At 66.0% G+C, this 114,487-nt stretch carries 105 protein-coding genes, 5 tRNA genes and 1 pseudogene (2 of these 111 only partly in view); 27 read left to right on the top strand and 84 right to left on the bottom strand.

The annotated features are described in order from the left end of the window. Positions 1-259 carry the 3' portion of an acetyl-CoA hydrolase/transferase family protein gene (locus KPL74_12380; protein ID QWT18541.1) on the top strand. Its footprint begins 1,256 nt before the window's first position, so only the last 259 of its 1,515 coding nucleotides appear in the window; the start codon falls outside the window, past its left edge; it ends in the stop codon at positions 257-259. A 3-nt stretch (positions 260-262) separates the two neighbouring features. Here the strand turns inward: KPL74_12380 and KPL74_12385 are convergent, their stop codons facing one another. The 47 genes and pseudogenes from KPL74_12385 to KPL74_12615 form a co-directional block, all read right to left on the bottom strand. Beyond that, positions 263-1,636 (bottom strand): 3-deoxy-7-phosphoheptulonate synthase class II, encoded by a 1,374-nt coding sequence (locus tag KPL74_12385; protein QWT18542.1) that lies wholly within the window; start codon positions 1,634-1,636, stop codon positions 263-265. Positions 1,637-1,647: 11 nt separating this feature from the next. Further along, positions 1,648-2,184 carry a disulfide bond formation protein B gene (locus KPL74_12390; GenBank protein ID QWT18543.1) on the bottom strand — a complete coding sequence of 179 codons (537 nt, stop codon included), beginning with the start codon at positions 2,182-2,184 and terminating at the stop codon, positions 1,648-1,650. A gap of 257 nt (positions 2,185-2,441) precedes the next feature. Further along, positions 2,442-2,828, bottom strand: a complete 387-nt coding sequence (rplQ, locus tag KPL74_12395) for a 50S ribosomal protein L17 (GenBank protein QWT18544.1) — start codon at positions 2,826-2,828, stop codon at positions 2,442-2,444. A gap of 211 nt (positions 2,829-3,039) precedes the next feature. Beyond that, positions 3,040-4,038 (bottom strand): DNA-directed RNA polymerase subunit alpha, encoded by a 999-nt coding sequence (gene rpoA / locus KPL74_12400; protein ID QWT18545.1) that lies wholly within the window; start codon positions 4,036-4,038, stop codon positions 3,040-3,042. Between the two features lie 16 nt (positions 4,039-4,054). Further along, positions 4,055-4,681, bottom strand: coding sequence for a 30S ribosomal protein S4 (gene rpsD / locus KPL74_12405; GenBank protein QWT18546.1), 627 nt, complete (start codon positions 4,679-4,681; stop codon positions 4,055-4,057). 25 nt (positions 4,682-4,706) lie between these two features. Further along, a pseudogene (gene rpsK, locus KPL74_12410) lies at positions 4,707-5,078 on the bottom strand (30S ribosomal protein S11). Positions 5,079-5,090: 12 nt separating this feature from the next. Next, positions 5,091-5,447 (bottom strand): 30S ribosomal protein S13, encoded by a 357-nt coding sequence (rpsM, locus tag KPL74_12415; protein ID QWT18547.1) that lies wholly within the window; start codon positions 5,445-5,447, stop codon positions 5,091-5,093. A gap of 126 nt (positions 5,448-5,573) precedes the next feature. Further along, positions 5,574-6,896, bottom strand: a complete 1,323-nt coding sequence (secY, locus tag KPL74_12420; GenBank protein ID QWT18548.1) for a preprotein translocase subunit SecY — start codon at positions 6,894-6,896, stop codon at positions 5,574-5,576. A 4-nt stretch (positions 6,897-6,900) separates the two neighbouring features. After that, positions 6,901-7,332 (bottom strand): 50S ribosomal protein L15, encoded by a 432-nt coding sequence (rplO, locus tag KPL74_12425; GenBank protein ID QWT18549.1) that lies wholly within the window; start codon positions 7,330-7,332, stop codon positions 6,901-6,903. A gap of 6 nt (positions 7,333-7,338) precedes the next feature. After that, positions 7,339-7,536, bottom strand: coding sequence for a 50S ribosomal protein L30 (gene rpmD, locus KPL74_12430; protein ID QWT18550.1), 198 nt, complete (start codon positions 7,534-7,536; stop codon positions 7,339-7,341). Beyond that, positions 7,529-8,038 (bottom strand): 30S ribosomal protein S5, encoded by a 510-nt coding sequence (gene rpsE / locus KPL74_12435; GenBank protein ID QWT18551.1) that lies wholly within the window; start codon positions 8,036-8,038, stop codon positions 7,529-7,531. The genes rpmD and rpsE overlap by 8 nt, the downstream gene beginning before the upstream one ends. 127 nt (positions 8,039-8,165) lie before the next feature. Then, positions 8,166-8,516 (bottom strand): 50S ribosomal protein L18, encoded by a 351-nt coding sequence (gene rplR / locus KPL74_12440; GenBank protein QWT18552.1) that lies wholly within the window; start codon positions 8,514-8,516, stop codon positions 8,166-8,168. 30 nt (positions 8,517-8,546) lie between these two features. Continuing rightward, positions 8,547-9,074: a 50S ribosomal protein L6 gene (gene rplF / locus KPL74_12445; protein ID QWT18553.1), complete on the bottom strand. Its 528-nt coding sequence runs from the start codon at positions 9,072-9,074 to the stop codon at positions 8,547-8,549. Positions 9,075-9,085: 11 nt separating this feature from the next. Then, positions 9,086-9,481, bottom strand: coding sequence for a 30S ribosomal protein S8 (rpsH, locus tag KPL74_12450; GenBank protein ID QWT18554.1), 396 nt, complete (start codon positions 9,479-9,481; stop codon positions 9,086-9,088). Between the two features lie 201 nt (positions 9,482-9,682). Beyond that, positions 9,683-9,988: a 30S ribosomal protein S14 gene (gene rpsN, locus KPL74_12455; GenBank protein QWT18555.1), complete on the bottom strand. Its 306-nt coding sequence runs from the start codon at positions 9,986-9,988 to the stop codon at positions 9,683-9,685. Positions 9,989-10,002: 14 nt separating this feature from the next. Further along, positions 10,003-10,542 carry a 50S ribosomal protein L5 gene (gene rplE, locus KPL74_12460; protein QWT18556.1) on the bottom strand — a complete coding sequence of 180 codons (540 nt, stop codon included), beginning with the start codon at positions 10,540-10,542 and terminating at the stop codon, positions 10,003-10,005. A 12-nt stretch (positions 10,543-10,554) separates the two neighbouring features. Next, a complete protein-coding gene (rplX, locus tag KPL74_12465; GenBank protein QWT18557.1) occupies positions 10,555-10,866 on the bottom strand; it encodes a 50S ribosomal protein L24 in 312 nt (103 codons plus the stop codon). A gap of 14 nt (positions 10,867-10,880) precedes the next feature. After that, positions 10,881-11,249: a 50S ribosomal protein L14 gene (gene rplN / locus KPL74_12470; GenBank protein QWT18558.1), complete on the bottom strand. Its 369-nt coding sequence runs from the start codon at positions 11,247-11,249 to the stop codon at positions 10,881-10,883. Positions 11,250-11,261: 12 nt separating this feature from the next. Continuing rightward, positions 11,262-11,522: a 30S ribosomal protein S17 gene (gene rpsQ / locus KPL74_12475; GenBank protein ID QWT18559.1), complete on the bottom strand. Its 261-nt coding sequence runs from the start codon at positions 11,520-11,522 to the stop codon at positions 11,262-11,264. Between the two features lie 12 nt (positions 11,523-11,534). Further along, positions 11,535-11,720 carry a 50S ribosomal protein L29 gene (gene rpmC / locus KPL74_12480; protein QWT18560.1) on the bottom strand — a complete coding sequence of 62 codons (186 nt, stop codon included), beginning with the start codon at positions 11,718-11,720 and terminating at the stop codon, positions 11,535-11,537. Beyond that, positions 11,720-12,133, bottom strand: coding sequence for a 50S ribosomal protein L16 (gene rplP / locus KPL74_12485; protein ID QWT18561.1), 414 nt, complete (start codon positions 12,131-12,133; stop codon positions 11,720-11,722). Before rplP ends, rpmC begins: the two co-directional genes overlap by 1 nt. 11 nt (positions 12,134-12,144) lie before the next feature. Then, a complete protein-coding gene (gene rpsC, locus KPL74_12490; GenBank protein QWT18562.1) occupies positions 12,145-12,882 on the bottom strand; it encodes a 30S ribosomal protein S3 in 738 nt (245 codons plus the stop codon). A gap of 15 nt (positions 12,883-12,897) precedes the next feature. After that, entirely contained in the window at positions 12,898-13,233 is a 336-nt protein-coding gene (gene rplV / locus KPL74_12495; GenBank protein ID QWT18563.1) for a 50S ribosomal protein L22, read from the bottom strand. Further along, positions 13,233-13,505: a 30S ribosomal protein S19 gene (rpsS, locus tag KPL74_12500; GenBank protein ID QWT18564.1), complete on the bottom strand. Its 273-nt coding sequence runs from the start codon at positions 13,503-13,505 to the stop codon at positions 13,233-13,235. The genes rplV and rpsS overlap by 1 nt, the downstream gene beginning before the upstream one ends. A gap of 13 nt (positions 13,506-13,518) precedes the next feature. Further along, positions 13,519-14,340, bottom strand: coding sequence for a 50S ribosomal protein L2 (gene rplB / locus KPL74_12505; GenBank protein ID QWT18565.1), 822 nt, complete (start codon positions 14,338-14,340; stop codon positions 13,519-13,521). An 18-nt stretch (positions 14,341-14,358) separates the two neighbouring features. Then, positions 14,359-14,652 (bottom strand): 50S ribosomal protein L23, encoded by a 294-nt coding sequence (rplW, locus tag KPL74_12510; GenBank protein QWT18566.1) that lies wholly within the window; start codon positions 14,650-14,652, stop codon positions 14,359-14,361. Next, positions 14,649-15,251, bottom strand: coding sequence for a 50S ribosomal protein L4 (rplD, locus tag KPL74_12515; GenBank protein ID QWT18567.1), 603 nt, complete (start codon positions 15,249-15,251; stop codon positions 14,649-14,651). The genes rplW and rplD overlap by 4 nt, the downstream gene beginning before the upstream one ends. 11 nt (positions 15,252-15,262) lie before the next feature. Beyond that, a complete protein-coding gene (gene rplC, locus KPL74_12520) occupies positions 15,263-15,904 on the bottom strand; it encodes a 50S ribosomal protein L3 (protein QWT18568.1) in 642 nt (213 codons plus the stop codon). A 20-nt stretch (positions 15,905-15,924) separates the two neighbouring features. Next, positions 15,925-16,236, bottom strand: a complete 312-nt coding sequence (gene rpsJ, locus KPL74_12525; GenBank protein QWT18569.1) for a 30S ribosomal protein S10 — start codon at positions 16,234-16,236, stop codon at positions 15,925-15,927. Positions 16,237-16,697: 461 nt separating this feature from the next. Beyond that, positions 16,698-17,888 carry an elongation factor Tu gene (gene tuf, locus KPL74_12530; GenBank protein QWT18570.1) on the bottom strand — a complete coding sequence of 397 codons (1,191 nt, stop codon included), beginning with the start codon at positions 17,886-17,888 and terminating at the stop codon, positions 16,698-16,700. A 47-nt stretch (positions 17,889-17,935) separates the two neighbouring features. Next, positions 17,936-20,065: an elongation factor G gene (gene fusA / locus KPL74_12535; GenBank protein QWT18571.1), complete on the bottom strand. Its 2,130-nt coding sequence runs from the start codon at positions 20,063-20,065 to the stop codon at positions 17,936-17,938. Between the two features lie 29 nt (positions 20,066-20,094). After that, entirely contained in the window at positions 20,095-20,562 is a 468-nt protein-coding gene (gene rpsG, locus KPL74_12540) for a 30S ribosomal protein S7 (protein QWT18572.1), read from the bottom strand. 16 nt (positions 20,563-20,578) lie between these two features. After that, positions 20,579-20,953, bottom strand: a complete 375-nt coding sequence (rpsL, locus tag KPL74_12545) for a 30S ribosomal protein S12 (GenBank protein QWT18573.1) — start codon at positions 20,951-20,953, stop codon at positions 20,579-20,581. A 172-nt stretch (positions 20,954-21,125) separates the two neighbouring features. After that, on the bottom strand, positions 21,126-25,340 hold the full coding sequence (rpoC, locus tag KPL74_12550) for a DNA-directed RNA polymerase subunit beta' (GenBank protein QWT18574.1): 4,215 nt from the start codon (positions 25,338-25,340) through the stop codon (positions 21,126-21,128). A 25-nt stretch (positions 25,341-25,365) separates the two neighbouring features. Continuing rightward, positions 25,366-29,538, bottom strand: coding sequence for a DNA-directed RNA polymerase subunit beta (rpoB, locus tag KPL74_12555; protein ID QWT18575.1), 4,173 nt, complete (start codon positions 29,536-29,538; stop codon positions 25,366-25,368). Between the two features lie 239 nt (positions 29,539-29,777). Continuing rightward, the gene (rplL, locus tag KPL74_12560; protein QWT18576.1) at positions 29,778-30,149 is read right to left on the bottom strand and encodes a 50S ribosomal protein L7/L12; all 372 of its coding nucleotides are present in this window, start codon (positions 30,147-30,149) and stop codon (positions 29,778-29,780) included. A 44-nt stretch (positions 30,150-30,193) separates the two neighbouring features. After that, complete coding sequence (rplJ, locus tag KPL74_12565) at positions 30,194-30,727, bottom strand: 50S ribosomal protein L10 (GenBank protein ID QWT18577.1); 534 nt, start codon at positions 30,725-30,727, stop codon at positions 30,194-30,196. Between the two features lie 335 nt (positions 30,728-31,062). Then, entirely contained in the window at positions 31,063-31,770 is a 708-nt protein-coding gene (gene rplA / locus KPL74_12570) for a 50S ribosomal protein L1 (GenBank protein ID QWT18578.1), read from the bottom strand. Positions 31,771-31,773: 3 nt separating this feature from the next. Then, positions 31,774-32,202 (bottom strand): 50S ribosomal protein L11, encoded by a 429-nt coding sequence (rplK, locus tag KPL74_12575; GenBank protein ID QWT18579.1) that lies wholly within the window; start codon positions 32,200-32,202, stop codon positions 31,774-31,776. Positions 32,203-32,396: 194 nt separating this feature from the next. Continuing rightward, the gene (gene nusG, locus KPL74_12580) at positions 32,397-32,957 is read right to left on the bottom strand and encodes a transcription termination/antitermination protein NusG (GenBank protein QWT18580.1); all 561 of its coding nucleotides are present in this window, start codon (positions 32,955-32,957) and stop codon (positions 32,397-32,399) included. Positions 32,958-32,965: 8 nt separating this feature from the next. Next, a complete protein-coding gene (gene secE / locus KPL74_12585; protein QWT18581.1) occupies positions 32,966-33,361 on the bottom strand; it encodes a preprotein translocase subunit SecE in 396 nt (131 codons plus the stop codon). 13 nt (positions 33,362-33,374) lie between these two features. Continuing rightward, a tRNA-Trp gene (locus KPL74_12590) sits at positions 33,375-33,450 on the bottom strand. 94 nt (positions 33,451-33,544) lie between these two features. After that, positions 33,545-34,735, bottom strand: a complete 1,191-nt coding sequence (tuf, locus tag KPL74_12595; protein ID QWT18582.1) for an elongation factor Tu — start codon at positions 34,733-34,735, stop codon at positions 33,545-33,547. A gap of 64 nt (positions 34,736-34,799) precedes the next feature. Continuing rightward, positions 34,800-34,875: transfer RNA gene (locus KPL74_12600), tRNA-Thr, on the bottom strand. 26 nt (positions 34,876-34,901) lie between these two features. Next, positions 34,902-34,975 (bottom strand) — tRNA-Gly (locus KPL74_12605). A gap of 17 nt (positions 34,976-34,992) precedes the next feature. Beyond that, positions 34,993-35,078: transfer RNA gene (locus KPL74_12610), tRNA-Tyr, on the bottom strand. A gap of 181 nt (positions 35,079-35,259) precedes the next feature. Then, positions 35,260-35,745, bottom strand: a complete 486-nt coding sequence (locus KPL74_12615) for an acyl-CoA thioesterase (protein ID QWT18583.1) — start codon at positions 35,743-35,745, stop codon at positions 35,260-35,262. A 102-nt stretch (positions 35,746-35,847) separates the two neighbouring features. On the opposite strand from KPL74_12615, the gene KPL74_12620 reads away from it, so the two are divergent. The 3 genes from KPL74_12620 to KPL74_12630 are packed head-to-tail and all read left to right on the top strand — an operon-like array spanning position 35,848 to position 38,544. Further along, positions 35,848-37,761, top strand: coding sequence for a SpoIIE family protein phosphatase (locus tag KPL74_12620; GenBank protein ID QWT18584.1), 1,914 nt, complete (start codon positions 35,848-35,850; stop codon positions 37,759-37,761). A gap of 13 nt (positions 37,762-37,774) precedes the next feature. Continuing rightward, a complete protein-coding gene (locus KPL74_12625) occupies positions 37,775-38,167 on the top strand; it encodes an ATP-binding protein (protein QWT18585.1) in 393 nt (130 codons plus the stop codon). After that, the gene (locus KPL74_12630) at positions 38,164-38,544 is read left to right on the top strand and encodes an STAS domain-containing protein (protein QWT18586.1); all 381 of its coding nucleotides are present in this window, start codon (positions 38,164-38,166) and stop codon (positions 38,542-38,544) included. The genes KPL74_12625 and KPL74_12630 overlap by 4 nt, the downstream gene beginning before the upstream one ends. 89 nt (positions 38,545-38,633) lie before the next feature. On the opposite strand, the gene KPL74_12635 is transcribed toward KPL74_12630, so the two are convergent. After that, positions 38,634-39,101, bottom strand: coding sequence for a MarR family transcriptional regulator (locus KPL74_12635; GenBank protein ID QWT18587.1), 468 nt, complete (start codon positions 39,099-39,101; stop codon positions 38,634-38,636). 66 nt (positions 39,102-39,167) lie between these two features. Between KPL74_12635 and KPL74_12640 the strand changes: the two genes are divergently transcribed. Continuing rightward, positions 39,168-40,136, top strand: coding sequence for a M14 family metallocarboxypeptidase (locus tag KPL74_12640; GenBank protein ID QWT18588.1), 969 nt, complete (start codon positions 39,168-39,170; stop codon positions 40,134-40,136). A gap of 28 nt (positions 40,137-40,164) precedes the next feature. On the opposite strand, the gene ychF is transcribed toward KPL74_12640, so the two are convergent. The 8 genes from ychF to KPL74_12680 all read right to left on the bottom strand — a co-directional run bounded on the left by ychF (position 40,165) and on the right by KPL74_12680 (position 47,607). Further along, a complete protein-coding gene (gene ychF, locus KPL74_12645) occupies positions 40,165-41,256 on the bottom strand; it encodes a redox-regulated ATPase YchF (GenBank protein ID QWT18589.1) in 1,092 nt (363 codons plus the stop codon). A 107-nt stretch (positions 41,257-41,363) separates the two neighbouring features. Then, positions 41,364-41,942 (bottom strand): aminoacyl-tRNA hydrolase, encoded by a 579-nt coding sequence (gene pth, locus KPL74_12650; GenBank protein QWT18590.1) that lies wholly within the window; start codon positions 41,940-41,942, stop codon positions 41,364-41,366. Between the two features lie 51 nt (positions 41,943-41,993). Continuing rightward, complete coding sequence (locus KPL74_12655; protein ID QWT18591.1) at positions 41,994-42,635, bottom strand: 50S ribosomal protein L25/general stress protein Ctc; 642 nt, start codon at positions 42,633-42,635, stop codon at positions 41,994-41,996. Positions 42,636-42,717: 82 nt separating this feature from the next. Then, positions 42,718-43,656, bottom strand: a complete 939-nt coding sequence (locus tag KPL74_12660; GenBank protein QWT22613.1) for a ribose-phosphate diphosphokinase — start codon at positions 43,654-43,656, stop codon at positions 42,718-42,720. Between the two features lie 72 nt (positions 43,657-43,728). Next, positions 43,729-43,805: transfer RNA gene (locus KPL74_12665), tRNA-Gln, on the bottom strand. Between the two features lie 76 nt (positions 43,806-43,881). Continuing rightward, complete coding sequence (ispE, locus tag KPL74_12670; protein ID QWT18592.1) at positions 43,882-45,261, bottom strand: 4-(cytidine 5'-diphospho)-2-C-methyl-D-erythritol kinase; 1,380 nt, start codon at positions 45,259-45,261, stop codon at positions 43,882-43,884. Next, positions 45,261-45,875 carry a lipoprotein insertase outer membrane protein LolB gene (gene lolB / locus KPL74_12675; GenBank protein ID QWT18593.1) on the bottom strand — a complete coding sequence of 205 codons (615 nt, stop codon included), beginning with the start codon at positions 45,873-45,875 and terminating at the stop codon, positions 45,261-45,263. The genes ispE and lolB overlap by 1 nt, the downstream gene beginning before the upstream one ends. 139 nt (positions 45,876-46,014) lie before the next feature. Next, positions 46,015-47,607, bottom strand: coding sequence for a tetratricopeptide repeat protein (locus tag KPL74_12680; protein QWT18594.1), 1,593 nt, complete (start codon positions 47,605-47,607; stop codon positions 46,015-46,017). A 269-nt stretch (positions 47,608-47,876) separates the two neighbouring features. Here KPL74_12680 and hemA point away from each other — a divergent pair, with 269 nt between their 5' ends. The 3 genes from hemA to ppk2 all read left to right on the top strand — a co-directional run bounded on the left by hemA (position 47,877) and on the right by ppk2 (position 51,155). After that, positions 47,877-49,148, top strand: coding sequence for a glutamyl-tRNA reductase (hemA, locus tag KPL74_12685; protein ID QWT18595.1), 1,272 nt, complete (start codon positions 47,877-47,879; stop codon positions 49,146-49,148). A 30-nt stretch (positions 49,149-49,178) separates the two neighbouring features. Beyond that, positions 49,179-50,261 (top strand): peptide chain release factor 1, encoded by a 1,083-nt coding sequence (prfA, locus tag KPL74_12690; protein ID QWT18596.1) that lies wholly within the window; start codon positions 49,179-49,181, stop codon positions 50,259-50,261. A gap of 120 nt (positions 50,262-50,381) precedes the next feature. After that, positions 50,382-51,155 carry a polyphosphate kinase 2 gene (gene ppk2, locus KPL74_12695; GenBank protein QWT18597.1) on the top strand — a complete coding sequence of 258 codons (774 nt, stop codon included), beginning with the start codon at positions 50,382-50,384 and terminating at the stop codon, positions 51,153-51,155. Here the strand turns inward: ppk2 and KPL74_12700 are convergent. The 7 genes from KPL74_12700 to KPL74_12730 all read right to left on the bottom strand — a co-directional run bounded on the left by KPL74_12700 (position 51,118) and on the right by KPL74_12730 (position 59,940). Next, a complete protein-coding gene (locus KPL74_12700) occupies positions 51,118-51,993 on the bottom strand; it encodes a cytochrome c oxidase assembly protein (GenBank protein ID QWT18598.1) in 876 nt (291 codons plus the stop codon). The genes ppk2 and KPL74_12700 overlap by 38 nt on opposite strands. Before the next feature lie 3 nt (positions 51,994-51,996). After that, positions 51,997-53,859, bottom strand: coding sequence for a Gldg family protein (locus KPL74_12705; protein ID QWT18599.1), 1,863 nt, complete (start codon positions 53,857-53,859; stop codon positions 51,997-51,999). Then, on the bottom strand, positions 53,859-54,593 hold the full coding sequence (locus tag KPL74_12710; protein ID QWT18600.1) for an ABC transporter permease subunit: 735 nt from the start codon (positions 54,591-54,593) through the stop codon (positions 53,859-53,861). Before KPL74_12710 ends, KPL74_12705 begins: the two co-directional genes overlap by 1 nt. After that, complete coding sequence (locus KPL74_12715) at positions 54,590-55,525, bottom strand: ABC transporter ATP-binding protein (GenBank protein ID QWT18601.1); 936 nt, start codon at positions 55,523-55,525, stop codon at positions 54,590-54,592. Before KPL74_12715 ends, KPL74_12710 begins: the two co-directional genes overlap by 4 nt. A gap of 913 nt (positions 55,526-56,438) precedes the next feature. Then, positions 56,439-57,824 carry a hypothetical protein gene (locus KPL74_12720; GenBank protein ID QWT18602.1) on the bottom strand — a complete coding sequence of 462 codons (1,386 nt, stop codon included), beginning with the start codon at positions 57,822-57,824 and terminating at the stop codon, positions 56,439-56,441. A 215-nt stretch (positions 57,825-58,039) separates the two neighbouring features. Then, positions 58,040-58,681, bottom strand: coding sequence for a response regulator transcription factor (locus KPL74_12725; GenBank protein ID QWT18603.1), 642 nt, complete (start codon positions 58,679-58,681; stop codon positions 58,040-58,042). After that, positions 58,678-59,940, bottom strand: coding sequence for a sensor histidine kinase (locus KPL74_12730; GenBank protein QWT18604.1), 1,263 nt, complete (start codon positions 59,938-59,940; stop codon positions 58,678-58,680). Before KPL74_12730 ends, KPL74_12725 begins: the two co-directional genes overlap by 4 nt. A gap of 150 nt (positions 59,941-60,090) precedes the next feature. Here KPL74_12730 and KPL74_12735 point away from each other — a divergent pair, with 150 nt between their 5' ends. From KPL74_12735 to KPL74_12755, 5 genes are read left to right on the top strand one after another with little or no spacing between them, the layout of a single operon-like run. Then, on the top strand, positions 60,091-60,687 hold the full coding sequence (locus KPL74_12735; protein QWT18605.1) for a GNAT family N-acetyltransferase: 597 nt from the start codon (positions 60,091-60,093) through the stop codon (positions 60,685-60,687). Beyond that, entirely contained in the window at positions 60,684-61,445 is a 762-nt protein-coding gene (minC, locus tag KPL74_12740) for a septum site-determining protein MinC (GenBank protein ID QWT18606.1), read from the top strand. The genes KPL74_12735 and minC overlap by 4 nt, the downstream gene beginning before the upstream one ends. A gap of 34 nt (positions 61,446-61,479) precedes the next feature. Next, positions 61,480-62,292, top strand: coding sequence for a septum site-determining protein MinD (gene minD, locus KPL74_12745; GenBank protein QWT18607.1), 813 nt, complete (start codon positions 61,480-61,482; stop codon positions 62,290-62,292). Between the two features lie 2 nt (positions 62,293-62,294). Next, positions 62,295-62,561, top strand: coding sequence for a cell division topological specificity factor MinE (minE, locus tag KPL74_12750; protein QWT18608.1), 267 nt, complete (start codon positions 62,295-62,297; stop codon positions 62,559-62,561). Next, positions 62,558-63,037: a hypothetical protein gene (locus tag KPL74_12755; protein ID QWT18609.1), complete on the top strand. Its 480-nt coding sequence runs from the start codon at positions 62,558-62,560 to the stop codon at positions 63,035-63,037. Before minE ends, KPL74_12755 begins: the two co-directional genes overlap by 4 nt. Before the next feature lie 829 nt (positions 63,038-63,866). Here the strand turns inward: KPL74_12755 and KPL74_12760 are convergent. Continuing rightward, positions 63,867-65,135, bottom strand: coding sequence for a multidrug effflux MFS transporter (locus KPL74_12760; protein ID QWT18610.1), 1,269 nt, complete (start codon positions 65,133-65,135; stop codon positions 63,867-63,869). Between the two features lie 157 nt (positions 65,136-65,292). On the opposite strand from KPL74_12760, the gene cfa reads away from it, so the two are divergent. Together cfa and KPL74_12770 are read left to right on the top strand one after the other, a co-directional pair. After that, complete coding sequence (gene cfa, locus KPL74_12765) at positions 65,293-66,417, top strand: cyclopropane fatty acyl phospholipid synthase (GenBank protein QWT18611.1); 1,125 nt, start codon at positions 65,293-65,295, stop codon at positions 66,415-66,417. Positions 66,418-66,453: 36 nt separating this feature from the next. After that, positions 66,454-67,893, top strand: a complete 1,440-nt coding sequence (locus KPL74_12770; protein ID QWT18612.1) for an MFS transporter — start codon at positions 66,454-66,456, stop codon at positions 67,891-67,893. 3 nt (positions 67,894-67,896) lie between these two features. Here KPL74_12770 and KPL74_12775 read toward each other — a convergent pair whose 3' ends face one another. Beyond that, the gene (locus tag KPL74_12775; GenBank protein ID QWT18613.1) at positions 67,897-69,111 is read right to left on the bottom strand and encodes a hypothetical protein; all 1,215 of its coding nucleotides are present in this window, start codon (positions 69,109-69,111) and stop codon (positions 67,897-67,899) included. A gap of 154 nt (positions 69,112-69,265) precedes the next feature. Further along, a complete protein-coding gene (locus tag KPL74_12780) occupies positions 69,266-70,168 on the bottom strand; it encodes a PAS domain-containing protein (GenBank protein ID QWT18614.1) in 903 nt (300 codons plus the stop codon). A gap of 143 nt (positions 70,169-70,311) precedes the next feature. Here KPL74_12780 and KPL74_12785 point away from each other — a divergent pair, with 143 nt between their 5' ends. Next, on the top strand, positions 70,312-70,548 hold the full coding sequence (locus tag KPL74_12785; protein QWT18615.1) for a hypothetical protein: 237 nt from the start codon (positions 70,312-70,314) through the stop codon (positions 70,546-70,548). Here the strand turns inward: KPL74_12785 and KPL74_12790 are convergent. The 6 genes from KPL74_12790 to KPL74_12815 form a co-directional block, all read right to left on the bottom strand. Continuing rightward, on the bottom strand, positions 70,532-70,957 hold the full coding sequence (locus KPL74_12790) for a hypothetical protein (GenBank protein QWT18616.1): 426 nt from the start codon (positions 70,955-70,957) through the stop codon (positions 70,532-70,534). The genes KPL74_12785 and KPL74_12790 overlap by 17 nt on opposite strands. Positions 70,958-71,061: 104 nt before the next feature. After that, positions 71,062-75,915, bottom strand: a complete 4,854-nt coding sequence (locus KPL74_12795) for an autotransporter domain-containing protein (protein QWT18617.1) — start codon at positions 75,913-75,915, stop codon at positions 71,062-71,064. 198 nt (positions 75,916-76,113) lie between these two features. After that, positions 76,114-78,543, bottom strand: coding sequence for a GH92 family glycosyl hydrolase (locus KPL74_12800; GenBank protein QWT18618.1), 2,430 nt, complete (start codon positions 78,541-78,543; stop codon positions 76,114-76,116). A gap of 24 nt (positions 78,544-78,567) precedes the next feature. Then, positions 78,568-80,004, bottom strand: coding sequence for a glycoside hydrolase family 125 protein (locus KPL74_12805; GenBank protein ID QWT18619.1), 1,437 nt, complete (start codon positions 80,002-80,004; stop codon positions 78,568-78,570). Continuing rightward, positions 80,001-82,634 (bottom strand): glycoside hydrolase family 2 protein, encoded by a 2,634-nt coding sequence (locus KPL74_12810; protein QWT18620.1) that lies wholly within the window; start codon positions 82,632-82,634, stop codon positions 80,001-80,003. Before KPL74_12810 ends, KPL74_12805 begins: the two co-directional genes overlap by 4 nt. Continuing rightward, complete coding sequence (locus KPL74_12815; protein QWT18621.1) at positions 82,631-85,282, bottom strand: TonB-dependent receptor; 2,652 nt, start codon at positions 85,280-85,282, stop codon at positions 82,631-82,633. The genes KPL74_12810 and KPL74_12815 overlap by 4 nt, the downstream gene beginning before the upstream one ends. A gap of 617 nt (positions 85,283-85,899) precedes the next feature. Between KPL74_12815 and KPL74_12820 the strand changes: the two genes are divergently transcribed. The 6 genes from KPL74_12820 to KPL74_12845 all read left to right on the top strand — a co-directional run bounded on the left by KPL74_12820 (position 85,900) and on the right by KPL74_12845 (position 93,382). Beyond that, positions 85,900-87,876: a DUF3300 domain-containing protein gene (locus KPL74_12820; GenBank protein QWT18622.1), complete on the top strand. Its 1,977-nt coding sequence runs from the start codon at positions 85,900-85,902 to the stop codon at positions 87,874-87,876. Positions 87,877-88,010: 134 nt separating this feature from the next. Beyond that, on the top strand, positions 88,011-88,499 hold the full coding sequence (locus KPL74_12825; GenBank protein ID QWT18623.1) for a sigma-70 family RNA polymerase sigma factor: 489 nt from the start codon (positions 88,011-88,013) through the stop codon (positions 88,497-88,499). Next, positions 88,499-89,533, top strand: coding sequence for a FecR domain-containing protein (locus tag KPL74_12830; protein QWT18624.1), 1,035 nt, complete (start codon positions 88,499-88,501; stop codon positions 89,531-89,533). The genes KPL74_12825 and KPL74_12830 overlap by 1 nt, the downstream gene beginning before the upstream one ends. Positions 89,534-89,616: 83 nt before the next feature. Then, on the top strand, positions 89,617-92,052 hold the full coding sequence (locus KPL74_12835; protein QWT18625.1) for a TonB-dependent receptor: 2,436 nt from the start codon (positions 89,617-89,619) through the stop codon (positions 92,050-92,052). A gap of 50 nt (positions 92,053-92,102) precedes the next feature. Then, complete coding sequence (locus KPL74_12840) at positions 92,103-93,191, top strand: PepSY domain-containing protein (protein QWT18626.1); 1,089 nt, start codon at positions 92,103-92,105, stop codon at positions 93,189-93,191. Beyond that, complete coding sequence (locus KPL74_12845) at positions 93,188-93,382, top strand: hypothetical protein (protein QWT18627.1); 195 nt, start codon at positions 93,188-93,190, stop codon at positions 93,380-93,382. Before KPL74_12840 ends, KPL74_12845 begins: the two co-directional genes overlap by 4 nt. Positions 93,383-93,388: 6 nt before the next feature. Here KPL74_12845 and KPL74_12850 read toward each other — a convergent pair whose 3' ends face one another. Beyond that, the gene (locus KPL74_12850) at positions 93,389-94,219 is read right to left on the bottom strand and encodes an oxidoreductase (protein QWT18628.1); all 831 of its coding nucleotides are present in this window, start codon (positions 94,217-94,219) and stop codon (positions 93,389-93,391) included. Between the two features lie 89 nt (positions 94,220-94,308). On the opposite strand from KPL74_12850, the gene KPL74_12855 reads away from it, so the two are divergent. After that, complete coding sequence (locus tag KPL74_12855) at positions 94,309-95,268, top strand: AraC family transcriptional regulator (GenBank protein ID QWT18629.1); 960 nt, start codon at positions 94,309-94,311, stop codon at positions 95,266-95,268. 82 nt (positions 95,269-95,350) lie between these two features. Here KPL74_12855 and KPL74_12860 read toward each other — a convergent pair whose 3' ends face one another. From KPL74_12860 to KPL74_12885, 6 genes are all read right to left on the bottom strand, one after another. Then, complete coding sequence (locus tag KPL74_12860) at positions 95,351-97,240, bottom strand: glucose-6-phosphate dehydrogenase (GenBank protein QWT18630.1); 1,890 nt, start codon at positions 97,238-97,240, stop codon at positions 95,351-95,353. Then, a complete protein-coding gene (locus KPL74_12865) occupies positions 97,237-99,063 on the bottom strand; it encodes a glycoside hydrolase family 15 protein (protein ID QWT18631.1) in 1,827 nt (608 codons plus the stop codon). Before KPL74_12865 ends, KPL74_12860 begins: the two co-directional genes overlap by 4 nt. 99 nt (positions 99,064-99,162) lie before the next feature. After that, positions 99,163-100,134 (bottom strand): glycoside hydrolase family 43 protein, encoded by a 972-nt coding sequence (locus KPL74_12870; protein QWT18632.1) that lies wholly within the window; start codon positions 100,132-100,134, stop codon positions 99,163-99,165. Between the two features lies 1 nt (position 100,135). Beyond that, positions 100,136-101,665 (bottom strand): exo-alpha-sialidase, encoded by a 1,530-nt coding sequence (locus tag KPL74_12875; protein ID QWT18633.1) that lies wholly within the window; start codon positions 101,663-101,665, stop codon positions 100,136-100,138. A gap of 69 nt (positions 101,666-101,734) precedes the next feature. After that, on the bottom strand, positions 101,735-104,560 hold the full coding sequence (locus KPL74_12880; GenBank protein QWT18634.1) for a TonB-dependent receptor: 2,826 nt from the start codon (positions 104,558-104,560) through the stop codon (positions 101,735-101,737). Between the two features lie 40 nt (positions 104,561-104,600). After that, complete coding sequence (locus KPL74_12885; GenBank protein QWT18635.1) at positions 104,601-105,782, bottom strand: cellulase family glycosylhydrolase; 1,182 nt, start codon at positions 105,780-105,782, stop codon at positions 104,601-104,603. Between the two features lie 413 nt (positions 105,783-106,195). Between KPL74_12885 and KPL74_12890 the strand changes: the two genes are divergently transcribed. Next, a complete protein-coding gene (locus KPL74_12890; GenBank protein ID QWT18636.1) occupies positions 106,196-106,909 on the top strand; it encodes a FadR family transcriptional regulator in 714 nt (237 codons plus the stop codon). Between the two features lie 31 nt (positions 106,910-106,940). Here KPL74_12890 and KPL74_12895 read toward each other — a convergent pair whose 3' ends face one another. After that, on the bottom strand, positions 106,941-108,605 hold the full coding sequence (locus tag KPL74_12895) for a Kef family K(+) transporter (protein QWT18637.1): 1,665 nt from the start codon (positions 108,603-108,605) through the stop codon (positions 106,941-106,943). Positions 108,606-108,805: 200 nt separating this feature from the next. After that, a complete protein-coding gene (gene recQ / locus KPL74_12900) occupies positions 108,806-110,617 on the bottom strand; it encodes a DNA helicase RecQ (protein QWT18638.1) in 1,812 nt (603 codons plus the stop codon). Positions 110,618-110,796: 179 nt separating this feature from the next. On the opposite strand from recQ, the gene KPL74_12905 reads away from it, so the two are divergent. Then, positions 110,797-111,051: a hypothetical protein gene (locus tag KPL74_12905; protein QWT18639.1), complete on the top strand. Its 255-nt coding sequence runs from the start codon at positions 110,797-110,799 to the stop codon at positions 111,049-111,051. Between the two features lie 9 nt (positions 111,052-111,060). Here the strand turns inward: KPL74_12905 and KPL74_12910 are convergent, their stop codons facing one another. Then, entirely contained in the window at positions 111,061-111,432 is a 372-nt protein-coding gene (locus KPL74_12910; GenBank protein ID QWT18640.1) for an MGMT family protein, read from the bottom strand. Between the two features lie 77 nt (positions 111,433-111,509). On the opposite strand from KPL74_12910, the gene KPL74_12915 reads away from it, so the two are divergent. Beyond that, the gene (locus tag KPL74_12915) at positions 111,510-111,914 is read left to right on the top strand and encodes a hypothetical protein (GenBank protein ID QWT18641.1); all 405 of its coding nucleotides are present in this window, start codon (positions 111,510-111,512) and stop codon (positions 111,912-111,914) included. A gap of 79 nt (positions 111,915-111,993) precedes the next feature. On the opposite strand, the gene KPL74_12920 is transcribed toward KPL74_12915, so the two are convergent. Together KPL74_12920 and KPL74_12925 are read right to left on the bottom strand one after the other, a co-directional pair. Further along, positions 111,994-113,121, bottom strand: a complete 1,128-nt coding sequence (locus tag KPL74_12920) for an inorganic phosphate transporter (protein QWT18642.1) — start codon at positions 113,119-113,121, stop codon at positions 111,994-111,996. 13 nt (positions 113,122-113,134) lie between these two features. Further along, positions 113,135-113,764: a hypothetical protein gene (locus KPL74_12925; GenBank protein ID QWT18643.1), complete on the bottom strand. Its 630-nt coding sequence runs from the start codon at positions 113,762-113,764 to the stop codon at positions 113,135-113,137. Positions 113,765-113,879: 115 nt separating this feature from the next. Between KPL74_12925 and KPL74_12930 the strand changes: the two genes are divergently transcribed. After that, positions 113,880-114,487, top strand: partial view of a hemolysin family protein gene (locus tag KPL74_12930; protein QWT18644.1) — the 5' portion only. The gene runs 709 nt beyond the window's last position; only the first 608 of its 1,317 coding nucleotides appear in the window; it begins with the start codon at positions 113,880-113,882; its stop codon lies beyond the right edge, outside the window.

Consider the following 114,487-nt stretch of genomic DNA (forward strand, 5'->3'; position numbering starts at 1 on the left):
CAGCCACGTCGACCACACCGAACACGACGTGTCGATCATCGTGACGGAACACGGGCTCGCCGACCTGCGCGGACTGCCGCCGCGGCATCGCGCGCGGCAGATCCTCGATCATTGCGTGGATCCGTCGTATCGCGCGCAGCTCGAGGATTACTTCGAGCGGGCGTCGCGCGCGAGCTTCGGCAAGCACACGCCGCATCTGCTGCCGGAAGCGCTGTCCTGGCACCAGCGCTGGCTGGATACGGGGACTATGTTGGCGTAACCGTCAGGACATGCCGCCGGACTTTCGGACGATGAGCATGGCCAGCTCGAGCGACTGCTCGTAGTTGAGGCGGGGATCGACCATCGACTTGTAGGCGCGGTCGAGGTCGGTCTCGACCAGGCCACGCGCACCACCCAGGCACTCGGTGACGTTCTCGCCGGTGAGTTCCAGGTGCACGCCACCCAGGCGCGTGCCCGCGGCCGAGTGGATATCGAAGGCCTGGTCAAGCTCGCCGGCGATGTTCGAGAAGCGACGGGTCTTGTAGCCGTTGCTGGTGCTCTCCGTGTTGCCGTGCATCGGATCGGCCACCCAGAGCACGCGGCGGCCCTCGCGCTTCACGGCCTCCAGCAGCGGCTGCAGCTGGGTGCCGATCTTGTCGTTGCCCATGCGATGGATCAGGGTCAGGCGACCCGGCTCCTCGTTCGGGTTGAGCACATCGATGAGGCGCAGCAGGTCGTCCGGCTGCACGGTCGGGCCGACCTTCACGGCGATCGGGTTACGGATGCCGCGGAAGTATTCGGTGTGCGCGCCATCCAGCGCCGCCGTGCGCATGCCGATCCACGGGAAATGCGTGGACAGGTTGAACCAGCCGTCCTGACGGGGCACCTGGCGGGTTAGCGCCTCCTCGTAGTGGAGCAGGAGCGCCTCGTGCGAGGTGTAGAAATCCACGCGCGAGTAGCTGGAGATCGACTGGCCCGCGAGCGTCTCCATGAAGCGCAGCGAGTCACCGATGCTGGCGACCATGCGCTTGTATTCCGCCGCGAGCGGCGAATGCTCGACCCACGCGAGGTCCCAGTATTCGGGGTGATGCAGGTCGGCGAAACCGCCGTCGATCAGGGCGCGGACGAAGTTCATCGTCATCGCGGAGCGGGCATGCGCCTTGATCAGTCGCTGCGGATCCGCACGACGCGCAGCCGGGGTGAAGTCCGGGCTGTTGACCAGGTCGCCGCGGAACGCGGGCAGCGTGACGCCGTCGCGCGTTTCGGTGTCGGCCGAGCGCGGCTTCGCGTACTGGCCGGCGAACCGACCCACGCGCAGTACCGGCTTCTTCAGGCCGTGGACGAGCACGAGGCTCATCTGCAGCAGGACCTTCAGGCGGTTGGAGATGATCGGGCTATTGCAGTCGGCGAAGCTCTCGGCGCAGTCGCCGCCCTGCAGGAGGAAACGCTCGCCTTCCTGGGCTTCGGCAATGCGCTGCTTGAGCGTGAGGATCTCCCACGACGTCACCAGCGGCGGCAAGGCGCCGAGCTGGGCGAGCGCGTGCTCGAGCTCTTCGAGGTTCTCGTAGGTCGGCTGTTGCAGCGCGGTCCGCGAGCGCCATGCGCCCGGGGTCCAGTCGAGGGACGCGGGAGGGACGGCTTTGAGGGAATGCGGCATGACAGCGTGGCCTACGTGGTGGCGCCCTGGACGGCGCGGGAAGTCGGGGAACGGGTGGTGCTGCGCAGGGCCAGCCAGGCCCAGGCAATGAGGACGACGAACCAGAAGAGGGTCCATGCCGGCATGGGCAGGCCGAGGATCGGGTCCAGCTTGGCGCACTCACCGGAGCCGGTGAAGGCAAGCTTGAGCATCTTCATAAACGGGAACGCATCGAACAGGTAACCGAGGCCAGGCCCGCACGCCGGCACCTGGTCGGGCGGCAGCGTCTGCAACCAGAGATGGCGGCCCGCCGTGGCGATGCCCCAGGCGCCGCCCAGGGTGATCAGGAAGGCGTAGACCGTGCGCGCCGCGCCCTTCAGCGGGCTGTGCAGCGCGCCGACGACGAAGAACAGGCCCATGACGCAGACCGCGATGCGCTGGAAGATGCACAGCGGGCACGGGTCGAGATGCATCTGGTATTGCGCGTAGAGCGCGAAGCCCATGAGGCCGACGCAGACGAGGAAACCAGCGAGATAGCGCGAACGGTACGACCAGCGAAAAGGGTTCATGCGGGGATGGTGCGATGCGGGGACACCCACGTTAACCCGATGTGCATGCCTTTGTCAGTAGGCGCGTGAAGTTTCGTTTGTAACTGTGTCAAGGACTTAGCGGGGGGCGGGAAAGACGTGGGGGCTGGCGCTGAGAGCGTCGCGCGCGGGCGCGCTCCTACAGGGGAGTAGCGCAGGCTGGGTGGCTGGGGTGGGGCATAAAAAAAGCCCCGGCAGGTTTCCCTGGCGGGGCTTCGGGTGTTGCCTGGCGAGGACGCTTACTCGGCGTCGGCCGCTTCGGTCGCTGCCGGACGATCGACCAGCTCGACGTACGCCATCGGGGCGCTATCGCCCGGGCGGAAGCCGCACTTGAGGATACGCAGGTAGCCGCCCGGGCGCTGCAGGTAGCGCGGGCCGAGCTCGATGAACAGCTTGCCGACGGCCTGCTTGTCGCGCAGGCGCGCGAAAGCGAGACGACGGTTGGCGACGCCATCGGTCTTGGCGAGCGTGATGAGCGGCTCGGCAATGCGACGGAGTTCCTTCGCCTTCGGAAGGGTGGTGCGGATAAGCTCGTGCTTGATCAGCGACGCGGCCATGTTCTTGAACATGGCTTCGCGGTGGCTGCTCGTGCGGTTGAGCTTGCGACCGGATTTCTGGTGGCGCATGGCGTTTACTCTCTAAGGTCTGTTGTTATGAAAGGCCGGTCAGGATGAGCCGACTTTCCGCGGTTGCCCGCTATTCGAGGCTGTCAGAACGCCCCGTTATAAGAGCACGGCCTCTGTGGACCGCTTTGGTGGGCCGGGGGAAGTGCACGAGGCATCCGCCGGTTGGTGCAAAAGGAACCGGGGCGATCGAATCCGATCGCCCCGTGGAACATCAGCCGAGCTGCATGCCGTGGGACAAACCCGGCGGCGGCCAGTTCTCGAGCTTCATGCCGAGTGCGAGACCACGCCCGCCCAGGACATCCTTGATTTCCGTCAGCGACTTCTTGCCGAGGTTCGGGGTCTTGAGCAGTTCGACTTCGGTCTTCTGGACCAGATCGCCGATGTAGTAAATGCTCTCGGCCTTGAGGCAGTTCGCCGAACGAACCGTCAGTTCGAGATCGTCGATCGGGCGGAGCAGCAGCGGATCGAAACCGCCCTTCTCTGCCTTGGTCGAATCGCTCTCGCGGCGCGAGAAATCGCCGAAAACCGACAGCTGGTCGTTGATGATTTCAGCCGCCTTGCGGACAGCGTCTTCAGCGCCGATCGTGCCGTTCGTCTCGATGTCGAGCACGAGCTTGTCGAGGTTGGTGCGCTGCTCGACACGAGCTGCGTCCACTTCGTAAGCCACGCGCAACACCGGCGCGAACGACGCGTCGAGCTGCAGACGGCCGATCGGCCGCGTTTCGTCATCCGGATGCTGGCGCGCGCTGGCGGGCTGGTAGCCGACGCCCTTGCGAACCTTCAAACGCATGTTCAGGGCCACATCCTTGGTGAGGTGGCAGATCACATGGTCCGGGTTGACGATCTCAACGGTATGGTCAACGGCAATGTCGCCCGCCGTGACCACGCCCTTACCCTTTTTCGACAGCGTCAGGGTGACTTCGTCACCACTGTGCTGGCGGATCGCAACGTCCTTGAGGTTCAGGAGAACTTCAATGACGTCTTCCTGGAGGCCTTCCAGGGTCGTGTACTCGTGCAGCACGCCGTCGATTTCGACTTCGACGATGGCGCTGCCCGGAATCGAAGAGAGCAGCACGCGGCGCAGCGCGTTGCCCAGGGTGTGGCCAAAGCCACGCTCGAGCGGCTCGACCACCACCTTGGCGCGATTCGCACCAAGCTGCTCGACGCTGAGGCCGCGGGGCCGCAGCACACTAGTTGACGATACTGCCATGCAAGGCTCCGGTGGATTACTTCGAGTAAAGCTCGACGATCAGGGCTTCGTTGATATCGGCCGGCAGATCGCCACGATCCGGAACGGCCTTGAACGTGCCTGCGAACTTCTTGCTGTCGACCTCGACCCACGTCGGACGAAGGTCCATCGTGTCAAAGACCGTCGCCGCTTCCTGGACGCGCAGCTGGGTGCGAGCCTTTTCAGTCAGCGAAACTTCATCGCCCGGACGGACGTGGTAGGAAGGCACGTTGACCTTCTTGCCATTGACCGTCACGGCCTTGTGGGCCACGAGCTGACGTGCCTGGGCGCGGGTAACCGCGAAGCCCATGCGGAAGACGACGTTGTCGAGACGGCTTTCCAGGAGGCGAAGCAGGTTTTCACCCGTGTTGCCCTTCTGGGTCGAAGCCTTGGTGTAGTAGTTGCTGAACTGACGCTCAAGCACACCGTAGATGCGCTTGACCTTCTGCTTCTCACGCAGCTGCACTGCGTAGTCGGACAGGCGGGCGCGCTTGTTGGCGCCATGCTGACCGGGCTTGTTTTCGAGCTTGCACTTGGAATCAAGCGCGCGGGCCGGGCTCTTCAGACCGAGGTCGGCACCTTCACGACGCGCAAGTTTGCAGGTAGCTCCACGATAACGGGCCATGGGTATGCTCCTTAGACGCGACGCTTCTTGGGGGACGGCAGCCGTTATGCGGAATCGGCGTGACGTCAATAATGTTGAGCACCTTGTAGCCCAACGCGTTGAGAGAACGCACGGCCGACTCACGGCCCGGGCCAGGGCCCTTGATGCGAACTTCCACGGTCTTCACACCGTAGTCGCCTGCGGCGCGGCCAGCCTTTTCGGCGGCAACCTGCGCAGCAAACGGGGTCGACTTACGCGAGCCGCGGAAACCCGCGCCGCCCGCCGTCGCCCACGACAGGGCGTTGCCCTGGCGATCGGTGATCGTGACGATGGTGTTGTTGAACGAAGCCTGCACGTGGGCGACGGCATCCGTCACAACACGCTTGATCTTCTTCTTGGTCTTAACCGGCTTAGCCATAATCGGTATCCGTTACTTCTTGATCGGACGACGCGGACCCTTACGGGTACGGGCGTTGGTACGCGTGCGCTGGCCGCGCACCGGCAGGCCGCGACGGTGGCGGAGGCCACGATAGCAACCAAGGTCCATGAGACGCTTGACCGCCATGCCGATCTCGCGGCGGAGATCGCCCTCGACGGTGTACTTGGCGATTTCAGCGCGGATCTTCTCGACCTCGCCTTCGCTCAACGACTTGATCTGGGTGGTCGGGACCACGCCAGAATCAGCACAGACCTTCTTCGCCCGCGAACGGCCGATTCCGTAAATGCTCTGCAGGCCAACCCAGACATGCTTCTGGACCGGCAAATTGACACCCGCGATGCGCGCCATGATGTACTGTCTCCAATGTGCTTCGAGCGCGGTAAACGCGCAATTCTAACCTTAATTAACCTAAACGGGAAGTCCTGCGGCACCTGGGCGCCACGGCCTCCCCTACTCGGGGACTTCCATCCAATCTCAGCCGCGGCGGAGATTGGACTTCTTAAGCAGACTCTCGTACTGGTGGCTGACAAGATGGGCCTGGACCTGGGCCGTAAAGTCCATCACCACCACCACCACGATCAGCAGCGAAGTGCCGCCGAAGTAAAACGGGACTTGCCAGGCGTTCTGGAGGAACGTGGGCACCAGGCAGACCAGGACGATGTAGAGCGCGCCGACACCGGTAAGACGGGTCATGACGCCATCGATATAGTCCGCCGTGGCCCGGCCCGGACGAATGCCCGGAATCAGGGCGCCCGAACGCTTGAGGTTATCGGCCGTTTCCTGCGAGTTGAACACGATCGCCGTATAGAAGAAGGCGAAACCAATCACCAGCACCGCAAACACGATGTCGTGGATCGGCTCACCCGGGCTCAGCGCCGTGGTCACCGCCTGCAGCCAACGCGACTGGTGGGCAGAGCCGAACCAGGTTGCCGCGGTAGCCGGGAACAGCAGCAGGCTGGTCGCGAAGATCGGCGGAATGACGCCCGCCATGTTGATCTTCAGCGGCAGGTGCGAGGTCTGGCGCTGGAACTGGCGCTGGTTGCCCTGCTTCGCGTAGTTCACGGTAATGCGCCGCTGGGCGCGCTCCATGAACACGACGAACGCCGTGACACCCAGGACCACCGCCGTCACCATCAACAGCTTCAGGACCGACAGCTCGCCGTTGTTCGCCATGGACAGCGTGTGCGCGATGGCACCCGGCAAGCCCGCGACGATACCGGCGAAGATCAGCATCGAAATACCGTTGCCGATGCCGCGCTCCGTGATCTGCTCGCCCAGCCACATCAGGAACATCGTGCCGGCGGTGAGGCCGACGACCGACGCCATGACGAAACCCGCGCCCGGCATGTACACCACCGGGGCGCCGCCTGCCGCGACCTGCTTCTGCAGGGCGACCGCGATGCCGAAGGCCTGGAAGGCCGCGAGGCCGACCGTGCCGAAGCGCGTGTACATGGTCATCTTGCGACGACCCGACTCGCCTTCCTTGCGCAGTGCCATCAGCGACGGAATGACCGAGCCCATCATCTGGACCACGATCGACGCCGAAATGTAAGGCACCACGCCAAGCGCGAACACCGAGAAGCGGGAGAGCGAACCACCCGAGAACATGTTGACCATGTTCAACAGGCCGCCGCCACCTTCGACCAGGCTCGTCATCGCCTCGGGATTCACGCCCGGAACGGGGATGAACGAACCGAGGCGGAAGACGATCAGCGCACCAATCAGGAAAAAGATGCGCTGACGCAGTTCCGTCAGTTTGCCCAGCGAGCCGAGCGAATTGCCCTGCGCTCCAGCCACTGGATTACTCCACGCTGCCGCCGGCGGCTTCGATGGCAGCCTTGGCACCGGCCGTCACGAGCACACCCTGCAGCTTGACGGCGCGGTTGATTTCGCCCTTCAGCACGATCTTGATCTTCTTGGCGCGGCTGGTCACGAGGCCAGCGGCGTGCAGTGCGATCGGATCGATGGTGTCGGCCTCGAGGGCCGCGATCTGGTAAAGCATGACCTGCTCGGTGTCGGCCTTCTTCAGCGAGCGGAAGCCCACCTTCGGGAGACGACGCTGCAGCGGCATCTGGCCGCCTTCGAAGCCGACGCGGTGCGTGTTACCTGCACGGGCGTGCTGACCCTTATGGCCACGGCCGGCGGTCTTGCCGAGGCCGGAGCCGATACCGCGGGCAACGCGGGTGCGGGTCTTGCGAGCGCCCTTGCCGGGCTTGATGTCGTTAAGACGCATGATTGCTTACTCCTCGACCCGAACCAGGTAGTAAACCGTGTTGATAAGACCACGGACCTGCGGGGAATCCTTCAGTTCACGCACATCGTTGATGCGGCTCAGGCCCAGGGCCTTGACGCTCAGACGGTGGCGACCCTGCACGCCGCGCAGGCCCTTGACCAGGCGCACGCGTACCGTGCCGGCGGTTTCGTTGTTCTTAGCCATTGCCCAGAACCTCTTCGATCGTCTTGCCACGCTTGGCGGCGATACGCTTCGGCGAGGCGACGGCCTGCAGACCCTTGATCGTCGCGCGGACGAGGTTGATCGGGTTGCGCGAACCGACGGCCTTCGCAAGCACGTCCTTCACACCGACCACTTCGAGGACAGCGCGCATGGCGCCGCCGGCGATCACGCCGGTACCCTGCGAGGCAGGCTGCATGTACACGCGGGCTGCGCCGTGGTTGGCCTTGATGGCGTACCAGAGCGTGCCGTTGTTGAGTTCGATGGACACCATGTTGCGGCGGGCGCGTTCCATGGCCTTGGAAATGGCGACCGGCACTTCACGCGCCTTGCCATAACCAAAACCGACGCGGCCTTCGCCGTCGCCAACAACCGTCAACGCGGTGAAGCTCATCTGGCGGCCACCCTTGACGGTCTTGGCCACGCGGTTGACGGCGATAAGCTTTTCAAGCATGCCGTCCGAATTTTCGCGATCTGTCGAGGACATCTCTTTTCCTGATAGCCCGGAATGATAGTTAGCCGGGACTTCTGTTTACGGCTTGGTCGCCGCTTGGTGTTGTAGGTACATCGGGCGACACCGGCCCCTAGGGGCCGATGCCGTGGCCTGACGCCTCTTAGAACTTGAGGCCGGCCTCACGAGCCGCATCGGCGAGAGCCTTGATGCGACCGTGGTAACGGAAACCCGAGCGGTCGAACGCGACGGCTTCGATACCGGCGGCCTTGGCGCGCTCGGCAACGATGCGACCCACCGTGGTGGCGGCTTCGACGTTCTTCTTGCTCTTGAGGTTCTCGGCGACCGACTTCTGCACGGTCGAGGCGGCTGCCACGACGGTGCCATTGGCCGCAAAGACCTGGGCGTAGATGTGCTGGCCAGTGCGGTGCACGCTCAAGCGGGCGACGGCGAGCTCACGGATGTGGGCACGGGTCGACTTGGCGCGGCGCAGGCGGGATTCGTTCTTGTTCATCGTCTTGTCTCCAGGAAGCGGATAGGCCGATTAGGCCTTCTTGGCTTCCTTCAGGATGATCTTCTCGCCCGCGTAACGGACGCCCTTGCCCTTGTAGGGCTCCGGCGAACGGAATGCACGGATCTTTGCTGCCACCTGGCCGACGAGCTGCTTGTCGGCGCCCTTGACCAGGACTTCCGTCTGGGTCGGGGTTTCGATGGTGATGCCTTCCGGCGCTTCGAAAACAACCGGGTGCGAGAAACCGAGCGACAGGTTGATCGACTTGCCCTGCATCTGCGCGCGGTAACCCACGCCGACCAGTTCGAGCTTCTTTTCGAAGCCGCTGGCAACGCCGGTGACCATGTTCGCGACGATCGCGCGGGCGGTGCCGCCGAACTTGTCGTCAGCGCCATCCGCCAGGACGACGGTGGCCACGCCATTTTCCTGCGCGAACGAAACGCCCGGCAGTTCGTGGGTGGTCAGGGTGCCCTTCGGGCCCTTGACGGAGACAGTGCCGTTGGCGACGGAGATTTCGACGCCCTTCGGGAGGGAGATGGGCTTCTTGGCTACACGTGACATGTCGGGACTCCTTACGCCACCTGGCCGATGACTTCGCCACCGAGACCCTTGGCACGGGCCTGCGCGTCGGTCAGGAGACCGGCGGAGGTGGAGATGATCGAAATACCCAGGCCACCGAGGACCTTCGGCAGCTCGTCCTTGCCGCGGTAGACGCGGAGACCCGAACGGCTGACACGGGAAATGGATTCGATGGCCGGACGGCCTTCGAAGTACTTCAGCTTGATTTCGAGGACCGGCTTGCCACCTTCTTCGGCGACGCGGGCATCGAGGACATAGCCTTCTTTCTGCAGCAGCTGGGCGAGGGCCAGCTTCATCTTCGACGACGGCATACGAACAACCGACTTGCCAGTGGCCTGGCTATTGCGGATGCGCGTAAACAGATCGGCGATGGGATCAGTCATGCTCATAGAAAAAACCCTTGAGAGTGCACCGATATCCGAATTACCGGAGATCTTTAAATTGTAAAGCCGACAAGACGTCGGTCTGCATTGCGCAGACCAACGACTATATCAGGCTGTCGCGGGTTGGGCAACTTCTGCCCAGCCCGTATGCCCTGCCCCACCCTTTCGGGGTAGGACCAGGCCCGCCCCGAAGGGCGGAAGCCGGTCTTACCAGCTAGCCTTGCGCAGGCCCGGAACGTCGCCACGCATGGTGGCTTCGCGCAGCTTGTTACGGCCGAGGCCGAACTTGCTGTAGACGCCACGCGGGCGGCCGGTCAGTGCGCAGCGGTTGCGCTGGCGGGACGGCGAAGCGTCACGCGGCAGCTTCTGCAGCTTGGTCTGGGCTTCCATCTTCTCGTCATACGAGGCGGTGGCGCTCAGGACAATCGCCTTCAGTTCGGCGCGCTTGGCGGCGTACTTCTTGACGAGCTTGGAGCGCTTGACGTCGCGCTCAATCATCGAGGTCTTGGCCATGATCTACCTGGTAATCAGTTACGGAACGGGAAGCTGAAGGCTTCCAGCAGTGCCTTCGCTTCTTCGTCGGACTTCGCAGTGGTGGTGATGGAGATATCCATACCGCGCAGTGCGTCGACCTGGTCGAAGTCGATTTCCGGGAAGATGATCTGTTCCTTGATGCCGAAGTTGTAGTTACCACGGCCATCGAATGCACGGCCCGAGACACCACGGAAGTCGCGCGTACGCGGCAGCGAGATGTTGATCAGGCGGTCCAGGAACTCCCACATCTGGGCACGGCGCAAGGTGACCTTGCAACCGATCGGCCAGCCGTCGCGGATCTTGAACGATGCGACGGAGACGCGAGCCTTCGTGGTGATCGGCTTCTGGCCAGCGATCTTGGTCATGTCGGCCACGGCGTTCTCGAGGATCTTCTTGTTACCGGCGGCTTCGCCGACGCCCATGTTGAGCGTGATCTTCGTGATGCGCGGGACTTCCATGACGTTCTGGTAACCGAAGCGCTCAGTGAGCTTCTGCATTACCGACTCTTTGTAAAACGTTTCAAGGCGGGTCATGACTTCGGTTCCTTACGCGTCGACCACTTCGCCCGAACGGAACACGCGCACCTTGCGCCCGTCCTCGAGCGTCTTGGTGCCAGCGCGCTCGCCCTTGTTCGTGGCGGAGTTGAAGAGCTGGACATTGGAGGTGTGGATCGAGGCCTCACGCTCGACGATCCCGCCCGGCTGGTTGGCCTGGGGGTTCGGCTTGGTGTGACGCTTGATGATGTTGACGTTCGAGACGACCACGCGGTCGCCATCGACGCGCAGGACATCGCCGCGCTGGCCCTTGTTCTTGCCGGTGATCACGACGACGTGATCACCCTTCCGAATACGGTTCATGGTCTGGTCTCCGCTCAGAGCACTTCAGGCGCGAGCGAGACGATCTTCATGAACTTCTCGTTGCGCAGCTCGCGGGTGACCGGCCCGAAGATACGGGTACCGATCGGCTCGAGCTTGTTGTTGAGGATGACGGCCGCGTTACCGTCGAAACGGATCACCGAGCCATCCGGGCGGCGCACACCCTTGGCGGTACGAACCACCACGGCGTTGTACACCTCACCCTTCTTGACCTTGCCGCGGGGAATGGCGTCCTTGATCGTCACCTTGATCACATCACCGACGCTGGCGTAACGGCGCTTCGAGCCGCCCAGCACCTTGATGCACATCATTTCCTTCGCACCGCTGTTATCAGCCGCGGAAAGCATGCTCTGTACCTGAATCATGGCAGCTCTCCCTTAGCCTTCGGCGCGCGTGACGATGGCGACCACGCGATGATGCTTGGTCTTCGACAGCGGACGGCACTCCGCGATACGCACCAGGTCGCCCTCGTTCGCACCGGTCTCGTCATGTGCGTGGAGCTTCGTGGAGCGACGGATGATCTTGCCGAGCAGCGGATGCTGCACCTGGCGTTCGATCAGCACCGTCACGGTGTTGGCCATCTTGTTGCTAATGACGCGGCCTTCGAGGGTACGCGCCGTTTTCTGGTTATCGCTCATATCAGCCGTCCCTTACTTCTTCGCGCCGAGCACGAACTTCGTGCGGGCGATGTCGCGCCGAACGCGGCGCAGCTGGTGCGGCTGGGTAAGCTGACCGGAGCCCTTCTGCATGCGCAGGTTGAACTGCTCCTTGCGAAGGTCCAGCAGATGCTGATTCAGCTCTTCCGCCGACTTGTCTTTGATTTCTTTGATGGCCATTACATCACCGCCCTGGACACGAACTGGGTCTGGACCGAGAGCTTGGCAGCGGCAAGGCGCATGGCCTCGCGTGCGGTCGCTTCGTCGACGCCTTCGATTTCATAAAGCATGCGGCCCGGCTGGATCAGGGCAACCCAGAACTCGACGCCACCCTTACCTGCACCCATTCGAACTTCGATGGGCTTGCGGGTGATCGGCTTGTCCGGGAACACGCGGATCCACAACTTGCCGCCACGCTTGACGTAGCGCGTGATGCAACGACGGGCCGCTTCGATCTGGCGCGCGGTCAGCTGACCGTGCGTCGTCGCCTTGAGGCCGTACTCGCCAAAGCTCACGAGATTGGAATTGAATGCCAGGCCGTCGTTACGGCCCTTATGCATCTTGCGGTACTTGGTACGCTTCGGTTGCAACATGGCAACGCTCCTTACTTGGCAGAGCGCTCGCCACGCTCACGGCGGTTTTCACCACCGTCGCGACGCGACGACTGCTGCGGCTGCTGATCTTCCTTCGACGCCTCGGCCGTGGCGGCCGCGAGGTCGAAGATCTCGCCCTTGTAGACCCACACCTTCACACCGATGATGCCGTACTGGGTCTTCGCTTCGGCAGTGCCGTAGTCGATGTCAGCACGCAGGGTGTGGAGCGGCACGCGACCTTCACGAGCCCACTCGGAGCGCGCGATCTCGGCGCCGTTAAGACGGCCGGAGACGTTGATCTTGATGCCCAGGGCGCCGAGGCGCATGGCGTTACCGACCGAGCGCTTCATGGCACGACGGAACATGATGCGGCGCTCGAGCTGCTGCGCGATCGACTCGGCAACGAGCTGGGCGTCGAGTTCCGGCTTGCGGACTTCACTGACGTTGATGTGCGTCGGGACGCCCATCATGTCGGTGACTTCCTTACGAAGCTTCTCGATGTCCTCGCCCTTCTTGCCGATCACCACGCCCGGACGGGCGGTGTGGATCGTCACGCGGGCGGTCTTGGCGGGGCGCTCGATCTGGATCTTCGAGATGCCGGCGGCGGCGAGCTTCTTGCGCAGCATCTCGCGGACCTTGAGGTCAGCAGCGAGGTACTGGGCATATTCGCCCTTGTTTGCGTACCACTTCGAGTTCCAGTCCTTGGCAATGCCGAGGCGGATACCGGTGGGATGAACTTTATGACCCATCGTCTCTTACCCCAATCAGTTGCCGACGACCACAGTGATGTGGCTCGTGCGCTTCAGGATGCGGGAACCGCGGCCTTTGGCGCGGGCGTACATACGCTTCATGGCCGGACCTTCGTCAACGAAGATACGGGCGACCTTCAGTTCGTCGACGTCCGCACCGAGGTTGTTCTCGGCGTTGGCGACGGCGGACAGCAGCACCTTGCGAACAAGGTGTGCAGCCTTCTTGTTGGTAAAGGCAAGCGTGTCGCTGGCCTTGCCCACGGGCATACCGCGGACCAGGTCGGCCACCAGGCGTGCCTTCTGCGCCGAGATGCGGGCGCTGCGCAGGATCGCTTTGGCTTCAGTGCTCATCACTTGCCCTTCTTGTCGCCGGCGTGGCCCTTGTAGGTGCGGGTCACCGCGAACTCGCCGAGCTTGTGCCCGACCATGTTCTCGTTGATGAGCACCGGCACGTGCTGGCGGCCGTTGTGGATGGCGATGGTCAGGCCGACCATCTCCGGCAGGATCATCGAGCGACGCGACCAGGTCTTGATCGGACGCTTGTTATTGGCGGAAACGGCGGCTTCCACCTTCTTTACGAGGTGCAGGTCAACGAACGGACCTTTCTTTAGAGAGCGCGGCATGATCGTTTCCTAATTACTTGCGACGACGCACGATGAACTGCTGGGTGCGCTTGTTGTTGCGCGTCTTGTAACCCTTGGTCGGGGTACCCCACGGGCTGACCGGATGACGGCCACCAGAGGTCTTGCCCTCACCACCGCCATGCGGATGGTCGACCGGGTTCATCACGACGCCGCGAACCGTCGGGCGGATACCTGCCCAGCGCTTCTTACCGGCCTTGCCGAGCTTGCGCAGGCTGTGCTCGGAGTTGCCGACTTCACCGATGGTGGCGCGGCATTCAACCGGGACGCGACGCATTTCGCCGGAGCGAAGACGCAGCGTTGCATAGCCCTGCTCGCGAGCGACCAGCTGGACCGAGGCACCGGCCGAACGCGCGATCTGCGCACCCTTGCCAGGCTTCATCTCGATGCAGTGGATCGTCGAACCGACCGGGATCGAACGAAGCGGCAGGCAGTTGCCCGGCTTGATCGGCGAGTCGGAGCCCGACACGAGACGGTCACCCACCGCCACGCCCTTCGGCGCGATGATGTAGCGGCGCTCGCCGTCGGCGTAGCACAGCAGCGCGATGTGCGCCGTGCGGTTCGGATCGTACTCAAGACGCTCGACAACGGCGGCAATGCCTTCCTTGTCGCGCTTGAAGTCGATGATGCGGTATGCCTGCTTGTGACCGCCGCCGCGATGACGCGTGGTGATGCGACCGTAGTGGTTACGACCACCCGTCTTCGACTGCGATTCGGTCAGGGGCGCGTAAGGTGCGCCCTTGTGCAGACCTTCGGTGCGCACGCTGACAGCGTCGCGGCGTCCCGGGGAGGTCGGCTTGTGAGTGATCAGTGCCATCTCAATTCAACTCCTGGCTCAGGCCTTGGCCGACACGTCGATCGTGTGGCCGTCGGCGAGGCGGACGTACGCCTTGCGCTTGCCCTGGCGGGCACCTGCGCGGAGGCGGAACGACTTGACCTTGCCCTTGGTGTTCACGACGTTCACGTCCACGACCTTGACGTCGAAGAGTTCTTCCACCGCGACACGGACATCCGCCTTGGTCGCATCGGGCGACACGACGAAAACGTACTGGTTGTGCTCAGCGAGGCGTGCCGACTTCTCAGAGATGTGCGGCGCGCGAAGCGTATTGAGCGTGCGTTCGGTGCTCATGCGAGCCACTCCTCGACCTTCTTGACCGCGTCCACCGTCATGACGACGTAGTCGCTACCGACAAGGCTGACCGGATTCAGGGCCAGCACGTCGACGACGTGGATGTACGGAATGTTGCGGGCGGACAGGTACAGCGCTTCGGTGGCGTCTTCCGACACCAGCAGCACGCGACCCTTGACTTCGAGCTCAGCCAGCTTGGCGATCATGGCCTTGGTGCTGGCCTTTTCGATCGACAGCTCGGTGACAACCTTCAGGCGATCCTGGCGGTTGAGCTCGGCGACGATCGAACGGATCGCAACGCGGTAAGCCTTGCGGTTGACCTTCTGCTCGAAGCTGCGCGGCTTGGCTGCGAACGTGCGGCCACCACCGACGAAGATCGGTGCGCGGTAATCGCCGTGGCGAGCGCCGCCGCCCTTCTGCTTCTTGAACTTCTTCGTGGTACCCGACAGTTCACCGCGCGACAGCTGCGCCTTGGTGCCTGCACGACCGCCAGCCTGGTAGGCAGTGACGACCTGGTGCACGAGGGCCTTCTTGTACTCGCCGCCGAACACTTCGTCCGAGACAGTGAGCGACTTGGCGCCAATAACGTTAAGTTCCATGGCGTCTCTCCTCAACCCTTGGTCGTCGGACGGATCACGACGTCGCCACCCGGCGCGCCAGGGACAGCGCCCTTGACCGCGATGAGATGACGCTCGGCGTCGACCTTGACCACTTCCAGGCCCTGCACGGTGCGATTGACCGCACCCATGTGGCCCGACATCTTCTTACCAGGGAACACACGACCCGGCGTCTGGCGCTGGCCGATCGAGCCCGGGGCACGATGCGACAGCGAGTTACCGTGGGTAGCGTCGCCCATCTTGAAGTGGTGACGCTTGATGGTGCCCTGGAAGCCCTTGCCCTTCGACACGCCGGCGACGTCGACCGTCTGACCGACGGTGAACACGGCTTCGGCGGTCAGCTCGGCGCCAACTTCGTACTTGCCAGCTTCTTCCGCGTTGAGGCGGAATTCCCACAGGCCACGGCCCGGCTCAACCTTGGCCTTGGCGTAGTGACCCTTGGCGGGGTTCGTCAGCAGCGAAGCGCGCTTGGCGCCAGCAGTGACCTGGACGGCGCTGTAGCCGTCGACTTCATTGGTCTTCACCTGGGTCACGCGATTCGGGGTCGCTTCAATCAGCGTCACCGGAATCGAGCGGCCATCTTCAGTGAAGAGCCGGCTCATGCCGCACTTGCGGCCAACCAGTCCGATACTCATCTTCGTATCCTTTAGTCCGCTCAACCGAGCTTGATCTGCACGTCGACACCGGCGGCAAGATCGAGCTTCATGAGCGCGTCCACGGTCTTGTCGTTGGGGTCGATGATGTCCAGAACGCGCTTGTGGGTACGAGTCTCGTACTGATCGCGGGCATCTTTGTCGACGTGCGGCGACACCAGAATGGTGTAGCGCTCAATCTTGGTCGGCAGCGGGATCGGGCCGAGCACCGTAGCGCCAGTGCGCTTGGCCGTCTCGACGATTTCGCTGGCCGAACGGTCGATCAGACGATGATCGAACGCCTTGAGCCGAATGCGAATCTTTTGGTTCGCCATAAAACCGTGTCCTGTTATCGAAAGAACGTTCTTGTGATTCGGAATGGCTTCTCGCCACCCCGCACAACCCAGGTACTGCGTGTTACAGGTGCTGCAACGGGCCGCCCGGTACGGCTTGACACCGTCCAAAACGACCCGAAAAAGTCGGGCAGACCGCATAAACGGCCTGCCCAGACAGAAAAGTATAGAATACACAACGACGTGGGTCAACAGAGCTTGCGCTCGTTGCCCGTTGGCATCCTATTCGGCATCCATGCCAGCGAACTCGAAGCACATTCCGTGCGCCTCATTTCGCGGTGAGCCCAGCCCCGGAGGGCATGTGGCTGATATAACTCGACGAATATAGCTGGTTCGCCAGGCGAATGGAAGCCCCCTGGTCAAAAAATAAGCAAAAAAAAACGGGAGCTTTCGCTCCCGCTTCTTCGATACCGGGCAGGTCGCCCTGCCCCGGCGATCTTTTCTTACTTGACGATCTTCGCCACGACGCCGGCGCCGACGGTGCGGCCACCTTCGCGGATAGCAAAGCGCAGGCCTTCGTCCATGGCGATCGGGAAGCCCAAGGTCACCGAGATCTTCACGTTGTCGCCCGGCATCACCATCTCGGTGCCTTCCGGCAGCTTGATGGAGCCCGTCACGTCCGTCGTACGGAAGTAGAACTGCGGACGGTAGTTGCTGAAGAACGGGGTGTGACGGCCGCCTTCGTCCTTCGACAGGACGTAGATCTCGCCTTCGAACTCGGTGTGCGGGGTCACGGTGCCCGGCTTGGCCAGGACCTGGCCACGCTCGACGTCTTCACGCTTCAGGCCGCGGACCAGCACGCCGACGTTGTCGCCAGCCTGGCCCTGGTCGAGCAGCTTGCGGAACATTTCTACACCGGTGACGGTGGTGTTCTGCGTCGCCTTCAGACCCACGACTTCGGCCGCGTCGCCAACCTTGACGATGCCGCGCTCGACACGACCGGTCAGCACGGTACCGCGACCCGAGATCGAGAACACGTCTTCGACCGGGAGCAGGAACGGCTTGTCGATGTCACGCTCCGGCTGCGGGATCCAGCTGTCCAGCGCGTCGACCAGCTTGATGATCGACGGCACGCCGATCTCGGACTGGTCGCCGTCGAGGGCGAGGCGGGCCGAACCCGAGATGATCGGGGTGTCGTCGCCCGGGAACTCGTACTTCGACAGCAGTTCGCGAACTTCCATCTCGACCAGCTCAAGGAGCTCCGCGTCGTCGACCATGTCGGCCTTGTTCAGGAACACGACGATGTACGGCACGCCGACCTGACGCGAGAGCAGGATGTGCTCGCGGGTCTGCGGCATCGGGCCGTCAGCGGCCGAGCACACCAGGATCGCGCCGTCCATCTGGGCGGCACCGGTGATCATGTTCTTGACGTAGTCAGCATGGCCCGGGCAATCGACGTGACCGTAGTGACGGGTCGGCGATTCGTATTCCACGTGGGCGGTCGAGATCGTGATACCGCGCGCCTTCTCTTCCGGCGCTGCGTCGATCGAACCGTAGTCCTTGAACTCACCACCGAAACGCTCGGCACCGACCTTGGTCAGCGCGGCGGTCAGCGTGGTCTTGCCATGATCGACGTGGCCGATGGTGCCGACGTTGACGTGCGGCTTGGTGCGCTCGAATTTACCCTTTGCCATGACTCTAAACCTCTAAAGAACGTTGAATGGTGGAAGAAGAAGCCCTATCAGGACTTCTTCATGACCTCGTCGGCGACATTCTTCGGCGCCGGATCGTAGTGGTCGAACTCCATCGTGAACATCGCGCGACCCTGGCTCAGCGAGCGGATCGTGGTGGCGTAGCCGAACATCTCGCCGAGCGGAACCATCGCGTTGATGGTCTTGCCCGACGGCGTGTCGTCCTGGCCGGTGAGCATGCCGCGACGGCGGCTAAGGTCACCCATGATGTCACCGACGTAGTCTTCCGGCGTTACGACTTCAACCTTCATGATGGGCTCGAGCAGAACCGGCTGCGCCTTCGCGAAGCCCTGCTTGAATGCCATCGACGAAGCGAGCTTGAACGCCATTTCGGACGAGTCGACGTCGTGGTACGAACCGAAGACGAGCTTCACCTTGACGTTGACGACCGGGAAGCCAGCCAGCGGACCGCTGGTGATGGTTTCGCGGAGGCCCTTTTCGACCGACGGGATGAATTCCTTCGGAATCACGCCACCGGTGATGTCGTTGATGAACAGGAAGTCGTCCTTGATCGCCGGGGCGATCTTCGGGTCGGCACGATCGGCATCGGAGATCGGCGACAGTTCGATCACGACGTGACCGTACTGACCCTTACCACCCGACTGCTTGGCGTGCTTGTAATCCGACTTGACGTCCATCGCCTGGATCGTCTCGCGGTAAGCCACCTGCGGCTTGCCGACGTTGGCTTCGACGTTGAACTCGCGACGCATGCGATCCACCAGGATGTCCAGGTGAAGCTCGCCCATGCCCGAGATGATCGTCTGGCCCGACTCTTCGTCCGTCTTGACGCGGAAAGACGGATCTTCCGACGCCAGGCGGCCGAGGGCGATGCCCATCTTTTCCTGGTCCGACTTGGTCTTCGGCTCGACCGCCATCGAGATCACCGGTTCCGGGAACGTCATGCGCTCGAGGGTGATCACGTGGTCCTGCGCGCAGAGCGTGTCACCGGTCGTGACGTCCTTCAGGCCAACCGCTGCGGCGATATCGCCAGCGCGGACTTCCTTCAGTTCGTGACGCTCGTTGGCGTGCATCTGCAGCATGCGGCCGATACGTTCCTTCTTCGACTTGACCGGGTTGTACACCGGGTCACCAGCGTTCAGGGTGCCCGAATAGACACGGAAGAACGTCAGCGCACCGACGAACGGATCGGTCATGATCTTGAACGCGAGGGCCGAGAACGGTGCATCGTCCTTGGCTTCGCGGGTAGCCGGCTGGTCATCCTCGTCGATGCCTTCGACCGGCGGACGGTCGAGCGGCGACGGCAGCAGGTTGACGACGGCGTCGAGCATCGCCTGGACGCCCTTGTTCTTGAACGCCGTGCCGCAGAACACCGGGATGATCTCGCTGCGCAGGGTGCGCAGGCGGAGGCCTTCGATGATCTCGGCTTCGGTCAGCTCTTCGCCACCGAGGTACTTGTCCATCATCTCTTCCGTGGCTTCCGCCGCGGCTTCGATCATGGTGGTACGGTCGGCCTCGGCACGCGCCTGCAGCGCAGCCGGGATCTCGACGTACTCGAACTTCATGCCCTGGGACTCCATGTCCCACTTGACGGCCTTCATCTTGAGGAGGTCGACGACGCCTTCGAAGTTGTCTTCGGCGCCGATCGGCACCTGCATCGGCACCGGGTTCGCACCCAGGCGCGCCTTCAGCTGCTCGACGACCTTTTCAAAGTTCGCGCCGGTGCGGTCCATCTTGTTGACGAACGCAAGGCGCGGCACCTTGTACCGGTTGGCCTGGCGCCAGACGGTCTCGGACTGCGGCTGCACACCACCCACGGCGCAGAGCACGAACACCGCACCGTCGAGCACGCGGAGCGAACGCTCCACTTCGATGGTGAAGTCAACGTGTCCCGGGGTGTCGATGATGTTGAAACGGTGCTCGGGGAGCGAACGGTCCATACCCTTCCAGAACGCCGTCGTGGCGGCGGAAGTGATGGTGATACCGCGCTCCTGCTCCTGCTCCATCCAGTCCATCGTCGCCGCACCGTCGTGCACCTCGCCAATCTTATGACTGACGCCGGTGTAGAACAGGATGCGCTCCGTGGTCGTGGTCTTGCCGGCATCGATGTGGGCCATGATGCCGAAGTTGCGGTAGCGCTCGATGGGAGTGGTGCGTGCCACGGTCTTTCCTCAATCTGAAGCTGTTTTAATTACCAGCGGTAATGCGAGAAGGCCTTGTTGGCCTCTGCCATACGATGCGTTTCTTCGCGCTTCTTGACGGCGCCGCCACGGGACTCGGAAGCCTCCAGCAGCTCGGCAGCCAGCTTGCGCGGCATCGAGGTTTCGCCACGCTTGCGGGCGGCATCGATGACCCAGCGCATGGCAAGCGCCATACGACGGCCCGGACGGACTTCGACCGGAACCTGGTACGTAGCACCGCCGACGCGACGCGACTTGACTTCGACGGCCGGGGCAATATTGCCCAGGGCCTTTTCGACCAGCTGGACGGCTTCTGCGTGCTTCTCGCCGATGTGCTCGAGGGCACCGTAGACGATGGCTTCAGCAACCGACTTCTTGCCGGACTTCATCACCATGTTGATGAAGCGGGCGATCAGCTGGCTTCCGTGCTTCGGGTCCGGGAGGACCACACGGGCGGGATGGGAACCTTTACGCGACATAATTCTTGTCCTTTACTCAGCTCTTCGGGCGCTTGGCGCCGTACTTCGAGCGCGACTTGCGACGCTTGGTCACGCCGGCGCAGTCGAGACTGCCGCGAACCGTGTGGTAACGCACACCCGGGAGATCCTTGACGCGACCGCCACGGATCAGGACCACCGAGTGCTCCTGGAGGTTGTGACCTTCGCCACCGATGTAGCTGATGACTTCGAAACCGTTGGTGAGGCGCACCTTGGCAACCTTACGCAGCGCCGAGTTCGGCTTCTTCGGGGTGGTCGTATAAACGCGCGTGCAGACACCGCGACGCTGCGGGCTGCTCTGCAGGGCCGGCGAGGCGCTCTTGTACGCCTTGGGGCTGCGGGATTTGCGCACCAACTGGTTGACTGTCGTCATGCGAAGCTATTCCTGAGAAACATAAAGGCAGACCGACTACTCGGCCCGCCGTATAAGCGATTTTGACGTGCGCCACCGCCTTAGGCGGCCGGCACCCATCGTCCCTGAATCCGAACACGAGGCGCATCCATGCGCCTCATTTCGTATGTACGGGCGAAGCCCGTACGGGGCCTCACTCGGCGCTATCGTTGGAACCGGCGGGGGCTTCTTCGAACGAGACGGAAGCGCCCGAACCCTGGAGGGTCTGGAGGTCAGCGTCCGTCAGGCCGCTCTGGCTACGACGCGAAGCGTGGTATGCCAGACCCGTACCCGCAGGGATTAGCCGCCCAACAATAACATTTTCCTTCAGGCCACGCAACGTATCACGGGTGCCGCGGACAGCGGCCTCGGTGAGCACGCGGGTGGTCTCCTGGAACGAGGCCGCCGAGATGAACGACTCAGTTGCCAGCGACGCCTTGGTGATGCCGAGCAGGACCGACTCGAAGCCGGCCGGACGCTCGCCACGCTTCTCGGCGCGCTCGTTTTCCTCGTTCATGCGGACGCGCTCGACCTGTTCACCGCGGAGGTACGTGCTGTCGCCGCCCTCGGTGATCTCGACCTTGCGAAGCATCTGGCGAATGATCGCTTCGATGTGCTTGTCGTTGATCTTCACGCCCTGCAGGCGGTACACGTCCTGGATTTCCTTGACCAGGTACGAAGCCAGCGGCTCGACACCCAGCAGGCGCAGGATGTCATGCGGATTCGGCTCGCCGTCGACGACGGTCTCGCCCTTCTCCACATGCTCGCCTTCGAACACGATGACCTGGCGCCACTTGGGAATCAGCTCTTCGTGCTCGTTGCCGTCCACGTCCTTGATGATCAGGCGCTGCTTGCCCTTGGTGTCCTTGCCGAAGCTGATGATGCCCGAGCGCTCCGCGAGGATCGCCGGCTCCTTCGGCTTGCGGGCTTCGAACAGATCGGCCACGCGCGGCAGACCACCCGTGATGTCGCGGGTCTTCGAGGTTTCCTGCGGGATACGGGCGACCACGTCACCCACGCCCACTTCGGCACCGTTCTGGATCGAGACGATCGCGCCAGCCGGCAGGAAGTACTGTGCCGCGATGTCCGTACCCGGCAGCTTGAGCTCACGGCCCTTGCTGTCTTCCAGGCGGACGATCGGGCGCAGGTCCTTGGCCTGCGTGCCGCGACGCTTCGGATCCGTCACCACCGCCGACTCGAGGCCGGTCAGTTCGTCCGTCTGCGACTGCACGGTCACGCCATCGATGAAGTCGATGAAGCGAACCACGCCGGACACTTCCGTGACGATCGGATGGGTATGCGGATCCCAGTTGGCCACGGTCTGGCCAGCCTTCACCGGATCACCGTCCTTCACGGCGATGGTGGCGCCGTAAGGCACCTTGTAACGCTCGCGCTCGCGGCCGTTGACGTCGATGACGCTCACTTCGCCCGAACGCGAGACGGCGACCAGGTGGCCCTGGTTGTGCTCGACCGACTTCAGGTTATTGAACTTCAGCGTGCCGGTGGTGCGCACGGTGACGTTGTCGACGGCAGCGGCACGGGACGCCGCACCACCGATATGGAACGTACGCATCGTCAGCTGGGTACCCGGCTCACCGATGGACTGTGCGGCGACGACGCCCACGGCCTCACCCATGTTGACCAGGTGGCCACGCGCAAGGTCGCGGCCGTAGCACAGGGCGCACACGCCGTGGCTGGCACGGCAGGTGATCGGCGAACGCACTTTGATGAGCTGCACGCCAGCCTTGTCGAGCTTGTCGACCAGGCCTTCGTCGAGCAGGGTATCGCGGGTGACGATCGGCTCGTCGCCTTCGCCCGGGGCGTAGACGTCTTCGACCACCACGCGGCCAAGCACGCGCTCGCGCAACGGCTCGACCACGTCGCCGCCTTCCACGATCGGCGACATCATCACGCCGTCTTCGGTGCCGCAGTCGTGTTCAGTGATGACCACGTCCTGCGCCACGTCGACGAGGCGACGCGTCAGGTAACCCGAGTTCGCCGTCTTCAGCGCCGTATCCGCGAGGCCCTTACGAGCACCGTGGGTGGAGTTGAAGTACTGCAGCACGTTCAGGCCTTCACGGAAGTTCGCCTTGATGGGCGTCTCGATGATCGAGCCGTCCGGGCGAGCCATCAGGCCACGCATGCCTGCCAGCTGGCGAATCTGCGCCGCGCTACCACGCGCGCCGGAGTCGGCCATGATGTACAGCGAGTTCATCGACTTCTGGTTGACCATCTTGCCTTCGGCATCGGCGACCTTCTCGGTACCGATACCGTCGATCATGGCCTTCGCGACGAGTTCGTTCGTACGCGACCAGATGTCGACGACCTTGTTGTAGCGCTCGCCGGCGGTCACGAGGCCCGACTGGTACTGCTCCTGGATCTCAACGACTTCCTTCTCGGCTTCCTCGAGGATCGCCTTCTTCTCAGCCGGGATCTTCATGTCGTCGATGCCGATCGAGATGCCGGCGCGGGTCGCGAAACGGAAGCCGGTGTACATCAGCTTGTCCGCGAACACGACCGATTCCTTCAGGCCGAGCAGGCGGTAGCTCTGGTTGATCAGGCGCGAGATGTTCTTCTTGGTCAGCTCGACGTTCACCAGGGCGAACGGCAGGCCTTCCGGGATGATCTCGGCCAGCAGGGCGCGACCGACCGTGGTATCCACGATCTGGGTGCTTGCCGAACGGGTACCGTCTTCCGCCACTTCGAAGACGCGCACGCGCACCTTCACCTTGGCGTGCAGTTCGACGGCACGGTTGTCGTACGCACGGCGCACTTCACCGATGTTCGCGAACACCATGCCCGAGCCCTTGGCGTTAACCAGCTCGCGGGTCATGTAGTACAGGCCGAGCACGACGTCCTGCGACGGCACGATGATCGGCTCGCCGTTGGCCGGCGACAGCACGTTGTTGGACGACATCATCAGGGCGCGGGCTTCGAGCTGCGCCTCGATCGACAGCGGCACGTGGACGGCCATCTGGTCACCGTCGAAGTCGGCGTTGAATGCCGTACAGACGAGCGGGTGCAGCTGGATCGCCTTGCCTTCGATGAGGACCGGCTCGAACGCCTGGATGCCCAGGCGGTGCAGCGTGGGCGCACGGTTGAGCATGACCGGATGTTCGCGGATCACCTCTTCCAGGATGTCCCACACCTGCGACTCTTCGCGCTCGACCAGCTTCTTGGCAGCCTTGATCGTGGTCGCTTCGCCGCGGGCCTGGAGCTTGGCGAAAATGAAGGGCTTGAACAGCTCAAGCGCCATCTTCTTCGGCAGGCCGCACTGGTGCAGGCGCAGGGTCGGGCCGACCACGATGACCGAACGGCCCGAGTAGTCGACGCGCTTACCGAGCAGGTTCTGGCGGAAGCGGCCCTGCTTGCCCTTGATCATGTCGGCCAGCGACTTCAGCGCGCGCTTGTTCGTGCCGGTGATGGCACGGCCGCGGCGGCCGTTGTCGAGCAGCGCATCGACCGATTCCTGCAGCATGCGCTTCTCGTTGCGGACGATGATGTCCGGCGCAGCGAGTTCGAGCAGGCGCTTCAGGCGGTTGTTACGGTTGATGACGCGGCGGTACAGGTCGTTCAGGTCGGACGTGGCGAAACGGCCGCCATCCAGCGGCACCAGCGGACGCAGGTCCGGCGGCAGCACCGGCAGGACGGTCAGCACCATCCACTCCGGCTTGTTACCGGATTCCAGGAACGCCTCGATCAGCTTCACGCGCTTGGTGAGGCGCTTGAGCTTGGTTTCCGAGTTCGTCGAAGCGATCTCTTCCTTGAGGCGGATGACTTCGCCCGGCAGGTCGAGGCTCTTCAGGAGCTCGTAGACGGCCTCGGCACCCATGCGGGCGTCGAACTCGTCACCGTGCTCTTCGGTGGCTTCCAGGTACTGGTCTTCGCTGAGCAACTGACCGCGCTCGAGCGCGGTCAGGCCCGGATCGATCACGACGAACGCTTCGAAGTACAGGATGCGCTCGATGTCACGCAGCGTCATGTCCAGCATGAGGCCGATGCGCGACGGCAGCGACTTCAGGAACCAGATGTGCGCAGTCGGGCTGGCCAGCTCGATGTGGCCCATGCGCTCGCGACGGACCTTGGCCAGGGTGACCTCGGTGCCGCACTTCTCGCAGACCACGCCACGGTGCTTCATGCGCTTGTACTTGCCGCACAGGCACTCGTAGTCCTTGATCGGGCCAAAGATGGCCGCGCAGAACAGGCCGTCACGCTCAGGCTTGAACGTACGGTAGTTGATGGTTTCCGGCTTCTTCACTTCGCCGTACGACCACGAGCGGATCAGCTCCGGCGAAGCCAGGGCGATCTTGATCGCGTCGAAGTCCAGCGTCTGTCGCTGCTGGTTGAACAGATTGAGCAGGTCTTTCATGCGTAATCTCCGATAGCCGCGACGATCACTTCTTGAGCTCTTCGAGCTCGATGTCGATACCGAGCGAGCGGATTTCCTTCACGAGGACGTTGAAGGATTCCGGCATGCCGGCAGCCATTTCGTGGTTGCCATCGACGATGTTCTTGTACATCTGGTTACGGCCCTGCACGTCATCCGACTTGACCGTCAGCATTTCCTGCAGGGTGTACGCCGCGCCGTAAGCTTCCAGCGCCCAGACTTCCATTTCGCCGAAGCGCTGGCCACCGAACTGCGCCTTGCCACCCAGCGGCTGCTGGGTAACGAGCGAGTACGGACCAGTCGAACGGGCGTGCATCTTGTCGTCGACGAGGTGGTTCAGCTTCAGCATGTGCATGTAGCCAACGGTGACCGGGCGATCGAACGCTTCACCCGTGCGGCCGTCGTACAGCATGGTCTGGCCGGATTCCGGCAAGTCCGCAAGCTTCAGCATGTGCTTGATCTCGGCCTCTTCCGCACCGTCGAACACCGGCGTAGCCATCGGCACGCCGTCGCGCAGGTTGTCGGCGAGGTTCACGATTTCCGCGTCGCTCATCGACGGCAGGTCGACGAAGCGGGTGGCGCCTTCGGCACCGGCGTTACCGTGGTTGTAGACCTCGTGCAGGAACTCGCGCAGCTTCGCCGGCTTTTCCTGCGCCTGGATCATCGCGTCGATCTTGTGGCCAAGTCCCTTCGCCGCCCAACCAAGGTGGACTTCGAGGATCTGGCCGATGTTCATACGCGACGGCACGCCCAGCGGGTTCAGCACGATGTCGACCGGACGACCGTCCGCCGAGAACGGCATGTCTTCGACCGGGACGATCATCGACACGACACCCTTGTTACCGTGTCGGCCTGCCATCTTGTCACCGGGCTGGATGCGGCGCTTAACGGCAAGGTAGACCTTGACCATCTTGAGCACGCCCGGGGCGAGGTCGTCGCCCTGGGTGATCTTGCCCTGCTTCTCCTTGAAGCGCTTCTCGAAGTTCTCCTTGTGGCGCTTGACCTGTTCGGCCGCGCGCTCGAGGAACTCGGAGACTTCCTCTTCCTTGACGTTGATCTTGAACCAGTCGTCCTTCTTCAGGCCGTCCAGGTAAGCGTCGTCGATGACCGTACCGCGCTTGAGGCCGGCCGGGCCGCTCATCGCGGACTTGCCGACGAGCGCCGTACGCATACGGGCGTAGATCGCGCCTTCGAGGATGCGGAACTGGTCGTCGAGATCCTTGCGGATACGCTTCAGCTCGGTCTCTTCGATCTGCTTGGCGCGCTTGTCCTTCTCGATGCCGTCGCGGGTGAAGACCTGCACGTCGATGACGTTGCCGTCCATGCCCGGGGGCACGCGCAGCGAGCTGTCCTTAACGTCCGAGGCCTTCTCGCCGAAGATGGCGCGAAGCAGCTTCTCTTCCGGGGTGAGCTGGCTTTCGCCCTTCGGCGTGACCTTGCCCACCAGGATGTCGCCAGCCTTCACTTCCGCACCGATGTAGACGATGCCGGACTCGTCGAGGCGGGCAAGCGCCGACTCGCCGACGTTCGGGATGTCCGCGGTGATTTCTTCGGCACCCAGCTTCGTGTCACGGGCGATGCAGGTCATTTCCTCGATGTGGATCGAGGTGTAACGATCTTCCTGCACGACGCGCTCGGAGATGAGGATCGAGTCTTCGAAGTTGTAGCCGTTCCACGGCATGAACGCGACCAGCATGTTCTGGCCGAGCGCGAGCTCGCCCAGGTCGGTCGACGAACCGTCGGCCAGCGTGTCGCCCACGGCCACGATGTCACCCACGTTCACCAGCGGACGCTGGTTGAGGTTGGTGTTCTGGTTGGAACGGGTGTACTTGGTCAGCGTGTAGATATCGACGCCGGCGTCGTCGTCGCCCACTTCCACTTCGTTGACGCGCACGACGATACGGGCGGCATCGACCTGGTCGATGACACCACCGCGCTTGGCGGCCACGGTGACGCCCGAGTCACGCGCCACGGCGCGCTCGATGCCGGTGCCGACGAGCGGCTTCTGGCTGCGCAGGGTCGGGACGGCCTGGCGCTGCATGTTCGCGCCCATCAGTGCGCGGTTCGCGTCATCGTGCTCGAGGAACGGCACGAGCGCGGCTGCGACCGACACCGTCTGCATGGGCGAAACGTCCATGTAGTTGATCTCGGCCGACGGACGCAGCTCCGACTCACCGCGGAAGCGGCAGGAGACGAAGTCTTCGATGAACTTGCCTTCCTTCGTCAGCGGCGAGTTCGCCTGCGCGATGACGTGGTCGCCCTCTTCGATCGCGGACAGGTAGTCGACCTTGTCGGTGACCTTGCCGTTCTCGACCTTGCGATACGGCGTCTCAAGGAAGCCGTAGGCATTGGTGCGGGCGTAAACGGCCAGCGAGTTGATCAGGCCGATGTTCGGGCCTTCCGGCGTTTCGATGGTGCAGACGCGGCCGTAATGGGTCGGGTGCACGTCGCGGACTTCGAAGCCGGCACGCTCACGGGTCAGGCCGCCCGGTCCGAGCGCCGACACGCGGCGCTTGTGGGTCACTTCGGACAGCGGGTTGTTCTGATCCATGAACTGCGAGAGCTGCGACGAACCGAAGAACTCCTTCACCGCTGCCGCGACCGGCTTGGCGTTGATCAGTTCCTGCGGGGTCAGGCCCTCGGATTCGGCCAGCGACAGGCGCTCGCGCACGGCACGTTCCACGCGGACCAGGCCGATGCGGAAGGTGTTCTCGGCCATTTCGCCGACCGAACGGACGCGACGGTTACCGAGATGGTCGATATCGTCGACCGTTCCGATACCGTTGCGGATGTCGATCAGGACGCGCAGGACGTCGAGGACGTCCGAGGTTTCGCCCTGCTCGGCGAGGAGGCGCTGGGCCTCTTCTTCCTTACGCTCGCTGAAGTACTTGTGGTCGTAGAGCACGCCCGGGCCAACGACGTCCTTGCGGCCGACGCGGCGGTTGAACTTCATGCGGCCCACGCCCGACAGGTCGTAGCGGTCGAAGGTGAAGAACAGGTTGTAGAACAGGTTCTGCGCGGCATCCTTGGTCGGCGGCTCGCCCGGACGCATCATCCGGTAGATCTCGACCAGGGCCTCGAGCTGCGTGCGCGTGTTGTCGATGCGCAGCGTGTTCGAGATGTACGCACCCTTGTCGAGGTCGTTCACGTACAGCGTCGGCACGGTTTCGATGCCGGCCTTGCGGAAGTGCTCGAGGTGCTCGAGGGTGAGCTCGTCGTTGGCCGCGGCGATGACTTCGCCGGTGTCCTTGTCGATCATGTCGATGGCGACGATGCGGCCGACCGGGTAGTCGTCCGGCACTTCGAGCGTCGCGATCTTTTCGTTGGCGAGCTGGCGAACGTGGCGCGCAGTGATGCGCTTGCCGGCTTCCACCAGCACGTTGCCGTCGATCACGAGGTCGAACGAAAGGGTTTCACCGCGCAGGCGCTCGGCGACCAGGTCGAGCGTGACCGTGCCCTTCTTGCCCAGGTGGAACACGTTGTGCTCGAAGAAGATGCTCAGCATCTCTTCGTTGTTGTAGCCGAGCGCGCGCAGCAGCACGGTCACCGGCAGCTTGCGGCGACGATCGATACGCGTGAACAGCGCATCCTTCGGGTCGAACTCAAAGTCGAGCCACGAACCACGGTAAGGAATGACGCGCGCGGAGAACAGCAGCTTGCCCGAGCTGTGCGTCTTGCCGCGGTCGTGATCGAAGAACACGCCCGGCGAACGGTGCAGCTGGGAAACGATGACGCGCTCGGTACCGTTGATGATGAAGGTGCCGGTGTCGGTCATGAGCGGAATTTCGCCCATGTAGACTTCCTGCTCCTTCACGTACTTCACGGCCTTCTTCGACGCCGGGCTGTCCTTGTCGTAGATGACCAGGCGCACGGTGGCGCGCAGCGGCGCACCGAAGGTCATGCCACGGTTGCGGCACTCGCGCTCGTCGAACGCCGGCTCGCCGAGGCGATAGTCGACGTACTCGAGGGCGGCGTTGCCGGAGTAGCTGGAGATCGGGAACACCGACTTCAGGGCAGCGTGCAAGCCCTTTTCTTCACGCGACTTCGCGTTAGTGTGTTCCTGCAGGAATTCTTTGTACGAGTCGGTCTGGATCGTCAGCAGGTTGGGCACGCCCAGCACGGGGGGCCGCTTGCCGAAATCCTTGCGGATGCGCTTCTTCTCGGTAAACGAGTAGGTCATGTCTGTTACCGCCTCGGTCTCAGTAATGCCATCGCTGCACGCGACGGCTTAAGTTGAATCGAAAATCGGAGATCGGGATTCGAACCGCGGAGCCCCGTGTGGGCAGCTCTCGAATCGCGATGTCCCATTTCCGAAGGGATGGAGCAGGACACAGTGTTCTGGAACGGGCAAAGCCCGGGGGCTTACGCCCCCAGGCTTGCTTTGACGCTAGATCGAACGCAAGGCGCGCAAGGCGCCAATTACTTGAGTTCGACCGTGGCGCCAGCGGCTTCGAGGTCCTTCTTGAACTTCGCAGCGTCATCCTTCGATGCAGCTTCCTTCACGACGCCACCGGCTTCGGTGAGGTCCTTCGCTTCCTTCAGGCCCAGGCCGGTGATGGCGCGGACGGCCTTGATGACGTCGACCTTCTTGTCGCCAGCGGACTTGAGGATCACGTCGAACTCGGTCTGCTCTTCAACAGCAGCAGCCGGGCCGGCAGCAGCAGCAGCGGCAACCGGGGCAGCAGCCGAGACGCCAAAGGTGTCTTCGATCGACTTCACCAGTTCCATGATTTCCATCAGGGACTTGGCCTTGATGGCTTCGACGATCTGTTCGGTGGTCAGGGTGGACATTGTTTCGTACCTTTTAAAAGTTTCGATGAGAAAAGTCGGCGAACTTAGGCGGGTTCGGCTTCAGCCGGGGCTTCTGCGGCGACATCGCCACCACCCTGCTGATCGGCCACTGCCTTGACGGCGCGTGCGAACATCGCAGCCGGTTCGGACAGGACGCGAGCCAGCATAGCCAGCGCTTCTTCGCGGGTCGGCAGCGACGCGAGCACGTCGACGTGCGCGGCCGGAAGGAGCTTGCCTTCCACCGACACGACCTTCGGCACGAGCTTGTCGTTTGCCTTGGCGAATTCCTTGATCACACGCCCGGCGGCACCGGGCTCTTCCAGCGAGAACGCGTAAAGCAGCGGACCGACCAGGGCGTCCTTGACGACCTCGAATTCGGTACCGGCCACGGCGCGTGCGGCAAGCGTGTTCTTGACAACTTTCAAGAAAACGCCCGACTCACGAGCCTTCTTACGCATCGCGGTCATCTGGGAGACCGTGGTGCCCGCGTATTCGGCGGCGACCAGGGAGTGAGCCTTCGCGGCGATTTCTGCCAGCTCGGCGACTACTTCTTGCTTCTGGGACAGATTGAGAGCCATTGCACTCCTCCAATTGAACTCCGCTCACGACTCCTGCCGCTTGCGGTCCTGGGGCGACATCATCCTGACGTCGGGGACGGATGTCCCGGGGGTGGTGGCCTTTCCAGATTCGAAACGAATACCAGAAGGGGCTGCACCATCTACGCCGGCTGGGCTGGATGGCCCGATTAAGCGAACCCGCTTGCGACGACGGCGTTTCCTTGCCAACACGAGCTCCCTGCTCGTCGCCATCGCGCGCGATCCGCGCCTGCGGTCTTTGACGGCTGCCGCGGTCTTGCAACCCGGCTGCCCTCAAAAACGTGCCCTCGCCGGCGAACCGGCGAGGGTCGTAACACTTACTTGGCCGAAGCGTTCACGGTCGAGGTATCGACCGGCACGCCAACGCCCATGGTGCTCGACAGCGACACCTTCTGGATGTACTGACCCTTCGCAGCCGCCGGCTTGGCCTTCAGCAGGTCGCCGATCAGCGCGTTCAGGTTGTCCGCCAGCTGGGCAGCGTCGAAGCTGGCCTTGCCGATGGTGGCGTGGATGATGCCGCCCTTGTCGTTACGGAACTTGACCTGGCCGGCCTTGGCGTTCTTGACGGCCGTGGCGACGTCGGCGGTGACCGAGCCGTCCTTCGGGTTCGGCATCAGGCCGCGGGGACCGAGCACCTGGCCGAGCTTACCGACGACGCGCATGGCGTCCGGGGTCGCGATGACGCGGCCGTAGTTCAGGTCGCCAGCCGCCATCTTCTCGGCGAGGTCGTCCATGCCGACAGCGTCGGCACCGGCGGCGAGAGCGGCGTCAGCCTTCTCACCGGCGGGCACGAACACAGCCACGCGAACGGTCTTGCCGGTGCCGTGCGGCAGCAGCGAGGAGCCGCGGACGCCCTGGTCCGACTTCTTGGCGTCGATGCCGAGGCGGACGGAAACGTCCACGGACTCGGCGAACTTGGCCTTGGCGTTGTCCTTGACGATCTTCAGGGCTTCGTCGAGGCCGTAGGTCTTGCCCGGCTGCACAGCGGCCGAGGCGGCCTTCATACGCTTGGTGATCTTTGCCATGTCTTAACCCTCTACCACCAGACCCATGGAACGCGCGCTGCCGGCGATCGTACGCACGGCGGCATCCAGATCAGCAGCCGTGAGATCCGGCTCCTTCGCCTTCGCGATTTCCTCGAGCTGGGCGCGGGTGACCTTGCCAACCTTGTCGGTGTTCGGCTTCGGCGAGCCCTTGGCCACGCCCGTGATCTTCTTGAGGAGGATCGAGGCCGGCGGGGTCTTCGTGATGAAGGTGAAGGTACGGTCCGAATAGGCCGTGATCACGACCGGGATCGGGAGACCCGGCTCGAGCTTCTGCGTGGCGGCATTGAACGCCTTGCAGAATTCCATGATGTTCAGGCCGCGCTGGCCGAGGGCGGGGCCCACCGGCGGCGACGGGTTGGCCTGACCGGCCTTCACCTGCAACTTGATGTAACCAATGACTTTCTTTGCCATTCTTCTTTCCTCGCGAGTGCGTGCGCCTTGCGGCTCCTCGCTGTTGAACCATCCCTGGAGTAATGGGGACCGCGCTTGCGAACCCCTGAAACACGGACACACCGGAGCACAGAGCTCCAGCGTGAACCGGGCATTATAGGCACTCGGCCCGGGTTAAGCAAACCCCGGGACGCTGGAAGCGGGGGTTACCCGCCTCAGGCCTTCTCGACCTGGCCGAACTCGAGCTCGACCGGGGTGGAACGACCGAAAATGAGGACCGCGACGCGCAGGCGGCTCTTTTCGTAGTTGACTTCCTCGACAACGCCGTTGAAGTCGTTGAACGGGCCGTCGGTGACGCGAACCATCTCGCCAGGCTCAAAGAGAACCTTCGGACGGGGCTTCTCGACACCTTCGCGCACGCGGCTGAGGATGGCCTCGGCCTCGGTGTCGCGGATCGGGTGCGGACGATCGGCAGTGCCGCCGATGAAGCCCATCACCTTCGGGGTTTCCTTGACCAGGTGCCAGCATTCGTCGTCGATTCGCGGCGTCTTGCCGTTGGTATCGGTTTCGATCTGGACCAGGACATAACCCGGGAAGAACTTGCGCTCACTGCGGCGCTTCTGGCCGCCGCGCATCTCGATGACTTCCTCGGTCGGGACCAGGATTTCACCGAACTTTTCTTCCATACCCTCACGCACGACGCGTTCGGTCAGGGCCTTGCGAACCTGCTGTTCGAAACCCGAATAGGCGTGAACCACGTACCAGCGCTTGCTCATGCCTTACCTCAATGTCCGAGCTTCAGCAGCCAATCGAGCACAACCGACTTAAGCAACCAGTCGATCAGGCCCATCAGCAGCGAAAGAATGATGACGACCACAATGATGATACCGGTGGTCTTCAACGTTTCGTCACGCGAAGGCCAGACGACCTTGCGCAACTCGAACTGCGATTCGGAAAGGAATCCGCGCAGTTTACGACCCGGCGCCGTGAAAGCACCGATCGCCAGGGCGGCGGCAACGGCGACGATGACACCGAGCCCGCGCGCGAAAGACGGCACGCTCGGGTTATCGGCGTAATAGTAGAAGCCGGCGATGCCGGCTGCGAGCACGATGAAGGCAAGCAGGAGCTTACCGATGTCGGCAGGGCTCGCGCCCTTGGCTTCTTGTGCCTTCGTGTTCATGCGTGCTCGAAAGTGGCACGCCAGGAGGGACTCGAACCCCCAACCTGCGGTTTTGGAGACCGCTGCTCTGCCAATTGAGCTACTGGCGTACTGATGGAACGGTTGAACCACGAGGGCGGCCAGTCAGTGACCGGGCCGCCCCGCAGCGGGAGGCCAGCCCCAGGGGGCTGGCTTCACGAGGTATTACTTGACGATCTTCGCCACGACGCCGGCGCCGACGGTGCGGCCACCTTCGCGGATAGCAAAGCGCAGGCCTTCGTCCATGGCGATCGGGAAGCCCAGGGTCACCGAGATCTTCACGTTATCGCCCGGCATCACCATCTCGGTGCCTTCCGGCAGCTTGATGGAGCCCGTCACGTCCGTCGTACGGAAGTAGAACTGCGGACGGTAGTTGCTGAAGAACGGGGTGTGACGGCCGCCTTCGTCCTTCGACAGGACGTAGATCTCGCCTTCGAACTCGGTGTGCGGGGTCACGGTGCCCGGCTTGGCCAGGACCTGGCCACGCTCGACGTCTTCACGCTTCAGGCCGCGGACCAGCACGCCGACGTTGTCGCCAGCCTGGCCCTGGTCGAGCAGCTTGCGGAACATTTCCACACCGGTGACGGTGGTGTTCTGCGTCGCCTTCAGACCCACGACTTCGGCCGCGTCGCCAACCTTGACGATGCCGCGCTCGACACGACCGGTCAGCACGGTACCGCGACCCGAGATCGAGAACACGTCTTCGACCGGGAGCAGGAACGGCTTGTCGATGTCACGCTCCGGCTGCGGGATCCAGCTGTCCAGCGCGTCGACCAGCTTGATGATCGACGGCACGCCGATCTCGGACTGGTCGCCGTCGAGGGCGAGGCGGGCCGAACCCGAGATGATCGGGGTGTCGTCGCCCGGGAACTCGTACTTCGACAGCAGTTCGCGAACTTCCATCTCGACCAGCTCAAGGAGCTCCGCGTCGTCGACCATGTCGGCCTTGTTCAGGAACACGACGATGTACGGCACGCCGACCTGACGCGAGAGCAGGATGTGCTCGCGGGTCTGCGGCATCGGGCCGTCAGCGGCCGAGCACACCAGGATCGCGCCGTCCATCTGGGCGGCACCGGTGATCATGTTCTTGACGTAGTCAGCATGGCCCGGGCAATCGACGTGACCGTAGTGACGGGTCGGCGATTCGTATTCCACGTGGGCGGTCGAGATCGTGATACCGCGCGCCTTCTCTTCCGGCGCTGCGTCGATCGAACCGTAGTCCTTGAACTCACCACCGAAACGCTCGGCACCGACCTTGGTCAGCGCGGCGGTCAGCGTGGTCTTGCCATGATCGACGTGGCCGATGGTGCCGACGTTGACGTGCGGCTTGGTGCGTTCGAACTTACCCTTTGCCATGAGCCTTAAACTCCGCTGGAGTCAATAAAAATAGAGAAAAAAGGAACCGTCGCGGACGACGAAGTGGTGCTCATGACTGGAATCGAACCAGCGACCTCTTCCTTACCAAGGAAGTGCTCTACCGACTGAGCTACATGAGCACATGACGCAGCGCGCGGAGAATCAATGGAGCGGGAGACGGGAATCGAACCCGCACAATCAGCTTGGAAGGCTGAAGTTCTACCATTGAACTACTCCCGCACTGCGCGGAACTCGTCTGGTGGAGGAAGGTGGATTCGAACCACCGAAGGCGTAAGCCAGCAGATTTACAGTCTGCCCCCGTTGGCCGCTTGGGTATTCCTCCAACAAAGAACGCCTATTGTCGCGAGCACCCTGGAAACTGTCAACAACTTCCGCACGTAAAAAACACGTGCGATGACGGTTTCGGAACGCCCCGACACCCTCTCCGGTACGGGAGGCCGGAAGGTGGGCCGCGCATCATACATGCGCCGCGCAGCGCTGGGAAGATCCCGGTGGGATGGGCCTCAGGTTTCGCGGGTCTTCTGCACCAGCGGTTCCATCGCCCGCGACATTTCCATCAGCTTCAGCGCGTACTCCTGCAGGCGCAGGTCACGCTCCTCCACGGGCTTCCACGAGGGCACGGCGGTGGGCTTGCCGCCGTCGGGCTTGTCCATCGCGACGAAGACCATGACGCAGCTCGTCGCCAGCCGCGGCTCGCCACTGCGCAGATCGCGCGCCAGGACGTCCACGGCCAGGTGCATGCTCGAGGTACCCGTATGGATCAGCCGGGCGCGCACGGTCACGAGGTCACCGATCAGGATCGGCGCCAGGAACTGGATGCCGCTGACCGACACGGTGACGCAATACGCACCGCTCCAGCCCACCGCACAGGCGTAACCCGCCTGATCGATCCACTTCATGACCATGCCGCCGTGCACCTTGCCACCAAAATTCACGTCGGTCGGCTGGGCAAGGAAACGGAATTCAACGTCGCGCTGGGTACCGGGCATGCCCTTACCTTGCTGAGGAAAGCCGTCATTATGACGCCGCGACGGCTTGTCGCGGCGGGCTGGCAGGCATAGATTCGGCCTAACCCTCCCCTGGAGCCACCCATGGTCCTTCGCAGCGTCGCCTCGCGGCTTGCCCTGGGCGTGCTCCTGGGTTCGGCCCTGGTGCTGGTGGTCACCGGCGGCCTGCTGCTCAACCACACCCGCGACCAGATGCTCCAGCAGACCCAGCGCGAGGCCGCGGCCGTCTCGGACGCCGCTGCGACGCGCATCCAGGGCCGGATCGATGGCGTCTCCAAGGTGGCCCAGGTCGTGGCGGGCGTGTTGAGCAGCCGGCGCGACCAGGCCGCGTCGGTCATCCACGACATCCTCGCCGTGAACCCAGAGCTGGTCGACGTCAGCGCCGCCTTCATCCCGCGCGACGTGAACCACCTCAGGCCTGAGGACGCCCCGGTCGCCCGACGGCAAACGGATGGCGAGCTGGTCCTGGGCGATCGCCTCGCCGACGCCGAGCCTTACTGGAGCTCGCCCTGGTTCGTTCGCGGCCTGAACTGCGACCACGGCTGCTGGCAGCCGCCGTTTCGCTCGGCCACCCGCAACGAAACGCTGATCGGCTACTCGGTGGCCATCCCCGGCAAGGACGTACCTGTGATCGGCGTCGCCGACGCCACCATCAGCCTCGGCTGGCTCCAGCAACTGCTCGGCGAACTGGCCAAGCCCGACCACGCCTCGGCCTTCGTCGCCGACGCCAATGGCGAATTCCTCGCCCACGACTGGCGCTCGTACATCGGCACGCGCGGTAGCAAGCCGCTGCTGGAGGCCATCGCGCGCAACCAGAACCCCGTACGGATCACTCCCGAGGACGGTGGCCGCGTCAGCGAGCCGGTGTGGGTCTATTTCGTGCCGATCCGCGGCACCCACTGGACCTTCGGCCTGAGCATGCCCGAGCGCGCGGTGCTCGCCGACCTGCGGCGCACCTACCTGGTCGACGTGCTACTGGGTTTCCTGGCCCTGGTCGGCGTGTCCGTGATCACGCTGGTCATTACCCGGCGGATGATGGCGCCGCTTTCCGTGCTCGCCGACCGTGCCGAAAACGTGTCACGCGGCGACCTCGACTTCCAGCTTCCCGAAGTGCGCCGCAACGACGATGTCGGACGGCTGACCCGCTCGTTCGACCAGATGCGCCACCAGCTGGCCGGGCACATCGAGACGGCGCAGCGCATCGCGCGCGAACAGGCGCGCATGACCAGCGAGCTGGAGATCGCCGGGCAGATCCAGCTCGCCCTGATCCCGGAACCGCACTGGCTGGCCGACGACGGCCGGCTCGAGGTGCACGCCGCGCTGCGCCCTGCCAGCGCCGTCGGCGGGGACCTGTACGTGTATTTCGCGCTTGGCGCGAAGCATGTCTGCGTCATGGTCGGCGACGTCTCGGACAAAGGCATCCCCGCCGCGCTGTTCATGGCGCGGACGATCACGCTGGCACGCACCATCGCCACCCACGCACGCTCGCCCAGCGACATCCTTGGCTCGCTCAACCGCGAGCTGTGCAAGGGCAACGACACCTGCATGTTCGTCACCCTGCTGTGCGGCGTCATCGAGACGGAAAGCGGGCTGCTCTCGCTCGCCAGCGCCGGGCACGAGCAGCCGGTGCTGCATGCCGGCGGCAGTGCCATCCTCGTCGACGTGGAAACCGGCCCCGCGCTCGGCCTCGACCGCGAAGCGCGCTACCCTGTCCGCGTACTCACGTTGCTGGGGGGCGATACCTTGCTCATGTACACCGACGGCGTCAGCGAGGCCCACGCGGGCAACCAGCGCCTGTACGGCACGCACGCGCTGCTCGACAGCGTGGCGCGGGTCGACGAAGGGGCCAGCCCGGGCGCGTACGTGGAACGCGTGCTGGAGGACGTGGACGCCTACACGGCGGGTGCACCGGCGTACGACGACATCGCCCTGCTCGCACTCACCTGGCATGACACCGGCGTAGAGGGGGCGCGGCTGCATGCGGTTGTGCATTCCTAATCGACTGGAGGACGTGTTCCAGGCCCTGGAACACGCCGAATCCACCCTCGACCGTGCCGACGTGGACGACGCGTGTCGTGCCGACGTCCGTCTCGTGCTGGAAGAGCTGCTGGTGAATACCGTGCGCCATGGTTATCCGGACGGGCGCGCCGGCACCATCGAGATCAAGCTCGAAGCGCGCACCGACGCCGTGCGCCTGGAGCTGCGCGACGACGCGCAACCGTTCAATCCCCTCGACCACGAACCACCCGACCTGCCCGGCGACATCGCCGATCGCGAGGTCGGCGGCCTCGGCCTTCACCTGGCGCGCAGCATCGCCAGCGATTTCGAATATGCCTGCGACGCACGTGGCAATCGCGTCATCATCCGTTTCGACCCCACCCAGTCTGACGAGCGTTCCCCATGACCCTTATCGTCCGCAGCGAAAGCCCCACGCCCGAGCGCAGCACTGTCTGGCTCGAGGGGCGACTCGATGCCAATTCCTTCGTCGATTTCGACGAGACCATGCGTGACGTCACGCCGATGGTCGACAACAACGGCACCCTCGTGCTCGATCTTTCCGCGCTGGAATACATCAGCAGCGCCGGCCTGCGCAGCATGGCGCAATTGCGCAAGCAGATGCACGACCGCGGCGGCCGCACGCTGCTGGTGAATCCGCAACCGCAGGTGCGCAAGGTGTTCGATATCGTCAAGGCCGTGCCGGTCGCCGAAGTGTTCGCCAGCGTCGCCGAACTCGACCAGTACCTCGATCACATCCAGCGCACCGTCGCCGGCCAAAGCTAACCCGCACCCCGGCTTTTTTGTAGGAGCGCGCCCGCGCGCGACCCAACCCGCCCCAGCCCTACCCTTCCCCACCACCCTTCCCCACCGCTTTACCCCTTCCCACTATCCACGAGATTCCCCCGCAACATCTCCAGCTGCGCCTTCACCCCCGCCAGCGTATCGATGTCGCACGACATGGCGCAGAACAGGTCGACCGGCACGTCGGCCGCCTTCTCCTGCAGGGCGCGCCCCGCGTCGCTCAGCGTCACGATCACCTGCCGCTCGTCCTGCGCGCTGCGGGTGCGCTCAACCAGCCCGGCAGCCTGCAGGCGCTTCAGCAGCGGCGTGAGCGTGGCCGAATCGAGGAAAAGCTTCTCACCCAGCTCCGAGACCGTAAGCCCGTCGCGCTCCCACAGCACCAGCATGGCCAGGTACTGCGGATACGTCAGATCGAGCTTCGCGAGCAGTTGTCGATACACCTTGCCCATGGCCAGGTTGGCCGAATACAGGGCAAAGCAGAGCTGACCGTCGAGGGTACGCGGGGGCTGCACGCCTGCGGGAAGGGATGTCTTGCTCATACGCGGAATGTAGGGACGCCCCGAATCGATTGCAAGCGATTGAATTGTGCGAAGGAAACCTGACCCTTGCCATTGCTAGAATCGCCGATCACCCGCTACCCGCCGTCGATCGCCATGAACCAGTCCTCGCCCTACCCCATCGGCACGCCAGGCCAGCCCTGGGGCCCCGCCGACGTTGCCACCTGGCGCTCGCAGCAGGCGAAGCAGCGGAGCTATGCCGACGATGTGCTTAGGGCCATCGATGCGTTGCGCACCACGTTCGACGTGGCCGGCTACGGCGCGCTGGATTACGGCAACGAGCACTACCCGCTGGTCGCCGTGCGCACGCGCGACTGGCAGGATGCCCTGCCCGTGATGCTGGTGACCGGTGGCGTGCATGGCTACGAAACCAGCGGCGTGCACGGTGCACTGCAGTTCCTTCGCGAGCATGGCCAGGACTACGCCGGCCGCGCCAACCTGCTGGTGGTTCCGTGCGTCAGCCCGTGGGCGTACGAGCGGATCCACCGCTGGAATCCGGACGCCATCGACCCCAACCGCAATTTCCGCGAAGGCAGCCCGTCGGGCGAAGCCGCGGCGTTGGTCGCGCTACTGGCCCCGTTGCACGGCCGCGTCGTCATGCACATCGACCTGCACGAGACCACGGATTCGGACGAGTCGGAGTTCCGGCCCGCCCTCGCCGCACGCGATGGCAAGGACTACGAGCCGGGCGAGGTGCCCGACGGGTTCTATCTCGTGGACGACAGCGCGAATCCGCAGCCTGCGTTCCAGCAGGCGGTGATCGAGGCCGTGGCGAAGGTGACGCATATCGCGCCGGCCGACGCCCAGGGCGACATCATCGGCTCGCCGGTGGTGGCGCACGGCGTGATCGAATATGCGTTGCGCGACCTGGGGCTGTGCGCGGGCATGACCGGCGCGCGCTACACGACGACCACCGAGGTCTATCCGGACAGCCCGCGGGCGACGCCACGGCAGTGCAACGACGCCCAGGTAGCCGCCATACGCGCAGCCATCGACTACGCGCTGACGCCCCTGTAGGAGCGCGCCTGCGCGCGACCGAAATACCTCAGACGTTGAATCGGAAGTGCAGCACGTCGCCTTCCTTGACGAGATAATCCTTGCCTTCCAGCCTGAGACGACCGGCTTCCTTCGCGCCCTGCTCGCCCTTGTACTTGATGTAGTCGTCGTAGGCGACGGTTTCGGCGCGGATGAAGCCGCGCTCGAAGTCGGTGTGGATGACACCGGCGGCCTGCGGCGCGGTGGAGCCCGCACGCACCTGCCACGCACGCACTTCCTTCTCACCGGCGGTGAAGTAGGTCTGCAGGCCGAGCAGCTTGTAGCCGGCGCGAATCACGCGGTTCAGGCCCGGCTCGTCGAAGCCCATGCTCTCGAGGAATTCTACGCGGTCGGCCTCGTCCATCTGCGACAGCTCTTCCTCGATCGCCGCGCACACCGGCACCACTTCCGCACCCTCTTCCACGGCGCGCGCACGCACGGCGTCGAGGTGCGGGTTGTTCTCGAAGCCGTCCTCCGCCACGTTGGCGATGTACATCAGCGGCTTCATGGTGATCAGGAACATGTCGCGGACGAGCGCCTTTTCCTCGGCGTCGAGGCCGGCGGCACGCGCGCTCTTGCCCTGGTCGAGCGCCTTGGCGAGCTTCTCGAGCACCGGCTTGCGGGCGAGCGCGTCCTTGTCGTTGGCCTTGGCCGAGCGCGTCGCGCGATCCAGTGCCTTCAGCACGGCCTCGAGGTCGGCCAGCGCCAGCTCGGTATCGATGGTTTCGATATCGGCGATCGGGTCGACCTTGTTCGCCACGTGGATGACGTTGCCATCCTCGAAGCAACGCACGACGTGCGCGATGGCGTCGGTCTCGCGGATGTGCGCGAGGAACTTGTTGCCCAGGCCTTCGCCCTTCGACGCACCGGCGACGAGGCCGGCGATGTCGACGAACTCCATCGTGGTCGGGATGATCTTCTGCGGCTTCACGATCGCCGACAGCGCATCCAGGCGCGGATCCGGCACCGGCACGATGCCGGTGTTCGGCTCGATGGTGCAGAACGGGAAGTTGGCCGCGGCGATGCCGGCCTTGGTCAGCGCGTTGAACAGGGTGGACTTGCCGACGTTAGGCAGGCCGACGATGCCGCATTTGATGCCCATGAGCGAGAGACCGTTGAGAGTTGAGAGTTGGGAGTACCGAGTAAAAGCCAGGGCCGAGGGTCGCTACGCTGTTGCTCGTAACTCTCAACTCGATACCCGGAACGCTCTTACGTCACCGTATGCAGCCGTTTCATCGCTTCGTCGAACTTCCCCGACAGCGCCAGCGGCAGCACGTCGAAGGCACGTCCGAGGCCGGCCATGATGGCGTCTTCGTCTGCCGCGTTGGGACGCCCGAGGACCCATGGCGTCACCTTGTCGCGATGCCCCGGGTGGCCGATGCCGACCCGCAGGCGATGGAACTTGCCGTGGCCGAGGTGGGCCATGATGTCGCGCAATCCGTTCTGGCCGCCGTGGCCGCCGTCGAACTTCATGCGGATGGTGCCGGGCGAGAGGTCCAGTTCGTCGTGGGCGACGAGGCACTCTTCCGGCTCGATCTTGTAGTAGCGCAGCGCCGAGGTGACGGCGATGCCGCTCTTGTTCATGAACGTGGCTGGTTTCAGTAGCCAGACCGTTTCGCCGCCGATGCGCAGCTTGCAGGTTTCGCCGTGCAGCTTGCCATCGAACGACCAGCGCTCGCCCTGGTCCATGGCGAGGGCGTCGACACACCAGAACCCGGCGTTGTGCCGGGTCCTGACGTATTCGGCCCCGGGGTTACCGAGGCCGACGATAAGACGGATGGAAGCCATCGGGCAGAACGGTGCCAGCCGCGGCGCATGGCGCCGCGGCTGGCGGGCCGATTACTTCTTCTCTTCGGTCGGGGCGTCGCCTTCGGCGCCTTCGACGGTCGGATCGACTTCTTCCTGGATCTGCGCAACGGTGACGACGGCAACGTCGTGCTCCTTGCCCAGGCCCAGTTCCGGGATTTCCACGCCGGCCGGGAGCTTGAGGTCCGACAGGTGGACGATGTCACCGGCAGCCAGCTTGGACAGGTCGAGTTCGATGAACTCCGGCAGGTCCTTCGGCAGGCAGGAAACGGTCACTTCCGTCAGGTTGTGCGAGATGACCAGGCCGGCCGTCTTGCCCGCCGGGCTCTTTTCCTGGTTCAGGAAGTGCACCGGCACGGCGACGCGAACGGCTTCGTTCTCGTTCACGCGCTGGAAGTCCATGTGCAGCATCAGCTGCTTGAACGGGTGCTTCTGCCAGTCCTTGATCAGGACCTTCTGGGTCTTGCCGTCGACGGTCAGTTCGATCACCGACGAGTAGAACGACTCGAAACGCGAGCCGAGCAGCACGTCGTTGTGGAGGACCTGGATCGCCTGCGGGGCATCGCCCGCGCCATAAACGATCGCCGGCACGTAGCCCGCAGTACGAAGGCGGCGGCTCGCACCCTTCCCTTCGATCTTGCGGCTCGTGGCCGAAAGCTTGTGATTGGTAGCCATGATGGTGTTGCCTCAAGTAAACCGCCTTACGGCGGAGGTGAAGGGCCTCCCCGCGACCAGGGAAGCCCGAAAAAACGGTGGGTCAGTCGATGTAGAGCGAGCTCACCGATTCGCCATAGGCGATGCGGCGGATCGTCTCGGCGAGCAGTTCCGCGACCGACAACTGGCGGATTTTCGCACAGTTACGGGCGTTATCGCGCAACGGGAGCGTATTGGTGACCACCAGCTGGTCGAGCTGGGAGCTGTCCAGGTTGGTGATCGCGGCACCCGAAAGCACCGGGTGGACGCAATAGGCGACGACCTTGCGGGCGCCCTTTTCCTTCAACGCGGCCGCGGCGGCGCACAGGGTGCCGGCGGTGTCGACGATGTCGTCCACCAGCACGCAGGTCTTGCCTTCCACGTCGCCGATGATGTTCATGACCGTGGCCACGTTCGCCTTCGGGCGGCGCTTGTCGATGATCGCCAGGTCGGCGTCGTCCAGGCGCTTGGCGAGCGCACGCGCACGCACCACGCCACCGACGTCCGGGCTGACCACGATCAGGTCATCCATGCTGTGGTGCCGCCAGATGTCGGCCAACAGCACCGGCGAGGCGTACACATTGTCGACCGGGATGTCGAAAAAGCCCTGGATCTGGTCGGCGTGCAGGTCGATCGTCAGCACGCGGTCCGCACCGGCGGTCGCGATCATCTTGGCGGCCAGCTTCGCCGTGATCGGCACGCGCGCCGAACGCGGGCGACGATCCTGGCGGGCATAGCCGAAATACGGCATCACCGCGGTGACACTGCCGGCCGAGGCGCGCTTGAGCGCGTCCACCAGCACCAGCAGGTCGAACAGGTTTTCCGCGCTGGGCGCGCCCGTCGGCTGGATGACGAACACTTCCTGCTTACGGACGTTTTCCTCGATCTCGACCTGCGCTTCGCCGTCGCTGAAACGGCCGATCAGTGCCTTGCCCAGCGGGATGCCCAGGCGGGCGGCAACATCGTCGGCGAGCGCACGGTGCGCATTACCGGAGAAAAGCATCGGGGTGGACGTGTCCACGAGGACTCCTGGAAAGACAGTGAGGTGGGATCGGTGCTTTGCCACCCGTGAAGGTGGCTGGGGCGGCAGGATTCGAACCTGCGCATGCGGGAATCAAAATCCCGTGCCTTAACCAGCTTGGCGACGCCCCAACAATTTAGTCCGGCCTTCCCTTGCGGGGACGTGCCATGGCTCTGCCGCAGCCCGCGGCCCATTCCGTCCTTACTTTCATCCCCTCATGCCCATCCGCGCACGCGTCGACAGCAGCGGCGAAGGATCGACACCCGCCGCCACGTGGGCCGTAAAGCCGGTGGGACAGCGCGAAGCGACCGCCAGGGCCGCTTCGAAGGTCCTTGTTTCCAGGAACACACAACCGCCGCTGCCGGAAAGGCGCGCGTGGCCGAAGCCCGCCAGCCAGTCCAGCGCCGCAGCCACCCGGGGATGGCGCGCGCGAACGACCGGTTCGAAGGCATTCTCTGCCGAATCCCCGGAAACAAAGGCCGAAATTGTCGCCCGCGGGGCATTTCGTGTCAATTCGGGCGCAGCGAACAAGGCCGGGGTCGGCACGTGCTCGGCCGGGTCCACGACCACGTACCAACGGCGCGGCAGGCGGATCGCCTCGAGCTTTTCGCCCACCCCCTCGGCCCAGGCCGAGCGGCCACGGACGAACACGGGCACGTCCGCACCCAGTTGCAGGCCCAGCGCGGCCAGCGCATCCTCATCCAGGCGCGTGTCCCAGAGGGTGTTGAGACCGACCAGTACCGTCGCCGCGTCCGAACTGCCGCCGCCCAGGCCACCGCCCATGGGGATGCGCTTGGCGACCTCGATCTCGGCGCCCAGCGCCGTGCCCGTGGCCTCCGCGAGCAAACGCGCGGCGCGGACGGTGAGGTCTGATGCCTCGGGCACGCCGGGGACCTCCCGGGGACGGGTAATGACCCCATCGGCGCGCACGCGCAGCCGGACCTCGTCACCCCAGTCGAGCAGGCGGAAGACGGTTTGCAGCTCGTGGTAACCATCCGGCCGGCGGCCGACGATGCGCAGGAAGAGGTTGAGCTTCGCCGGGGCCGGCCAGGCGGTCCAGTCGCCCAAGGCAAGCGGGGCCAGGGCCCGGCTCATGAACACCCGGAGGTGGTCGGGGAAGCCGTTGTCGCGATCCCGGGCCAGGGCCTCGGCGAACTCGGGTGCGCGCTTGTCGACCACGGCGAACCCGTGCTTCGCGTAAAACGGCGCGTTCCACGGCACGTCGGCCAGCGTGCCGAGGTCGACCCGGGCGTAGCCGGCTTCACGCGCCCACCCGCAGGCATGCTCGAGCAGCGCCGCGCCGATACCCTTGCCACCGAACGCCGGCAGCACATCGATCTCGGCGATGCCGATCGACCCCGGGTTGCCGTCGGTATCGAGGCAGACGAAGCCGACCACCTCGCCGTCGACGAGAGCGACCCAGGCCAGGCCGCGGGTGATCAGCTGGCGGACGACGTCCACCGGCAAGGACATGCCCGAGTAGGACGGCCACGCTTCATGGCCACGGAACAGCTCCACAGCGGCCCGCTCGATCGCGCACAGGCGCTCGGCGTCGTCGGGGTGGGCTCGAACGATCGAAACATCCATCAGCGGCCCAGCTTCCAGTCCTCGATCGCCAGGCGCACCTTGAACGGGGGCTTCTCCGCGAAAACCTTAACCGGCATCGGCGGCTGGCGGGTGGCATCCCACTGGCGGTAATCGACCGTCCAGCCATCCTGGACAAGCTGCGAGGGCAGCTTGTCGTCGCCGAAGCGAATATCCGCCGGGCCACCATCGGCACGCAGGCCGAGCACCCAGCGCTTCAGTTCCACCATCGGGATCTGCCAGCCCACCGCTTGCGCCATCAGCGTCTCCGCATCGGGGCCGCTGCGGGTGCCACCGTCCAGGCCTTCCAGCTGCGCACCTTCCGGGCCGCCGGTGAGACGGAAACTGCGCCCGGTAACCGGCGCGCGCACGGTGAAATCGTAACGCTCGCCGTCCTGGCGCCAGGTCAGCGTGCCCGAACCGGAATTCTCGCCATCCGACACCGACAGCTTGCCCTGCAGCGTCCAGTGCGACGTGTCCGCCAGGTCGTGCTCACGCTGCTCCTGCTGGCCCATCGTGACGACATCGCCTTCGCGATGGACCACAGGCCGCGTCGGCGCGCATGCCGCCAGCAAGGCTAGCGAGACAACAGGAAGAAACCGAAACCAACGAATCATGCAAAACCCATGTAGGAGCGCGCCCGCGCGCGACAGAAACCGAACCGCATGCCCAGGCATGCGAAAGCGTGTGCGAAACAAAGCGTGTACCAAACCAAGCGCGTGCCAGACAAAGCATGTGCAAAAGCACGTCACCCGCTCAGGGCTTCAGCGTCTGCTCGGTCTTCTGCAACGACGCGTTCTTCGGATCGATGCGGCGCACTTCGTTGAGCACCTTGCGCGCTTCGTCACGCTCGCCGCGCTGCCAGAGCACCTCGGCCAGGTGGACGCCGATGTCGCCGTCCTTCTGCTTCGCCCATGCACCGCGCAACGTCCGCTCGGCCTGGTCGAGCTGGCCCTGGCGGAACTGCAGCCAACCCCACGAGTCCGCGACCGACGGATCGTCCGGGCGTGCCGAGCGCGCCACCTGCAGCAGCGACTGCGCCTCGGTAAGGTCGCGTCCGTTGTCAGCCAGCGTGTAGCCCAGCGCATTGCTCGCTTCGACATCGCCGGGCTTGAGTTCGAGCACCTTGCGGAAGTCCGCCACCGCCGGGTCGATGCGCCCGGCTTCGGCCAGAGCAAGGCCGCGCGCGTAAAGCATGTCGGTGTCGTCCGGCTTCACCCGCAGCGCCTTGTCGTAGGCATCGACGGCCGCGTCGAAGCGACGCCCGTCCATGTACAGCTCGCCATCGACGGCAAAGGCCTTGACCAGCAACTCGGGACGATCGGCGTAGCTGGTCTGCAGCTCGGCGACGATCTCGTGCGCATCGTCGTCCTTGCCCTGCACGTGCAGGATCACCGCACTGCGCACGGAGGCATCGAAGATGCGCGGATCGTCGTCGGTCACCGCCGCATACCAGTCGAGGGCATCTTCCTTGCGATCGAGCAACTCCGCGAGCTGGCCGAGGGTGAAGGCGTTCTGCGCCTGGACGTCATCCGACTGGTGTCGAATCTCGTCGTAGAGTCGCCGCAACGCGCCCTTGTCGGCGGCCCGTGCGGCCAGGCTCATCCGGAACGCATAGGTATCGGCATCCTGCGGGCCAGCGGCGAGCACCCGTGCGGCGCCCTTCTCGTCGCCGGACTGGGTCAGCACCGTCGCGTAGGCCAGGCGCAGGCGTGGGTTTTTCGGCTCCTTCGCGACGGCCTTGGCAAACAGCGCCAGCGCCCCCGCCTTGTCGCCGGCATGGAATTTCTTCTGCGCCGCCCAGCCATAGGTGGTCCCGTCGTGGAAACGCTTCTGGGCTTCGTCGCCGATCTTCTGCGCGTAGTCGTGGCGGCCGAGGTTCTCACCCAGCTCGGCCATGGCCAGCCACGCCGACGAATCGTTGGGCAGGCGCTGCGGGGTCGCGATGCGCTCGAGCAACTGGCCGGCCTGGGCCGCGTCGCGAGCCTGCACCAGGGTGCGACCGAAGGCACGCCAGGCATCCGGGTCGCCGGAGCCGACCAGGATCTCCAGCTGTCGCGAGGCGTCGTCGGTGTCGCCACGGTCCAGCGCCAGCCGCGCCCTGCCCTCGGCCAGTTGGGCCGGGGTCGCGCCCAGGCTGGCCCAGCGCGTCAGCGCCCGGTTCGCCGCGGCCTGGTCATGGATCGCCAGGGCGAGCTCGGCCGCCCGGCTGGCCACCTTGGGGTCGTCGCTGAGCACGCAGGCGTTGCCATACGCTTCCGACGCCTTCGCGAGGTCGTTCGAGGCCAGCGCGAAATCGCCAGCCATCAACTGGGCCTCGAGGTCGCGCTCGGGGGGTACGATGGCCACGTGGAGCCGATCCAGGGGCTGGACGCCGGTCCGCACCTGCCGGGGCTGCGCGGCCGGCGGTGAAGCGGTGGCGCAACCTGCGATGGCCGCCACGGCACCCATGAGGACCACAAAATGCCGCAGTTGCTTGAACTTGGACCCAGCGGTCAGCACACTACTCTCCGTTGTTTTCCTGGTCCGACAGGGCCGTGCAATCGCCCGAAGCCTTGTCAGCGCACAATGCGCCCTAAGCTTAGCCGACGCCACCCCTCGCCGAGCGCCTGCCTGACATGCCACTGATCGCCCTCGGGCTTAACCACCTCACCGCGCCGGTCAGCCTGCGCGAGCAGGTGGCGTTCGACGCCAGCGTGGCGCCGGATGCCCTTGGCGACCTCACCCGCCAGCCAGGCGTCGAGGAGGCGATGATCCTCTCGACATGTAACCGCACCGAGCTTTACGTCAGTGTGACCGACGGCTTCGAGGCGGTGCCGGGCCAATGGCTGTCACGCCAGCACCGGTTGACCCCGCAGCGGCTCGATGAGTTCCTCTACCGGCACGAAGAACAGGACGCCGTCAGGCACATGTTCCGGGTGGCGACGGGGCTGGACTCGATGGTGCTGGGCGAGCCGCAGATCCTTGGCCAGGTCAAGGATGCCTACCAGCAGGCCCGCGGCGCGCAGACCCTGAAGGCGCCGATGGAGCGGCTGCTCCAGCACACCTTCGCGGTCGCCAAGCGGGTCCGCACCGATACCCGGATCGGCGCGCACACCGTGTCGGTGGCCTATACCGCGGTACGCCTGGCCGAGCAGGTGTTCACCGACCTGCGCCAGGCCTGCGTGCTCCTGATCGGCGCCGGCGAGACGATCGAACTGGCGGCCCGCCACCTGGCCGACAAACAGGTCCGCCGCCTGATCGTCGCCAACCGCACCCTGGAAAACGCCCAGGAGCTGGCCGGTCGCTACAGCGGCTACGCCATCGCGCTGGCCGACCTGCCGCGCCACCTGGCCGAAGCCGACATCGTGATCAGCTCCACCGCCTCGCGCCTGCCGGTGGTCACGAAGGCGATGGTCGCCGATGCGATCGTCCAGCGCCGCCGTCGTCCGATGTTCATGGTCGATATCGCCGTGCCGCGCGACATCGAGGCCGACGTCGCCACCCTGAACGACGTCTACCTGTACGGCATCGACGACCTCAAGCAGGTCATCGACGAGAATCGCCGCTCACGGGAAATGGCCGCCCGCGAGGCCGACGCGATCATCGACCTGCAGGTCGAGCGCTACATGTCCTGGCGCCGCGCCCTCACCCTGCGCAACCCCGCGGTGGACATGCGCGTGGCCGCCGAGGCCCAGCGCGACGAGGTGCTGGCCAAGGCCCAGGCCATGCTGGCCAGGGGTCGCAGCGCCGACGAGGCGCTGGCTTTCCTGGCCAATACCCTGACCAACAAGCTGCTGCACGCCCCCAGTGCCCGCCTTCGCGACGCCGCGCTTTCCGGCGACCTGGACCTGCTCCATGCCGCTGGCCGGCTCTACGGACTGGACCCGGACGACGACGTTTCCGCATGATGTACGGCTACGCCGTCCTTCGTGCCTGAAATGACCCCCTCGATCCGCCGCAAACTCGAAGCCCTCGCCGAACGCCACGAAGAGGTGGGGCTGATGCTGGCCCAGCCCGACGTGCTGGCCGACGGCAACCGCTTCCGCGAGCTGTCCCGCGAATACGCCCAGCTCGAACCCGTCACCCTGTCGCTGAAAGAGCACGACGAGGCCGAGCGCGAGCTGGCCGACACCCGCGCCATGCTCGACGACCCCGACATGCGCGAGATGGCCGTCGACGACATCGCACGGATCGAGCGCCGGCTGCTCGAACTGGACAGCGAGCTCCAGGTGCTGCTCCTGCCGAAGGATCCGCGCGACGAAGGCAACCTGTTCCTCGAAGTGCGCGCCGGCACCGGAGGCGACGAGGCGGCGATCTTCGCCGGCGACCTGTTCCGCATGTACGCCCGCTACGCCGAACGCCAGCGCTGGCACGTGGAGATCCTCAGCGCCAGCGAGGGCGAACACGGCGGCTACAAGGAAGTGGTGGCGCGCATCGAAGGCCGCGGCGCGTATTCCCGGCTGAAGTTCGAGTCGGGGACGCATCGCGTGCAGCGCGTGCCGGAAACCGAATCGCAGGGCCGCATCCATACCTCGGCCGCCACGGTCGCCATCCTTCCCGAGCAGGACGAAGTCGGCGAGATCGAGATCCGCGATGGCGACCTGAAGGTCGACACGTTCCGCGCGTCGGGCGCGGGCGGCCAGCACGTGAACAAGACCGACTCGGCCATCCGCATCACCCACCTGCCCACCGGCACCGTGGTGGAATGCCAGGACGAGCGCAGCCAGCACAAGAACCGCGCCCGCGCGATGAGCCTGCTGAAGGCGCGCCTGCTCGACGCCGAACGCAGCAAGCAGAGCGCGGCGCAGGCGGAGTCCCGCCGGCTGCAGGTGGGTTCGGGCGATCGCAGCCAGCGCATCCGCACCTATAACTTCCCGCAGGGGCGGATTACCGACCACCGGATCAACCTTACGCTGTACCGGCTACCCGAGGTGCTCCAGGGCGATATGGATGAGCTGGTCGATACCCTGACGCGTGAGAACCAGGCTGACGAACTGCAGAGCCTGACTGAGCACGGCTGATGGGGGAGGTGGGGCTGATGGGGGGTGAGGCCACGGCGATCGCGCGCGGGCGCGCTCCTACAGGGCTTGTAGACAGTTGTTGGGGCATGATTGGGGTATCTCCGCCAGGACATACCCCCGATGGGCAAGAAGAAAAAGCAGTACGAGAACGCACTCGAAGACCTGCAGGTCGAGCTCGTCGGGCTGACCCGCTGGCTGCGCCGCAAGGGCAAGCGCATGGTGGTGATCTTCGAAGGACGCGACGCCGCCGGCAAGGGCGGCACGATCAAGGCGATCACCGACAAGCTGGACACCCGCGCGGCGCGCGTGGTCGCGCTGGGCAAGCCCACCGACGAAGAGAACGGCCAGTGGTACTTCCAGCGCTACGTGCCGCACCTGCCCTCCGCCGGCGAGCTCGTGCTGTTCGATCGCAGCTGGTACAACCGCGCCGTGGTCGAACCGGCCATGGGTTTCTGCACCCAGGAGCAGTACGACGCCTTCATGAAGGCCTGCCCCGCGTTCGAGAAACTGCTCACCGACGACGGCATCCTGCTGTTCAAGTACTGGCTGGCCGTCGACCAGGCCGAGCAGGAAGAACGCTTCGCCGAGCGCGCAGCCGATCCGCTGAAGCGCTGGAAGCTGTCGCCGGTGGACATCAAGGGACGCAACGAATACGAGGCCATGGGCGACCTGCGCGACGCGATGATCCAGCGCACGGATGCCCGCGACGCGCCGTGGTTCGTCGCCGACTTCAACGACCAGAAGACCGGCCGGCTCAACCTCATCCGCCACCTGCTCGACCAGATCCCCGACAAGCTGACGCCGGACGAGGAAGTCGACCTGCCCGCGCTGAAGGGCAAGCCGAAGAAGGACAAGGTTACGGCGAAGGCGGCAAAGGTACCGAAGGTCTATTGACCCGGCGCGCGGGCGGCGGCCGCTTCGGCAACCGCCCGCTGCGCGACAGGCGTAGCCACTGGCGCATCGCCAGCAGACCGCCTACCACTTCGATCATCGCCGCCGGCACCCACATGATCACGCCGCCGATCAACTGACCGGTAAGCACGTTCATGGTGAAAGCCCGGCCGCAGACTTCGAAGATCGGATACAGGTCAGCCTTCGAGAACGTCACGATGGCACCGGCGACAATCTGCGGAGTCATCGTGAACGCGGGAGACAGCACGCGGATGCCGGGCGTCATGCGCCCCGGCGGCTTCGGCCGGTGGTCGAGGACGAGCCACCAATAGGCCAGCCCCGATAGCATCATCGACCAGTTCATGAAGCGGTAGATCCGCCAGTCGAGCATGGCCAGCGTCTGCATGTCGGGGATCAGCCAGACGAGGATGAAGCCGACGAAGGCGATCGTGACCAGCGCCGGGTTCAGCAACACGCCCGCCAGTAAGCGCCACGCCACCGAGCGCGACGCACGGCGCAAGCGCACCCGCCACGCCAGCGGTAACCCGGCCCACAACACAGGGCCCGGGTAGGACGCCATCAGCAGCAGCGGGGCGAGATGGTGCAACAACACCTGCTGGATGCGATGCATGAAGAACTCATGCTCGAAGAAATAATCCAGATAGGAGTGCAGCGAGACATAGACGATCGCCATGCCGGTCCAGAACGCCGCGCGCCGCGCCGCGGGCAGGCGCACCCGCCGCCCCCCCGCGACATAGAGCATGGCGATCGCGACGAACACCACGAGGAAGCTCCAGGAGAACTCCCACGGGACGATCCACTTCAGCAGCCCCCCGGCCACGCCTTACGTATCCCTGCGGATGCGATGCGTGCGCCGCCAGCCGAACACCAGGCCGACCAGGGTCACCAGCAGCGGGACGAGCACGATGTTGATGAACTTCAGGCGCAGGCCGAGCGCATCGATTTCGCCGTTGAGCTGGTGCTGCACGTCGCGCAACTCCTTGCCGATGGCGAGCTTGCGCTGCAGGTACTGCTCCACTTCCCTGCGCTGCTGCGCGGTCACCGCGTTCGGTGTCGTCGCACCCTTCGCAGGCTGCAACTCCGCCAGGCGCCGCTGGGTGTCGTAAAGCTCGTTCTCCAGCTCACGTTTCTTGACCAGGAACTTGCGGTCGGCCGCCGCCTGCAAGGCACGCACGCGGGTGAACGGCCGCTGCAGGTTGGCCCTTCCACGGATCGACAGGAGTGCCGCCGAGCCGCCGAGGTTGTCGACGATGTTGGCGATGAAGTCGCCGTTGTTCGCGAACGGGGTCATCTGCTGCTGGCCAAGCAACGGCTGCACGTCGATCCACAGGCGATCGGTGAGCAGGTCCGTATCCGCCACCAGGATCACCTCGCCCGGCGCCGCGGCGATATCCAGGTGCCCCTTGTCCTTGCGCTCGGGGAAGGCGGTGCGGAACGTATCGCGCAGGCGCGCCGCCAGCACATAGCGCTCGTGGCTGGGCTGGTAATTCTCCAGCAGCACGGAGGGGTCGCTGGCGGCATCGCGCACGCGCTGTGCCGAGACCACCGTGGCCTCGTCGGACGCCTGTACCAGCGGCAGCATTCGCGCCTTCGTTTCCGGTGCCAGCTCGAAGAAACCCGCCGTCGAGAAGTTGATGCGTTGGAGGCTCGCCGTCACCACGTCGTCGTGGTTCAGGTCCTGCGTCGTCGTACCGACCATCGCGGGATGCGGCACGCTGATGCCGTTGAGTTCGATGGTCAGCGACTGAGAACGATCAAGCACCACCTTCGTCGGGTCGAAGACGACGCCCCAGGTCTCGAACAGCCGGCGCAGGTCGGAATCATGGTCGTCCACGGTGCCGCTGGAATCGATCAACGGCGCGCTATCCATCTCGGCATCCGGGTCGACGAACACCACCAGGTGTCCACCGTGCAGCACGTACTGGTCGATCGCGTACTGGGCGTCCTCCGGCAACTTCTTCGGATGGACCACCAGCACCACGTCCATCGATGTGTCGATCCGGGTCAGGCTGGCCGGGTCGAGCGAGGTAACGTCGGCGAGCTGGTCAAGCTGGCGCATCACGGCCCAGGGCTGCTCGCCGATCACCATGTTGCCTTCCAGCGGCAACATGCTGAGCACGCCGATCTTCGGCTTGCGCGGTGCGCCCAGCTCATAGAGGAGCTTGGCGATGTCGTACTCGACGAACGCTTCGCGGGCCGGGTCGAAGAACGGGATCGCCTGCGCCACCGTGGGATCGGCTGCGCCGGTGGTACCGACCAGGCCGAAGAACACGCGTTCGCCGTTACTGCCGCCGCTGGCGGGGGTGAGGCCGTAGCTCTCGGCGGCGTCTTCGTCGTCGGAGTACGGCACCGGATCGATCACTCGCAGGCGGATGCGGCCATGCGCGCGGACGGCGATCTCGCGCAGCATTTCCTGCACGCGCTGCTCGTAGCTGCGTAGCTGCGGAAGGTCACGCGTGGCATGGTCGGAGAAATACAGCGTCAGCGTGAGCGGCTTGCCCAGGCCATCGACGATGTTTTCGGTGCCGGGCGTCAGCGTGTAGATGCGGTCTTCGGTGAGATCCATGCGTGCCGTGCGCAGCGACATCGAGCTGAGGCCGACGACGGCGAGGAACAGGACGGCGATGGCGGCGAGGCCGAGGCGAAGCACGGCGGCGCGCGACAACGAGAAGGAGGGCCGCTTCATCAGCGCGTCCTCTTCAGGTCGAGCACCACGACGCTGGCACCGAGCCACGCCACGATCATCGCGCCGAAGTAGATCAGGTCGCGCAGGTCGAGCACGCCGCGGGCGATGGCGTTGGCGTGGCGCACGATCGAAAGCTGGCCCATCGCCCCGATGAGCTTGGGTGGCACGGCATCCTGGAAGAAGTCCAGCACCTGCGGCTGGCCGATCAACAGCAGCGCGAAGCACAGCGCGGCGGTGAGGATGAAGGCGATGACCTGGCTGCGCGTCGCCGTCGACATGCAGGCACCGATGGCGATGAATGCGCCGGCCATCAGCCAGCTACCGATGTAGCCGGCCATGATCACGCCGTTGTCGGGGTCGCCCAGGTAGTTCACCGTGATCCACACCGGGAACGTGAGCACCAGGCAGATGCCGATGAAGCACCACGCGGCGAGGAACTTGCCCAGCACCGCCTGCGACACGCTGACCGGTAGAGAGAGCAGCAGTTCCAGGGTGCCGGATGCCCGCTCCTCGGCCCACATCGACATGGTCACGGCGGGCACGAGCACCAGGTAGAGCCAGGGATGCATGTCGAAGAACGGCTGCAGGTCGGCGAGCCCACGGTCGTAGAAGTCGCCGGTATAGAACGTCAGCACCCCGGCCAGGACCAGGAAGATGACCATGAACACGTAGGCGACTGGCGTCACGAAATACGCGCGCAGTTCGCGCCGGACGATGGCGGACACGGCGCTCATGGATTGGCTCCGCGCGGCTGGGTGGTGATCTGCCGGAACACTTCGTCGAGGCGCCCCTGTTCGAGTTGGATCTCGGTCACGCGCAGGTTCTGTTCGCGCAGCAAGGCCTGCACCTCGTCGAGGATCGGCTGGCCCGGCTTGGGAAACACGGTGACGCGGCCATCGAGCGGATCCACTTCGGTCATGGCGACGCCGGGGATGCGCGCGAGCATCTCGCGCGACACACCGCTGCCCTGCGCGCTGAATGAGACCGCGCCGTGGTAACGCGAGCGTGCTTCGAGCTCGGCCGGCGTGGCATCGGCCAGCAGCTTGCCGTTGGCGATGATCGCGACGCGGTTGCATAGCGCGTGCACTTCTTCGAGCAGGTGCGTGGAGATGAGGATCGTGCGCTCGCGCGCCATCGCATCGATCAGCATGCGCACGGAGTGTTTCTGGTTGGGGTCGAGGCCATCGGTGGGCTCGTCGAGCATGAGTACCGGCGGATCGTGCAGGATCGCCTGGGCGAGCCCGACCCGGCGACGCAGGCCCTTGGACAGGGTGCCGATGGGGGCGTCGAGCACTTCTTCGAGTTCGAGGCGGCTGACGACTTCGTCGAACCGGCGTCGTGCGATGTCGCGATCGAGGCCGCGTACGCGGACCATGAAGGTGAGGAATTCCCGCACGGTCATTTCGGCGTAGCTGGGTGCGCCTTCGGGCAGGTAGCCGAGTGCGCGCTTGGCGGCGAGGGGTTCGCGGCGGATGTCGTGGCCGCAGACGCGGGCGGTGCCGGCGGTGGGGGTGAGGAATCCGGCGATCATGCGCATGGCGGTGGATTTGCCGGCGCCATTGGGGCCGAGCAGGCCGAGCACCTGGCCCGGTTCCGCGCGGAGGCTGAGCGAATCGACCGCGATGAGCGGGCCGTAGCAGCGTGTGAGTCGTTCGGTCTCGATCATTGCCCCAATTAACGCACGCCAGCGCACGCCTGCCCACCCCGCGGTGGCCTGCCCTGCGCGGCGCTCGGGCGTGGTCGCAGGAGAAGCCTCGGCGGCTACCCCGCGGCGCTCGGGCGTGGTCGCAGGAAGAGCCCTCGGCGCCTACCCTCGCTGCTCAGACAGCGTTCTGGCGTGCGACAGGGAGGGGCTGCTCCGCAGCCCGTTTCCTTATGGGCCTACGGCCGCGCACCGGGTGCCGGGCGGAGGTTCTTGATTCGGCATCCTGCCTCAACAAGAACGGCCGGCCATCGTGGCCGGCCCCCTGCGGGCTTTTCCCGCCCGCCACCCTCGCCGCCACGAACTCGCCTCGAGGGTAGGCGCCGAGGGCTCTTCCTCAACGTTCCCGCATGCTGGGTTGGAGAGCCGAGGCACCGCGACGGCTCCTGTAGGAGCGCGCCTGCGCGCGAATTGGGATTGCCTAAGCACAGCAGATACCAGCGCCCAAGATCACCACGCCGATATGACTGGAAGGCGTTTGTACGGGTCTGCGAATCGAGTTCCATCATCTACGCACTGTCGGCCAATCGCGCGCAGGCGCGCTCCTACAACACCAGGTAGCGTCGGGTCAGGCCCCGGGCCGGTTTCCCGCATGTCGCGCGCGGGCTGCAAGAACAGGCCTCGGGGCCTACCCTCGAGGCGAGTTCCGCACAAGCGAGCGGCCGCAGGCCGATAAGTACATGGGCCGCGGCTGCGGCCAACCTTATCGAGCGCGGAGGACCTGTCTGAGCAGCGAGGGTAGGCCCCGAGGCCTGGTCCTGCGACCACGTACGAGCGCTGCGGCGAGCACGGCCAGCGACGCAGCAGGCAATAAAAAAGGCCGCGATTGCTCGCGGCCTTTTCGGTGCCTTGCGTCGCGGCAGGGCCGCGGCGGGGCTTACTGCGCGGCGGCCGTGCTGGCGGGGGCCGGAGCCGTGCCAGCCGGTGCCGGGGCGGTGCCCGCGGCGGCCGGGGCCGAGGACGAACCGGCCGGAGCCGCGTCGTCAAGGCCAGGCTGCTTCATGCCGGCTTCCTGCTCCGGGGTCTGCTCCGGGAGGTTGTCGCCCTGCAGCGGCAGGTAGATCTCGAACTTCTGCTCGTCGTAACCCTCGATGGTGCCGTGGTTATTCACCGGCGCCTTCGTCTGGATGTCATACGCGCGGAAGCTCACGTCGTCGTACTTGTAGCCATGCGTCTGCGAGTAGGCAGCGAGCATCTGGCGAGTCTGCGGCAGGCCTGCGCCGGTGCCGTTCCACTCGGCCTTCAGCGCCTTGCCACCGAAGGCGAGCACGGCCTTGACGTTGCCGTCGACGACAACGCGGCCCATCTTGTCCTTGCTACCCGGCGTAGCGGCATCGGCGGCAGCCGGTGCGGCGGCGGTCGAGGCTTCGGCCGGCGCGGCGGCGTCGAGCGCCGGACGCTGGGCGGCGGTCAGTTCGACATCCTGGCCGTTGATCTTCAGCGTGGTGGCGTCGATCTCGGCGGCCACGTCGAAGGTGTAGTTCTGGTCGCCCCAATTCGTGGTGAACGTGATGCGCGGGCTGACCACGTTCACGCCCAGCTTCTTGGCCGCCGCCTGGATCTCGGCCATGGCCTTGTCCGACGCGGTATCGACGTCGTCGAGGGTGCGCGGAGCCGTGGTGGAGACAAACAGGATCGGCTTGGCCGGCTGGTCGACCATCGACGGAACCATCTTGCTGTAGTCGATGTTGGGGATCGACGCCATCAGGTTCTGCAGGTTCGACAGGCTGAACTGGATCAGCGCGTCCGGATCGCCGTGGATGTAGAGGTTGCTGAAGCGATCGACCAGGTTGAAACCGTAGTCGACGTCATAGGCCCAGTTCACCTTCACGAGCTTCTGGCTGCGGCCAGTACGCTCGAGCTTGATCGTGAACTTCTTGTCGTGGCCGCGCCAGCTGTTGTCGAGGTTCCAGACAATCGTGCCCTTGCCGGCATCGCCGACCTGGGCAAAGCCCGGGTCGATGCTGGCGATTTCGAGGGAGCCGTCACCCACCTTCGGGTCGGAGGCCTTCCAGGAAATCTTGGCACCCGGTCCGTAAGCCTTGCCCGACAGGTCGAACTGGAGCTTGGGATCATAGGTACGAAGGACGCTGTAGTCCTGGAAACGACGGAAGTTGCTGAAGACGTCGTAAACCTGGCGCAAATCCTTGCTGATCAGCATTTCGCGCTCGACGTGTCCCGTCGAGGGCATGGCCACGCCAGCGATGACGCCGAGTACGGCGACGATGACAATGGCGACAATGAATTCTAACAGACGCGTCATTCCACGGTTCTCCGAACGTCTTTGAACAGGCAGCCCCCGGCTGTGGAGTCCGCGCGGCCGCCCCTGAATAATCGGCCGTTGGCAAGCGTCTGCCAGCGCCGAAAGAACCGATGGTAGCCGGTCGTGGCGCCGAGCGCCATTGGGTCCCCTGCCCTTTTTCGCAAGCTGGCACAAGTCGAAAAATTCCGGGTCCCGCCCGGCCGGTCAGGCTCGCCTCAGACGATCCCCAGCTCCAGCGCCTTCAGCACGGCACGGGTGCGGTCGCGGACGCCCAGCTTGGAAAGGATGTTGGAAACGTGGTTTTTCACCGTGCCCTCGGCCACGCGCAGGGAATTGGCGATTTCCTTATTGCTGTAGCCGCCCGACAAGAGGCGGAGGATCTCGGTTTCACGCTCGGTGAGCGGATCGGGCTGCTCCAGGCTGGAAAACTGGTTCTGGATCCGGCCCACGCCCGCCAGCAGGCGCTGGGTGACCATCGGCGCGACCAGCGAGCCGCCCGCCGCCACGGTCCGCACCGCTTCGACCAGCTGGTCGAGCGACACGTCCTTGAGCAGGTAGCCGCGGGCGCCAGCCTTCAGGCCGGAGAGCACCAACTGGTCGTCGTCGAAGGTGGTCAGGATGATGGTCGGCGGCAGCTCGTTCCTGCCGCCCAGGGCCTGCAGCACTTCCAGGCCGCTCATGTTCGGCATGCGCAGGTCCAGCAAGACCACGTCCGGGCGGATCTGGGGGATGGTCTGCACCGCCTGGGCACCATCGGCGCACTCGGCGATCACCCGGATATCCCCGGCGAGGTCCAGCAGGGAGCGGATGCCCTGGCGGACCAGGTTCTGATCATCTACAAGGCAAACGGAGATCATGAGGGGTCCTCGGATGGAACGGGGATGGTGGCATGGGTGGGCGGCAGGGGGCTATCCGTGCCCAGCACGGTCCGCGCCGGGGCATGGGCCAGGGCCTGTGCCTCGCCCAGCGGCAAGCGCGCGGCGAGCGCGAAACCGCCCTGCGGGTCGTTACGAAAGGTCACTGTGCCACCAAATTCGGCCAGCCGCTCGCGCATGCCGGTGAGGCCATTGCCCGGGCGGAAGGCGTCGGCACCGCTGCCGCGGCCGTCGTCGCGCGCGTCCAGGCAGAGTTCGTCGGGGCCGGTATGGCGGAAGGTGAGCCACAGGTGCCGCGCATTCGCGTGGCGCACCGTATTGGTAAGGATTTCCTGGACGCAGCGCAGCAGCATCTGTGCGCGGCGCGGATCTTCGACGCCGAAGCGCGGCGGAATGGAAAGGTGTACGGCGAGGCCTGGCACGCCCTCGGTCAGGCTGCGCAGGGCCTGGGTCAGGTCGATGGCGTCGTCCTGGCGCAGCTCGCTCACCACTTCGCGGACATCGGCCAGCAGCTGCTTGGCGGTGGTCTGCGCCTTGACCACGTGCTCGCGCGCCTTGTCGTTGGTGAGGTGGCTCGCCACCTCGAGGTTCAGCGTGAGCGCGGTCAGGTGATGGCCGACGAGATCGTGCAGGTCGCGGGCGATCCGCATCCGCTCGGCGATGCGGGTTGACTCGGCCAGCAGGGCGCGGGTCGCGCGCAGTTCGGAATTGAGCCGACGCAGCTCTTCGCGCTCGGAGGCCTGCTGGCTGGCCACCATCGAGGTGATGAACATCAGCGCGGAGAAGCCGAAGTAGAGGCAGGCCTGCATGATCGAGAGGATCAGGCCGAAGCCCGGCAGTTGCATGAGCACCGGTACCAGCGCCACATGCGCCACCACCATCCAGCCCATGCCGACCGGCAGGCTTACCAGCCACGGCACCACGGCGGCGACGATGACCAGCAGCAGCGCGGCAAGGCCGCTCTTGCTCAGCACGCCGATGGCCAGCGCCGTACCGGTGAGGATCACCAGCACCGTCACCCGGGTCGGGCCGTCCACCGGCGAGCCCAGGCTGCGGGTGAGCAGCCAGTAGACCAGGCCGAACACCAGGTAACAGCCGGTCCAGGCCAGCAGGGCCATGTCCGGGATCTGCCCCACCTGGCTACCCGCCCGCTGCAGGGACAGCGGCAGGCCTACGCACAGGAACACGAAGTACGTGGCGTAGCGCAGCAAGCGAACGTGGTTGAACTGGACTTTCGACATGAGGGGATCATACGGCGGCGCATGGTGCCGGTCGTAGGTTACCGATGGCAGGGGCGCCGCGCCTCGGGAACGCGCCGACTCACGGCGCCGCTCCCGTGCCATAATCCCGGCCGTAACCGGCCCCGGCGGCCACCCCTTACGGAGCAACAAATGGCCCTTGCCATCCGCGACGTGCGTGAGCACGACCTGGATGCCGTGCTGGCGCTCAATAATGAAGCGGGCACGGGTATCCTCGCCACGGACCGCGCTCGATTGCGCCATCTGTACGAGATCGCCCACTACTTCCGCGTCGCCGAGCAGGATGGACGCATCGTTGGCTTCCTGATCGCCATGCGCCAGGACGCCGACTACCTGAGCCCGAATTTCCGCTGGTTCCAGGCCCATTACGAGTCGTTCGTGTATATCGACCGCATCGTGATCGAACGCGATTACCGCGGGCATGGCCTGGGCCGGATTTTTTACTGTGACGTGCAAAGTTATGCCGAGGTACGCGTGCCGCTCCTGACCTGCGAAGTTTTCCTTGAACCCCGTAACGACCAGACCGTGCTGTTCCACGGCACCATGGGTTTCCAGGAAGTGGGCCAGCAGAAGATGGGCCACGAAGGTCCGAAGGTGAGCCTGCTCGCCCGCGAGCTTCCCAGTTTCCCGTTCGTGCGCGAGCGCTATCTCGAGCAGGACGGCCTGCCAGCCGTGGCGTGGCTCGCCGATCGCGTCCGCCCGGGCGATTCCGCCGGGGTGGCCGCATGAGCGCCCGCGCCGAGACGCTTGAAGCCGCCTGCGACCTGCGCTTTGGCCAGGTCGGCATCGCCTGCGTGCGGATCCGCCGCGTCGATGCGGCCGCGCTGGTCGAAGAGCTGGAGCGCCGCGTGCGTTCGGCACCGCAGATGTTCACCCGGGCCGCGGTGGTGCTGGATCTTTCGCACCTGCCGAAGCTGCCGGACGACGGCATGGTCGATGCCCTGCTCGAAGCCATCCGCAGCGCCGGCATGATGCCGGTGGGCATTGCCTACGGCACCAGCGAAACCGAAGAACTGGCCGAGCGGATGAACCTGCCGCTGATCGCCAAGTTCCGCGCCCAGTACGAGCCGGGCCAGGGCGATCCCGTGCCGCCGTCGGCGCCGGCACCGGCACGCTCCGCCCTCGCCGCGGCACCGGTCGCAGACACCGGCGCGACGATCACCGCGCAGCACCACACCGGCAGCGCCGTGCGCTCGGGCCAGCAGGTCTACGCCCGCGAACGCGACCTGGTCGTCGCGGCAGCGGTCGCCAATGGCGCGGAAGTCATCGCCGACGGCTCGATCCACGTGTACGGCAGCCTGCGCGGCCGCGCGATGGCCGGCGCACAGGGCGATGAGACGGCACGCATCTTCTGCTCCGACTTCCGCGCCGAACTGGTCGCGATCGCCGGGCATTACCGCGTGTTCGAAGACATGCCGAAAGAATTCGAGGGCCAGGCCGTGCAATGCTGGCTCGATAATGGAAAACTCATGATCGCGCGCCTCTGACGCCGGTCCCAACCTGTTTTTGCGGAGACATCACTTGACAGAAATCATCGTCGTCACCTCCGGCAAGGGCGGAGTCGGCAAGACCACCACCAGTGCCTCCCTCGCCACCGGCCTCGCCATCGAAGGGAAGAAGGTCGCGGTCATCGACTTCGACGTGGGCTTGCGCAACCTCGACCTGATCATGGGCTGCGAGCGGCGCGTGGTGTACGACTTCGTCAACGTCGTGCACGGCGAAGCCACGCTCAAGCAGGCGCTGATCAAGGACAAGCGCCACGAAAACCTGTTCGTGCTCGCCGCGTCGCAGACGCGCGACAAGGACGCCCTGACCCAGGAAGGCGTCGAGAAGGTGCTCGAAGAGCTGACCAAGGAGAACTTCGACTTCGTGGTCTGCGATTCGCCCGCCGGTATTGAGAAGGGTGCGCACCTGGCCATGTACTTCGCCGACCACGCCGTCGTCGTCGTCAACCCCGAGGTTTCCTCGGTGCGCGACTCCGATCGCATCCTCGGCCTGCTTTCCAGCAAGACCCGTCGCGCCGAAAAGGGCGAGGCGCCGATCAAGCAGCACCTGTTGCTCACCCGTTACAACCCGAACCGCGTCGAAGCCGGCGAAATGCTGAGCGTGAAAGACGTCGAGGACATCCTCGGCATCTCCGTCGTGGGCGTTATCCCGGAATCGGAGAACGTCCTCGCGGCCTCCAACGCCGGCGTGCCCGTCATCCTCGATGACAATTCCAACGCAGGCCAGGCTTACCGGGACACGGTCGCCCGCATCCTCGGCGCCGAACGTCCGCTGCGTTTCATCGAGCCGGTGAAGAAGGGCTTCCTCAAGCGCGTGTTCGGAGGCTAAGCATGGGTATCCTCGATTTCCTGAAGCGCAAGCCCGAGCCGAGTGCCGGCGTGGCCAAGGAACGCCTGCGCATCATCGTCGCCCAGGAGCGTTCGACCCGTGGCGGCCCCGACTACCTGCCGTTGCTGCGCAACGAACTGCTGGAAGTGATCCGCAAGTACGTGAACGTCGACGTCGAGGCCGTGAACATCAACCTCGAGCGTGACGCCGGCCACGAGGTGCTTGAACTCTCCGTCGCGCTGCCGGACGGCAAGCCCGCCTCGGCATGAGCCTGCCCGATCCCGCCGACGCGGTACTCCGCGTCGGCGACATCGGCTTCGACGAACCACGCACCCTGCTCGCCCGCCACGGCCTGGCGCTGGTTGCCGTCGCCGACGGCGAGCCCATCCCCGGCAGTTACTGGGGCGACACCGAAGCCGGCATCATTGGCACCACGGTCTACGCCCGAGCCGACACCCCGGTGCACTCGCTCCTCCACGAAGCCTGCCATCTCCTTGTCCTCCCCGAGGACAAGCGTGCGCTCGTGCACACGGACGCCACCGATTCCGTCGAGGAAGAAGATGCGACCTGCTACCTGCAGATCGTCTTGGCCGGGCACCTGCCATCGGTAGGCTCGGCGCGATTGATGGAAGACATGGACCGCTGGGGCTACACCTACCGCCTCGGTTCCACGCGTGCGTGGTTCGAACAGGATGCGCCGGAAGCGCGTGCGTTCCTGATGGCACGGGCGCTGCCGGTCAGCTGATCGCTCGGGCGTCGTCGCAGGACAGCCCTCGGCGCCTACCCTCGCTGCTCAGACAGCGTTCTGGCGTGCGACAGGGAGGGGCTGCTCCGCAGCCCATCTTCTTATTGGCCTACGGCCGCGCACCGGGTGCCGGGCGGAGGTTCTTGATTCGGCATCCTGCCTCAACAAGAACGGCCGGCCATCGTGGCCGGCCCCCTTACGGGCTTCTTCCGCCCAGCCCCCTCGCCGCCACGAACTCGCCTCGAGGGTAGGCACCGAGGGCTGTCTTCATCCGTGTCGCGAACTGGATTGGACAGCACGGCAATGGCACCCATGGCGCCACGCCAGCTCTTGTAGGAGCACGCCTGCGCGCGAACCCTCAGCATGGCATCAGGCGAATGAGGCCAGGCGCTGATGCACGCCAGCGGTTCACCCGACGACATCGTGGTTCGTGGGTCATGGAAGCGAGGAAGCCAACGTACGTCTTCGACGTGGTTCGAAGGCCTTCGGCGAGGCGATGACTCACGTTCCTGCATCACCGCGCTGTTGGCTGTTCGCGCGCAGGCGCGCTCCTACACGAGCCGCCGGCCGGTGCCGCGGCTGTCCAAACCAGCTCGCGGCAAGGATGAGGAGAGCCCTCGGTGCCTACCCTCGAGGCGAGTTCCGCACAAGCGAGCGGCCGTAGGCTAATCAAATACATGGGCCGCGGCTGCGGCCAACCTTATCGAGCGCGGAGGACCTGTCTGAGCAGCGAGGGTAGGCACCGAGGGCTCTTCTGCGGCCAGGTTCGAGCGCTGCGCAGACGCGGGTTGAGACGACGATGTGTGGCCAATCGCGCGCAGGCGCGCTCCTACATGGGTTCGTTGCGTTCGACCTGGCTGGGGACATCGGTGGTGGCGGCCGCCATGCTGCGGGCGAGGCGGCGGCGCTCGATGCTGCCGTACCAGATCCACGCCAGCAGGCCCAGGCCGCATAGCGACGACGCGCCCAGGGCCAGGTGCAGCATGCTGTCCGACAACGCCGGCGACAACACACCTGCGATGAACGCCGTCGTGATCAGGCTACCGAACGCCTGCACCGACGACACCCCGCCACGCTGGTTCGGAAAACGATCCAGCAACAGGATGGTCAGCGTCGGGAAAGCCAGCTGCACGCCACAACCGTAAAGCGCCAGCGGCAAGGTCGACCACGGCACCCGCGGCGCATCCAGGCCCACGGCAAACCCCAGGCTCAACGCGCAACTCAGTAGCATCGCCGCGTAACCCCAGCCGACCGTCCGCGCTGCGCTTACCCGCCCCGCCACGCGACCGGAGATAAATGCACCGGTGACCATGCCGGTCACCGTCGGAACGAAAAGCCACGGAAACCCATCCGCACCCAGGTGCAGCACGTCGCGGATCAGGTGCGGCGCCGACGCGATGTACAGGAACAAGCCGGCGAAGTTCACCGAGCTGGAAATGGCCAGCGGCCAGAACGGCAGGTCGCGCGCGATGTCGAGATACCCGCGCAGCAAAGGACGCGGCCGGAACACCGTGCGCTTTTCAAGCGGATGCGACTCGACCAGGAAGCGCACGATCGCCGCTACCAGCAGCACCGTGAATGCCGTAAGCGCCCAGAAGATCCCGCGCCAGCCATCGATGCCCAGCAGCCATGCGCCGACGATCGGGGCGATGGCCGGGGCGATGCCGAAGATCATCATCACCTTCGACATCATCCGCTGCGCATCCTGCCCGTGCAGGGTGTCGCGCACGATCGCGCGGCCCACCACGATGCCGGCACCGCCCGAAAGCCCCTGGACCACGCGGCAGCCGAGCAGGAAGCCAAAGCCCGGCGCCAGCGCGGCACCCATCGAGGCCAGCGCATAGATACCCATGGCCACCACGATGACCGGCTTGCGGCCGTAGGCATCGGAAATGGCGCCATGGAAAAGGCTCATCACCGCATACGCCAGCAGGTACACGCTGAGCAACTGCTGCAAGGCCACTTCGCCTACGCCGAACTCCCGACCGATGTCGGGGAAGCCCGGGAAGATGGCATCGATGGAGAACGGCCCGATCATGCTCAGGGCCGCAAGCAACAGGGGGAGGTGGCGCCGCGGGTCGCGGGTCGCGGAGGTCATGGACCTTCAATCTGTACCGATGGGAAGCTTCGAGTATAGCTGGAAGTCCCGGCCACCCTGCTTACATAATCGGGGCGCAGGGGAGTCGGAGTAAGGGCAGAAGACGTGCAGCGCTACGCCGCGCGGGGCGGCGAGAGGGTCACCTGGAACCTCACCCATGAGCCACGACATCGCTTCGTTGAAGGCACGCGCACAGGGCCTGCTCGCACAGGCCGGCATCACGATCAACGGGCACCGGCCCGTCGACATATCGGTGCTCGACGAGCGCACCTACCCCCGCGTTTTCGCGCACGGCTCGCTCGGCCTCGGCGAATCCTTCATGGACGGCTGGTGGGACTGCCCCGACCTGCCCGGCTTCATGGCCCGCGTCCTCGCTTCCCACGTCGACGAATCGCTACGCTCGCTGGATACGTTGCTCGCCCACTTCCGCGCGCGTTTCCTCAACATGCAGCGCGGCGAGCATGCGTGGGACGTGGGTCGCCAGCATTACGACCTGGGCAACGACCTGTTCGAAGCGATGCTCGGCAAGCGTATGGTCTACTCCTGCGGCTACTGGGCCAACGCGTGGAACCTCGACGACGCGCAGGAAGCCAAGCTCGACCTCATCTGCCGGAAGCTTGGGCTCACCCCCGGCCAGCGGATCCTCGACATCGGCTGTGGCTGGGGCGAGGCGTTGAAGTTCGCCGCCGAGCGCTACGGGGTCAGCGGGGTGGGCGTCACGATCTCGAAGGAGCAGGCGGAATATGCCCGCGAACTTTGCCGCGGCCTGCCCATCGAGATCCGCCTGCAGGATTACCGCGAGCTCGACGAGCGCTTCGATGCTGTCCTATCCGTCGGCATGTTCGAACACGTGGGCGGCAAGAACTACCGCACGTGGTTCGAGGTGGCGCGGCGCTGCGTCCGCCCCGACGGCCTCGTCCTGCTGCACAGCATCGGCAGCAATGGCGGCCCGGGCCGGCCGGACCCATGGATCGACAAATACATCTTCCCCAACTCGATGATCCCGGCGATGGCACAGGTGGCCGAGGCGCTGGAAGACCTGTTCGTGGTGGAGGACTGGCATAACTTCGGTCCCGACTACGACCGCACGCTGATGGCCTGGCTGGCCAACTTCGAAAGCGCGTGGCCGCAGTTGTCCGCGCGCTACGACGAACGCTTCCGGCGGATGTGGCGTTATTACCTGGGCTGCTCGGCCGGCATTTTCCGCAGCCGGCGCGACCAGCTGTGGCAGCTCACCCTGTCGCCGCACGGCGTCGCCGGTGGCCTTCGCGTGCCGCGCTAGACAAAACGACGACCTCCCGGCCCGTACGGTCCGGGCATGACTGCCTCGCGCGACGCCATCGTCGAGACCGACGTCCCCGCCCGACTCGACCGCCTGGGCTGGGGTCGGTTCCATACGCTGGTGGTCGTGGCGCTCGGCATCACCTGGGTGCTCGATGGCCTCGAGGTCACCATCACCGGCTCGATCGCGGGTGCGCTCAAGTCCAGCCCGGTCCTGCACCTGACCGATATGCAGGTGGGCCTCGCCGGCAGCCTGTACCTGGTTGGCGCCGTGCTCGGGGCGCTGTTCTTCGGCTGGCTGACCGACCGCCTCGGCCGCAAGAAGCTGTTCACCCTGACCCTGGGGCTCTACCTCACCGCCACGGCGCTCACGGCGTTGTCGCCGAACTTCGCCGTCTTCGTACTGTGCCGCATGCTCACCGGCGCCGGCATCGGCGGCGAATACGCCGCGATCAATTCCGCCATCCAGGAGCTCATCCCCGCGCGCTACCGCGGGCACACCGACCTGGTCATCAACGGCAGCTTCTGGCTGGGTGCCGCCGTGGGCGCACTTGCCGCCGTCGGCTTGCTCGACACCGGCTGGTTCCCGGCGGAACTGGGCTGGCGGCTCAGCTTCGGCATCGGTGCCGTGCTCGGCCTGGGCATCCTGCTGCTGCGCCGATGGATCCCGGAAAGCCCGCGCTGGCTGATGCTGCACGGCCGGATCGCGGAAGCCGAGGCGGTGGTGGCGACGATCGAGCAGCGCCTGGGCGTGCCGCCGCCGGACACACCCCTGCCGCGGCTGCGCCTGCGCCCGCACGCACTCAGCCTCGGCGACGTCGGCCGTACGCTGTTCCGCGATTATCCGAAGCGGACCGTGCTCGGCCTGGTATTGATGGCGACGCAGGCGTTTTTCTATAACGCGATCTTCTTCACCTACGCGCTCGTGCTCGGCCGCTTCTACGGCGTGGCCGATGCCAGCGTCGGCCTCTACCTGCTGCCCTTCGCCGCGGGCAATTTCCTCGGACCGCTCCTGCTCGGGCGCCTCTTCGACACGGTCGGCCGGCGGCCGATGATCACCTTCACCTACGCCCTGTCCGGCCTGCTTCTCTTCGCCACCGCATGGCTGTTCGTCCACGGCGTGCTCGACGCGCGCTCGCAGACGATCGCGTGGAGCGTCGTGTTCTTCTTCGCCTCGGCCGCCGCCAGCTCGGCCTATCTCACGGTGAGCGAAAGCTTCCCGCTCGAATTGCGGGCACTGGCGATCGCGTTGTTCTACGCGTTCGGCACCGCACTCGGCGGCGTGGCTGGCCCATGGCTATTTGGCACGCTGATCGGCACCGGTGGCCGCGACGCAATCGGCTGGGGCTACGCGCTCGGCGCTGCCCTGATGCTGGTCGGTGCCGCTGCCGCATGGCTGTTCGGCGTGGCTGCCGAGCGCCGTTCGCTGGAGGACATCGCGGCCCCGCTCGGCCACGTCGACGGGGCCAGCCCGTAACGATCAGGCCAATGACGACGGCAGGGCAGGCGCAGGCGCGGGCCCGAAACGTTTACGCAGCATCCCACCCACCGCGTGCAAGGCAGGCCGCGGGTCGTCCATGCGGAACACGTGCAGATCGGCGCGCATCCACTGCGCCAGCATCGTCGCGATCGATGCATCACCGCGACCGCCAGGGCGACGCATGCTGGCAAGGTCATGGTAAAGGTCGACGCATAGCCGGCCCACCGGATAGTCACGCGCGGCCCGCGGCACGGGTAGGCCCTGCGCATCGCGCCATGCCATGTCGCAGACGTTGACGCCCTGGCGCGCGGCGAATTCCACGTATGTCCACGCACGCGTGTTCACTTCGAGGATGCGGTACTGGCCGTCGCGTGGGTCACGCTTGAACTCGGCGCTGAAGATGCCGCGGTAATCCACGCCGTCGAGCACGCGGCGCACGCTGCGCACCGCTTCCGGCACGCTATCCAGTGGGATGGCGCGCGAGCACGAACTGTTGCCGAAATCGGCGGGCGACATCCGCATGCGCCGTCGCGCGAACAATCCGGGATAGCCACCGCCGGCATCGCGGAAACCATCGACGAAGAAGTGCTCGGTCGCCGGGCCCGGCACGTACTCTTGCGCCATCACCGAGAAACCCTGCGCATGGAACCGCGCCCACGTATCGCGTAGCGCCTCGGGCGAGGCGACCCACACGCCCTTGGCGCCGACCACGTCGCTGAAACGCTGGGAATTCACCGGTTTGATGAACACCCGATCGAGTTGCTGCATCGGCACCGCCGCGACGTCGGCCAGCGTCGCCAGCCGGTAGGTGCGCGGGTGCGGGATGTGCGCAGCCGCCACATAACCGGCGAACACGGACTTGTCCTGCAACAGCGCCTGCGCCGTGCGCGTGGACGTGCTGGCGAGGAAACGGTCGCCAAGGTCGCTGTGCGGCAAGCCGGCCAGCCACAGCGCCGCGTCGTCGGCGCCGGGGATGATCACCGCCCGTTCCAGCGGCATCGCACGCAACGCATCCAGTGCCTGCGCGCCAGGCCGGCCATCCCAGGGCGTGCCGGGGGTGGGCCGATACCAGCGTGAGTATGCGGCGATGTCGTCGGCCGGACAGGCGACGTAGGCCGGTATGCCAGCGATCGCCAGGCTGCGCAGGATACCTATCGCAGTGGGGCCACGCCCCATCACGATGGCCGGCAAGCGGCCCGCTTCAACGCTGTCCATGGAGACCCCTGCCAGAGGGAGCCGCCCCACTGGCGGCTCTTGCACGCCCATGGGACCCCGCCGCGCCGCGCAGCGATAGCCAGCCGGATGGCCTATGCGTTTCGCCGTCCCGGCGTGCCTATCCGGTCATGCCAGGCGAAAGGATCGGGAAAGCTCAGGCGCCTTCGAAACCGCGCTGCTCGGCCAGGGCGGCGTCGATCGCGGCATCCATCGAGAGGGCGTTCGCGCGGTGTGCCGCGCTGTCGAGCATGTCGAGCACGCCGGCCACGTTGTGGCCGGGACCCGCCGCGACCGGCACGGCCGCTTCCACGGGCGCATGCATCGCCTCGGCGCTCATGGCCGTCGCGTAGGTCACGATTTTCACGGGCCGCCCATCGGCATCGAAGATAGGGTTGTACGTGGCCTGGATCCAGACGGCGCATTCGCCCTTGCCAAGGCGACGGTAGAGGCCGGCATCGTGCAGGCCCGAGCGCAGCCGGCGCCAGAAGCCGATGTAGGCATCCGAGCGGCTTTCGGCTTCGTCGACGAAGATGCTGTGGTGCTTGCCGAGCAGTTCGTCCAGCCGATACCCCATCACCTGGAGGAACGCCGGGTTGGCGGCGAGGATCATGCCGTCGACCGAGAATTCCACGACGGCCTGGACCTCGTCGGTACCATGCTGGCGGCTGGCGACGCCTGCGGCACGGCGGCGCTCGGCGGTGACGTCGGCGCCGTAGACGGCGACCGACGCCAGCTTGCCGCGCGCCATGCGCGGCACGTAGACCGCATGCAGCCACCCTTCGTGGCCCGGGCTGGTGACGTGGACCAGGTCGGCCACCTCTTCTCCCCGCCCCAGCGCACGCCACAGATGCTCGCCGTCGTCGACCTGGAAGATCGCGTTGAACGGCTGGCCGACCACGGCGTTGGCCTGGCCGCCCAGCACTGAGAGGAACGCCTCGTTGGCCGAGCGCAACGTCCCGTCGGCGGCCAGTTCCACGACGGCAAGGCGCCGTCCCAGCGCCGCCAGCGTCGACTGCGCCTGGCGGGCATCGCGCCCACCCCAACTGAACATGCCCATCGACGCACCCGCCCTGTCTTCGTATCGAGCTAGCTTATCGGCACGGGGCCCACCGGTCTTTAGCCGGGGCATCCCGGGATGCCGGGGCGGCCGCCCGCGTCACGACTTTTTCTGCGCGGCGCGGCTAAACTAACGCCTCGCAAATGTTTCGCAGTCAGGGGATCCAGGCCGTGCAGGCACGCAATTTCGAAGTATCCGTGGTCCACCCGAACGGCAAGGCCGCCATCGAGATCGTCTTCAACGAAAAGATCCACGGGCTGTCCGGCGACACCCTGTGGCTGTCGCTGGAGGAAGGGGTAGGCATCGACGACGCGGAAGCCCTGCGCGCCCTGCTGGAGCGCGTCGGCCACCGCCTGACCGTGACTAACGTACGCTCCTGACGCGTACCGACGGGGTATCCACCACGGCCACCTGCAGCGGTACCAGGCGGGGCGCCAGCTGGTGGTTCACCCCGTGCAGCTTGCCGCATCCCAGGCAGGGCTTGACCCGGCCAAGTCCGCCGCGGCGCATCCGCGCCGGCGCAAGCAGGCACCCGCAGACGTAACACGACGCCAGCGCGCCACGCTCCCACAGGCGCACCCGCAGCGCCTGCATGCCGGTGATGGCGAGGCCCGCGGAAACGCCCGCGGCAAGGAGCCAGCCGGGCAGGTTCGAGTAGAGGGAAAGGGTACCCAGTTCGCCCGGGACTTCCTGGACGGCCTTCATCGCGGCCGCGGCCAGCGCGCCGACGCCCATGGCCAGGAGGCCCGGCGTGAACATGCGACGATACATGCGACCTGCGTAAGACATGACGTTCCCCCTCCCCTGGCCGGCGCACCCGGCAAGGGAAGGTTGTCCGGCGGCGGGTCTACCCGCCGTGAACGGAAAACGGGTAACCGTTTCCGGAGCGAGGCTCAGAAGGTCATGTTGAGCGAAAGCCGCCCGCCGTGGTCGGATGCCCTGCCCGCGAACTGCCCGGTGTAGCTGGCATCGAGGCGCAGCGTCGGCGCCAGTCGCACGACCATGCCGGCCTCCAGGATGCCGGCGCTGCGCGCAAGCGGCGCTCCGGATACCGTGAACGCGGGCCCGCCTTCGGCGAGCCGCATGCGTGCCTGCGGGGTGGTGTCGCCCCAGGCGCGTTGCCACGCCACGGTCGCCTGCAGGCTATACATGCCGCCGTCGTCGATGCCGGAACCCAGGTGGGCACCGAGCCGGCCGGTGGTGGCCCTGGCATCGTCGCTACCCACGACCAGCGCGCCCAGCCCGCCGCGCTCGGTCGCCCTGTCGCCGTCCCAGTGGACCATGGCCGCCTGCACGAACGGTTCGGCGCTGAAGTACTGCCCCGACGCCGGTGCGTAACCTAGCTCGACGAAGCCCTGGGTGGTGTTGGCATCGCGGCTCGCATAAGTGCGTGCGGAATCCGCGCCGAGGTCGACGTCCCGACGGGTGTCGATGCCGTGGTGTGCCTGCACCACGCCGCCCGAGAGGCGCACGCGGTCCATCCGCAGGTCACCGTACAGGCCGAAGTGGTTGCTGCGGACATCCGCCGAGCCACCGGCGCCGCGTTCGTGCACGTGCTCCTGCGCATGTCCCAACAAGGCGCCGACGCGACCGTCGTCACCGACGGCCAGGTCCGCGCCGAGCAGGACGCCGCTGCCGCTGGCGTCGACCTTCGCGGCATTGGCATTACCGTCGTAGTCGGCTTCGCGGCCGAGCACGCTGAGCCAGGTCGATACATGGCCGTCATCGGCCCGCCCGCTTCCCGGCAGGTCGCCATCGAGCAGGTGGCGGTTCACCGCATCGCGTACCTGGCGCTGGCTATCCATCACCACGCCCTTCGCCGCGGCATGCACTTCGCCCGACAGCGAGTTGAAAGCGCTGCGCGCCGCGACCGCATCCAGGGTGACGAGGCGATCGTAGACGGCGTGGCCCGCGCCCAGCGCGCCGGCGGCCACGGCCACGGCCCGCTGGTTCGGCGTGGCGGCCGCCTCTTCGAGGGCGGCGGCATTGCGTTGCAGGATGAAGCTGATGCTGCCGGTATCGCTGTAAGCCACCAGCAGGTTGAGGAAGGCGAAGTTGCCGTTGATCGAGGCGAAGGTGCCGGTAACGCCGCCGGCAGCGGTGAGCACGTCGTACTTCTGCCCGGCGACCCATGCGGCGGCCTGCGCATCGACGACGAGGCGCGCGCCCTGGGCGATGCTGACATGGCCACCCACGGCGAGCCGGCTGGCACTGCTGTCGGTGCCGCTGATCATCAGCGTGCTGTCGCTGGCGAAATCGACGTTGCCCTTCACGGTCAGCGTGCCCGGCAACGCGTATGCCATCTGGAATCCGGGGACGATGTAACCGTGCGTCGCCACGTTGCCGAGCACCGTGCCCGCACCGGAAAGACGGGCACCGGCCGCCACCTGGACATCGCCGCCGAGCGCGCCCGTCGGGCCACTGCCGGGCGTAAAGCTGCCGACTTCCAGTCCACCGGCCTGCACCTGGGTCACGCCGGTGAAGCCGCTCTGCCCGTCGAAACCGAGGATGCCGTTGCCGGTTTTCACGAACAGGCCCGAGCCCGAGGTGGCGCCCAGGGTGTTGCGGTTGAAGGCCTGGTCAAACACCACGGTTGCGTCGTCGTGGATGTCGCCCTCGATCGTCAGGGCGTCCCCGCGCACCGTGCCCGCGCTTACCGTCAGCGGACCGTGCCATCCCTGCTGGCCGACGATCGCCAGCGTGCCGTCGCCGCCCTTGGCCAGCGGCAAACCCGTGCCGGTGACGTTGTCGGTGTCCAGCGTGAAGGTGTTCGATGGATCGCTGACATCGATGCCGCCACCCGGTCCTGGCTGGCCGTCCAGGGTGAAGAAGATATGGCGCCGCGTGCCCTGGTAGGTCGTCCCATCCACGCGCAACGCGCCGCCGTTGACCAGGTACAGGTCGGTGCCCGCTTGCCCAAGGGCGGCATCGTCGGCGACGGCCAGCGTACCGCCGGTCACCATCGTCGGCCCGGTGTACGTATTCGCCGCGGTGAGCACGAGGGTGCCCTCGTCCGCCTTGACCAGGCTGCCATAGCCCTGCAACTGGCTTTCGATCGTGGCGGTCATCGATCGCCCCGCGGCACTACCGTCGCCCACGCGGATCGTCGTGCTCCCCGGTCCAGCGAGGTCGAACATCAACGGATCACCCTTGACCACGTAGCCGTCGCTCGCGAACTGCATGCCCTGGGTGATGATGCCGGCGTACTGCGAGGCATCGACGGTGACCGTCCCCGGCGCACCGGCGAAGATGGCGAAGCCCGGGTTGGGTGACATGCCGAGCGTGACGGTGCCCTGGGCATCCGTCCAGGTCGGCGATATGTTGGTCCACGTACCCGACCCGCCGCCGTGGACGGCGCCGTGGGCAAGTCCGTTCGCGTTCCAGAACTGCAGCGTCAAGCCCTGGGTGTCGTAGAGGTCCATGCGTTTGTTGGCAAGGTCGGTCGCCAGCCACATCTGCGTGCCGGCCGGCTGCGCGGCCAGGTAGAGCTGGCCCGCCGATTCGTCGAGCTGGCCGCCCCAGGAGAGGATGCGGTAAAGGCCGGCGCCCATGTTGCCGGCGTTGGTTACCGAGAGCGCGACGTCGCCTTCGAAGCGGACGTCGCCGTCCACCTGCACCGCATCGGCGTGCCCCGGCGTGGCGAAGTTCGCGCCAGGCGCGCCGACGTCGAGCTGCAGCTGGCTCTGGTCCTGCATCAGCAACGAGCCGACGCGTAGCGTGCCGATGCCGTCGCCTGGGGCGAGATTGCCGAACGATTCGACGCTGACCGCGCCCGCGATGCGGCCACTGCCGCCCAGCGTCGCATATGCTCCCACCGATACCGGGCCGTCCTGCAGCGCCGTACCATGCGCCGCGTCGCCCACCAGCAACGTGCCACGCGCCACGCGCACGCCAAGCTCATTGCTACCGTGTCCATCCAACACTAGCGTGCCCTTGCCCGACTGCGTCACGCGGCCCGAGCCCGAGATGTCGCCCGCGAAGACGGTGCGATCGCTGCGATTGAAAAACACGCTGCCGTCGGACCACAGGTTGCCCGACATCGAGCCGTGCGTGCCGCCATCGCCGATGGTGAGCTGGCTGTCGTGGACCTCGGTGGTGAGCGACACGACATCGCCGAGCACGGTGTAACCCCATGCGGCGAAATCGCCGCGGCCCCACAGGCCGAGGAACGAGGTAGTGGTGATCGTGCCCAGGCGCGTCGCCACGGGCGCGGCGGCGTAGGACACGATGTCACCCTTGAGGTTCACCGTGCCGCCCACGCTGTTCGACTGCAGGGCGTACTCGGTGGATCCCGGGGCAAGGTTGATCGTGCTGGCACCGGCGTCGATCGTGAGGTCGCCGCCCACCGTCACGCCGCTCACCAGATCCATGCCCACGCCCGCGCCGGCCGTGACCGAAAGATCGCCGTTGACGACGAGGTTGCTGCCCAGGGTGACAAGGTCGGCCGATGTCGCCGTGACGTTGCGCGCGGTCAGCTGGCCGAGGGTGATGGCGGCCGTCGAGGCAACCGACAGGTCACGCACGCGTCCACCGATGTTTCCGAACACGTTGCCGGCCGCCGTCGCATCCACGTCGTGGTCGGCGCTGTCGAGGAACAGGCGTCCACTGAGCACGACGTTGCCGAGGTGGCTGTCCTGCGCATTGTTGAGGAAGAAGTCGCCCGCGCTGAGGTGGTCGAAGCTGCCGATATGGTTGTTGCCGCCACTGAAGCCCAGCGGACCCTGCACGTCGCCCGTCACCGTGTTGGCGACGACCCCACCGGGTCCGAAGAAGGCACCCGCCACGTCGGTCGCGTGCAACGACAGGCGGTCGGCGTTGATCGCGCCCTGTGCCTGGATCGACTGGCCGGCGAGGCTGATGTCGCCGCTCGTGGACAGTGACCCGGCGCTGCCCGTATTGACCGAGCGATCGGACGACAGGGCGATGTTGCCGACGGCGGCAAGCGGTGCCTGGACCCACAACACGTCGTGCGCGGCGAAGCTTGCGTCCGCCGCGGCATTCACGCTGCCCTTCACCCATAGGGCGCCGCCGCTGCGGATGTCGAGCGTGCCGCCCGCGGCGGATAGCGTCGATCCGGCGATCTGCGAATCCGCGTTGGATGCGTCGTGCGTGCCGTCCGCCAGCAGGTGCGGCGTGACGCTGTCGACCACGTCGAGGGTCGAGAGGGGGCCTCCCGCGGTGACGTGGAGCGTGCCGGCAAGCGCGGGCGTGGCCGCGCTGACGTCGACACGGCCGGCCACTTCCAGGTAGGCGTCGCTTTGCAGCCACACATCGCCACCCTGTGCCGCTCCCGTGGCGTGCACGTCGATGGCGGCGTCGGGCGCGATGCCAAGGCCCTGGCCGGCATGCAGGCGCAGCGTGCCGCCGGGCGCGCCGTAGCTGCCACCCAGCAGGATCGCCTGGCTGTTTTCGAGAGTGACGTCGCCACTTCCTTGCCAGGTGCCGTCGAGCAGCGATGCCTGGCCGCTGAGGTCGTGGTGCACGCTGGTGCCGCCCGCCGGGACGTTGAACACCACGCTGCCACCCGGGCCGATCGAGAACGAGGTCCAGTCCACCTCGGCGGCAGCGTCCGGCTGGTTCATGACCAGGCTGTCGCCATCGAAAACGAAGGTGGGGTTGCCGGTCGAGGCGACGGGGCCGGTGGGTAGCGCGGCGGTGGCGAGGGCGCTGGCCGGCAAGGCGATGGCGACGGCGATGGCGGCGGCAAGCGCGCGCCGCGCGCAAAGGCGCGTGGTCGAACGGTTCATCCTGGTTGTCCCCTGTCCGTCATCCGTGGCGGGGCGATCCGCGCCTCCCTGACGGTTCCGGCGCCGACGTTACACCCGGCAGCGGGGCGTTGTCATCGCCCCGCTGGGTGAGGCTTTGTCGTGCCCCCGCTGGCGGGCGGTGCCTCGCCGGCGGGGCTTTGTCGGGCCTCGGTGGGTCGGTCGCGCGCGGGCGCGCTCCTACAGGGGGGCCCCGAAGGACGGGGGGCGGTCTTCCGGGGCCTTGCCGTAGGCTTCGTTCGGGGTGGCACCCATCGCGAAGACCAGCGTGCCGCCGGCGGTGATGTCCTTGTGGCTGATCCAGCTCTTCGTCCACGGCTGGCCGTTCCAGGTCACCGACTGGATGTAAGGCTTGCCGTCACCGTTGCCCTGGGTCTCGATCGTGAGCACCTTGCCGCCACCGACCTGGACCTGGGCGCGGTCGACGATCGGGCTGCCGAACACGTAGTTCGTGCTGACCGGGTCCACGGCGTAAAGCCCCATCGCGCTCATCACGTACCACGCGCTCATCTGCCCGCAGTCTTCATTGCCCGGCAGGCCATCCGGCTGCGGCAGGTACATCGTGTCGAGCATCAGGCGGACCTTGGCGGCCGTCTTGTGGTGCGATCCGGTGTACGCATACAGGTACGGCATGTGGTGGCACGGCTCGTTGCCGAACGCGCACTGGCCGACCATGCCGGCGATGTCCGGCGGAGCATTGTCGGGCAGCGTCGGGTTGGCGTTGAACAACGCGTCCAGCTTCTTCTCGAAACCGTCGACGCCACCGAACAGGTCCATGTAGCGATAGAGGTCGTGCTGGTTGAGGAAGGTGGCCTGCCACGCATTCGATTCGGTGAAGTCGCGCCACTTCTTCGAATGGCCGATGGCGATCGGGTCGAACGGCTGCAGCCACTGCCCGTCCTCGCCCTTCGGGCGCATGAACAGGGTGTCCTTGTCGAACACGTTGCGGTAGTTGCGCGAACGCTCGCGCAGCACCTTCGCCTCGTCGGCGTGGCCCAGGTGCTCGGCCATGCTCGCCACTGCCCAGTCGTCGTAGGCGTATTCCAGCGTCTTGCTGACCGCCTCGCCTTCCTTGTCGCTGGGGATGAAGCCGAGCTTGCGGTAGTAACCCAGGCCGAAGTAATCGTCCTGCATCGCGCGGCGGCGGAACACCGGCCAGCCCTTCTGGTAATCGATGCCAGTGAAGCCCTTGGCCTGCGCTTCGGCGACGACCACGGCCGAGTGGTAACCGATCATGCAGACCGTTTCGATGCCCTGCAGCGGCCACACCGGCGCACCGCTCGGGCTTTCCACCGCAAGGCGGACGATGCCGTCGACGAGGTCGGGCACGCGGTCCGGCTGGTACAGCGTGTACAGCGGGTGTGCCGCGCGGTAGGTGTCCCACAGCGAATAGGTGCTGTAGTTGTGCCGGCCTTCCGGCAGCGTGTGCACGGCCTTGTCCATGCCGCGGTAACGGCCGTCGATGTCGCTGAACACGGTAGGCGCCAGCATCGTGTGGTACAGCGAGCTGTAGAAGGTGCGCTTGATCTTGTCCGAGCTGCTATCCATCTGGATCTTCGACAGCTCGCCCGCCCACTCGTGCTCGGCCGCGGCGCGCACACCGTCGAAGTCCCACGCGGCGATCTCGCCATCGAGGTTGCGCATCGCGCCATCGATGTCGACGCCGGAGATGCCCACCTTCACCAGCAGCGGCTCGCTGCTGGCCTTGTCGATGTGCACGGCCGCCTTGAGGTGGTTGCCCTTCGCTTCCTTCGTGCCCGCCGGCAGCGCCTTGTCCTCGTCGTACAGCGTGATCGACGAGGCCGGGCGCGACAGCTTCATCGCGAAGTAGATGACGCGACCCGAGGCCCACTGCCACACGCGGCGGCCACCGACGATGGTGTCGTCGCCGACGATGCGCAGCTCGGCATCGGTGACGCGGCACGGCTCCTTCGGGTTGTCCTGGTAGCCGTGCGCGAGGTCGAGCAGCAGGTGGGCGTCGCCGGCCTTGCCGAACGTGTAGCGATGGATGCCGGCACGCAGCGTGGCGGTGAGTTCGGCGAGGATGTCGTGCTGGGTCAGCTTCACCCGGTAGTAGCCCGGATGCGCCTGCTCGCCGGTGTAATGCGAGCGGTAGCCCTTCACGCCGGTCTTGTAGCCCTTCGGGGCCTTCTCGCCGCTGGCCTTCTTCGCGTCGAAGCGCGAAACGTAGTTCACACCGTCGTAGTCGCGATCGCCCGGCTGCAGCAGCACGGGGCCCATCGACGGCATCACCAGGAAGTCGAGCATGTCGGCCGCGCCGGTGCCCGAGAGGTGGGTATGCGAGAAGCCCATGATCGAACCATCGCCCTGGTGGTAGCCGGACGAACCGTCCCACTCGGCGTTGTAGGTATCGGGGCTGAGCTGGACCATGCCGAACGGCCGGGTCGCACCGGGATAGGTGTGACCGTGGCCGCCGGTACCGACAAAAACGTCGACGTAGCCCAGGACGCCATCCGGGGCGGTGCCGCCGCCCGCGGATGGCGCTTCGAGGCCGTGCTTGACGCCACTGGCCAGCGCGGTGAGGGAACCGAGCGGACCGAGTGCCGAGGCGGCGGCCATGCCCTGCAGGAAACGTCGACGTGTGACCATGGAAAACTCCGGCAGGCGGCGGGTTTAGACCCGGCGCAGTGATTCAGGATGCTTATCGGCGAGGTGGATGACCAGCTCGCCGAACAAGGTGTTTGCCCAGGCGAACCAGGCGCGCGTGAAATTCTTCGGGTCGTCCTGGTCGAAGGCTTCGTGCATGAAGCCCGTGCCACCGTGGGTGGTCTTGAGCATGTGCAGGCACTGGCGCTGTTCGGCCGAGTCGGTGGTGGTGAAGGCCTTCATCATGATCGACATCGGCCAGATGTAACGCAGGCCTTCGTGCGGGCCACCGATGCCTTCGCCGGCCGTGCCCTTGAAGAAGTACGGGTTCTTGTCGCTCCACGCCAGCGCGCGGGTGCGTGCATAGCGCTTGTCGTAGCCGGTGGTCTCCAGGTACGGCAGCGCGAGCAGGCTCGGCACGTTGGCATCGTCCATGAACAACTGGTTGCCGTAGCCATCCACCTCGTACGCCCAGTATTCGTCCTGGCCGTTGCGGATGACGCCATGCTGCTCGACCGCGGCGGCGACTTCGTCGGCCAGTGCATTGCACTCGGCGGCGAACGCCTGGTCGCCATAGAAGGTGCCATGCATCTGCGCGATGCGGCGCAGGGTCACGACGGCGAACAGGTTGCCCGGGATGTTGAACGGCAGCGAGGTCGCGTCGTCCGACGGGCGGAACTCCTGGACGATCATGCCCACCGGCTTCGCCGGCGGCCCGAAGCCGTGCAGGATCTGGCTGTCGGTGGGGTTCAGTGCGGGACGCTGGAAGTGGTAGGGGCCGAGGCCGTTCTTGCGCTGCTGCTCGCGGAAGGTCTGCACGACCAGCTTCGTGGCGGCGCGCCAGCTATCGTCGAACGGTTCGCGATCGCCCGTGGCCTGCCAGTAACCGTGCGCGAGGCGCACCGGGTAGCACAGCGAATCGATTTCCCACTTGCGCTCGGCCACGCCGGGCTTCATGTCGGTCTGGTCGGCCTGCGACCAGTCCATGTTGCTCTTTGCCTTCGGGTCCGGCATGAAGGCGTTCGCGTAGGGATCGATGGTGATGCAGCGTGCCTGGCGGCGGATCAGGCCGCGGAACAGCTTGCGCAGTGCCTCGTCCTTCGCCACCAGCGGCAGGTAGGGCCACACCTGCGCCGACGAATCGCGCAGCCACATCGCATCGATGTCGCCGGTGACCACGAAGGTATCCTCGAAGCCGTCGAGCTTGCCGACCTCGACCGTGGTGTCCAGCGTGTTCGGGAAGCAGTTCTCGAACAGCCAGGCAAGCTCGGGGTCGGCGATCTTCTTCTTCGTCGACGCGATGAGCTTTTCCACGGATTCGCTGGTGAACTTGCGCTTGCCGACGGGCGGCCGCTTGCTCTCGAAGCGCGGCGCGGCCAGGGCGGAGGTGCTGATGCCACCGGCCATGGCCAGTCCGGGTGCCATGGACAGCCACTTGATGATGTTGCGACGGCTCGGGTTCACGGGCGGGTCTCCTTCAGTGCATCGACAAGCGAGGTGGCCGTCAGCGCGTGACGGAGGGCAGCCGCATCGGCCGTGCCGGTGACCGCGATGTCACGGCTTTCACCCGGCAGCAGGTCGAACGCGTTATCGGCGAGGCGAACGTCCAGGTCGCCGGTGTCGACCCACACCGCGCGCGCCAGGCGCTTCGCGGTGACGGTGACGACGAGGCCAGCCGGTGTCTCGCGAACGCTGGTGGCAAGTTCCGGACGGGCGGGCAGCGCGATGTCCTTCGCGGCGCCGAAATACAGCAGGTGGTGGGCGACGGGCTTGCCCTGTTCGAGCAGGTCGAACGCCACCACGGTCTTCTTCGGATCGGCGCCCTTCAACAAGGTGGCATCGTCGGCCTTGAGCACGCTGGTGCTGGCCAGCGAGGCGGCCTTCACCGGCTGGCTGCCATCGCGCAGCAGCTTGCCATCCATCGCGTAGACCCGGGTGCGCAGGATCGCGTCGAAATCGTCCACCCGGTCGGAGACCGCAAACACTTCGGTGCGACCCTCGCGGCGGATCGGCACCACGTCGACCGGTGCATAGAAGCGCTTCGCATGGAACTGCAGGGCCTTCCAGCGGTTGAAGTAGTCGACGCTGGCCCAGGAAGCACCCGGCCACACGTCGTTGAGCTGCCAGTAGAGCGAACCCATGCTGCGCGGGCGGGCGCTGCGCAGGTGCTCGGCGGCCAGCTCGATGCCTTCGGCCTGCATCACCTGGCTGAGGTAGACGAACGACGGGAAATCCTTCGGCTCGCCGTAGCCGGCACGGATATAGAGCAGCAGGCGCTGGTTGCCATCGCCGTTGGCGAACTTCTGGTGCGCGCGCATGACCTTCGATTCGGGCTGCATGTCGCCCGGCTCGGCAAAGGCCTTGATCGTGGCCATCACCGGGAACGACTGCAGGCCGTATTCGGACTGGAAGCGCGGGGTCATGTCCAGGTAGTGGTCGATCGGCTCGGAGCCGGACCAGACCTTCCAGTAATGGAAGTCACCGTCGGACTCGACGTTGGCCGGCCCCTCGTAATCGGTGCTCGGCGAACTGGCCCAGTAAGGCACGCCGGGCGACAGCTCGCTGACCACGCCGCGCAGGGTCTTGCCGAACAGTTCGCGCATGCCGTCGTCGATCTTCTTCACTTCGTCGGCGTTGACGAACTTGCGGAAGTCCTGCCGGTCCGGCCAGTCGTCCCAGCCGGTCTGCACTTCGTTGTTGCCGGCCCACAGCACGATGGACGGATGGTCGCGCAGTCGGGTGACCTGCTCCACCGCTTCGATCCGCGCGGTTTCGCGGAAGGCGGCGTCGTAGGGGGTAATCGCGCCGCCATACATGAAGTCCTGCCAGACCATGATGCCCATGCGATCGGCCGCGGCGTAGAAGGCATCCGGCTGGTAGGTGCCGCCACCCCACATGCGCAGCATGTTCATGTTCGCGTCGCGCGCGGACTGCAGCATCGCTTCCATCCGCGCGGTGGTCACGCGGGTGGGGAAGCTGTCGAACGGGATCAGGTTGGCGCCCTTGGCGAAGATCGGCACGCCATTCACGACGAAGGCGAAGCCCCTGCCCCACTGGTCCTTCTCGCGGCGCAGCTCGACGCTGCGCAGGCCGGTGTCCTTGTCGGCGGACGCCACCGGCCCACCGCCGGCCACGACGTCGGCGTGGAAGCGGTAGAGGTTGGCGTCGCCGTAGCCTACCGGCCACCAGCGCTGGGGGTGGGCGATGTCGACCGGCACGGCGAGATGGTTCTCGCCCTTCGCCAGCGTGACGTCGCGCCGTGCCTGGCCCTTGCTGCCGTCCGGCGCGGTCCATTCCACCGCCAGGGTGGCGGCACCGGCCTTGTCGGCACGGAGGTCGAACTGGGCCTGCAGCTTCGCCATGTCGGCGTCGACATGATCCTGCGCGACGTGGAAATCGGCCAGGCGAACCTCGTCCCATGCCTGCAGGCGGACCGGCTGCCAGATGCCTGCCGTGAGGTAGCGCGGGCCCCAGTCCCAGCCGTACTGGTAGTTCGACTTGCGTACGTAGTTGGAGGTCTGCTTGCCCTTCGGCTCGTCGCCGAAGGACGTGTCGAATTCACCCGGCAGCGAGTACGGCTGCTTCATCAGCCAGGGCAGCAGCTTGCCGACCGGCGAGGCGAAATGGACATCGAGCGTGTTTCTGCCCTGCTTCAGGGCGGTCTTCGCGGGCAGGCGCCACTGGCGGAACATGTTGTCCGCCGCGAGCATTTTCCTGCCGTTGAGGGTGACGTCCGCGAACGTGTCGAGGCCATCGAAAACGAGGTCGACGTGGCCGCGGGCCAGCATGGCCGCGTCCACGTCGAAGTCCAGGTGGTAGTCCCAGTCGGCCAGCCCGATCCATTGCAGGCTGGCTTCGTTGTCGCGCCAGAACGGATCCTTGATCCGTCCTGCCGCGAGCAGGTCCGTCTGCACGGCACCCGGCACGGTCGCCGGCTGCCAGTCCTTCGCTTCGGGATGCGCGTCGCTGCCTGCCGCCCCGGGGGCGAGGCGGAACCGCCAGCCCGCGGAGAGATCCTTCTCCGCCGGCGGGGCCGCACTGGCCGCTCCCGCGGCCAGCAGGAGTGCCAGGGCAAGCGACGCGCGGGGCGTCACAGCTTGAAGCCCAGGGTCACGGTGAAGGTACGACCGTTCTTGTAGGCGTTCAGGGGTTCCGCCGGGGTGTTGTTGTAGACGAAGTAAGTTTCGTTCAGCAGGTTCGTCGCGTCCAGCGATACGCGCATGTGGTCGTTGACCTGGTAGCCGAGGGAAGCGTCCAGTTCGCGGAAGATGCCGGTGATCTGCTGCGACTGCAGCTGCGCGATCGAGGTGAAGTACGACGAACGCCAGCTGTAGGTCACGCGAGCGCTGTACGGGCCCTGCTCGTAGAACGGCGAAATGGTGAACGCGTTCTTCGAGTTGTACGGCAGCGGGAAGTCATTGCTGGTGGTGGCGTCGGAGTAGGTGTAGTTCGCCAGCATGCCGAAGCCGTACTTGAAGTTCTGCTGGTAGCTGATCGAAGCACCCTTCACCTTGGCCACGCCCGCGTTGATCGGCACCTGCATCTGGTACACGTCGTCACGCTGGTTGGTCAGGTTGTAATGCGTCTCGGCGACGTTGGTGTTGAGGATGTAGCCGGAGATGCGGCGGAAGAACAGCTCCGCGGCAAGCACGCTGTTCTCCGAGAAGTACCACTCGGCCGAGGCGTCGTAGTTGGTCGACTTGTACGGGCCCAGGTCGGTGTTGCCACGCGAACCGGTGAGCGTGCGGTCGTCCAGCGCCACGTACGGGGTCATCTGCTGGTAGCGCGGGCGGGCCATCGTCTGGGCGGCGGCGAAGCGCAGCGTCAGCGCATCGGTAGCGTCGTACGCGATGTTAAACGAGGGCAGCCAGTCGTGGTATGCGCTGCGCTTGTTGATCGGGTCGTACTGGTTGTCGCCGACGAACTGGTAGCCGTTCACCGTATCGCGGGTGCGGTAGTAACGCAGGCCCAGGTTGCCGCGGTAGTCGTCGCCGGCGAAATCGCCCTGGATGTAGAACGCGCGGTTCTGCTCGGCCACGCTGTAGGTAGCCTTCGGGTCGAGCGAGACGTGGCCATCCTTGATGCTCTGGATGTAGGCCTTCATCAGGCCCGGATCGATCGTCGTCCAGTTACCCATGTTGCCGGCGCTGTCGAGGCCACCGAGGAAGCCACCCGGCGTGCCGCCGTTGGCGAAGTTTGCGAGCGAGAGGCCGTTGCCGTCCTGCGTCGGCAGGGTGGCCGAGTAACCGTCCTGGCCGTCGAGGTGGTTGGTCGCCTTGATGCCGACCTCGATCTGGTTCAACGGACCCCAGCTGACGTCGTGCGAGAAGTCAGCCTGGAAATAGCGCTCGCGATCGTAGCTCGGCGCATAGCTGAAGCCGGCGCCGTGGGCGAGCATCGCCGACGGATTGTCCGGGTTGTTGTAGTTGATCTGCGGGTGCTGGCCATCGAGGTTCCAGTTGAAACCGCCGAAGCCCTGGAACTGCATGTTGTAGATGCCGTCCGAACCGCCGGTGGAACCGGTGTAGCCGATCTGGCTCGACGCGGTCCAGCCATCGCCGAACCAGTCGGCGCGCAGCTGGGCGACGCCGGTGTTGACGGTCGAGTCACGCTCGTAGCCGTCGAGGTAGGTCGAGGTGTTGGCGTTGTAGCTGCCGCTGGTGGCGACGCCATTGTTGAAGCCGAGCGAGGTGGCGTTGGCGGCCGAACCGGACCATTCGCCGTAATGGCTCTGGTTGAAGTTGTTGAACTTCTCGGTGACGTACAGCCCGGTGAAGTTCAGCTCGAACGCATCGTTCGGCTTCCACTGCAGGCCGGTGGACACGCCGTCGCGCGTACGACGCTGCTGGAACCACGCGGTATTGACCGCGGTCGGGTAGACGCCCTGCTGGTTCGGCGAGACCACGCCCGGATTGAACTGGTGGTCGGGGTTGGTATCGGTCGGATCGTTCACGCGCTGGTAGCCGAACACTTCCGTGCCCTGGCGATCGATGATGCGATCGGAATGCATCAGCGAACCGATGACGCCGAAGGTGCTGTCCTTGTTCTTCCAGCTGTACAGCACCGATGCGTTCGGCTTGCCCTTGTCGGCGCTGTCGTTATAGCCGTAGCTGACGCTACCGGTCAGGGTGTTCGCCGGCAGGTCGAGCGGGCGACGGGTGTTCACGATCACCGTGCCGCCGATCGAGCCTTCGTCGATGTTCGCCTGCGGGGTCTTGTAGACCTGCGCATTGCCGATGATTTCCGAGGCCAGCAGGCTGTAGTTGAACGAGCGGCTGTCCGGGTTGTTCGGGTCGGAAGTCCAGTTGGTCGAAGCCACGGTCTGGCCGTTGAGCATCAGGCGGTTCAGTGCCGGGTCGGTGCCCAGGATGCTGACCTTGTCGCCTTCGCCAAAGTTACGGTCGACGCTGAGGCCGGGAAGGTGCGAGAGCGACTCGGCCACGTTGGTGTCCGGGAACTTGCCCACGTCTTCGGCCGAAATGGCATCGACGATCGAATCGGAGTTGCGCTTGAGGTCGAGCGACTTCTGCAGGCTGGCACGGATGCCGGTGACGGTCACGCCTTGCAGGTTGGCGGCGTCCTGCGCGTTGGCATCGGCCGGGGCGGCCGGGGCGGCGGGGTCGGTCTTCTTGACGGTCTTGGCGGGCACGGCGGGGGTGGCCGCGTCCTGGGCGATCACGCTGCCGGTGGCGAACAGGCTGGCCACGATGGCGAGGGAGAGCGCGCTGATACGGTGATTCAAAATCGTTGCTCCTGGGGGATGGGGGTTTCGCAGGGCGAACGCGTTCGCACGGGCTTGCGCCCGTGTTCGTCAGTCGTCCGGCCTTCGAGATTTTTTTGTAGCCCTGCGCCCTGCCGCGGCGGCGATCGCTCGCCTGAAGGGGAACCGCGTCGTGGTTCGCTGTTGCAACCGTATTACTGAGCGGATTTTTAGGGGCCGCTGACAACGATGTCAACGCTTTTTTTAACTCGATCTAAAGACAACCAATACATTTCACACCATTGTTTTTATTGCCTATTTCCGAAAAACCACTTTCGTGCAGTGCGGAAATTTCTCAAAGCGGTTTGGATCGATCCACTACGCCGCCCGCGAGCGGCTCCGGGCACGTAACCCTCCATGTCCAAAGCAGTTTTTTAGTTGCACGGGCGGGGCGTTCGCCGTTGGCATGGGGCGCTGGCTGCTTTGCTGCAATGCAGCGCGAAATCCGTCGGTTTCACCCCTCCCCGCCACGCCATCGGCGCACGTTTTTGCGAAGTTCGACGCGCAGGTAAACAAGGTGTGGCGCACTGCGTTTCAGACAGCGGCGAGTCACGCGACGGGCGTGAAGCTCCATCCACGCACCCAGGAGAGACACCCCGATGTCGCGAGCGCTGTTCGACGTCTGTTGCAAGACCCTGCTTTCCGCCGCCGTCGTTGCCGCGCTCGCCGCGTGCAATCGCGAAGCCCCGGCGGATGCCGCCAGCGCGCCGGCCACGTCGGCCAGCGCGCCGGCGCCGATCGCCGCCGCGCCCTACCAGCGGCCGACGGCCGACCAGCTCTACGCCCTTGTCTCTCCCATCGCCCTGTTCCCCGACAACCTCGTGGCGCAGACGCTGGCTGCGTCGACGCACCCGGACCAGGTCGACGATGCCCGCCAGTTCGTCCAGGCCCATCGCGACCTCACCGGCTCCGCCCTGATCGACGCGGCCGACAACCAGCCATGGGACCCGAGCGTCAAGTCGCTCGTGGCGTTCCCCGCCGTGCTCGACCAGATGGCCAACAACGGCGAGTGGACCGGTGCGCTCGGCCAGGCCTACGCCAACGATCCGTCCGACGTCATGAACGCGATCCAGGTGATGCGTTCGCGGGCGCAGGCGCATGGCAACCTGAAGAGCACCACCCAGCAGAAGGTGCAGGTGGTCGAGCGCGGTGCGCCGGTCACGACCACCACCGTGGTCGAGGAAGACCAGATCGTCGGACCGCCGGCGAAGACCATCGAAATCGAGCCGGCCGATCCGGACGTCGTCTATGTGCCGCAATACGATCCCGACGTGGTCTACGGCGCGCCGGTGTATTCGGGTTACTACGAGACCCGCTACGTCGAGCCCGCCCCGTACTACCGCGACGCGGCGATCGTCGGCGTCGTGGGTTTCGGCGCCGGCATCCTCGTCGGCGAGCTTTTCGCCCACCACGATTACCATGCTCGTCCGTGGGGCTGGGATAACTGGCACACGGCGTGGGGCGGCCATCGCGAGGGCGGCCGCCCTGCCGTGGTCTACGACAACCATCCCTACGTGGTGAACCGCACGGTGGTGAACAACCGCTTCGTCGACCGGTCGGTGCACATCGATAACCGCCACGACTTCAACAACGTCAACAACCGTCCTGGCATGCCGCCGGGTGCCGGCCCGGGTGGAAGGCCGCCGGGCTTCACTGGCGCAGGCCCCGGCGGTGCCAATGGCCGTCCGCCTGGATTTACCCCGGGCGGCCCGCAGCGACCGGCGACGCCGGACTACGCCCACATGCAGCGGCCGAACTTCACCCCGGGCGCGATGCACGCCACCGCACCTAACGAGCGTCCGGCCATCTCGGCGGCGCCGGCCGGTGCACCCGGTCGACCGGGCTTCGACCAGCGTGGTCCGAATGGACAGCCCGGTTTTGCCCAGCGCGGTCCGAATGGACAGCCGGGCTTCGATCCGCGAGGTGGCGAGCATGGCCAGCCCAGCGGTGCGCCGCACGTGGTGGGCCAGCTACCGGAGCAGCAGCCCGGCCAGCCTGCGCGCGATGCGCGCAACGACGCCCGCAATGACGGCCGCTTCAATCATTCGCCCAACGCCACGCCGGCCGGCACCCTGCCCGCCGTACAACCCATCCGCGGCGGCGCGCCCACCGCGGACGCGAACCGTCGCAACGATCCGCGCATCGCGAATGCCCCGCAGGCGCCGCGTGGCGATGTGCCGACGGCGACCCGTGGCGATGCCCATTTCGGCCAGCGCACGCCGGAGGCCGCGTCGCCGGCCATGCAGTCGCCGCGGCCCGCCGACGTACGTGGACCGGAGCAGGCGCGCCAGGCCCCGCAATTCACCCGCCAGCCCGACATGCCGCGCGCGGAGCCGCAACGCAGCGAGCCGCAGCGTGAAGCGCCACGGTCGTTCCAGCCGCCGCAGCAACGGATGGAACCCCAGCGCGAAGTGGCTCGCACCCCGGAGCCGCAGCGCGAGATGCAGCGGGAGATGCCGCGGCCGCAGATGCGCGAGCAACCGCAGCAGCGCCCGCAGCCGCAGGAACACCATGAACAGGCCCGCCCGGCCGCCGCCCCGCAGCAGCACCACGACGACCACAAGAAGCACGACTGACCCCGCCACGCCTTGCACCGCACCGTCGCTGAAATGATAATGATTCTTATCTATGGGCGGTGGGGTGGTGCCAGGTGGGGCATGGCGGGGAGTTGCAGGCAGGCACGCCTGTCCTAAGGGGTCCGGCACCGCTGTTGCGCGTGCTGCAAACCCACTACGAGCCCCTGCGCCGCTTCGTCGCCCGGCGCATGCGCTCGCAGGAAACCGCCGCCGACATCATCCAGGAGACCTATGTAAAGGTCGCGATGATGGATGCCGCGACGGAAGTCCGGAATCCGCTGGCCTTCCTTTACCGCATCGCCGGCAACCTCTCACTGGACTGGCTGCGCGAGCGCGAAGTCCGCGAACGCCACATCGACAGCGGCGAGCTCCCCGACCACGTCGCCGATGGCGCGCCCGACGGCGAGGCCCGGATCGCCGGGCACCAGCGCCTGCGCATCCTCGCCGATGCCGTGGCGGAGTTGCCGCCCCGCTGCGGCGAGGTGTTCCGCCTGCGCAAGATCGAACACATGGAAACGCAGGCCATCGCCGACCAGCTCGGCATCAGCCGGAACATGGTCGAGAAGCACCTGCGCAAAGCGCTGGCCCACTGCCAGGCACGGCTGGATGAGGCGGGGGCATAATGCGCCCTCCTCGCCACCGGCTCGCCGCGACCGCCATGCCGCCCCCCTACACCGCCCTCGCCCGCCAACAGGCCGCCGCGTGGGTCGTCAGGCTCGATGCCGGCGACCTCGGCGACGAGGATCGCGCGCAGCTGCAGGCGTGGCTGGCGATGGATCCGACGCACGCGGAAGCACTCCGGCGTGCGCGGCAGACCTGGGGTGAGCTCGACCTGGCCGTGGCCCACGAGGGCGTCACGGGCTCGGCGACCGACGCCTGGCGCACGCCCGGCGATCGCATCGTCGCCGCACCACCGGCATCCCCGCGCACCCGTCGCGTGCGCCGCTACGTCGCGCGGCTGGCTGCGTCGGCCGCCGTCCTCGTCGTCGCCGTCGGTATCTGGCAGGTCCCGCGCGTGGCCTCGACCTGGGGCGCCGACGCCGCGACCGGGGTGGGCCAGACACGACGCGTCGCGCTGGCCGGCGGCGGCAACGCGCAACTCGATACCCGCAGTGCGATCCGCCTGCACGACAGCGCCCGATGGCGCGAGGTCCAGGTGCTGGCGGGGACCGTCTCCTTCGAGGTGGGCCACGGTGACCCACGCCCCTTCCGGGTCCACGTGGGCGACAGCGTCATCACCGACGTGGGCACCACGTTCCAGGTCAAGCGCGTCGGCGCCAGCACGCAGGTGCTGGTCGCCAGCGGCGAAGTCGCCGTGGCCTCGCCGGAAGGCACGGCACGCCTGCATGGCGGCGAGATGGTGACCGTGGGCGACCCGGATCGATCGCTGGCCGTGTCCACCGTCGACGCGGACGCTGCCCAGGCCTGGACGCGCGGCAGGCTGGTCTTCGTCGACCGGCGGCTGGGCGATGTCGTCGACGAACTCAACCGCTACTACGACGGCCACATCGTCCTGCTCGGCGACGACGTGGCGGACCGCCAGGTCAGTGGCGTGTTCCGCACCAGCGATCCGCTGGCCGCCCTGCGCGTGATCGAGCGCAACCTGGGCCTGCGTGCCAGCGAGGTCGGGCTGGGCGTGATCGTGCTGCGTGGCTGATCCCGCAGCCGACATCCTCAATCAGGCGGCTCGTCCGTCATAGGAATGAGATTCATGCTCATTTCCCTTCGATGGACACCTCCATGCCCCGTAGCGTTACCCGCCTTCGCCTGAAGGCCCTCGTGCTTGCCCTCGGCGTCGCCTGCGCTGGCGTCGCCCCTGCCGCCGCCCCGGCCACGCTCGCCGCGCCCCGCGATTTCCACATTGGCGCCGGGCCGCTTGCCCAGGCCCTGAACCGCTTCGCCGAGCAGAGCGACACCGTGCTGGTCTACGACGCGGCATTGACCCAGGGCCTGCAGGCACCGGCGGTCGACGGTCGCCTGCCCACCGCGGAGGTGCTCGACCGGCTGCTCGGCCGCTCGGGCCTGGCGTATCGGCTTGGCGAGGATGGTTCGGTGCGGATCGAACGCAGCACCGCGCAGGTTACCGCGCGGCCGGCCACGCCGACGCGTACGGCCTCGGGCGTGGCGCCGGCGACCGGCAGCCAGGGCAACCGCCATCGCAGCAACAAAGCCACCGACCTCGAAGGCGTCGACGTCCACGGCGTCACCGAGGGCTACGCCGCCAACGAGGTCTCGTTCGGCAAGTTCGCCGTGTCGCCACGCGAACTGCCCAGTTCGATCTCGGTGGTGACGCGCCAGCGCATGGACGACCAGAACATGGTCAGCGTGTACGACGTGCTCAATCGCACCACCGGCATCACGGCGGTGCCGTATGGCGTCGGCACGTCCTACTTCCAGGCGCGTGGCTACCAGCCCGACGTGCAGTTCGATGGCATCGCCGCGAACAACGGCCTGGAATACCAGTCGCAATTCGACCTCGGGATGTACGACCGCCTGGAGATCTTCCGCGGCCCCGCCGGCATCCTGCAGGGCCAGGGCAGTCCCGGCGGCACGGTGAACCTCATCCGCAAGCGGCCGCTCGACGACGCGGCGTGGGGTGGCAACGTCTCGGTAGGCACGTGGAACCGCTACCAGGCCACGGTGGATGGCAGCACGCCGTTGAACGGCGACGGCACGGTGCGCGGCCGCGCCGTGGTCTCGTCGCAGGGCCAGGATTACTTCTACGACAAGGCCAATTCACGTCATCAGTTCTTCTACGGCGTGGTCGAGATCGACCTCTCGCCATCCACGGTGCTGACGCTTTCCACCGCCTACCAGCACGAACACAACGGTCCGCTCGACTGGGGCCAGTCGGTCTACGCGATACCGCCGCACGGCAAGGCACTCGATGCGCCGCGCTCCCAGTTCTACGGCACCGACTGGAGCTACGACCGGCCCAACCTCAACGACTATTACGCCGAGCTCGACCATGACTTCGGCAACGACTGGCATGGCAAGGTCAACATCGACCGCCGCACCACGGTGGACGGTTCCAAGTACGGTTACATCGATGGCCTGGTCGATCCCGACAACCACGCCGACTACTGGTTGCAGCGGCAGTACACCAGCGGCGCGTGGACCGGCGCCGACATGAATGTGTCCGGCCCGTTCTCGCTGTTCGGGCGCGAGCAGCAACTCACCGTCGGCTTCAACTACGCGCGACAGACCGCCGACAGCTTCAGCGGTGGCTTCGACGTGCCTGGCGGCGTCAACGTGATGGACCTCGGCGGGATCGCCTACCCGGAGATCCCGTTCGACAGCCGCAGCCTGACCGAGACGAAGCAGTACGGCGTCTACGCCGCGTTGCACCTGCATCCCGCCGAGGAGTGGAGCATGTTGCTCGGCAGCCAGCTGACCAACTACCGCAGCCGCAGCCGCTCCGGCGCCCCCGTGCCGCTCGGCGGCTGGGTGGATGCACCCAGCGTGGACCACAAGGCCTCGCCTTACCTCGGCGTGGTCTATGACATCAATCGCTGGCTCTCCGCGTACGCGAGCTACACGACGGTGTTCGTCCCGCAGAACAACCTCACCTTCAGCGGTACGCCGCTGAAGCCGCGCACCGGCAAGCAGTACGAAACCGGCCTGAAGGCCGAATTCCTCGATCGCCGGCTCAACGCGTCGTTCGCCGCGTTCCGACTGCGCGACCAGAACCGCGCCTACGACGACCCGGACCACCCGAACTACTACATCGCCGCGGGCAAGGCGGAAAGCCAGGGCTGGGAGACGGAAATCAACGGTCGGCTCGCGCCGGGCTGGGATATCTCGGCGGGCTACACCTACCTGCTCACCCGCTACCTCAAGGATGCCTCCAGCGAAGGCCAGGTCTTCGATGCGGAGGAGCCGAAGAAAACGTTCAAGCTGTGGAGCGTCTACCGCTTCGAAGGCGACACGCCACACGGCTTCCGCATCGGCGGCGGCGCACGGATCCTCAGCAGCACCACGCGTGGCACGATCACCCAGGGCGGCTACGCCGTGTTCGATGGCCAGGTCGGTTACCAGTTCGATCGCGACTGGTCGCTCACCCTCACCGTCAACAACATCTTCGACCGCACCTATTTCGCCCGCGTGCCTGCGTCGTACTTCGGCATCTACGGCGATCCGCGCAACACCATGCTCACGTTGCGCAAGTCGTTGTGATGGCCGCGCGCCGTGGCCCTTCGGGGGCCTCGCTGCGCCGGTGGAGCGCGGTGCACAGCGGGACGAGCCTGCTGTGCACCGTGTTCCTGCTGCTGTTGTGCATCACCGGCCTGCCGCTGGTATTCCAGGATGAGATCGAGGATGCGCTGGGCTCGCCGCATTCGGTCGACGTAACGCCGGGTTCACCGCTGCAATCGCTCGATGCCTTGCTTGCCGCCGCACAGGCGCGCTATCCCGGCGACGCGACCAACTTCATCAGCCTGCCCGACGACGACCCCGGCATGGCGACGATCGGCCTGGTCGATGCCGGCGGTGCTTATCACTGGGTGAAGTACGACCGCCACACGGGCGCGCTACTCGCCGACCAGCGCCACGCGGGCGAACAGCGCGTGTCGTTCATGGACGTGGTGCTGGCCCTGCACGGCAGCCTGGCCGCTGGGCTACCGGGCACGTTGCTGCTCGGCCTGATGGGCATCCTGTTCCTCGTGGCGCTGGTCTCGGGCGTGGTGCTGTATGCGCCGTTCACGCCGCGCACGGGCGCGGGCACGCTCCGCCTGCGCGGCAACCGGCGTTTGCGCTGGCTGGACCTGCACAACGTGCTCGGCATCGTCTTGCTGGCGTGGCTGGGCGTGGTGGGGTTGACCGGTGTCATCAACACGCTTGAAAAACCCTTGTTCGGCGTCTGGCAGGCCACCGACGTCGCGCGCCTGGTCGCCGGCCAGGCGGACACGGCGGTCGCAGGCCATGGCGTCACGGTGCAGTTCGCCATGGACGAGGCCTTGCGCCGCCACCCACGCGAGACGGTGGCAAGCATCCTGTTCCCCAGCGCAGCGCGCCACCAGCCACGGCATTTCCTCGTCTGGCTGCATGGCGACACACCGCTGCGCCGCGAACTGCTGACCCCGGTACTGGTCGACGCGGGCACCGGTCGCGTGATCGATGGCGAGCGTTTGCCGTGGTACCTGTCGGCACTGGAGGTGTCGCGTCCGCTGCACTTCGGCGACTACGGCGGCCAGCCGCTGAAGTGGCTGTGGTTCGTCTTCGACGTGGGCGCCATCGTCGTGCTCGCCAGCGGCGTGTATCTCTGGGTGGCGCGGCGCCGGCGCCGTGGCAAGCCAGCCGTCGGAGAGCCCGCATGACCGCGCCGCCGAACCACGGGCGAGCCACGCCACGCCTGCTCGCCCTGCCCCTCGCGAGCGCCGCCTGCGTGCTCGCCGGGCTGTTCATCGCCTTGCTGGCCGGTCCGGCGTGGCAGCCGCTCGCATGGCTGTTGCTCGCGCTGCCGGTGGCGCTGGTCGCGATCCTCGCGTGGCGTGGTGGGCGTCGTTAGCCTGGCCTAGCCATCGGTGGACACGGTCACCGCTTCCCACTCGGCCAGTTCACGCGCGGTCGCCGCGAGCTTGTCGCGGATCAGGCCCAGCGCATCGCTCCCCAGGACCAGGTGGGCCGGCGGCGTTGCCGAGCCGATGGCGGCGAGCATCGCGCGGGCCGCCTTCGGCGGGTCGCCCAGCTGCTTGCCGCTCTTCTCCTCGCGTGCCTTGCGGATCGGATCGAACACCGCGTCGTAATCGGCGATCGTGCGCGGCGCACGCACCATCGATCGGCCGGCCCAGTCGGTGCGGAACGAACCCGGTGCCACGGCGGTGACGTGGATGCCGAGCGACGCGACTTCCTTGCCGAGCGCTTCGGAGATGCCTTCCAGGGCGAACTTGCTGCCGCAGTAATAGGCGATGCCGGGCATGGTGATGTAGCCACCCATCGAGGTGATGTTGACGATGTGCCCGCGGCGACGCTCGCGCATCGCGGGCAACACGGCTTTCATCATGGCCACCGCGCCGAACACATTGACGTCGAACTGGCGGCGCATGTCGTCCAGTGGCGATTCTTCCATGATGCCTTCGTGGCCATAGCCGGCGTTGTTGACCAGCACGTCGATGCCACCGACGGTCGCCTCGATGTCGGCGACGACAGCGCCGATCGCACCGACGTCGGTGACGTCGAGGATGCGCGCATGCGCCAGCGGGGACAGCGCTTCGAACGCGTCCCGGGCGTCGGCGTTACGGACGGTCCCGACGACGCGGTGGCCGGCCGCCAGGGCTTCCTGGGCCAGCGCACGGCCGAAGCCACTGCTGACGCCGGTGATGAGCAAGGTCTTGCTGGCTGCCATGGAGCATCTCCTTCAGGATGAGGAGTGCATAATCCGTAAAACGATATCCCTACATAAGGCCAGTCTCGCTACTTTTATTGCCTATTCCTATGATCGCGACCGACCAAGCCCTACTCGACCCGGCGATCCAGGCGCGGATCGTCGCCCTGCTCGGGGCCCAGGCGCCCGCCGAGGGCTACAACCTCACGCCGATCGAGAGCGTGCGCATCCTCCGCTCCGATCGCGCACTCGTGCGCACCCCCGTGCTTTACGACCCGGGCATCGTCATCGTTTGCCAGGGCCGCAAACGCGGCTACTTCGGTAGCGAGGTGTACGTCTACGACGAGCAGCACTACCTCGCCGTCGCCGTGCCGGTGCCCTTCAGCATGGAAACCGATTCCACGCCGGAGCGGCCCCTGCTCGCGCTTTACCTGCACCTGGATTTCGCTTTGGCGGCAGGGTTGGTGGCGCAGATCGACGAGGCAGGTCCGGCGCATGCGGTGCAGGCGCCACGCAGCATGATGTCGACGCCGATGGATCACGCCATGCAAGCCACGGTGCTGCGCTTCCTCGAAGCGATGGGGCGGCCGCTGGATGCGACCGTGCTTGGCCCTGCCCTGCTACGCGAGATCTACTTCCGCGTGCTCAGCGGCGAACAGGGCGCGCCGATGCGTGAGGCGCTGGCCACGCGCGGCCAGTTCGGCAAGGTCAGTCGTGCGCTGCGACTGATCCACGCCAGCTATGCAACGCCGCTCGACGTGGCACGACTCGCCGCCGAGGCGGGCATGAGCGAACCCAGTTTCCACAGCCACTTCAAGGCGGTGACACAGGTGTCGCCGATGCAGTACGTAAAGTCGACGCGACTGCACCAGGCCCGGCTGCTGATGGTGCGCCAGGGCTTCACCGCCGATGTCGCGAGCCATGCCGTGGGCTATGCCAGCCCGTCGCAGTTCAGTCGTGAGTTCAAGCGATTGTTCGGGGCGACGCCCGCTGCGGAGGCGAAGCGCATGCGCGAGGGGTTTGCGTTGCCGCCGGCGTTTGCGCGAGCCGTGTTTGTGTCGTCGCATTAGGGGGAATGCGGCGGATTAGGTCGCGGCCGGGGCCGCTCCTACAGGAAGAAAAAGGGCCCCGGGTTAGGGGGGCCCTTTCGTTTTACTTTTTGGGCGAACGCCGGGTTGGCGTGGCCTTGCGTGCCGCGGTCTTCGACGTGGTGGCTTTCTTCGCGACGACGCGCTTCGCGGTCGAGGTGCCGGACACCTTGCGGGCGGTCGCGGTCCTTGCCGCCACCTTGCGCGTAGCGACCTTCTTCGCCGGAGCCTTCTTCGCGGCGGCCTTCTTCGCAGTGGCCTTCTTCGCCGGGGCAGCCCTCTTCACCGACGTGGAACGCAGCACCTTCTTCGCGGCGGCGCGCTTGCCTGCCGACGGCTTGGCCGGTTCCTTCGTGGCGAGGCCCGGGCCACCGTCCGTCTTCTGCCGGGCGGCGCGGCGGGCATTCATTTCGTTGCCCGTGTTCAGCGGACGCCACGAACGGCCACCCATCGCGAGCAACGTGTCGGACGACGCCGGGCCCGCACTGCCCGACGCGTAGTTCGGGAAGTCCGCCGGGACGCGCTGGCCCCAGTCATCGAGGACCGGCTGCACCGCGCGCCAGCAGGCTTCGACCATGTCGGCACGCTGGAACAGCGTGGCGTCGCCGGTCATGCAGTCGTACAGCAGCGTCTCGTAGCCCACGTTCGGCTCGGCGCGGAACCAGTCGGCGTATTTGAAATCCATCCGCACCGGTGCCAGTTCCACGCGCGGGCCAGGCCGCTTCACGTCGAACTGCAGCGAGATGCCCTCGTCCGGCTGGATCTGCAGCACCAGCCAGTCCGGGCCGAACGCGTCCATGCCGGTCCCGCGGAACGGTGCCATCGGCGCGGACTTGAAGCGGATCGCGATCTCCGACGTACGCCGGCCCATGTGCTTGCCGGTGCGCAGGTAGAACGGCACGCCGGACCAGCGCCAGGTGTCGATCGCCAGTTTCATGGCGACGAAGGTTTCCGTGACCGAATCCGGCGCCACGTCCGGCTCGTCGCGATAGGCACGGGCCAGTTCGCTGTTCACCGCGCCCGGGCCGTACTGGCCGCGCACGGCATCTTCCGGGGCGATCGGGCGGATCGCCTCGATGACTTCGGCCTTGCGCGTACGCACGGCTTCCGCGTCGAACGAGGTCGGCGGCTCCATCGCCACCATGGCCAGCAGCTGGAACAGGTGGTTGGGCACCATGTCGCGCAGTGCGCCGGTCTGCTCGTAGAACGAACCACGCCGCTCCACGCCGACCGTTTCCGCCACGGTGATCTGCACGTGGTCGATGCGGTCGCGGTTCCAGATCGGCTCGAACAGGCCGTTGGCGAAACGGAAGGCCATGATGTTCTGCACCGTTTCCTTACCCAGGAAGTGGTCGATGCGGTAGATCTGGTCTTCGCGCAGCACTTTCAGCACGCGCTCGTTCAACGACTGGGCCGAAGCGAGGTCGTGGCCGAACGGCTTCTCGATGATCACGCGGCGCCAGAAGCGGCCGTCCGGGCCATCGTCCTGGACCAGGCCGGCTTCGCGCAGGCGCTCGATCACGTCGCCGAAGAAACGTTCCGGCGTGGCGAGGTAGAACAGCACGTTGCCCTGGGTGCCGCGGCGGCGTTCGATCTCGCGCAGCTTCACGCCCAGGCTCTGGAACGACGACGCGTCGTCGAAATCGCCCATGTGGTAGGTCATCTGGCTGCTCAGCCAGTCCCATGCTTCTTCGTCGAGCCGGGCGCCGCTGCCGCTGACGTAGCGCTCCAGCGAGGTGTGCAGGTTGTTCTTCCATGCGTTGTCGGACATCTTGCCGTGGTTGAAACCCACCACGGCGAAGTTATCGGACAACAGGCCGGTGCGACGCATGTTGTAGAGCGCGGGGACGACGAGGCGGCTGGTGAGGTCGCCGGCGGCGCCGAAGATCACGACGGTACACGGGTCGGCCGGATGAGCGCGCGAGGTGGCGCGCTTCGGTTGGGCTTGGCTCATGCACGGACTCCTTGGGGAACGGTGGATTCGGGGGTGGCGTGGATGTCTGCCGTCGCACTGTAACCATGCGCCAGGCTAAAGGCGGCATTAACCAATGCGACGTGCGAAAAGGCTTGTGGGAAATTGCCCAGCAGGCGCTTCGACCGTGGATCGTACTCCTCCGCGAGCAGGCCGAGGTCATTCGTTAAGCCAACCAGGCGCTCGAAAAGCACGCGCGCTTCGTCCATCCGGCCCTGCATCACGTAATTCTCCACCAGCCAGAAGCTGCACGGGAGGAACTCGCCCTCGCCCGGCGGCAACCCGTCGACACCCGACCGGGTGTCGTAGCGGCGGACGAAACCTTCGACCAGCAGGTCCTCTTCGATCGCCTTCACCGTGGCCACCATGCGCGGATCGTCCGCGGGCAGGAAGTCGGTCAGGGTCACCAGCAACAGGCTCGCATCCAGCTCGGTCGATCCATACGACTGGGTGAAGCAGCCACGGACCGGGTCCACGCCCTTGGCGAGGATGTCGGCCCTGATCTCGTCGGCGATGCTGCGCCAGCGGCGCACGTAATGCGGATCCTCGCCGTCGCGATGCTGTTCCGCGGCGCGTGCGAAGGCCAGCCAGGCCATGACTTTCGAATGGACGAAATGGCGCGGTTCGCCGCGGATCTCCCAGATGCCTTCGTCGGGATGGCGCCAGATCTCGGCGAGGTGGTCGAGGAACACGGCCTGCACGTTGTCGGCTTCGGGATGCAGCACCACGCCATGCTTCATCGCGTGGGAAAACGCCCCGACCAGTTCGCCGAAGATATCCAGCTGGAACTGATTGGAGGCCGCATTGCCGACGCGGACCGGCCGCGCGCCCTCGTAGCCTTTCAGCCAGGTGATTTCGTATTCCTCCAGGCGCCGTTCGCCGGCGATGCCATACAGCACCTGTAGCTGGCCCGGCGATCCGGCGACGGCACGACGCACCCAGTCACGCCATGCGCTGGCTTCGTCGTGGTAGCCCGCGTTGACCAGGGCGGAGAGGACGAAGGTCGCGTCGCGGGCCCAGCAGAAGCGGTAGTCCCAGTTGCGTTCGCCGCCGAACTGCTCGGGCAACGAGGTGGTCGGCGCGGCGACGATGCCGCCGGTGGGATCGTAGCTGAGACCCTTCAGGACGATCAGCGAGCGGCGCACGATATCGCTCCATTCACCGCTGTCGTTGCAGCGACCCGACCAGTCTTCCCAGTAGCCCAGCGTGGTGGCGAGCGCTTCGCGTGGGTCCAGTGCCGCGGGCGGCGGCAAGTGCGAGGGTCCCCATGCCAGGTCGAATGCGACCTGCTCGCCGACGGCGACCCGGAAGCGGCCGACGCTTTCCATGTCTTCGCCTTCCATCTCGACCGGCGTGCGCAGCACCACCATGTCGGGACCGGCGATCGCCGTAAGCGCGCCGTCGTCGCGACGGGTCACCCAGGGCAACGCATTGCCGTAGTCGAAGCGGACGGTCATCCGGCTTTCGAAGTCCACCCGGCCTTCGACCCCTTCGACCACGCGGGTCACCCCGACCTGCTCGCCGGCGAACGGCATGAAGTCGATGACTTTCGCCCGGCCCGTGGCCGTGGTCCAGGTGGTCTCGAGCACCAGGCTGCCGTCGATGTACTGGCGGGTGCATGTGGCGTCGGGATCGGAGGGGGCAAGCGACCAGCGGCCATTGCCTTCATCGCCAAGCAGGGCCGCGAAACAGGCCGCCGAATCAAAGCGCGGTAAACACAGCCAATCGAGCGAACCATTGCGCGCCACGAGCGCGGCGCTGCGGCAGTTGCCGAGCATGGCGTAGTCTTCGATCCGGGATGCCATCGTGCCTCCGTTGGGTCTGGCTAACCCGGGAACGGTAGCCAGCCCAACGTTAGGGCGATGTGTCCGGCAACGTCTTGCGCAGGCGTGCCGCGGATGCGCCTAGCGTGGCTCGGGGAATACCGGCCGGCCGGCTGCGTCCCAGCGCATGGGCTGGGTGTGCGGGGCGCGCCGCGCGGTGCACTTCCAGCCCGGGCCGCCATTGGCGTGATAGATGATCCAGTCGGTCTTGCCGTCGGCCGAGGTGTAGAACCCATTGTGACCGGGGGCATAGACACCGTTCCGCGGCGAACTGGCGAGCACGGGCCGGGCGCTTTTCGTCCACGACGCGGGGTCGAGCGGGTTGGCGTCCTTGCGTGCCGACAACATGCCCAGTGCATAGTCGTCCGACCAGCAGGCACTGGCCGAATAGGTGAGGAACACCTCGCCGCCTGGCCCGGCAAGAAATTCCGGTCCTTCGAGGATCTTGCGGCCACCCTGCATTTCCCAGGCAAAGGTGGGCGTGGCGATGTCGACCTGCGGCTCGGCGAGCGTCCACGGGTTCGTCATCGGCGCGAGGATCAGGTCGCTGTGGTCACCCACGTAGGCGGAATAGGCGAAGTAGCGCTTGCCGGCGTGGTCGAACACGGTGCCGTCGATGCCGCTGAGATGGGTGGCGAGCATGCCCTTGTCGACCCAGCTGCCGGTGGTCGGGTCCGCCGACGCGTTCTCCAGCACGAACACATGCCGGTGGGCGTCATCGTTGTGCAGCTTGTCCACGGCGGTGTAGTAGAGGTACCACTTGCCGTCGAGGAAGTGCAGTTCGGGCGCCCACACCGACGCCGAGTTCGGCCCCTGTGCGGGCGGCCGCCACACGGTGACCGGCGTGGCGTCGGAAAGCCGCTGCATGTCGCGCGTTTTCCAGATCGCGATGCGGTCGCCCAGCGTGTGCATGTAGTAGTACACGCCGTCACGCTGCGCGACCCAGGGGTCGGGACCGGACGGCAACAGGGCGCCGGCATGCACGGCCATGCCGTCCGTGACGAGGAAGGTCGCGCTGATGCCGAGTAGCCAGCGAAGGATCGATCGCTGCATGTCAGCGGCCCAGCTGCAGGTAGTCGATATCCAGCGCATGCCCGGCGCCACCGATATCCACGGTATTCATGCCTTGTAGCAGGTCCACTTGCGTCTCCAGGATCGACCAGCCGTCGCCGCCGTCGCGCACGGTGCCGGCCGGCTGGCGTGCACCGTTGACGACCACCGCGGGCGTGCCCGGCAGGCCCAGCGTCGCGAAACGGACCGCCACGATTTGCCTGCCCGCCGTCGCGTTGATGGTGAAGCGTAGCCGGCCTTCGCTGCCGGCGCCCAGCCGGGCCTTGCGCCCGTTCGAGGCCTTCGCGTCAGGGATCGACACGGCCGAACGGCGTGCCGCGTCTTCGGCCTCGAAGCGACTGAAGTCCAGCGCGGCCGATTGGTAGAGCACTTCGTTCGCCCACTCCGAGGTCGGTTCGGCGGGCGATGACGACGTGGTGACATGCAGGAACCGGCCGTCCGTGCGGCGTACCAGCGCCTGGGTCCAGCCCGCATGGATGTTGCCGGTGCGCTTCTGCACCGGTGCGCGCACTTCCCACCACGGCCCGCGCCCGGATGCGTTGTTCCAGTACAGCGAGCGGCCGCCTTCGTCGCCGCCGCCACCGGCGCGTTCCGCCGAGATCACCAGCGTGCCCTCCGGGCCACCCACGGGGAACCACGTCACCACCGGACATGCAGACGGCCACGCCCCGGACGCGGTCGCCACGGGCTCGCCGTGCTGCCGTGGATCGCCCCAGTCGAGCCCATCCCGGCTGAACTTGACGTGGACCTGGCCGTTGGCCGGTCCATCGATGTTTTCATAAGTCATGGCGTAACGGCCGTCGCCAAGCCGGGTGACCACTGCCATGCCGGGGCGTTCGACGCCACCGGGGATCGCGACGTCCAGCACTTCGGCGCCCCAGGTCTTGCCGCCGTCCGACGACAGCTTGTGGCCCAGTGCCTGGTTGTATCCCTCCGCCTTGTGCTGCTCAGTGGAGTAATACGCGACCAGCCGGCCGTCATCCAGCAGGTGGATGTTGGTTTCCCAGACCCCCTTGTTGTCCTTGTCCTCGGGCCGGCCGCCGCCACGGATCACCGACCCGCGGTAGTGCCACGTGGCGCCGCCGTCGGTGGACGCATAGACCTGCAGGTCTTCGGCGGCCACCCTGCCCGCGTCATCGTTGCCGGTGGCATTGGCCGAGAGCAGCAGCGTGCCGGCGGGAAGGCCGCCGCTCGCCCGCGGCAGGCGCATGAGGTGGGGCTGCCAGCGCAGCTGCCATGCCGCGTCCTTGTGTACCTGGTCGGTGACGCTGCCGGCAGGCTGCCAGTGATCGCCACCGTCCTCGCTACGCCACAGCGCGATGCCCGCCATGCCTTTCTGTTCGAACGCCATCAACAGGCGATCGCTGCCTTCGCTGATGGGCGTCACGGTGACGTATCCCGACCCGTCGGCAAGATGCGTTCCGACGACCTCGGGGGCCGCCGGTGCCGCGGCGACCCGGCCCATGGCCACGAGCAACGCAAGGCCGAGCACGCGTGGGGTGGACAACGTCATGGTTGGTTCTCCCGTTGCAAAAAAAAAGCGTATCGGGAAACCACTCCCGATACGCCAGGGAAAAAAGCGTCAGAGCTTCAGTCGCAGGCCCACGCCCACGCTGCGATCCTGGTAGCGGATGTCACGCGGCCGGCTTTGGCCCTCACCGAAGAACTGGTGCAGGTTGGCGCCGAGGATATTGGTCGCGTTGAACACGCCGGTCAGGCTGTTGGTGAAGTCGTAGGCGAGCGAGAAGTCCACCTGGTTGGCGGGCTTGATGTAGTCGTTCACGCCGGCCACGTTCACCGCGTTGAAGCCGTCGATGAACTTGCTACGGTAGTTGTAGGCCAGGCGTGCCGACACGCCGTACTTTTCATACATCAGCACCGCGTTGCCGTTGTCCTTCGACACGTTCTGCAGCGGCGCTGCCACCACCGGGCCACCGATGTACTGCGGCGAGCGCGTGCTGCCGTCGATGTAGGTGTAGTTCAACTGCACGCCCAGGCCGTTCAGCGCGCCGGGGAGGAAATCGAAGAACTGCTGGTAGGCGACTTCCGCACCGTCGAGGTGGCCCGAACCCGCGCTCTGCGGCGACGACAGCTGGTACGGCAGGCCGCCGATGGTCACGTCCGTCACGTAGTTCTGGATGTAGCCCTTGATGTCGCGGTAGAAGGCGTTGGCGCTGACATAGCTGGACTTACCGAAGTAGTACTCCAGCGAGGCGTCGTAGTTGGTCGACTTGATCGGGGTGAGGTCCGGGTTGCCGCTCGCCGCCGCGCCTGCGCGATTGATCGTCGGCGGATTGAGCGAGATGGACGGATTGAGCTGGCCGAAGCCCGGATAGGTGATCGTCTTCGCCGCCACCAGGCGCAGCTGCAACTGGTCGGTCATGTGCAGGTTGAAGCTGAGGTTGGGCAGGTAAACCGGCGCGTTGGTGCCGGCGGAGATCGGCGAGTAGATGTTGGTCGCCGCGTTGTACGAGAACGCATTCAGGCTGCGCAGGTTGCGCTCCATGCGGAAGCCCATCAGGCCGTCGTACGGCATGCCGAACAGGTCGTTGCCGTAGGCCACCTGCAGGTAGCCGGCGATCGCCTGCTCCTTGATCTGGTAGAAGCGGCCAGGGTTTTCCGGCGCAAGTCCGGTCGGCAAACCATACAGGGTGCGCAGGGCGTCGGCGTTGTCGATCAGGTAATTGTACGAACCGGTGAGCCAGTGGGTGGGCAGCGCCGAGGTCGACGGCATCGCGCTGAAGTAATCGCTGGGGAAGCGGGCGATGACCTGGTTGGCCGGGTTCGGGTTACCCGGGATGTCACCCGTGCCGCCCGGCGGGGGCGTGGAGATCTCGACGCTGCCGACGTACTGAGCCTTGTGGTTGGAATAGCGCAGGCCGAAGTCGGCGTACTGGAAGAAGTCACCGGCGAAGTCGTAGTTACCATCGGCGCGCCAGGCGAACTGCTTCGCCTTCTGGTTGTTCCACGTCTGGAACAGGCCGTTGAGATAGAAGTTCGCCGGATTGGTTTCCGGATTGCCGGCCAGGCCCCAGTTGGTGTGGTCGCCCTGGTTGCCGCTCCACACCGTGGTGATCGGCCCCTTCAGGAAGGTGTCGATGATGAAGTTCTGTTCCTGGAACGAGGTGGAATTCCAGGAGAAGTCGGTGGAGAGCGTGAGCTTGTCGTCGTGCCACTTGGCGCCGATTGAGTTCTGGATGTCGTGGCCGTGCTGCTGGTGGGCCTGGGTACTTGTGGCGGCGTAGCTGTTGCCGGTCCACGACGCGCTGCTGGCGTCGCAGATGCGCTGGCCGTAGTACGGCGAGCCGGTCTGCTGGTTCGCGTAACAGTTGTTCGACACGCTGACCGACGAGGGGTCGATCGCACCGGTGGGGAAGCTGAAGAAGAACGGCTGGTTGTACTGGTCGTTCATCCAGTCGTACAGGCCCTCGACGTAGAACTCGGTGTTGTCGTTCGGCTTCCACTGCAAGGCATAGTTCGCTTCTTCGCGCTTGCGCTTGCCGATGTTGTAATCCGCGCCGAAGCCGTTCGGCGCCGAGATCAGGTCGCCGTTGCTGCTGCGGATCGGGTCGCCCGACGCACCGGTGAGCACCTTGGGATAGTCGGCCCACACCGCGTTGTAGTCGTAGTGCTGTTCGCTGGCACCCATGTTGATCAGCGCACCGAACTCGCCGGCGTCGGTGTGCCAGCGATTGCTCAGCAGCAGGCTGCCTTCCGGGTCGTTCTTGTCGGCGTAGTGGCTGTGTGTTTCGTTGACGGTGGCGGCGACGCGCGAGCCGTCGAAATCCAGCGGCCGGTAGAGCTGCATGTCGACCACGCCGGCGATGCCGCCGTCGATCATGCTCGCTTCGCTCGACTTGTAGACGTTCAACGCCTTGACCGCCGTGGCGGGCAGGTTCTGGAAGGCGAACGAGCGGCCGACACCGGAGAAGATCTCGCGACCGTTGAGCGTGGTCGCCACGTTGGGCAGGCCGCGGATCACCACCGAAGTGGTCTCGCCCTGGAAACCCTGCGCCACCTGCACGCCGGTGATGCGCTGGAGCGCATCGGCCACGCTGTTGTCGGGCAGCTTGCCGACGTCTTCGGCAACGATCGAGTCCACGACCATGCGCGAGTCCTGCTTGATCTGCTGCGCGCTGGAAAGGCTCTCGCGCAGCGCCTGCACCGTCACCGCGTTGAGGTTGACGGCGTTGGCCGCCGCATCGCGCTGGGCCGTCGGCGCCGGCTTCTTCGCGTCTTTTTCCTGCGCAGCCGGGCTGGCCACGGGCGTGGCGGTGCTGGCCTGGACGGCGTCGGCACTGGCCTGGACCGGTGCCTGCACGGGCGCGGTGGCGGCGGCATACGCCGGCGACAAGGCAGCAGCGATCATCGACGCCAGTAGCGTCGTTGGGACGGACATGCGCTTCATGGAAATCTCCCCTCAGAGATTAGGTGTGTCGTCAGTCAGTTCAGCGGACGGTCTTTACGGTGGTGAGCGGGTACATCACGGCGTCGGGTGGCACGACGCCGCGTGGCGACGTCGCGAGCAGCCGGATGATGTCGACCTCGCGCTGGCGATACGGCGTGCCGTCGGCATGCAGGAGGTCGTGGAACCAGAGCACGGGTGGCTTCTGTACGTAGGGCTTGTCCCAGGAATCCCAGGGCATGGTGGTCTGCGTCTTCCCCTCGACGAAACCCCATTGGATCATCCCCACGTCGAGCTTCTTCGCCAGCGGCAGGATCGCGTCGATGGTCGAGCCGGCGCCGCGCGCCATGTATTCGGTGCAGATGATCGGCCGGCCGTACGGCGTGAGCTGGCCGACGCGGGCGACGAAGGTCTCCGGCCAGTCGTAGCTGTGGAAGGTGATGATGTCGGAGCGTTCGAGCTGGGTGGATTCGATCGCGTTGAGCTTCGCTCCCGGCGCCCAGCTGGCGTCATGCCACACGCCGCTGGTCAGCGGCTGGGTCGGCGCCGCGCTGCGCGCCCAGTCGAACACCTGGGGCAGCAGGGTCGCGACGCGGTCGAACTTGTCCTTCGGGTTGGTCGTGTAGTTGCCGCCGCCGTCGTTGTCGGGCTCGTTCCACACGTCCCACGCGAGGATGCGCGGATCCTTCGCGAACGTGCGCACGATATCCACGGTGTAGTCCTTCAGGCGCGGGTATTGGCTGGGATCGTCCATCGCGACCCCGGGGCCCTGTACCCAGCCGGAGTTATGCACGCCCGGGACGGGCGCATGCTGCTTGCCCAGCTTCGGCTGCGGATCCCAGCACGAATCGAACAGGACGAGCACCGGCTTGATCCCGTGCCGGGCGGCGATGGCGAGGAACTGGTCGATGCGCGACTTGAATCCGGCGGCGTCCTGCTGCCAGAGCTGGTCGTGCAGGAACACGCGCATGGTCGTCATGCCCAGTTGCTGGGCCCAGCCCAGCTCCTTGTCGATCCGGGCGGCATCGAAGGTGTCGGCCTGCCACATCTCGAACTGGTTGATCGCATCGGACGGGACATAGTTGCTTCCCAGCGGCCAAGCCTGCTTCGCATACCACGCATGGGCTTGCGCGGGTGTCCAGCGCGCGGCATCCGCGCCGTGTGCCGCGGCCACAATGGATGCAGCCGCCAACCCGATTGCCAACGCCCAACCTGCTTTCTTCATGCTGCCCCATCCCTTTCTGCGACCACGCTTCGTCGAGCGTGGGCAAGCCTTCCCCGTGGCCGACCCGACAGGCCGCCCGTGTGTTTTGGTGCTATCCCCTAACCCGCAAACCTCGCGTAACATCAGTCAAGCATATTGTAGTACTAAGTCGCAAGTGTCCGATTTTGCTTGAGTATTTTTGTCGCACTGCGACAAACCTTCGAACTGCAAGAAAGTTCTCATCCAGCGAAGGTTTCGGCGGGGCGTGCGCAAAACGTCGCGGTGGCGAGCGGGAAACTGCCGCAGCGCGGCAAGGGAAATGCGGGGACGGCTTATGACATCGACCGGATCGAACCGCGCGGCTGGCGGCGGCGAGGGTCTTCTGCATATAGTCCGTCTATATGACTAAGTGTGGCTAACAGGGCGGCCCGTTCATGAAGAGACCCAGCACGGCGCGCACCCTGCACAATCATGTCGTGCAGGAGCTAGGACAGCGCATCGTTGGCGGAAAAATCCGCCCAGGTGAAATTTTTCCCCGCGAAGAAACCCTCGCCGAGAGCCTGCACGTCAGCCGCACGGCGTTGCGCGAGGCGCTGAAAGTGCTTTCGGCCAAGGGGCTGATCGAGTCCCGCGCGGGCGTGGGTGCGCGTGTTGTCGAAGAGCATGACTGGAACCAGCTGGATCCGGACGTGCTGGCCTGGCGTTGCGCGTCCATGCCGACCGACGACTTCGTCCACAAGCTGGTGCAGATGCGCAAGATCATCGAGCCGGCCGCCGCGGCGGCCGCGGCGGGCCATCGCACGAGTGCCCAGCTCGCAGTCATCGCGTCGGCACTGGGCCTCATGGAAGCGTCGACCACGCTGGACGAGTGGGCGGAAGCCGACCTGAAGTTCCACGATGCCGTGCTGCGGGCGACCGGCAACGAGCTGCTGTCGTCCTTGTTCACGGTGATCGAGACGGCGCTCGGGACGTTCTTCGTGCTCTCGGCGCGCACGGCTGCGAATTTCAAATACTCGCTGCCCTACCATCAGCAGGTGTTCCACGCGATCCGCGATGGCCAGCCGGAGGTCGCGAGCGAAGCGATGCTGTCGATGATCGCGGATTCCGAGAAGAACCTCAGGACGCGTTCCGCACCGCCGGCTCCCTGATCGGCCGGCGACTGCGCGTCACATCGCGTGGTCAGTGCGCGCCGTGTCCGCCATGGGCCGGCGCCTTCGGCTGCGACGCTTCGAACATGCTGCGGGCGAGCTCCTGCTCGCCGTAGACCACTTCGCTGGCGCCGAGCCCGGCGAGGTGGCTGACGCAATCCGGGGAGTGCGCGCGGGCGACGATCGGCAGGTCGGGACGCGCTGCACGCGCCGCACGCACCACCTGGCCACCTTCGAAGGGATCGGGCACCGCCACGATGAGCGCCCGTGCCGCTGCCAGGTTGGCCTCCGCCAGCACCGGCGCCGCGGCCGCGTTACCGATGACGACATCGGCGATGCCCTGGGTTCGCAGCTCGCGCACCGCGTCCTCGTCGGTTTCGATGACCAGGATCGGCGTGCCTGCGGCCTGCAGTTCGGCCAGCACGCGACGCCCCACCCGGCCGTAACCGACAAGCACGGTGTGGCCACGCATGTCCGGGTGCTCGTCGGGCGCATCGGCATCGTGCTTCGCCACCCAGCGATCCAGCGCGACGAACAGCAACGGGTTGACCAGGATCGACACGATGGCCGCGGCGAGCAGGATGTCGCGCGCTTCTTCGGTCAGCAGGCCCAGCGACACACCGAGCGCCGCGAGGATGAAGGAGAACTCGCCGATCTGCGCGAGGCTGGTCGCGATCGTCAGTGCCGTCTTGGTCGGCCGTCCGAACAGACGCACGATGGCGAACGCGGCGACGGACTTGCCCACGATGATGATCAGGCAGGCGGCGAGCACCAGCCACGGATGCTCGAGGAGGATATGCGGGTTGAACAGCATGCCGATCGACACGAAGAACAGCACGGCAAACGCGTCGCGCAGCGGCAGGGTTTCTTCGGCGGCCTGCTGGGAGAGCTTGGACTCGCCCATCATCATGCCGGCGAAGAACGCGCCCAGTTCGAACGACACATCGAACAGGTGCGCCGCGCCGAAGGCGACGCCAAGCGCGATGGCCAGGACGGCGAGGCGGAACAGTTCGCGCGAGCCGGTGGCGGAGACCGCCTGCAGGGTCCACGGGATCACGCGCTTGCCGATGATCAGCATCACCGCGACGAACAGCACGACCTTGCCGATCGTCATCGCGACCGTCGTGACCAGTTCCGTCGTGGACGGCGCCGGGCCGCCATGGCCATCGCCGAGGAACCCGGCGAGTGCCGGCAGCAAGACGAGGGCCAGCACCATGGCGAGGTCTTCGACGATCAGCCAGCCGACCGCGATGCGGCCGCGATCGCTATCGAGCAGGCGGCGTTCTTCCATCGCGCGCAGCAACACCACGGTGCTGGCGACCGACAGCGCCAGGCCGAACACGAAGCCCTGCGCCATGGGCCAGCCAAGCATCCAGCCCATCAGCATGCCGAGGCCGGTGGCGACACCCATCTGCACGGCCGCGCCGGGGATCGAGATGCCCTTGACCGCGAGCAGGTCTTTCAGTGAGAAGTGCAGGCCCACGCCGAACATCAGCAGGATGACGCCGAGGTCGGCGAGTTCCTGCGCGATGTGCGCGTCGGCCACGTAGCCGGGGGTGAACGGCCCGGCGACGACGCCGGCGACCAGGTAGCCCGCGATCACCGGCAAGCGGATTCGATTGGCGATGGCGCCGAAGATGAAGGCGAGGACGAGGCCACCGACGATGGTGGCGATAAGTGGCGTGGCGTCGTGCATGGGCGGCTCCCTGAGTCGTCGTTGGCCATGGCAGTCGGCCATGGCATGCACCCTCGTCTCGTCACGTCGTCGAACGTATCGATGTGGGGTTAGCCCCTAAGGGTTGGGGACAACCACGGGTCGATGCAAGCGGTTGGACGACATTTTTTCCAACAGGGACATGGGTTTGAGAATACTCTCAATGGCGCAGCCGCAGCCGATCACGCTGCCGCCGTCAGCACCGCAAGAAAATCCTTCCCGTAGCGCTTCAGCTTCGCATCGCCCACGCCACTGATCGAGGCCAGCTCGTCTTCGTCCTGCGGCAGCGCGCGCAACATCGCCAGCAGGGTCGCGTCGTGGAAGATCACGTAGGCAGGCACGCCATGGCTACGGGCCAGTTCCGCGCGCACGCGGCGAAGTTCGTTCCACAGCGGCTCTTCGATGGCCTGGATGCCCAGCGAGCTGGACAGTGCCGGCGCGCTGGATTTGCTTCGGCGGCCCTTGGCCGGGCGTGCGTCCTCGCGCAGTTCGACCTTGCGCTCGCCCTTGAATACCGGCCCGCTCAGCGCCGAAAGGCGCAGCGTGCCGTAGCCGTCCGGGTCGGCCGCGACCAGGCCGGCGGCGAGCAACTGGCGAAACACCGAGCGCCATTGCGTCGCATCCATGTCCGCGCCCACGCCGAACACGCTGAGTTTGTCATGGCCGAGTTCGCGCACGCGATCGCCCGCTTCGCCACGCAGGATTTCGATCAGGTGGCCGGCGCCGTAGCGCTGGCCGCTGCGATAGATCGCCGACATCGCCTTCTGCGCCGCGACCGTCGCATCCCAGGTCTTCGGCGGGACGAGGCAGTTGTCGCAGTTGCCGCAGGCGCCGGGGTGCTCTTCCGCGAAGGCTTCGAGCAACAGCTGGCGGCGACAGCGCGTCGCTTCGGCATAGCCGAGCAAGGTATCCAGCTTCAGCCGTTCGATCCGCTTGCGATCGTCGCCCGATTCGGACTGGGCGATCATCTGGCTCATCGTCACGACGTCGCCCAGGCCGTAGACCATCCAGGCTTCCGCGGCGAGGCCGTCGCGGCCGGCGCGACCGGTTTCCTGGTAGTAGCCTTCCATGCTGCGCGGCAAGTCGAGATGGGCAACGAAACGCACGTCCGGCTTGTCGATGCCCATGCCGAACGCGACCGTGGCCACCATGACGATGCCGTCTTCGCGCAGGAAGCGCTGCTGGTGCCGGGTGCGCACTTCCGCATCGAGCCCCGCGTGGTACGGCAACGCATCGACGCCCGCGTCGGCCAGCCATGCCGCCGTTTCGTCGACCTTGCGCCGGCTCAGGCAATAGACGATGCCGGCGTCGCCGCGATGGGCATCGAGGAAATCGAGCAACTGGCGACGCGCGTTCTGCCGTGGCGCCACCCGGTAACGGATGTTGGGCCGGTCGAAGCTGGAAACGAAGCGGCGCGCATCGCCCAGGCGCAGGCGGTCGACGATCTCCTCGCGGGTGCGCTCGTCGGCCGTGGCGGTCAACGCGATGCGCGGCACTTCCGGGAAGCGCTCGTGCAGGATCGACAGCTCACGGTATTCCGGGCGGAAATCGTGGCCCCACTGCGATACGCAATGCGCTTCGTCGATGGCGAACAGCGAGATCGGGATGCGATCAAGCAGCGCGAGGAAGCGCCCGGTGATGAGCCGTTCCGGCGCGACGTAGAGCATGTCGAGGTCGCCGGCGAGCAGCAGGTCTTCCACTTCGCGCTGGGTGGCGGCATCCAGGCTCGAATTGAGATAGCGGGCCTTGACCCCTGCCTCGACCAGCGCGTCGACCTGGTCCTGCATGAGTGCGATCAGCGGGGACACCACGATACCGGTGCCGTGACGCATCAGGGCGGGAATCTGGAAGCACAGCGACTTGCCGCCGCCCGTCGGCATCAGCACCAGGGCGTCGCCACCACCGGCCACTTCTTCGACGATGGCTTGCTGCTGGCCGCGAAACGCGGGGTAACCGAATACGGAGTGGAGGAGATCGACGGCGGATGACTGCATCCCCACATGCTACCAAACCGGCCGCTCTCGCCCGCGTCAGACCGACACCCCACGAGGTGTAGGCCTACGCCGCCATCAGCCGCCAGCGCTTGCCCCCTGCCCGGTCACGCGAGCGTAATGGAGCCGGGCCACGTGCCCGAGGTTGCCGGCCTTTCCGGCAAGCTGGAGGGGACATGCTCATGAACAGACGTGTAGGGTCGATCTCCGTCCTGGCCATGCTCGGGGCCACGTCGGCCAGCATCCATGGCGGCAGCATCGGTTTCACCGGCAGCATCCGCGAACCTACCTGCGCCGTCGATGCCGTCGGCTGCAGGCAGCCGACCCTGGCGCGCGAGCAATCCTTCGAGGTCCTGCGCGGCGTGGCCCTGGCCGACTACGCGATGTCCCGCGATCCCGCCGTGCGCTGGCGGCTGCGCGACATCACCTACCAGTAGCGCCCCGCCCTACCCGCCCGGAAAGCCCCAGATCGCCCGATCCAGGTCGTGGTCCAGGCCGAACGCACTCATCGGCACGCGTCCGTTCCTGACCACGACGCCTTCGGCCTTCAGCCTGCGGCACTGCTCCTGGTAGCCACGGGTGCCCGCCGGGATGCCAATGTGGCCGTCGGCACGCAGCACGCGATGCCAGGGCAGATCGAGGCGGTTCGGGGCGTCGCCCAGCACCTTGCCGATCAGCCGCGCCCTGCCCGGGTAACCGGCGCGGGCGGCGATGGCGCCGTAGCTGGCGACCCGGCCCCGCGGAATCGCGGCCACGGCAGCGATGATCCGCTGGGCGCGGAGCGCGCGGGCCTCGTCGTCGTCGAGTTCTTCGTTCATGAGGCAGTTCGTGCATGCGATCGAAACGCCACGAGCGTACCATCGGTGGTCCAGTCGACCCACGGCAAGGCCACGTCATGCGCCATTTTGAGGCAATCCGCTCCCACGTCGGAGGCATCCACAAGCTCAGGCAGAACGAGCCCTACCTCATCAGCTTCGACCTGGAGCTGCCCGACGGGCGCCACCAGGGCATCTACCTTGCGGAACTGGAAGACGGCGACGGCCAGCGCTTCCTGCGCCTGTCGACGCCGATCGGCCCGCTGTCGGGGCTCGACGCCCGTCGCTGCCTGCGTTTCAATTGGGAACAGCGCACCGGCTATCTCGCCGAGGCCGACCTCGACGGCTCGCCCTACCTGCACCTGTGCGAGAACCGCCCGTACGACTACCTCGACGAACGCGAGCTGGCTCGCCTGATCGAGGAACTGGGTGCCACGGGCGACCAGTTGGAACAGGTCGTCAACGGCGAAGCCGACGCCCTGTAGGAGCGCGCCCGCGCGCGACAGGTCCAAGACACCCCATCCCCTCCAGGACCGCACGCCAGGCCGGCCGCCAACGCCCAACCTACCCGCCGAACACATGCCCCAGCTTGACCAACCCGTAGCCCAGCGCCGCGGTGATCGGCAAGGTCAGGATCCAGGCCCACACCATCCGCTCGACCACCGACCAGCGGATGGCGTTGAAGCGCTTGGCGGCGCCCACGCCCATGATCGAGGCGGACACGTTGTGCGTCGTGGACACGGGGATGCCGAGCATCGACGCGGTCAGGATCACGGCGGCCGAGCTGCCTTCCGCGGCAAAGCCGTTGATCGGATGCAGCTTGACCATCTTGTGGCCGAGCGTCTTGATGATCCGCCAGCCGCCACCTGCGGTACCGGCGGCCATGGTCAGCGCACAGACCACCTTCACCCACACCGGGATCGGGAAGCCGCCTGCCGCGGCCGGGTCGTGCGGGATGCGCAGGAAGGACAGCAACGCCGGCAGGTGGTCGAACTGACCCGCCGCGGTGGCGCCGGCCAGCGCAAGGGCGATGATGCCCATGCTCTTCTGCGCGTCGTTCATGCCGTGCGACAGGCCCATGGCACTGGCCGAGACGATCTGCGCCTTGCCGAAGAAGCTGTTGACGAACGGCGTGCGCCCGAAGCGGTGCAGGAAGCCCTTCTGGCTGGAGAAGAAGCCGAGCATCGCGTACAGCGCGCCCATCAGCAGGAACCCGATGACGAAGCCGAGGAACGGCGAAATGATCATCGGCACGATGACCTTGGGCAGCACGCCCTTGCCGAGCCACCAGTGCGCCCCGCCCTGCCACCAGATGATGGCGTGGACATTTTCCTGCGAGGCGGCCAGCGCCGCGCCGCACAGCCCGCCCACCAGGGCATGGCTGGAGCTGGACGGCAGGCCCAGCCACCAGGTGATCAGGTTCCAGATCGTGGCGCCGAGCAAGGCGCTGATCAGCAGGTGCGAACCCACGTCGACCACCCCGGTGTCGATCAGGCCGGACGCGATGGTGGCCGCGACGGCGGTGCCCCACAGGGCGCCCGCCAGATTGGTAACGGCGGCCAGCAGCACGGCCTGGCCCGGGGTGAGCACCTTGGTCGCCACGACGGTGGCGATCGAATTCGCCGTGTCGTGGAAGCCATTGATATAGGTGAAAGCGAGGGCGATCAGGACGACCGCGATGACCATGCTCATGCCGGGGCCGCCGTCAGGAGTTCTTGAGCACGATGGCGTAGACCACGTTGCCGACGTCGCGGCACTTGTCGATCGCCTTCTCGATCAGCTCGAACAGATCCTTGGTAAGGATCGCGCGGAGCGGGTCGGAAGCTTCCGCGTAGAGGGTGCGGTAGGGATCGAGCAGCAGGCGGTCGGCCTCGGCTTCGAGCGCCTGCAGCTGGTCACGCAGCTTCTTGGTCGGACCGATCTTCAGGCCCTGGCGCAGCTGGGCGATCATCTCGACGACCACGTCGGCCGACTGCTGGAGCAGCACGGCACGCTGGGCAAAGTCGACGCCCTGGAGGCGTTCCGCGACGATCACGTAGCGTTCGGCGAACTTCTCGATCGTCTTCGGGATCTTGTACAGCGCCGAATTCAATGCTTCGATGTCTTCGCGGTCCAGCGCGGTCACGAAGGTGTTGACCAGTTCCTCGCCGATCTGGGCGTGGAGCGCCTTCTCGCGGGCCCGGGTGGTCGTGAAGGCGGCCATGACCGGCGAACGATCGGCGCGGGTCACCAGCTCGTGCATGGCTTTCGCGCTCTCGCGGGCGGCTTCGGCGCTCTCTTCGAGCAGGCCGTAGAACTTGTCGCCCTTACCGAACATGGTCTGGAGTGAAAACATGGGGTTGCCTGGGGAATGGTCGGGAATATGACGCTTATGTTACCGGACCTCGCCCCACCCTTGTTGCACGCCGGCCGCAAGACCTTCATGGCCGTGTCTGGTATATAGCCCGCACATGCTCACCGAACTCCTGCTCGTCTTCGTCCTGTCCCTGGCCAACGGGTTCTTCGCCCTGTCCGAGATGTCCGTGGTGGCCTCGCGGAAGAGCCGCCTCAAGCACATGGCCCGCGACAGCCGGCGCGCCCGGGCGGCGCTGAAGCTGGCCGAATCCCCGGAACTGTTCCTGTCGACGGTGCAGGTCGGGATGACCCTGATCATCCTGGTCACCGGCGCACTGGCCGGCGACCGGCTGGCCGAGCATTTTTCCGAGCTGATCCACGGCGATGGCCCGGCCTGGCTCGAACCCTATATGCGCGTGCTGGGCTGGCTGGCGGGCTTCCTGCTGATGTCGCTGGTGCAGATCATCGTGGGCGAGCTGGTGCCCAAGCGGGCCGCGCTCACCGCGCCGGAAAAGATCGCCAGCCAGATCGCCGTGCCGATGCTCGTGATCTCGCGGATCACCCTGCCGCTGGTCTGGCTGCTCAACCACGTGTCGACCGGCATCCTCCGTGTGCTGCGCCTGCATCGCCGGGGCGCCAACGCCGCGACGGAAGAGGAAATCCGCCTGCTGGTGGCGGAGAGCGCCGAGCAGGGCATCCTCGACAGCGACGAGCGCAACATGGT

The sequence above is a fragment of the Bacillus sp. NP157 genome, assembly GCA_018889975.1.
In the GTDB taxonomy this organism is placed as follows: domain Bacteria; phylum Pseudomonadota; class Gammaproteobacteria; order Xanthomonadales; family Rhodanobacteraceae; genus Luteibacter.

Bases quoted from the DNA above. Each gene is read 5' to 3' on its own strand.
- pth (QWT18590.1), bottom strand. From the start codon at position 41,942: ATGGCTTCCATCCGTCTTATCGTCGGCCTCGGTAACCCCGGGGCCGAA.
- KPL74_12785 (QWT18615.1), top strand. From the start codon at position 70,312: ATGTTTCGCAGTCAGGGGATCCAGGCCGTGCAGGCACGCAATTTCGAA.
- rplP (QWT18561.1), bottom strand. From the start codon at position 12,133: ATGTTGCAACCGAAGCGTACCAAGTACCGCAAGATGCATAAGGGCCGT.
- rpsC (QWT18562.1), bottom strand. From the start codon at position 12,882: ATGGGTCATAAAGTTCATCCCACCGGTATCCGCCTCGGCATTGCCAAG.
- KPL74_12620 (QWT18584.1), top strand. From the start codon at position 35,848: ATGGTCCTTCGCAGCGTCGCCTCGCGGCTTGCCCTGGGCGTGCTCCTG.
- KPL74_12865 (QWT18631.1), bottom strand. From the start codon at position 99,063: ATGGCATCCCGGATCGAAGACTACGCCATGCTCGGCAACTGCCGCAGC.
- rplQ (QWT18544.1), bottom strand. From the start codon at position 2,828: ATGCGCCACCAGAAATCCGGTCGCAAGCTCAACCGCACGAGCAGCCAC.
- rpsJ (QWT18569.1), bottom strand. From the start codon at position 16,236: ATGGCGAACCAAAAGATTCGCATTCGGCTCAAGGCGTTCGATCATCGT.
- rpsG (QWT18572.1), bottom strand. From the start codon at position 20,562: ATGTCGCGTAAAGGTTCCCATCCCGCCCGTGTGGTCCTCCCGGACCCG.
- KPL74_12390 (QWT18543.1), bottom strand. From the start codon at position 2,184: ATGAACCCTTTTCGCTGGTCGTACCGTTCGCGCTATCTCGCTGGTTTC.
- rpmD (QWT18550.1), bottom strand. From the start codon at position 7,536: ATGGCTAAGAACAACGAAACCGCCGGCACGGTACGCGTGCGCCTGGTC.
- rplO (QWT18549.1), bottom strand. From the start codon at position 7,332: ATGCGTCTTAACGACATCAAGCCCGGCAAGGGCGCTCGCAAGACCCGC.
- tuf (QWT18570.1), bottom strand. From the start codon at position 17,888: ATGGCAAAGGGTAAATTCGAGCGCACCAAGCCGCACGTCAACGTCGGC.
- KPL74_12780 (QWT18614.1), bottom strand. From the start codon at position 70,168: ATGGGCATGTTCAGTTGGGGTGGGCGCGATGCCCGCCAGGCGCAGTCG.
- rplF (QWT18553.1), bottom strand. From the start codon at position 9,074: ATGTCACGTGTAGCCAAGAAGCCCATCTCCCTCCCGAAGGGCGTCGAA.
- KPL74_12855 (QWT18629.1), top strand. From the start codon at position 94,309: ATGATCGCGACCGACCAAGCCCTACTCGACCCGGCGATCCAGGCGCGG.
- ispE (QWT18592.1), bottom strand. From the start codon at position 45,261: ATGGATGTTTCGATCGTTCGAGCCCACCCCGACGACGCCGAGCGCCTG.
- rplC (QWT18568.1), bottom strand. From the start codon at position 15,904: ATGAGTATCGGACTGGTTGGCCGCAAGTGCGGCATGAGCCGGCTCTTC.
- KPL74_12715 (QWT18601.1), bottom strand. From the start codon at position 55,525: ATGATCGAGACCGAACGACTCACACGCTGCTACGGCCCGCTCATCGCG.
- rplD (QWT18567.1), bottom strand. From the start codon at position 15,251: ATGGAACTTAACGTTATTGGCGCCAAGTCGCTCACTGTCTCGGACGAA.
- KPL74_12890 (QWT18636.1), top strand. From the start codon at position 106,196: ATGAAGAGACCCAGCACGGCGCGCACCCTGCACAATCATGTCGTGCAG.
- KPL74_12790 (QWT18616.1), bottom strand. From the start codon at position 70,957: ATGTCTTACGCAGGTCGCATGTATCGTCGCATGTTCACGCCGGGCCTC.
- rpsQ (QWT18559.1), bottom strand. From the start codon at position 11,522: ATGAGCGATAACCAGAAAACGGCGCGTACCCTCGAAGGCCGCGTCATT.
- rplN (QWT18558.1), bottom strand. From the start codon at position 11,249: ATGATTCAGGTACAGAGCATGCTTTCCGCGGCTGATAACAGCGGTGCG.
- KPL74_12385 (QWT18542.1), bottom strand. From the start codon at position 1,636: ATGCCGCATTCCCTCAAAGCCGTCCCTCCCGCGTCCCTCGACTGGACC.
- prfA (QWT18596.1), top strand. From the start codon at position 49,179: ATGACCCCCTCGATCCGCCGCAAACTCGAAGCCCTCGCCGAACGCCAC.
- KPL74_12735 (QWT18605.1), top strand. From the start codon at position 60,091: ATGGCCCTTGCCATCCGCGACGTGCGTGAGCACGACCTGGATGCCGTG.
- rpsL (QWT18573.1), bottom strand. From the start codon at position 20,953: ATGACGACAGTCAACCAGTTGGTGCGCAAATCCCGCAGCCCCAAGGCG.
- KPL74_12615 (QWT18583.1), bottom strand. From the start codon at position 35,745: ATGCCCGGTACCCAGCGCGACGTTGAATTCCGTTTCCTTGCCCAGCCG.
- minE (QWT18608.1), top strand. From the start codon at position 62,295: ATGGGTATCCTCGATTTCCTGAAGCGCAAGCCCGAGCCGAGTGCCGGC.
- KPL74_12885 (QWT18635.1), bottom strand. From the start codon at position 105,782: ATGAAGAAAGCAGGTTGGGCGTTGGCAATCGGGTTGGCGGCTGCATCC.
- rplL (QWT18576.1), bottom strand. From the start codon at position 30,149: ATGTCCACCCTGACCACCGAACAGATCGTCGAAGCCATCAAGGCCAAG.
- hemA (QWT18595.1), top strand. From the start codon at position 47,877: ATGCCACTGATCGCCCTCGGGCTTAACCACCTCACCGCGCCGGTCAGC.
- rpsH (QWT18554.1), bottom strand. From the start codon at position 9,481: ATGAGCATGACTGATCCCATCGCCGATCTGTTTACGCGCATCCGCAAT.
- KPL74_12880 (QWT18634.1), bottom strand. From the start codon at position 104,560: ATGAAGCGCATGTCCGTCCCAACGACGCTACTGGCGTCGATGATCGCT.
- rplV (QWT18563.1), bottom strand. From the start codon at position 13,233: ATGAGCACTGAAGCCAAAGCGATCCTGCGCAGCGCCCGCATCTCGGCG.
- KPL74_12870 (QWT18632.1), bottom strand. From the start codon at position 100,134: ATGCAGCGATCGATCCTTCGCTGGCTACTCGGCATCAGCGCGACCTTC.
- rplX (QWT18557.1), bottom strand. From the start codon at position 10,866: ATGAACCGTATTCGGAAGGGTGATCACGTCGTCGTGATCACCGGCAAG.
- recQ (QWT18638.1), bottom strand. From the start codon at position 110,617: ATGCAGTCATCCGCCGTCGATCTCCTCCACTCCGTATTCGGTTACCCC.
- KPL74_12630 (QWT18586.1), top strand. From the start codon at position 38,164: ATGACCCTTATCGTCCGCAGCGAAAGCCCCACGCCCGAGCGCAGCACT.
- KPL74_12760 (QWT18610.1), bottom strand. From the start codon at position 65,135: ATGACCTCCGCGACCCGCGACCCGCGGCGCCACCTCCCCCTGTTGCTT.
- ppk2 (QWT18597.1), top strand. From the start codon at position 50,382: ATGGGCAAGAAGAAAAAGCAGTACGAGAACGCACTCGAAGACCTGCAG.
- KPL74_12705 (QWT18599.1), bottom strand. From the start codon at position 53,859: ATGAAGCGGCCCTCCTTCTCGTTGTCGCGCGCCGCCGTGCTTCGCCTC.
- KPL74_12820 (QWT18622.1), top strand. From the start codon at position 85,900: ATGTCGCGAGCGCTGTTCGACGTCTGTTGCAAGACCCTGCTTTCCGCC.
- KPL74_12710 (QWT18600.1), bottom strand. From the start codon at position 54,593: ATGAGCGCCGTGTCCGCCATCGTCCGGCGCGAACTGCGCGCGTATTTC.
- KPL74_12925 (QWT18643.1), bottom strand. From the start codon at position 113,764: ATGTTTTCACTCCAGACCATGTTCGGTAAGGGCGACAAGTTCTACGGC.
- KPL74_12895 (QWT18637.1), bottom strand. From the start codon at position 108,605: ATGCACGACGCCACGCCACTTATCGCCACCATCGTCGGTGGCCTCGTC.
- rpsS (QWT18564.1), bottom strand. From the start codon at position 13,505: ATGCCGCGCTCTCTAAAGAAAGGTCCGTTCGTTGACCTGCACCTCGTA.
- rplW (QWT18566.1), bottom strand. From the start codon at position 14,652: ATGAGCACCGAACGCACGCTCAATACGCTTCGCGCGCCGCACATCTCT.
- secE (QWT18581.1), bottom strand. From the start codon at position 33,361: ATGAACACGAAGGCACAAGAAGCCAAGGGCGCGAGCCCTGCCGACATC.
- KPL74_12655 (QWT18591.1), bottom strand. From the start codon at position 42,635: ATGGCTACCAATCACAAGCTTTCGGCCACGAGCCGCAAGATCGAAGGG.
- lolB (QWT18593.1), bottom strand. From the start codon at position 45,875: ATGATTCGTTGGTTTCGGTTTCTTCCTGTTGTCTCGCTAGCCTTGCTG.
- rpsD (QWT18546.1), bottom strand. From the start codon at position 4,681: ATGGCCCGTTATCGTGGAGCTACCTGCAAACTTGCGCGTCGTGAAGGT.
- KPL74_12725 (QWT18603.1), bottom strand. From the start codon at position 58,681: ATGATCTCCGTTTGCCTTGTAGATGATCAGAACCTGGTCCGCCAGGGC.
- KPL74_12730 (QWT18604.1), bottom strand. From the start codon at position 59,940: ATGTCGAAAGTCCAGTTCAACCACGTTCGCTTGCTGCGCTACGCCACG.
- KPL74_12875 (QWT18633.1), bottom strand. From the start codon at position 101,665: ATGACGTTGTCCACCCCACGCGTGCTCGGCCTTGCGTTGCTCGTGGCC.
- nusG (QWT18580.1), bottom strand. From the start codon at position 32,957: ATGAGCAAGCGCTGGTACGTGGTTCACGCCTATTCGGGTTTCGAACAG.
- rpsM (QWT18547.1), bottom strand. From the start codon at position 5,447: ATGGCGCGCATCGCGGGTGTCAATTTGCCGGTCCAGAAGCATGTCTGG.
- rpsN (QWT18555.1), bottom strand. From the start codon at position 9,988: ATGGCCAAGACCTCGATGATTGAGCGCGACGTCAAGCGCTCCAAGCTC.
- rpmC (QWT18560.1), bottom strand. From the start codon at position 11,720: ATGGCCATCAAAGAAATCAAAGACAAGTCGGCGGAAGAGCTGAATCAG.
- rpsE (QWT18551.1), bottom strand. From the start codon at position 8,038: ATGTCCTCGACAGATCGCGAAAATTCGGACGGCATGCTTGAAAAGCTT.
- KPL74_12795 (QWT18617.1), bottom strand. From the start codon at position 75,915: ATGAACCGTTCGACCACGCGCCTTTGCGCGCGGCGCGCGCTTGCCGCC.
- tuf (QWT18582.1), bottom strand. From the start codon at position 34,735: ATGGCAAAGGGTAAGTTCGAACGCACCAAGCCGCACGTCAACGTCGGC.
- KPL74_12770 (QWT18612.1), top strand. From the start codon at position 66,454: ATGACTGCCTCGCGCGACGCCATCGTCGAGACCGACGTCCCCGCCCGA.
- KPL74_12660 (QWT22613.1), bottom strand. From the start codon at position 43,656: ATGCTTTTCTCCGGTAATGCGCACCGTGCGCTCGCCGACGATGTTGCC.
- KPL74_12755 (QWT18609.1), top strand. From the start codon at position 62,558: ATGAGCCTGCCCGATCCCGCCGACGCGGTACTCCGCGTCGGCGACATC.
- cfa (QWT18611.1), top strand. From the start codon at position 65,293: ATGAGCCACGACATCGCTTCGTTGAAGGCACGCGCACAGGGCCTGCTC.
- KPL74_12775 (QWT18613.1), bottom strand. From the start codon at position 69,111: ATGGACAGCGTTGAAGCGGGCCGCTTGCCGGCCATCGTGATGGGGCGT.
- rplB (QWT18565.1), bottom strand. From the start codon at position 14,340: ATGGCACTGATCACTCACAAGCCGACCTCCCCGGGACGCCGCGACGCT.
- KPL74_12860 (QWT18630.1), bottom strand. From the start codon at position 97,240: ATGAGCCAAGCCCAACCGAAGCGCGCCACCTCGCGCGCTCATCCGGCC.
- KPL74_12845 (QWT18627.1), top strand. From the start codon at position 93,188: ATGACCGCGCCGCCGAACCACGGGCGAGCCACGCCACGCCTGCTCGCC.
- KPL74_12850 (QWT18628.1), bottom strand. From the start codon at position 94,219: ATGGCAGCCAGCAAGACCTTGCTCATCACCGGCGTCAGCAGTGGCTTC.
- rpoB (QWT18575.1), bottom strand. From the start codon at position 29,538: ATGACCTACTCGTTTACCGAGAAGAAGCGCATCCGCAAGGATTTCGGC.
- rplJ (QWT18577.1), bottom strand. From the start codon at position 30,727: ATGGCTCTCAATCTGTCCCAGAAGCAAGAAGTAGTCGCCGAGCTGGCA.
- rpoA (QWT18545.1), bottom strand. From the start codon at position 4,038: ATGGCAGTATCGTCAACTAGTGTGCTGCGGCCCCGCGGCCTCAGCGTC.
- KPL74_12835 (QWT18625.1), top strand. From the start codon at position 89,617: ATGCCCCGTAGCGTTACCCGCCTTCGCCTGAAGGCCCTCGTGCTTGCC.
- rpoC (QWT18574.1), bottom strand. From the start codon at position 25,340: ATGAAAGACCTGCTCAATCTGTTCAACCAGCAGCGACAGACGCTGGAC.
- KPL74_12915 (QWT18641.1), top strand. From the start codon at position 111,510: ATGCGCCATTTTGAGGCAATCCGCTCCCACGTCGGAGGCATCCACAAG.
- rplE (QWT18556.1), bottom strand. From the start codon at position 10,542: ATGACCCGCCTTGAAACGTTTTACAAAGAGTCGGTAATGCAGAAGCTC.
- KPL74_12800 (QWT18618.1), bottom strand. From the start codon at position 78,543: ATGGTCACACGTCGACGTTTCCTGCAGGGCATGGCCGCCGCCTCGGCA.
- KPL74_12635 (QWT18587.1), bottom strand. From the start codon at position 39,101: ATGAGCAAGACATCCCTTCCCGCAGGCGTGCAGCCCCCGCGTACCCTC.
- minC (QWT18606.1), top strand. From the start codon at position 60,684: ATGAGCGCCCGCGCCGAGACGCTTGAAGCCGCCTGCGACCTGCGCTTT.
- KPL74_12905 (QWT18639.1), top strand. From the start codon at position 110,797: ATGAACAGACGTGTAGGGTCGATCTCCGTCCTGGCCATGCTCGGGGCC.
- KPL74_12910 (QWT18640.1), bottom strand. From the start codon at position 111,432: ATGAACGAAGAACTCGACGACGACGAGGCCCGCGCGCTCCGCGCCCAG.
- rplR (QWT18552.1), bottom strand. From the start codon at position 8,516: ATGAACAAGAACGAATCCCGCCTGCGCCGCGCCAAGTCGACCCGTGCC.
- KPL74_12720 (QWT18602.1), bottom strand. From the start codon at position 57,824: ATGACGCGTCTGTTAGAATTCATTGTCGCCATTGTCATCGTCGCCGTA.
- KPL74_12830 (QWT18624.1), top strand. From the start codon at position 88,499: ATGCGCCCTCCTCGCCACCGGCTCGCCGCGACCGCCATGCCGCCCCCC.
- KPL74_12920 (QWT18642.1), bottom strand. From the start codon at position 113,121: ATGAGCATGGTCATCGCGGTCGTCCTGATCGCCCTCGCTTTCACCTAT.
- rplK (QWT18579.1), bottom strand. From the start codon at position 32,202: ATGGCAAAGAAAGTCATTGGTTACATCAAGTTGCAGGTGAAGGCCGGT.
- ychF (QWT18589.1), bottom strand. From the start codon at position 41,256: ATGGGCATCAAATGCGGCATCGTCGGCCTGCCTAACGTCGGCAAGTCC.
- rplA (QWT18578.1), bottom strand. From the start codon at position 31,770: ATGGCAAAGATCACCAAGCGTATGAAGGCCGCCTCGGCCGCTGTGCAG.